We start from the raw sequence: 111,619 nt of genomic DNA, 5'->3' as shown, positions 1-111,619 counted from the left end.
TGCCGACGCCTCCCGGAAACAACGAGTCTCCACTGAAAATGTGGGCCGGCCCGTCCGGATCCTGGTAAACGAAAGCGATGGAGCCCGGGGTGTGTCCACGCAGGTGGACCGCCGTGATCTCGAAGTCGCCGAAGCGCTCGACGTCGCCGTGACCAAGCCGGACATCCACCGGAACGGGCAGCGCATCGGCGTCGTCCGCTCCTGCAGAAGAGCTGGCGCCGGTCGCGGACACCAGCTCACCCAAGGCGCGGATGTGGTCCCAATGCTGGTGGGTAGTGGCGATTCGGACCAGCTTCGGCACTTCGGAAGTATCCGCTTCGCTGTCCTTGAGGAGTTGCTGAATGGCTGGAAGGTCATCGGCGGCGTCGATCAACAGCTGCACGCCTGTGGACTTCGAGGTCAGCAGGTACACGTTGTTGTTCATCTCGCCGACGGAGATGCTCCGTATGGTGACGTCACGCGATGAGTGAATAAGCGAATCCATCGGCTTAGTCTATGCAGTGGTCGTGTTGGCTTCGCGGCCTTGCGACACCCAGTTGGGGTCCGCAGAACGTGAACCCACGACGGCGTCCGCGGCTTGATCGAGCACTTCAAGTTGCGCTGTTCCCAGTTGCAGGGACAGCGCGCCAAGGTTCTCGTCGATGCGGTGCGTTTTGCGCGTACCGGGGATGGGGACCACCGGCAGCCCAAGGCGCTTGCCCTGGGTGAACAGCCAGGCCAGTGCTACCTGGGCAGGAGTTGCACCCAGGTCATCGGCTACCTCACGAACCGCGGCCACGACGGCCTGGTTTGCATCGAGGGCCTCGTCACCAAAGCGGGGAATCTTGTGGCGGAAGTCGTTTTCGCCCAAGTCGCTCGCGCTAATGGTTCCTGTGAGGAACCCGCGGCCGAGCGGCGAATAAGGCACAAAGCCAACACCGAGTTCCTTCGCTGCAGGAACAACGTTTTGCTCAACATCCCTGCTCCAGATTGACCATTCACTCTGGACTGCGGCAATGGGATGGACGGCGTTGGCCTGCCGAAGCTCCTCGGCTGTCACCTCAGACAGGCCGAGGTGGCGAACTTTGCCCTCACGGACCAGCTCCGCCATGGCCTCCACGGTTTCCACTATCGGAACGCGGAGGTCACGGCGGTGCAGGTAATAGAGGTCAATGACGTCAGTGTCCAGGCGGCGCAGGCTCGCTTCTGCTGCCTGCCTGACGTAGGGCGCATCGCCGCGAACTCCCGTGTACCCGTTCGCGGCGTTGCCCTCTATCCCGAACTTCGTGGCCAATTGGACCTCGTCACGCCGGCCTTTCAGGAGCTGGCCCACCAACTCCTCGTTGCTTCCGGCGCCGTAAACATCTGCGGTATCGATGAAGGTGATTCCCGCATCCACCGCATGCCTTAGGGTTTGCAGGGCTTCAGCGGGGTCGATTCCCCCATAGACCGGCGTCAGGGCCATGCCGCCAAAGCCAAGGGGGCTGACAGTAAGGCCATCGCCGAGTTGAACTGCAGTCATGAACTTCTCCCATGCGTGTTGGTATTCGAAGTGCCCTTTGTTGGCGTGAACCCCGCCGCGGGCTTGGGTATTCCTGCTGGTTCTCCGGGTGTGGCCGACGCTCCTTCCCAGTTGGTCCGGATAGCACCCCGCGCGCCTGCTTGCCCGCCCCTGTGATTGCGGGGTTCCTGCCGCTGGACCAGGGGTGCCGGGGGAGGCAACTGGGAAGGAGCGTGGAGGAGTGCTGGCTACTCGGCGCACGCCTGGGGTTTGTCGGACGGCAGCGCCTTCAAACCGGCAGCACAACCCACGATTCCGGCGATGAAGAACAGCTTCAACGGGCTGGCGGGTTCGACGCCGCTGAGCATGGCCCAGCCAACAGTGAGCGCCGCACCGATGCCAACCCATACCGCGTAGGCCGTGCCGAGGGGGATGCGCTTCACGGCTATGCCCAAACCGAACATGCTCAGCAGCGCGGTGACAGCGAAGACCATCGTCGGTGCGAGCTGGGTGAAGCCGTTGGAGAGTCCCAGAGCTGTGGCCCACACGGCTTCGAGGACGGCGGAGGCAAGGAGAACCAGCCAGAAGAGGCCGTTCTTCGCAGAGTTCCGGGTGGTCGTTGTTGCAGCCATGGCTACGCCACCACCTTCAGGCCAACCACGCACGCGCCGATACCTGCGAGCAGCAGCAGCCGGGCCGTCGTCGCGCGTTCCACCTTGGTGACCATGGCGTAAGCCGACGTCAGGAGGACGCCGACACCCACCCACACCGCATACGCCGTACCCGTGGGAATGGATTGCATGGCGATCGCGAGGCCGCCGGTGCTGGCGACGACACTTACCAGGAAAACGACAGTGGGGACTGGCTTGCGGAAGCCCTTTGAGCGGTGAAGGGCTGCTGCCCAAACGGCCTCGAGCGCTCCGGAGAGAATGAGAATTAACCACGACATGACAGATCCTTTGGCCAGTCTTGTCGCGTGCCGGGTACTGAACCGTCGTCCGGAGGTTCCAGAGCGGAACCTTCATTTCAGGCTAGCAACTCCTGCAGACCGTGGCCACTTTGGGTGGTGAAAGTCACCAGCCTAGACGTTCGCGGGGTCCACTTTGTCGATGGAGATCACGGCAACAAAACCCCGTCCCGAGATCTCGGGGCTGCGCGTATCCGAGCCCACCACGGCGTCGTAGCGGTTCAGTTCAACCGGTTCGGCCGCGCTGGTCGCCGGGCTGGCGCCGTCGGACTCATCCTCCACAGAGGCGCCCCCCTCCGGATCCGTGCCAGGAGCGACCGTCGCCTTGCCTTCCAGCAGGACGGCCAACTGTCCCTCGAACACAGGGTGGGCGCGTTTCTTGGAGATCTCGACGATGGAGGTGTACCCCTTGAAGGCACTTGCGCGGGCGATGACGTTGAGGTCCCGGATGTCGCCGGTGGGCAGCGTGGCCGACGATGCCGCCTCTCCGGAGAAACGGAACGGACGATACTTCTCCAGCGGGTGCTCTTCGCCGTCGACGGTCAGCAGGAGCAACTCACCGTCAATGATGGTGATGACCCGTTCCATGCCCGGAAAATTGGAGAAGTCTCCGGCCTTGGAAACATCGGCGATGCTCACGCGCCAATCCCAAGCCCCGTCCTGGGCCGAGGCGACCTTCGGGTGGCTGGCTAGTTCGCGCGTCACCCCGCCTCCGTTGCGCCACGGTTCGGGGTGGATGTCGGCAAAGCGGATGATCTCCATCCGACCAGCCTAGTGGTGGACACAGCTTCTGCGTTGTCAGCATGGCTTGCTAACGTCATATGTGGAAAACGTGGGAATACGGTTGGAGGCACGGAATGTTCGTCAAAGTGTGCGGCTTGAGCACGCCCGAATCCGTGCGCACTGCCGTGGACGCGGGTGCGGACGCCGTCGGCTTCGTGCTGACTTCGAGCCCACGTGAAGTCACCCCGGACCAGGTGCGTATCCTGCTGCCACTGGTCCCCGCAAACGTTAAGGCCGTGGCTGTTTTCCGGCACGAGCCTGCCGCCGATGCCGTTTCTGTTGCCCGGGCCGCAGGACTCACCTGGGTTCAGCTGCACGGCAGCCGGAATGCCGAGGACGTCAAAACAGTGCACGACGCCGGGATGCGGCTCATCCGGGCCGTCACCATGGGTGCCGCTCAGGACGAGTTCAGTGATCTGGGCGAGGATCTGCTCTTGATCGATGCGGCCGTGCCGGGTTCGGGAGAATCCTGGGACTATGCGTTAGTACGGGCGAAGGGACTCGGCGGCCGCGAGTGGCTGCTCGCAGGCGGACTCGAACCCGGAAACGTGGCCTTCGCTGCCGCAGCGGCGGGTGCGTGGGGCGTGGACGTTTCCTCGGGTGTTGAGTCGTCCCGGGGAGTGAAGGACCTGGCGAAGATCCGGGCATTCGTGGAAGCTGCAAAAGCCTGACGTTCTCTCACGTCCTGCGGTTTTTGGTGCGTTCCTCTCTCACGTCCTGCGGTTTTTGGTGCGTTCCTCTCTCACGTCCTGCGGCTTTTGGCGTGTTCTTCTCTCACATCCTGCGGTTTTTGGTGCGTTCCTCTCTCACATCCTGCGGTTTTTGGTGCGTTCCTCTCTCACGTCCTGCGGTTTTTGGTGTGTTCTTCTCTCACGTCCTGCGGTTTTTGGTGTGTTCTTCTCTCACGTCCTGCGGCTGACACGGCGTCTCCGACGATTCATGATGTGAGAGAACGTTGGGCAATTCGGATGATGATGTGAGAGAACGTTGGACAATTCCGGTGATGATGTGAGAGAGCATCCGACTTAGCACTGGCACACCCTGGACTCGCTCCCGACGACACGATTCACTGGAACACGCCACTGGACTTTACACACGGAACCAAGCCAACGGACCACACGAAAACCAGGAGTCACACAATGAGCACAGAACAACACACCCTGACCATGACCCGCGAGTTCGATGCTCCCCGTGAGCGCGTCTTCGACGCCTGGATGGACCCCGATCAGCTGACCAAGTGGTTTGGACCGGCCGGGGTTGATTCTCCGCGCGAGAAGATCGTCATTGACCCGCGCGTTGGCGGCGTGTGGCAAGTGGTGATGACCTGGACGGAGGGCGATGAAACCAAAGAAGGTCCTATCGATGCTGTCATCACGGAGCTCAACCCGCCGGCGCTTCTCGTGGCCTCAGCGAAATCGGGCGAGGAATCCAGCAGCGACGAGCTCGAGATGCGCCTCGAGTTCGAGGACCTGGACGGACGAACCCGCCTGGTAATGACGCAGGGACCGTTCGAATCCGAAGAATGGGTTGACATGACCCGCGAGGGCTGGGGAACGTCCTTCGACAAGCTGGACGGGCTCCTGGCTTAGCAAAGTCAGGGCCAATTCAGGGCACACCCCTAGGCTTAATGTCGGTCCGGCAAGGGAGAATTGAGACTATGAAAACGCTGCTCAACATCATTTGGCTGGTCTTCGGTGGTTTCTGGTTGGCATTGGGTTATTTCGCAGCAGGCATTATCTGTTGCGTGCTCATTGTGACCATTCCTTGGGGCATCGCTTCGTTCCGGATCGGCGCTTATTGCTTGTGGCCGTTTGGCCGGATGGTGGTGGAGAAGCCAGGCGGAACGGGTGTCTTCGCGCTTTTGGGCAACGTGATTTGGTTGTTGGTCGCGGGCATCTGGATAGCGATTGGCCACGTGGTCACTGCTTTCGCCATGGCCATCACCATCATCGGGATACCGCTGGCAATCGCCAACCTGAAGCTGATCCCGGTGTCGCTCATGCCTCTCGGCAAGCAGATTGTGCCGACCAACCAGCCGTTTGTCAGTACCTATCGCTGAGGTGATCCGCTCCATTTAGACGACTCGCAGCGCGGCAGACGATTCCTACCGTCTGGCCTGCAGCGAGTCGTCTAATCGGTGGGACGGATGCCCTGAAAAGACCCATCCATCAGCAAAGCAACCATCGTGCTGCCATCCAACTCGGCCGCGATTGCCACGTCCTCAATGAAGCCCCCATCGATCAGTTCCCGCCCGCTGGAGCAGCCACGCATCACCGAGGCCAGGTTGGGCTCGGCTGCGTCGAAGGCCGCGGCCGCAGATCCGGCTTCCGGTGAGAAATTACGGCGCCCCGATCCTGCTAGTCCGGCGATGAAGGCTCCTGCTCCTAGCTCGTCCTCCAAAGCGGGCCGCAACGAACCATTGGTCCACTTCTCACCTGCGGCGATGACAGCTATTACGGCGTCATCCGGCAGGTTCGCATGGACCCAGTCGGCGGTCGCGGCGGCGTTGCGTAGGCACACAGCCACTACTTGCCGGGCTGAGTTGGCGAGCTCATGGCTGAGCGTCGAGCCGTTTGGCGATGGCAGGACCACACGCTCCAGGTGCGGCGCATGACGCAAGCTCGCCGGAGACAAACTCAACCCCTCTCCACCACGTGGCCCCGCCAACGCAGCGTGATGATGAGCGGCGAACTCGCTCGCAGCAGCGTCCCTCATCGGGTAGGGGAAAACGGCCGCCCCACGATCAACCGCAACGCTGACGCACGTGGTGAACGAGAGGACGTCTACAACCACCGCAAGGTCAGCATGCGGCACCACAGCACGGGCGCCGTCGAGCCCCCATTCAAACCGCACTGAGTACGGGAGTTGCCGCTGCGGCGCTCCGGCTTCGCTCATGCGAGTTCGGAGACCAGGTTCCGATGGGCGGCGTCGGCCCACAGCGCTTTGGCGCGGTCACCGTGGAAGAGCGGTTCCAAGGACAGCAAATGGCGTACGACGGCGGCGCGCCCTTGGGCGAAATCGGCGTCGCTGACGTGGGCGTAGTCTTCGCGGACGGCGGCCAGATACCGTGCGTAGGACTGTTCGTCGCCACCTAGGACGGAGAGGTCGGCGTCGCAGAGGAGTGCGCCCGCGTGGTCACCGGGTTCGGGGCTATGCGTGGCGGTCAGCCGGACAAGGCGCGCCACCTCAGCAACATCGTCGGGCGCCAAGCCGGCAGCAGAGAGCCGGGCCTCGGCCAAACGTGCCGAGTCCTCCTCATCCTGGCCCGCGACGCCTTCATACACTGCGTCGTGGAACCAGGCCGCCAAAGACACTGTCCTGGCGGGCAGCGCGGGTTCGGTCAACGTATCCAAGGCTTCAAGTACAGCCAGCAAGTGCGTCCGGCTGTGGTATTTCCGGCCGTCTTCGCCCCAACGCTCCAGCAGTTCCAGGCCCAGTTCTTCGTGCCCAGGGTAGATGCTGTTCCAACGCTCCATCAGAGGCACTGTCAAGGCCTTGCTCCGTTCCCGGGCAGGAATTCGAAGGCCGCTGGCGATAAGTTTGCGGACCAGGACCCGGGCTTCCACAGGGATTGCCCCCGCAGCAACGAGGTCATCGTAGCGCCGTTCAGGTACGTCGTAGTGGTCACCGTCAAAGGCCCTCTCCGGAACTCCGGCGGCGGCCGCGAACGCGTGCAACTCGTCAAGGGACTTGTCGGACACGAGGTGCGAAAACACCGTCCCGTGAGCAGGCCACAGGGGAGGATCGACGTATACGGCCATGGCCAAAGTGTAAGCCAAACGATCCTTCCCAGTTACCGGTCATCGGAGCGGCTACCGCCGAGCGTCCGCCCCGGAAACACAGGCTTCACTGCCCGTGTGATTCACAGCAACTGGGAAGGAACGTGGGGAACTCAGCGCTCCGCTGGCAGGATGTTCTGGTTGCCGCGGAACACGTTGTCAGGATCGAACGCGGCTTTGACCTTGGAGAGCCGCCGATAGTTCTGCTCTCCATAGGCCGCCATGATCCGGTCCTGGCCTTCGTCACCGATGAAATTCAGCCACACTCCGCCCGTGGTGTGCGGAGCGATTTCCTGGCGGAACTGCTTGACCCAGGCCTTGGCTTCCTGACCGCCCTCACGGGTCTCGGACAAGCCAAACGGGTGGCTGACCCAAGCGGCGCCACGGTGTTGCAGTGGGGTGTTCGCAGCCGCCGGTCCGCTCACTGCTCCTCCCCAGCGTGCAATGAGCTGCTGTGAGTGCGCACCTGGCAGCCGGTTGGCGGAGGCCACGAAGAGATCCAGGGCATCGTCGTTGAGTTCGTTGTGATAGTCGGCGCTCCAATAGTTGTAGTGGTCCGGAGGGTCATCGATCATGCACTGGAAATCGGCGTACTGCATGGGTGAGACGAGGTCTACTGTTGGCCCGAGTTCGCGGAATGGTTTCGCATGCCCTTCTCCGGCCTCAAGGTCGCCTGCATACAGGTAGGCCATTCCGACGGCGAGTTTGCCCACCATGTCCTCCGGCACGAACTCTTCCGGCGGGGCGGTGAGGTACACGAGGGCTGTTCCGACGGCGTCGGGAACCTCAAGTGCCAATCCCCGGAAGGCGCGGGACAGGCCTGTGGCTTCCTCGCCGGGGAACAGCATGAGCCCGGCCATGACCGTAGGTCCGAGATCGTGGAGTTGGAAGGTGAGCGAGGTCGCCACGCCGAAATTTCCGCCTCCGCCGTGGAGTGCCCAGAACAATTCCGAATTCTCGCCCGCGTTGGCAGTGACATGTTCGCCGGACGCAGTCACCAGGTCGACGGAGAGCAGGTTGTCGCACGCGAAACCGTAGGAGCGTTCCAGCCAGCCTGAGCCGCCGCCCAAGGTGAAACCGGAAACGCCCGTGGTGGATGCCCGGCCGCCCGTGACTGCGAGCCCATGCTGCTGCGTGGCGCGGTCGAACTCGCTCCACGTCACTCCGGCGCCCACCTTGGCAGTTTTCGCCTCGGGGTCAACGCTGATGGATTTCATGGGACGGACGTCCACTACCAATCCGTCGTCATTCGTAGACATGCCAGCCACTGAATGCCCGCCGGAACGCACAGCGACATCCAGATTGTGGGTCCGTGCGTAGCTGAGCGCTTCGGCCACTTCGGCGGGATCTGAACACTTTGCAATGACGGCCGGCCTGCGGTCGATCATCGCGTTGAAGAGCTTACGGGCTTCGTCATAATCCGGGTTGTCCGGACGAATCCATTCCATGGGACGCTCCTTCGCGCCTGAGACTCTCTCCCTAGAACAGAGTACGGCTGCGGCCCCCGGCGGGCTATGGGTAATGCTTACGGAAGGCTTTCGCTTCGCCTCACGCGGTTCGCCCACTGCGTTCGACGGCGACCACGAAGTCTTATTTCGTTTGCGGTGAAATCATGACTCTCAATCCGCATCTACGGATCTAGACTCGTCTCATGCCGCAAATACGAATTTCCGAAGCAGCCCGGTTTTTAGGAGTCAGCGATGACACAGTGAGGCGCTGGACGGAGAACGGGACCCTGACCGCCCAAAAGGACGCATCGGGCAGGCTGGCTGTGGATGGGCTGGAACTCGCCAAGCTTGCACGCGACCAGTCGCACCTCCCCGACGACCCTGCGCGGTCTGGAAGTTCGGCCCGCAATCGCTTTGTGGGACTGGTTACGGGTATTACGGCGGACAAAGTAATGGCCCAGGTAGAGCTTCAATGCGGACCGTTCCGCGTCGTTTCCCTGATGAGCAGCGAAGCCGTCCGTGAACTCGGGCTCGAACTCGGCTCAGTCGCTACTGCCGTGGTCAAGGCCACCACCGTCATCATCGAAACACCCCAAGGAAAGAGCATCGTATGAAGCGCACACGAACGACAAGCGCGCTCTTTGCCACAGTAGCCTTGGCGGCAACCATGGCCGGCTGTGCTTCCAACACCACGGGCCCAGCGGCAACCGGGAATCAGCCCAGTGGCACGATCACCGTCTTTGCTGCGGCCTCCCTGAAGGCAACGTTCACCAAGCTGGCCAGCGACTTTGAGGCGAAGAACCCCGGTACCAAAGTCACACTGAACTTCGCCGGTTCCTCTGACCTGGTCACGCAGATTACGCAGGGTGCACCGGCTGACGTCTTCGCATCCGCCGACACCAAGAACATGACCAGGCTTTCGGACGCAAAATTGGTCGACGGCACTGCAACCAACTTTGCCATCAACGTCCTGGAGATCGCCGTCCCGCCCAGCAACCCGGCGTCGATCGCTTCCTTTGCCGACCTCGGCAAGCCGGGTGTAAAAGTAGTGGTCTGCGCGCCGCAGGTTCCGTGCGGGTCTGCCGCCGAAACCATTGAGAAGGCGACCGGAACCACGCTGAAACCGGTCAGTGAAGAGTCGTCGGTAACCGACGTGCTCGGCAAGGTCACCTCGAAGGAGGCCGACGCGGGCCTTGTTTACGTCACAGACATCAGAAACGCAGGTGACAAGGTCAAGGGCATCCCTTTCCCGGAGTCGGACAAAGCCGTGAACACCTACCCGATTGCTACAGTGGGCGCGAGCAAGAACAAGGAACTGGCCCAGGCATTCATCGGCATGGTCACCAGCAGCGAGGGCAAGAAGGTGCTGAACGACGCCGGATTCGGCACCCCGTAAGGATCCCGGTAAGGACTTCATGAACCGTCGCAGTGGCACCGGCTATACCGGCGTTCCACCATGGATTTACGTCATCGCAGCAGCCGGGGCACTTTTTGTCCTGCTGCCGCTGGTGGCGATGGTGGCCAAGGTCAACTGGCCACAGTTCATTCCACTGATCACGTCGGAATCCTCAGTCACTGCGCTCGGGCTGAGCCTCCGCACGTCAGCGGCGAGCACGGCGTTGTGTATCGTCCTGGGCATTCCGCTGGCGTTGGTTCTTGCGCGCAGCCCCTTCCCGGGCCAACGGCTACTCCGCGCGTTCGTCCTGTTGCCGCTCGTGCTGCCGCCCGTCGTCGGAGGTATTGCCCTCTTGTACACGTTCGGCCGCCAAGGCCTGCTGGGGAAGTCGCTCGAAGTGGCCGGTATCCAGATCGCCTTCTCCACCACCGCCGTCGTCCTCGCCCAAACCTTCGTGGCTTTGCCGTTCCTGGTGGTCAGCCTCGAAGGGGCGTTGCGAACAGCGGGGAACCGTTACGAGTTGGTCGCCGCAACGTTGGGCGCGCGTCCCACAACCGTCCTGCGACGCGTGACCGTGCCGCTCGTCTTGCCGGGATTGGCTTCCGGAGCGGTGTTGTCGTTCGCCCGGAGCCTGGGCGAGTTTGGCGCCACGCTCACGTTCGCCGGCAGTTTGGAAGGCGTAACCCGAACCCTTCCGCTGGAAATTTACCTGCAACGCGAGACCGACGCCGATTCCGCTGTCGCATTGTCGCTCGTCCTCGTGGCAGTCGCCGTGGCGGTTGTAGGACTCAGCTATGGTCGTCGCAATGCTGGCGACCGGGTGGAGGTTCAACCGTGAGTTTTGAGCTGCGGGCACGCCTTGATGCCAGGGATTTCGACATGTCCCTGAGCCTTGGTCCTTCGGAAACCGTGGCGGTTCTGGGGCCAAATGGTGCGGGCAAGTCGACGTTGCTTGGTGTGATTGCCGGGCTGCTGCGGCCGGATTCCGGCACTGCCCGGATCGGTGACTCGCAGTTGTTCGAGCTCGACGGCGGCGCTCGGCTCTGGACGGCGCCGCACCTTCGCGGCACGGCGCTGTTGGCCCAGGAAGCCCTGTTGTTTCCGCACCTTAATGCCCTGGACAATGTGGCTTTCGGCCCGCGCAGCACTGGTGCGTCGAAGGCCGTGGCGCGCGAAACGGCCCGCCATTGGCTCGCCGAAGTCGACGCACTGCCGCTCGCGTCACGGAAGCCCGCCCAGCTGTCCGGCGGGCAGGCCCAGCGGGTGGCCGTGGCGCGCGCACTCGCGGCCGATCCAGCACTGCTGTTGCTCGACGAACCCATGGCAGCCCTGGACATTCACGCAGCTCCGTTGCTGCGCAGGGTGCTCAAGCGGGTCCTTTCGGGGCGGCAGGCCATCATCGTCACGCACGATGTCCTGGATGCTTACATGCTCGCCGACCGCGTCATCGTCGTTGAAAATGGGCGGATTGCGGAGGAAGGCCCAACCCGGCAAGTCCTGGAACGCCCCCGCAGCCACTTCGCCGCCGGACTTGCGGGGCTCAACCTCGTCAGCGGAATCATCACAGAGCAGGGAATCACGACGCCGGATGGCCGGTTTTTCGCCGGACAGCACGATCCCGTGTGGTCACCCATGCACGGCCAGGCCGGCGTGGCGGCGTTCCCGCCGTCGGCCGTCTCCGTCTTCCTGGGCGATGTGCACGGTAGTCCCCGCAACTCGTTTCCCGTCACCATCACGGACCTTGAGCCCCATGGGGACCAGATCCGTGTCAGGGCGGCGGGACCGGGCTGGGGGGAGCTCAGCACCTTATCCGCCGATATCACTCCTGCGGCCTCTGCCGATCTCGGACTGGCACCGGGCCTGGACGTGCGGTTCGTCGTGAAGTCCGCGCTGGTTTCGATCTATCCTGCCTGAGGCCTACTCCCGGTAAAGACGCTCAGCGTAAGCGGACCCGTAGTAGGTTTCAAGGTCCTCCAGCGGAGCCTCGGGCTGGACATAGGTTTTGGAGAGCATCGCGATGCTCGGCAAGCCCTCCGAGTCCCAGGTTGCCGGTTCCCACAAGCCGCTGCGCATGAACGCTTTGCCGCAGTGCGTGAATACTTCCTCTACGGAGACCACGACGGCGGCGCGCGGCCGGTGGCCTTTGACTGTCATCTTCCCGAAGAAGTCGGCGTCGCTGACGATGCGTGCCGTTCCGTTGATTCGCAGCGTGTCAGTGCGTCCCGGAACCACGGACAGAATCCCGACGTTCGGGTTTTCCAGTATGTTGCGAAAGCCGAAGGCGAGCTTGTTTCCGGGGCGTTCCGGGATGGCAATCGTGGAGTCATCCAGGACCTCGATGAATCCCGCAGGATCGCCCTTTGGTGACGCGTCCACCCGGCCTTGGGCATCCGCCGTCGAGATGACGCAGAAGGGACTGGCGGCCAGCCACTGCCGGTCGAAATCGCTCAGTGAGGTGCGCACTTTTCGGCGCACCCGGTCCAGGGGTAGGCCGATCAATTGTTCCAGTTGTTCCACAGTGGAGATTGATTCCATGGCCTCAGCCTACGGGTGATGGCTTCTGGCCTCCTGTTATTCACATAGCCGTCGTTAGGTCTGGACACCTGTTTCGCCGTGGGCAAACATGGAACACAGTGGATCAAAAAGCAAAGTTGAGCGTAGTAGACTCAACTTTGAAAGTATTGGTCACACTCCAGAAAGGGAGCTCTCTTTGGACGTCAAATTCACCACCAAAAGCCAGGAGGCCCTTTCTGCGGCCGCCATGAATGCCTCCACTGCGGGCAACCCGCAGTTGGAGCCGGCGCATCTGCTCAAGGCCCTCATGGACCAGCGCGAGGGCGTCGCTGTCGCTCTCCTGCGCGCCACGGGTGCTGATCCGGACGCCGTGAGCGTTCAGGCCAGTTCGGCCATCAAGTCGCTGCCGTCCTCTTCGGGCAGCTCGGTCCAGCAAGCCCAGCTGTCCCGGCAGTCGATGCAGGCCATTCAGGCTGCCCAGAACGAGGCCGACAAACTCGGCGACTCCTTTGTCTCTACGGAGCACCTGCTGTTGGGGCTTTCGGCCGGCAGTGACGCCGTGGGCAAATTAATGCGCGACGCCGGGGCCTCCCACGAAGCGCTGCTTGCCGCCCTGCCGGGTGTCCGGGGCGATCGAAAGGTCAACTCGCCGGATCCCGAAAATACGTTCCAGGCCCTGGAGAAGTTCGGCACGGACCTTACTGCCATCGCCCGTTCAGGGAAGCTGGATCCCGTTATCGGGCGCGACAGCGAGATCCGTCGAGTGGTTCAGGTCCTGAGCCGCCGCACGAAGAACAATCCTGTCCTCATTGGTGAGCCTGGCGTGGGTAAAACTGCCGTCGTTGAAGGCCTGGCCCAGCGGATGGTTGCCGGCGATGTTCCGGAGAGCCTCCGTGGCAAGACCCTCATTGCCTTGGACATGGCCTCCATGGTGGCAGGCGCCAAGTACCGCGGTGAGTTCGAGGAGCGGCTCAAGGCGGTTCTGGAGGAGATCAAGAACTCCAACGGCCAGATCGTCACGTTCATCGATGAAATCCACACCGTCGTTGGAGCCGGTGCCACGGGTGATAGTGCCATGGACGCCGGCAACATGCTCAAGCCGATGCTGGCCCGCGGCGAGCTGCGCCTCATTGGTGCCACCACCTTGGATGAGTATCGCGAAAACATCGAGAAGGACCCTGCCTTGGAACGCCGCTTCCAGCAGGTCTACGTGGGCGAGCCGAGCGTCGAGGACACCATTGGCATTCTTCGCGGCCTCAAGGAGCGGTACGAGGCCCACCACAAGGTGGCAATCGCCGACTCCGCCTTGGTCGCAGCAGCAACCCTCTCCAACCGTTACATCTCGGGCCGTCAGCTTCCGGATAAAGCGATCGACCTCGTGGATGAGGCCGCGTCACGGCTTCGGATGGAGATTGATTCTGCGCCGGAGGAGATCGACCAGCTCCGCCGTTCCGTCGACCGCCTGACCATGGAAGAACTGGCGCTTCAGGGTGAGACTGATCCTGCATCGGTCGAGCGCCTGGCGGCACTCCGCGCCGACATGGCGGACAAGAAGGAAGCACTCAGGGCCCTCAACGCCCGGTGGGAAGCTGAGAAGGCCGGACTCAACAGGGTGGGTGACCTTAAGGCGAAGATCGACGAGCTGCGATCTGCCGCCGAAAAGTACCAGCGCGAAGGCGACCTTGAGTCAGCGTCGCGGATACTTTATGGCGAGCTTCCTGCCCTTGAACGTGAGCTCAATGCGGCTGCCGAGGAGGAGTCTGCCCGGGGCGATGCAAAGCCCGAGCTCATGGTCGCAGAGGAAGTGACTGCAGACGACATCGCCGAGGTCATCTCCGCCTGGACCGGCATTCCGGCTGGGCGCATGCTGCAGGGTGAATCCCAAAAGCTGCTGCACATGGAAGAAGAACTCGGCAAGCGCCTGATCGGTCAAACCAAGGCTGTCCAGGCAGTTTCGGACGCCGTCCGCCGTGCGCGGGCGGGCATTAGCGACCCCAACCGGCCCACGGGCTCCTTCCTGTTCCTGGGTCCAACCGGCGTGGGCAAGACCGAGCTGGCAAAGGCCTTGGCCGACTTCCTCTTTGATGATGAGCGCGCCATGATCCGGATCGATATGTCCGAGTATGGAGAGAAGCACTCTGTAGCGCGCTTGGTTGGTGCCCCTCCGGGATACGTTGGCTACGAAGAAGGCGGACAGCTGACGGAAGCCGTTCGTCGTCGCCCGTACTCTGTTGTGCTGCTCGACGAGGTGGAAAAGGCCCATCCGGAGGTGTTCGACATCCTCCTGCAGGTTCTGGATGATGGCCGGCTCACAGACGGTCAAGGACGGACGGTGGACTTCCGCAATACGATCCTGGTGCTGACGTCCAACTCCGGAAGCCAGTTCCTGGTGGACCCGTCCCTGGATGCCAAAGCCAAGCGCGATGCCGTCATGGCGGTGGTACAGGCCTCGTTCAAGCCGGAGTTCCTGAATCGTTTGGACGAGATCGTTCTGTTCGATCCACTGTCAGTGGAGGAGCTTGCCCGGATCGTGGAGCTCCACGTTGCTGAACTCACCAAGCGACTGCGGGACCGCCGCTTGACCCTCGAGGTGACCGATGCAGCCCGTGCCTGGCTCGCGATGTCCGGCTATGACTCCGCCTACGGTGCGCGACCCCTGCGACGCCTCGTCCAGCGCGAAATCGGAGACCGCCTGGCCAAGGAGATCCTGGCCGGCGAGATCAGCGACGGCGATACTGTCCTGGTGGATACCGCGGCCGACCTCGACGAACTCACCATTGAGGGATTCGAGGCGCTGACAGGTCCCGACGGCGGCCCGACGGTGGGCACTGGACTACTGGTTCGCAAGAAGTAGGCCGGGCGCTACCTGTTGAGGAGGTCTTCCTTGATGGTGTTGCCCGAATCCACAACGATGAAGCAATCAACGCGGCGGTCGCCCCGATCCCAACTCGTGGTACTCGGGTAAACGTTCTGCTGAAGCAGCACGTACTTATCGGCCACCTCGTGATTCAGCTTGACGTTGCCGCAGACTTCGCGGCCCTTGTCCTTCAGCGCATTCGTGCCGGGGAAGGAATCATCTGCTGGATATATGTGGACGGCGCCCAGTTGGGCTGAATGCTCCGTGTCACAGGGAACGGCCCTGGCCTTGGGGGCATTGGGATCGAAGTCGGCAAAGCAATCACCCACCTGGAAATCCTTGGCTTCGGTATCCCGCGGTAGCGGGCCAAGGCTTGCGGTCGGGCTCGGTGTGGTGACAACAGCTTCCGGGCGCGTCCCCAGCAGATTCAACAGCACCCAGATCACGACGCCGATGAGCACCAGGACGCCCACGACAATCGCGCCGATGACAAACCGCTGGCGTTTTACAGGGTCCCCGTGCGGAGCGTTTGTAAGATCCTGCGCGGGATCCCTTGGTTGGTAGGGGCCTGCTGGCTGGTAAGGATCTCCCGGCTGGTAGGGGCCTGTTGGCTGGCCCGGGTACTGTGGCTGGCCGGGATATTCTGGCTGGTCTGAGTGCTCGGGCTGGCCGGAGTCAGGCGGGAGCGCAGGATCGGGCTGGTCGCTGGGATTGGGTACGAAGTCCGGGTCCAGATCCGGCGCAGGGTCCGGCTGCAGGCCAGAAGCCTCGGGCTGTGTTCCCGAAGGTTGCTTCGGCTGCTGTCCCGGGGCCTGCGGCGGCGTGGGCGGTACCTTGGGCGCGGGTGGCACCCCGGCCTCGCCTTTATCGCGCGTTGAATCATCACGTGGTGGGGTGGTGTCCTCGCTCATATCCCGGAGTCTGCCTTCCTGCTCTGGAGCCGCATTGAGGCAGACTCTACCCAATTTTTGGGTGTATTGGAGGTGGTGGGGAGCGGTTTGGGCTGCAGTTGTACCCGACGCAGGTCCAGGGTGGCACGCAGGCACCCCTGAAAGCATGTAATCTAGACATACGACAAATTGACCAAACATTCCGGGGCCTCACCGATAGCCAAGGTGACCACCTCCGGTCCAAGTACAAAAGGGGGTCACGCCATGGGGCGCGGCCGTCAAAAGGCAAAAGCTACCAAGCAGGCTCGGGACATCAAGTACTACTCCCCGAACACTGACTATTCGGCACTTGAGCGTGAGCTCACGGGCCCATCCAGTCGTGTGAAAAGCCACTTCCCCGAAGATCCCCCGGAGCCGGACTACTCGGCATATGAGGACAAGTACGCGGAAGACGATGACGACGAGGTAGACACCCGCCGTATCGGATAGCTGTCGCAAATAATCGGTGCCTGTGGCACTGACTTGCGTACCGCCGTCGTACATTAAGGTCGTCGCGCATCTCCGGATGCCGAATATCTCTGAAAGAGGCCCGCAGGCCACGCCATTCATTGGCGTACCCTGCGGGCCTCTTTTTTGTGTGGGAATTTGGATCTTGCCGCGGCTCCCATCGGGCAGCCGAACCCGTTCGGCTGCCCGGGTAACCAGGCGAACGTCTGGCGAAAGGAGCGGAAGCGCCATAGCGTAGTCCCCATGGACTCCGACGCGGGGTCACTTAGGGCCCAATCCAGGCCTCAACATGGGCCGTAAGTGACCCCGCGTTGCTAGGAAAGGGAACGGCATGCCGGTGGTCGAGAGGTACAAGCAGGGGACACCATGTTGGGTGGACCTGTCCTCCACCGACGTTGAGGTTTCCAAGAAGTTTTACAGCGGGCTCTTTGGCTGGGAGCTGGATCCCATGGACGCCGGTAACGGCATGACCTACTACATGGCCTCTCTCCATGGCCGCAAAGTCGCGGGCATGATGCAGCAAATGCCGGATGCTCCAGAGGGAATGCCGTCCTATTGGGCCAACTACATTGCTGTGGACTCCGTGGATGACGCGGCCCAGCGGGCTGTGGCCGCCGGCGGGTCCATTCTGTTCGAGCCTGACGACGTGCCGAACGGCAGCGGACGGATGTTCTTCGCCATTGATCCCACGGGCGCGCAGATCGGCTTCTGGGAAGCTGGAACCCACCCCGGGTCCGGCTTGGTCAATGAGCCGGGCACCATGATATGGAATGAACTACAGACTGACGACGTCCCCAAGGCCGTGAAGTTCTACGAGGCCGTGACGGGATGCAGCAGCGAAACTGCACCCGCAGGTGATCTTCAGGAGTACACCAGCCTGCTGGTGGACGGAAAGAGGATTGCCGGTGCCCTCAAGCTGCCGATTGAAGGACTCTCGCCTTTCTGGATGACGTACTTCGGCGTCGAGGACGTGGACGCGGCTGTGGCGCAGGCTGTTGAGCTTGGAGCTCACGTGATCGCTCCGGCTTTCGATGTTCCAGGCATCGGGCGGATGGCTGTGCTCATGGACCCCGCCGGAGCGGCATTCAGCATCATGACAGGACTCGCCGCATGACTTCCCGGACCCATTATTCAAGTGGTGAACCCTGCTGGGCCGATCTGCAGACTCCGGATGTTTCCGCTGCCAAGGCCTTCTACGGCAAGCTGTTCGACTGGACGTTTACGGACCTGCCCACACCTGACGGCCGCAGCTACGCTCAGGCCTTTGTGGGCAAGGACCTGGTGGCGGTTATCGCTCCGCAGAATCCCATGCAGGAGGCTGCAGGCAACCATGGCCAGTGGAACATCTATCTCGCCGCAACGGACGCTGAGGAGATAGCGGAAGACGCCGTCCATGCTGGTGGGAAGCTCGCGTTCGGCCCGGAGCAGGTGGCCGATACCGGCGTCCTGGCCTTCATCGAGGCGCCCGGCGGCGGAACCACAGGGATCTGGCAAGCGGGTACCCACATTGGAAGCCACCTTTTCAATGAGGCTGGCGCCTTGGCTTGGGCTGAACTGCTGACTCCGGAACCGCAGGCAGCCATCGCGTTTTTCCAGCAGCTTTTCGGGCATGAAGTCACCGAATACCCCCAGGACGACGGCGGCAGCTACAGCACGCTGATAGTCAAAGGCGATGAGGTGGCAGGGGTTGTCCCTGCCGAAGAGGGCGAGGAAGCCGGTTGGCAGATCTATTTCGGCGTGGCGGATATTCGTAAAGCCGCCGAAGCAGCGCTAGCCGCCGGAGGAGTGGTGCTCGTGGAGCCGGAAGACAGGCCGGAAACAGGATCTCTGGCTACCATCCAGGATCCCCAAGGCGGCGTTCTCAGCTTGATCCAGATCTGACCATCCTGGCGTCGGAGGGCAACCTCCGGAACGATCAAAACAGGTCAGGAACCTACAAGCAGCAAAAACAAAGAGCGGCCGGGCAGTTGAGATCAACTGCCCGGCCGCTCTTTGACTAAGAGGAAACGCGCTTAGGCGTAGGCGTTCACCAAACGCACGGCACCGCCGTCGACACCCTTGGCACCCTGGACGTAGTCCGGGCCGGTCTTGTCGATCGAGTCGGAATCCGCAGTAACCGTACCCATGATCCAGGACGGCAGGCCGCGCTCGTTGAGGCGTGCCACGGCATCGTCAGCGGCTTCCGGGGACACGATGGCCACCATGCCGACGCCGAGGTTCAGCGTGCGCTCAAGGTCGGCCAGGGGCACGTTGCCCAGCTCGGAAACCAGCTTGAAGATAGCGGGCAGCTCCCAGGTGTTGCGGTCAACCGTGGCCACCAGGCCCTGCGGGAGGACACGCGCCAGGTTGGCAGCGAGGCCACCACCGGTTACGTGGCTGAAGCCGTGGACGGCTGCGCCGGCCGATACGGGGAATGTGCGGGCGAGGTCCAGGCAGTCAGCTGCGTAGACGCGCGTCGGCTCCAGCAGCTCCTCGCCAAGAGTGCGGCCGAGTTCGGAAACCTGGCGGTCCAGGGCCCAGCCGGCGTGGTTGATGACGCGGCGAACCAGGGAGTAGCCGTTGGAGTGGAGGCCGGAAGATGCCATACCGATCACGACGTCGCCGGCGCGGACGCGGTCCGGGCCGAGCAAAGCGTCAGCTTCGACAACACCGGTAGCGGCACCGGCGACGTCGTATTCGTGCTCACCCAGCAGACCCGGGTGCTCAGCGGTCTCGCCGCCAACCAGGGCGGTGCCGGCCACAGAGCAAGCAGCTGCGATACCACGGACGATGTCTGCGATACGCTCCGGGACAACCTTGCCGCAGGCAATGTAGTCGGTCATGTAGAGCGGCTCAGCGCCGACCACCACGATGTCGTCCACAACCATGCCCACGAGGTCGAAACCGATGGTGTCGTGGATGTCCATGGCCTGCGCAATAGCAACCTTGGTCCCCACGCCGTCAGTGGACGTGGCCAGCAACGGCTTCTTGTAGGTGAGCAGCTTCGAGACGTCGTACAGGCCTGCGAAGCCGCCGACGCCGCCAATCACCGAGGTGTTGTGCGTCGCCTTCACGGCGTCCTTCATGAGCTCGACTGCGCGGTCTCCCGCTTCGACGTCGACACCCGCGGAGGCGTAGGTGATGCCCGTTGAATTCGGGGTGCTTCCAGCGGCGGGGGTTGCGGAGGTCATACAGACTCTTTCTTGTCGGCGTCGGTCAAACGATCAGCGTCGGTCAGCAGGTTCTCGAATTCAGCATCCGGGCCCGGATCGCAGCCCGTAGCTCCGGGCTTCTCGGCCGGATCCTCGGAGTCGGCGGGGGACTCAGCAACAGGTGGCAATCCGCCGAGGTCCGTGCGCTCCAGCAGATTCTTGCCCAGCTTGTCAGCATGCGGCAGCTCAATCGGGTACTGGCCAGTGAAGCACGCGGTGCAGAGGCGTTCGCGCGGCTGCTGGGTTGCACCGATCATGCCGTCTTCGGAGATGTAGGCCAGCGAGTCGGCGCCGATTGCCTGGGAGATTTCCTCGATCGTGGCGCCGTTGGCAATCAGCTCCGCTCGGGAAGCGAAGTCGATGCCGTAGAAGCAGGGCCACTGGACCGGCGGAGAAGAAATCTTCACGTGGACAGCCGCGGCACCTGCTTCGCGGAGCATCCGCACAATGGCCCGCTGCGTGTTGCCGCGGACGATCGAGTCATCCACCACAACAACACGCTTGCCGCGGATCACGGATTCAAGCGCGTTGAGCTTGAGGCGGATGCCGAGCTGGCGCAGGGTCTGCGACGGCTGGATGAACGTGCGGCCAACGTAGGCGTTCTTGACGAAGCCGTGCGCGAAAGGGATGCCCGACTGCTCGGCGTAACCGACTGCTGCCGGGGTACCGGATTCGGGGACCGGAATGACGATGTCGGCCTCGTGGGTGTTTTCCCGGGCCAGCTGGCGGCCCATCTCAACACGGGCTTCGTACACGGAGCGGCCTGCGATGGCTGCGTCCGGACGGGCGAGGTAGACATACTCGAAGACACAGCCGGCGGGTGTGGCCTCGGCGAAGCGCTGGGAGCGGACGCCGTCCTCGTCGATGGCAATGAACTCGCCGGGCTCGATCTCACGGATGAAGCTCGCACCAACGGTAGCCAGGCCGGCCTGCTCGGAAGCGACAACCCAACCGCGGTCCAGCCGGCCCAGACACAGCGGGCGGATGCCGTATGTATCACGGGCAGCGTAGAGGGTTCCTTCATCCATGAAGACGAAGCAGAAGCCACCCTTGATCTTGGGCAGCAGCTCCAGTGCGGTCTGCTCCAGGGTCTTGCCCTCTTCACCCTCAAGGAGGGCTGTCACGAGGGCAGTGTCAGAGGTGTTGCCCTGCTTCATTTCACCGGTCAACTGGCCATCGTTGCGCTCGAGGATCATTTCCCGGAGCTCAGCAGTGTTGGTCAGGTTGCCGTTGTGGGCCAAGGCAACCGTGCCGGTCGCGGTTGCGCCCAAGGTGGGCTGCGCATTGGCCCAGTGGCTTGCGCCAGTGGTGGAGTACCGGCAGTGGCCAACGGCCAGGTGTCCGGTGAGGGTGTTCAGGGTCGTCTCATCGAAGACCTGGGACACAAGGCCCATGTCTTTATAGACATTGATGCGCTTGCCGTCACTGGTAGCAATACCAGCCGACTCTTGTCCGCGGTGCTGCAGCGCATACAGCCCGTAATAGGTGAGTTTTGCTACTTCTTCACCGGGAGCCCAGACCCCAAAGACGCCACAAGCGTCCTGAGGGCCTTTTTCGCCGGGGAGAAGATCATGAGAAAGTTTTCCGTCGCCACGTGCCACTGGTCGATTGTCTCATGTTGTGGCCGTGGTAAGTTCCCGCTCCGGCTTTGTGACCCCATGAACAGGCCCGATTCGACCAAAATGCGGCGTGTCTCACAGCGGCACCCCGGAAAGAGGTGCGCTGGGCCGGCTGCCTAGCGGCCGCCGTCGTGCTCTGGACCCTCATCCGGAACCGAATCCGGAACGGCCTCCACTACTGCCCGCTTGGTCCGCTTGACGCTGATCCGGTCCAGAACCAGGGCGAAGATCGAGAACAGGATGACGCCGCCGGAAACGCAGGCCACCAGGAAGAAACCGAAGACGGTGCTGGCGTCGAAGGCGGGGTCCGCAGGGCGGCCGTACGCGATGAAGGCGGCGGCGATTGCACCCACAATGGCACCCAGAATCATGAACGGAACGAACCTGGGTGCCCGGCGAACTGTAATCTCGCGGCGGGCAGTGCCATTTCCGGATGGGGAGTTGGTGTCCTCAGAAGCCATGCCTTCCAGCCTACCGTTCCCTGTTTGTGTACAGATAATGCCCCTCGGATTGCTCCGTAGGGGCATTATCTGTACACAAGTCAGCTGCCGCGGTACGTCGAAAACGCGAACGGGCTCAGCAGCAGCGGCACGTGATAGTGCTCACCGGCGTCCGAAACCGTGAAGTTCAGGTCCACTTCCGGGAAGAACGTTTCCGTGCCAAGGCCCTCGTAGTAATCGCCAGTGGCGAAGTTCAGACGGTAGGCGCCGCCGGGAATCCGCTCCGGACCGAGATCCTTGATGCGGCCGTCGGCGTCGGTCTCGCCCTTTGCGACCAGGGTCCAGCTATCGCCTTCGCGGACGTAAAGTACGACGGCGACCCCCGCCGCCGGGCGTCCGGAACCGGTGTCCAGGATGTGCGTGGTTACCTGCGAAACGGTCATGAATTTTCTCCTTCGCTGATCACGCCTGCGAGTCGCAGCAAGGCGATCTCCCGCAGCTGGCCAGCCACGATTACGTCTTCTTCTTCGGGCGTGTGGTTGAGCCGCTCCTGAAGGGAGCCGAGGATCTCCTGGGCGCTGCGTCCTGCCGCGCGGATCAGGAAGACCCTGCCGAACTTCTCTTCGTAGGCGCGGTTTCCCTCGGCGAGGGCGGCGGCCGTGCCGTCGTCGCTGGGGTCCACTCCGGACTGTTCCGAACGGGACATGGCCGCTTCGGTGGTTTGCGCCTTGGGCCGCTCGCCGATCCGGGGGTGGTGGGCCAGTGCGGACTCCACCTCTTCCGGCGTGAACGGCTCGGCAGCTTGGCGGGCCTGCCCCAGCAGTTCGTCGACGCTCGTGAAGGGTCGCGCGTCCGCGACGTCCTCAACCCAGCGGCTGATATCCAGGCAAGGGGTCAGGGTCCTGATGGCCTCGTCCCGGTCAACACTGTTGAATACTGCAAGCTCCATGCTTGTGTCATCCTCGTGCAAATGCTGGCATCCATGGTGTGGGCTATGCGGAACTCCTGCTTTCCGGCAGGAGGAAGCTTGCTTCTATTGATTCCGCATCATGGAACTGTTATTTCAGCATACGTAAATAGTTAAGCCGAGCACTTAGGCTGGTGTCAAGAGAGTACCGCGCCGGAGCGCCGCGTTCTCACAGTCAGGTAGAGGCGGTGCGCCGTAATGACCAAGGCAAGCCAGGCTATCCCGAGAATCCAGGCGGCCAGGACATCAGTGAGCCAGTGGTGCCCGAGGTAGACACGACTCAAGCCCATGGTTGCGGCAAACGCCGATGCCACCACCACCGTGATGATTCTGGCCTTGGCCGTTTTGAGGCGAAGAATGATCAAGTAAGCCACGATTCCTGCGATCACGATTGAATTCAGGGAGTGGCCGCTGGGAAACGACGGCGAGTGCTCGTACGGCGGAATTGCGTCCGCGAGGTCAGGGCGGGTGCGGCCAAACAGAGGCTTGCCCAGGACAGTCATGAGGAGTGAGCCCAAGCCCGCCGTCAACATCAGGATGACAGGAGTCCAGGAGCGACGCTTCGTGGCCAAGGCGATCATGATCCCCACCGCGATGATGGGCATGCCAACCGTGCCGCCAACATTCGTGTAGGCAGTGACGGCGAGATCCAGCGCGGGGGAGCGAACGGACCTGGCGGCGTCAAGGACCGGATGGTCAAGGCCCGCAACCCCGTCGGCTTCAGTGACCGACTCGTAAACCTCCCCGAAAGCCACTGCGAGGGACACGGCAATGACAAGTCCTACGGCCAACGTGATGATCAGCGCTGCATACGGGCCCAGCAGTGTGGTGATCCGCTGTGCAGCTCCCGCCAGGACGCGGCCTACCGGGGATTTCCACCGTGTGAGGTCCTGTCCTGCGACGAACCGGTCCTGGCTGACCTCGCCGCGGACGCCCTGCTCCGGTTGCTCTTTTCCTTCAGTCGTCACCCTTGTCCCCTCACCGTGGCGGCCTCCGTAGTGGTGAGTAACCTTAGCAGTTTGGGCTTGGGGCAGCCGATGTGGCTCGCCCCGCACCGCACGCTGGGGCAGAATGACGAGAACCAGCTGAAGGAGTTCGCACATGCCAGACATATTGACGTCCAGGTTCCTGTTCGGTCCCGGCCCGAGCAACTGCTACCCCGAGGCCATGGCCGCGCTGGCCTACCCGGTGCTCGGGCATTTGGATCCCGTCTTCATCGAACGCCTGGACCGGACGTGCGAGGGGCTGCGGGCCGTCTGGGGTACTTCGAATGCGCGCACGCTCCCGCTGAGTGCCACAGGTTCAGGCGGCATGGAGGCAGCATTCGTGAACACCGTCTCCGACGGCGACGTGGCAGTGATCGCTGTCAACGGACTATTCGGAGCGCGCATGTGTGAAGTCGCCCGGCGTTGCGGGGCTACTGTCGTCCGGGTTGACCACGAGTGGGGCCAGCCCGTTGATGCTGACCGGGTGCTCGCCGCACACCCTCATCCCAAGGTGATCGCCGCTGTTCACGCCGAGACTTCCGTCGGCGTTCTCTCCGACATCGCTGCGCTGGGCGCAGGCAAGGGCGACGCCCTGTTGATCACCGACGCCGTGACGTCCATCGGCGGACTGGAACTTCGGGCAGACGACTGGGGGATCGACGTCGGATATGCCGGGACTCAAAAGTGCCTGGGCGTGCCACCCGGGCTTTCGCCGTTCACGGTCTCGGACAGGGCCTTTGAACGGCGGATCAAGGATCCGCGCTCGTGGTACCTGGATATCGGCTTGCTCGGTGGCTACGTAGGGGCGGCGAGTGGTGCCCGCACGTACCACCACACCGCGCCGGTCAACATGATCGCCGGCCTCGAAGCCGCCCTGGACCGCATCCTCGCCGAGGGGCTCGACGTCGTACAAGCCCGCCACCGCGCTGCCGGCGCTGCACTGCAGAGCGGACTGCAGGAGATGGGACTTGAGCTGTTTGCCGCTGAAGGCGCACGGCTGCCGAGCCTCACCACCGTGAAAGTCCCCGACGGCGTCAGCTCGGCCGCCGTCCGCGCTTACCTCCTCGAGAACTTCAGTATGGAGATCGGTTCGGGCGTGGGCGAGTTCGCGGATACTGTGTGGCGCATCGGAATGATGGGGCCCAACGCAAACAGCGCGTCAGTGACCTTGGTTCTGGGCGCACTCAAAGAGGCCATCGACAAGGCGTAAGTGAGCGAGCATCGCCCGAAAACCCGTTGGATGTGAGCGAGCATCCGTACTTCCGATGTTCTCTCACTTCCTGACCGTTTTCGCCGGATGTTCTCTCACATCGTGACCGTTTTCGCCGGATGTTCTCTCACATCATGCCGGCGCCGACGATCACTCGGTGACGTGACCGGCGTCGTACGCCAGAGTCGCGGAAGCCGGGGTGCTGCCATCGGCGGGCTGGATCGAAGCGATCGTCAGGAGGCCAGCCCCCGGAAGGGCGACCGACTGACCTGCGCGGAAGGCCTGCTTTCGTTCCTGTTCGGCGGTGCGGATCCAGAACTGGATGGCGGGAGCACCGTCGGCAATTCCGATCTTCACAACCCCCACCCTGACGCCGTCAAAAGTGGGCTGCATGCCTTGCTTGACTGTAACCAGCTGTTCCACGGTCATCCTTACTTCACGCCCACGGAGTACACGGAGTCAAAGTTTTCCTTGTACTCATCCTCGGTCAGTTCCAGGGTGCCGGCCTTCTGCTCGCCGTCCAGCTTGCCTCCGGCCGGGCCCCACGGGTTGGCCAGAACCACAACTTTCTCGCCGTCGTCGTTGGTCTTTACGTCCACCACTATGTAGGCGTGGTTGGGGACGACATCCGTGCGGCTGACCTCGTCCGGCTCCCAGAACCAGTCAAAGTCGTCGTCCTTGACGTCTTGGGTGCCAACCGAGACCGCCTGACCGTCAGCAAGTTTGTCTTCGATCTCGTCGAGGTCCAGTTCGCCGTCCTTATCCGCGGACTGTCCCGTCATGAGCTCCATTGCATCGTTGCTGAACCCGCCATCAATGTCATCGTATGAACCGCCACGGTGCTCGGCCGCAGCACGTTCATAAATGGAAAGCCAGTTCGGCTGGCCGTCGGCGCCCCGGACTCCACCTTCAGTGGACTTGGCCTCCACCGTCACTTCGACGGGTTCGCCGTCTTCGTACAGAGTCACAACCCAATGCGTTGGAGGGTCTCCCACGGGACGCATGTGGGAGGCAAGGAACTCGTCGAGTTTGCCTTCGCGCTCCAACGTCTGTGCCACAGAGCCTATGCCCGCCAAGAGCCAGCAGTCGCCGATTTGCCCTTGGTGGATATCGCTCGGATCACCTGCATCGGGATCTTTACGGACGTCGCCTGGAACATCCACATCCGAGGTATCAGGATCCAACGGCTCCGGATCGCCGGGAGGATTGGAATCCTGTTTGCCTGCGTCGCCGCTACGGCTGCCTTCCGAACTGGTCTTGTCCTGCTCGTCTGCATTGCGGCTCAGTTCGTTGGCCTGGCTTTGCAACTCGCCGGAAATCAGCTTCAGCATGGGGCGGTGCTCCGACTCCCAAGCCGCCCGGAACATCACTGCGTCGCGGCCCTCCCACGGCGCGCTGGATATGAGCTGGCCCAATTCCAGCGAAAGCGTGCTCATTTTGTCCGAATGCCGGGACATTGTCTTGGCGAGCGCCCGAAGTTGATCAACGTCAGCACCGTAGAATCCCGGCATCTGTCTGTCCCCCTATGTTTGAAGCTGAAGCCTAAGCCAAGTTATCTGTGGGAGCTGCTCATGGCGATGGGTAGAACTTCCCCTTAGCTCGCCGGAAGCTCCGTGGGGTCGCAGGTCTTGGAATCCACGGGAACGTTCATGCGCAGATATGCCGGGCTTTTGGACTCAAGGATTACCGTGGCACCGGTTCCGTCCGTGCTGCGGGTTACTGTCCAGCCGCCGGGAACTGCATCAATTCCATCGAAGGCCGGGAATTCGTGCTGCTTAAGGATGGGATCGGCCGTAGCGAAGACGGCTTCAAAATTCTTGGATGGCTCCACAATATCTGCACTGCTCTTCATGCTCGCCGGGTGAAATATGCACCGGCCGTCGCTCGCCAGAGCCATGGTGGCAGGCTTGTCCACAGCCCAGGTGATTGCCGGCATCGTCTTCTCCAATGCCGCGATCAGATCCCTGCGCAGGGCGTCGTACTTTGTGAAGCTCTCTGCAACCGGGGCAGGCTCGGCAGTCACCGGAGGGGGACTGCTGGGTTCCGTATGGGGGCCGTCGGGAGCGGAGCAGCCCACCATGATTGCCGCCCCAAGTATCAGAGCAGCTGCCAGTATTTTCCGTGCAGTGCGGCCCTTTCGGCGGTCCATGTCATCCCCCAGTTTCATCAAGCCCTCGACGTCGGGCCTCACGGAATGCTTTCACAGTTGCGTCATGTCTGGCGATGGGCAGAACACCCCATCCCGCGACCCAGAGTTGCGGGATGTGAGCGAGGATCGCCCGGAAAGGCGTTGGATGTGAGCGAGGATCGCCCGAAAAGGCGTTGGATGTGAGCGAGGATCGCCCGAAAACCGGTGGGATGTGAGCGAGGATCACCCGAAAAGGCGTTGGATGTGAGCGAGGATCAGGTGTTGCGGGTCAGGATCCACGTGTTGGTGCCGTCCTGGCGTTCGAAGGTCACGGTTGTCACCAAGGCCTCGATGAGCGCAAGGCCCCGCCCGGATTCTGCGTCCTCGTCCGGCATGTCGGGCTGCATGTCTTCAGCGAAGGGCTCGCGGGCGTTGAACGCACTGACCCTGGCCACCAGGCGGGTGGGCCGGACGCTGATGTCCACACCGATCTCCACGGGCTTCTCGCCCACGGGAAGGGCGTGTTGCACGATGTTGGCGGCGGCTTCAATGACTGCGGTGGTGAAGGTCATCCGGTCCATGTCAGGGACGAAGGAGGCGTCGTCCCACAATGCTTCAAGCTCGCCGTGAATGGCTTCGATTGCTTCCTCGTTGGATGGGCCGTGGTAGCCCCTGCGTGCGATGACTTCAGTCATTTCCGAACGCCTCCTCGGCTGAGGAGTACGCGGTCAGAACGCGGTCCATGTTGGTAAGTTCCAGGACCATCTTGACCTGGGGCTGCACGCCGGAGATCCGTAAATCGCCGCCTGCCTGTCGGGCCGCTTTGAGGCAACCGATGAGGGCTCCGAGGCCGGAGGAATCCATGAAGTCCGTTTCTGCAAGGTTCACTACAACGCGGCTGGATCCACCAGCCACAACCTCTGCCACTAGTTCCCGCAGCTTCGGAGCGGCCACCATGTTCAACCGGCCCACGCTCTTCACCTCCGCGTAGGAGTCTTTGACCTCGTAGCTAAACTGCATCAGCATTCCTCTCTTCGGGGCGTCCAGGACCTTCCGGACCCGCCAATTCCTCAGGGACAAAGCCCTTATACAAAACTGCCTTGACCAGGACGCTCAGGACCACAAGGTCGAAGGCTACCCACGCTACATTCACCAGGGTTCCGAGGGGCTCCGACAGGCCAGAAAGAAGCCTGGCAAGCCCAACAACCAGTGCAAGGGCAAGCAATGAAGCAACGATGATCTGTGGACGAATCAGGCTCCAACTGGGGCCGCCACTTTGCCTGGCCTTGGGGGTGACGGCGAATCCGAGGGGACGTCCGAACCAGACGTTGCGTGCCGCCGTCGTGCAGGCCTTGATCCAGGTGGGGAACAGCGCGAGGCTGTACTGCTGTCCGCGCCAGGTGGGGATCCCGTGCCCGGCGATGACGAACAGCATCTGGTTTACCACCATGAACGGTATGAAACGGATGAAGAAGTCGAAGCTCAGGCTGGTCACGGGAAGGATGCCGAGCGTCAGATAGATGATCGGGGCCGCAAAGTAGACGACGGCCGCGAAGCCGCTCAGGTAGCTCCACATGGTGGAGAAGTACATGAGCCGCTGGCCCCATGTGAGGCGGCGTTGGACGAGAGGGTTTTCGCGCAGGAGGACCTGCATAGTGCCTTGGGCCCAGCGAAGGCGCTGGGTCAGCATGGTCTTGATGTCCTCGGGAGCCAGCCCGTTCGCGAGGACTTCGTGGTGGTAGACGCTCTTCCAGCCGAGGGCGTGCAGGCGCATCGCGGTAGCCATGTCTTCGGTGACGGAGATCGTGGCCAAGGGCATGATCGGCTGGGCTTCGTCGGTTCGTTCCACGGAAATGGCATCCAGGACTGCATGGACCGATTCGAGGGCGCCGAGCGGTGACCAGTCGCGTCCGGACATCCGGTCGACGGCGTCACTCGCCACTGTTGTGACACCAGACTCGCCGACGTGGGCCAGTTCCATGGCGGCGATTTCTTCGAGGTCGGATTGGAGCGCCGAGAAGTCGGCGGCCACGAGTGTGCGCACGGCGTCGTCCACTTTGCGGCGTACACGGTAGGTGATCTCGCTCAGGGATGCCCCGGCTTCGAGCTCCTGCTGCGCGTTTTCGGTTGCAGCTTCCACCTCGTTCAACATTTGCTCGACCAGCGGGTTCCCAGCCTCGGGCGATCGCCGGGCCTTCTTAATAGCGGTGCGCGACGCAGCCAGAGCACGGCGCACACTCTTCTCGGTGGCCTTGACGTAGCCCACCAAACCAAGCTGCATGAGGGCTTCCCTGCGCAGGATGGCGTTGGAGCCGCAGAAGAACGCCGCGTTCCAGCCGTCCTTGCCTTGCTGGATTGGCCCATAGAAGAGGGGAGCCTGGCTGCCCAGGGGATCGTCGGCGGGAACGTTGACGAAGTACTGGGGCGTTTGGACCAACGCCACACGGTCATCGTTGAAGTAGCCCAGCGTCTTGTCCAGGATGTCAGGCTCGGGGATCTGGTCGGCGTCGAGAATCAACAGGTACTCGCCCGATGTAATCATGAGCGCGTTGTTCAGGTTGCCGGCCTTGGCGTGCCGCGGCATGTCCGGTGTCCAATCGGCACCGCGGGTCACGTAGCCGATTCCGTTCGACTCGGCGAGCTCGCGCATCCCAGGGCGGTCGCCGTCGTCCAGGATCCAGGTACTGTGCGGCCAGCGGATGTCTTTGGCGGCGAGGGCCGTGGTCATGACCAGGTCCAGGGGTTCGTTGTACGTGGTGATGAAAACGTCCACGGTAGCGGTGTCCGGCGCCGCGGGCGGTGGCTTGCGGATCTTCAGGTTCCACACCGTCATGCCGAAGAGCATGACGTCAATGAGGCTGTAGGTCTCGGCAATCACCAACGGAACAGCGATCCACCACGCTTCCCAGTTCAGCGAAGCCAGCCAGCGCCACGCCACGTAGTTCACGCCCAGAATGACCGTTAGGACAACACAAAGCCGAGTCCAGAATCGCGTCACGTTCCCCCCTTTTTCGTGGCTAGTACCGGATGATCTAAGCAACTCCGCTGTGGTTGCGTTCCAGCCCTGCATCGAGTGTTGGGTGAACCCCACGCCGTCGGTGAACCACGACGGCGGTCACGTCATCTTCCGCTGTGTCCGCCGGGGCCAGTTCAAGCAGGGCAGCGCAGACGTCTTCCGAGGTGCCCCCGCTCCGCGCCGCCTTCTCTACGTTCCTCACAAACTCTTCAAGGGATTCGTGCGCGTCGAGTACGCCATCGCTGACGATCACCAGCGAATCGCCGGGCTCCAATTGCAGTTCCGCGGCCGGCCATTGCTGTCCGTCCATAATCCCGACGGGTGGCCCCGCGGAAACCAACCTCCGTGCTGCCCCCTCGGCCGGGACGTGCAGCCCAAGTCCATGACCGGCGTCGACATAGCTGAGCCTGCCCGAGGCACTGTCCAGGCGCGCATGGAACATGGTCACGAAGGACCCTGACTGGTCCAGGTCGGAGGTCAGCGTGGCGCTGGCGGAGCCGAAGGCGTCAGCAATTGCCGGGGTATCCGCCACGGACCTCATGACGGCGCGGACGGTGGCCGCTATCAAGGCCGCGCCCATGCCTTTGCCCATGGCGTCGGCGAACGTCAGGTGCATGCCGTCGCTGGTCTGGTACCAGTCGTAGAAGTCCCCACCCACGCTGCGCGATGGGCGGAAGGCGCCAGCGACGTCGTAATCGTTTAGCCGCACCGTTTCCTGCGGGAGGAGGCTTGTCTGCACAACCGCAGCGCGGGCGAGTTCGTCAGTCTGGCGCGTGTCCTCGGCGGGCGTGCGTGCCCTGCGGAACAGCGCCCGGATGCGGGCCTGCAGTTCCTTGGGGCTGAACGGTTTGTTGATGTAATCGTCCGCGCCGGTGTCCAAACCGGTGAGCCGGTCAATCTCGTCGGCACGGGCCGTGAGCATCATGATGTAAGCGTCCGAGAATTCCCGGAGGCGCCTGCAAACTTCCATGCCATCGATGTCCGGGAGGTTGATGTCCAGCGTCACCAGTTCGGCGTTGGTGTTACGGACAGCCTCGACGCCGGAAAGACCGTCGGGCGCTTCTGTCACCACGAAATCGAGCTGCTCAAGGACCAGAACGAGGAGGCCACGGATGTCGGCGTCATCTTCGATGACTACAGCATGGCGTGGGGACGCGGTTGAGACCATGGCTCCATTAACTACTGCCGCGGAGCTTTTGTCACGTTTAGTAAAGGTACGTGTAACGCCCGCTCACAATAGTGGGCGGGCGTTACAAAATTTGTGCAGTTATGTGCGAGAGGGATTGCCCTAAAGCCGCAGGATGTGCGAGAGGGATTGCCCTTAAGCTGCAGGATGTGAGAGAGGGATTGCCCTAAAGCCGCAGGATGTGCGAGAGGGTTAGACGCCCAGCTCTTCCTTCAGGGCCTGGACGTGGCCCTGGGCGCTGACCTGGTACTGGGTGAGCTTGACGGTGCCTTCGCCGTCGAGCACAACGGTGGAGCGGACCAGTCCCTCGACGATTTCGCCGTCAACCAGCTTCTCGCCCCAGGCGCCGTAGGCAAGGGCCACGGAGTGGTCCTCATCGGAGAGCAGCGGGAAGGTGAGCGCAAATTCGCCAGTGAACTTTGCGAGGGCCTCGGGGCCGTCCGGGGAGATCCCGATGACGTCGTAACCATTGCCCTGCAGGCTTGCGAGGTTGTCGCGGAAATCGCAGGCCTCGGTGGTGCAGCCGGGGGTGGCTGCCTTGGGGTAGAAGTACACAATGACGTTGCGTCCGCGGTAATCGGACAGCGAGACCTTGGTGCCGTCGGCGTCGAGCAGCGCGAAGTCAGGTGCTTGCGTTCCGACGAGGAGTTTCTGGGTCATGGCGATCCTTTACGTTTCACCGGCTTGCAGCCGGCATGCATTTAAAACAACAGCGGTCATTCGAGAATTGCGGTGCATTGATCTTTTACAACAGCGAAATCAGATGCTGTATTCCGCAGGTCCGCGCACTGTGGCATAAGGCCCTGGCACGAACTGGTAGCCACCACCACGGACGGTGGCGACAGTGTGGCGGGCGCTTCCGAGCTTCCGCCTCACCCTTCCAACATAAACGTCAATGGAGCGAAATGCCGCGCCGGGGAGGTCAAATGACTCAAGGAAACGTTGCAATTCTTCACGACTGATTGCCCTGGAGCAGTTCACCACGAGGTAGCGCAACAGCTTGTATTCCATGCCAGTAAAGGCAACCGGCTCGCCGTCGAGCAGTACTACTTCAGCCGCGAGGTCGATTGCAAGTTGACTACGGCGCCCGGCCAACATGACGGGCTCGACGGCGGCACTGCCGCTTCCGATCCGACCCCGGCCAACGGACCCATCACCCTCGCGTGCGGGGGTGATTCGTCCGTTTGACGGGGAGTTTCCGTCAGCCAGTGCGTCTGCGAGAGCCTCGGCAAGGGACAGGGAAGGGTGGGTACCGGCGTCGGCGGCTTCCTGCGGAGTGCCGCCCCAGGAAGTATCGCCGACGCCGGAGTGTTCTGCCCCGATGGCGGGCCAGATGCGGACTTCCGCCTCCGGGGCAAGTTTCATGGCCCGGGCCAACACAAGGCGTGCTGCCCGTTCCCAGACTGCAGGATCAATCTCGTCGCCCTCGGCCGGGTTGACCCAAAGAGCAAGGCCACGCGCGCTCAGGCCGGGCTGTGTCTTGAGTCCCGGCCGCCGACCCATGGCCCGCGCTGCTGGGTCACGGAACGGCGGTGGCCCGTAGGCATTGACTGCCATGACGGTGGACCCTAAACGTTGCCGCGGCGGAGCAGCTTGCCGCCGGGGTTCTGGCCGTCGATCGGGGTGCCGCGCAGGTAAGTTTTGCGGACGACGCCGGCAAGGGGACGGCCGTCGTACGGCGTGATCGGGTTCTTGTGCTTGAGCTTGGTGACGTCCACAACGAAGGCCTCGTCCGGAGCGAAGATCGAGAAGTCGGCGTCGTAGCCAAGGGCGAGCTGTCCCTTGTTGTGCAGGCGGGCCAGGGCGGCAGGCTTCTCGGCCATCCAGGAGACAACCTGTTCCAGCGGGATGCCGCGGTGGCGGGCCTCGGTCCAAATCAGGGACAGGCCCAACTGCAGCGAGGAAACGCCGCCCCAGGCCACTGCGAAGTCGCCGTTTTCCAGGTCCTTCAAGTCCAGTGTGGAGGGGGAGTGGTCCGAGACGATGCAGTCGATGGTGCCGTCCTGCAGGCCCTTCCAAAGGAGCTCGCGGTTGGAGGCCTCACGGATCGGCGGGCAGCACTTGTACGCCGTGGCGCCGTCGGGGATTTCTTCGGCCATGAGCGTCAGGTAGTGCGGGCACGTCTCAACGGTGAGGTTGACGCCGTCGCGCTTTGCTGAGGCGATCATCGGCAGGGCGTCCGAGGAGGAGAGGTGCAGGATGTGGGCCCGGGCGCCGGTCCAGCGGGCGCGCTCGATGACCTCGGCGATGGCCTTGTTCTCGGCGCCCCGGGGGCGGGAGGCAAGGAAGGTCTCGTAGTGGTCGCCGCCGGGGTGCGGGGCGCGGTCGATCGCGTGGGAGTCCTCGGCGTGCACGATCATGAGGGAGTCGAAGGACTTGAGCTCCGCCATGTCCTCTTCCATCTCATCCGCATCCAGGTGCGGGAACTCATCCACGCCCGAGTGCAGGAGGAAGCACTTGAAGCCGAACACGCCTTCGTCGTGCAGCGGGCGGAGGTCCTTCTTGTTGCCCGGGATGGCACCGCCCCAGAATCCGACGTCCACGAAGGCCTGGTCCTTGGCAACAACGCGCTTCTGCTCCAGGCCGTCCACGGTGGTGGTGGGCGGGATGGAGTTCAGTGGCATGTCGATGATGGTGGTGACACCGCCGGCGGCTGCGGCCCGGGTGGCGGAGGCGAAGCCTTCCCACTCGGTGCGGCCGGGCTCGTTGACGTGGACGTGGGTGTCCACGAGGCCGGGGATGAGGGTTTCGTCGTCTGCGAGTTCGATGACCTCGTTGCCCGTCAGGCCGTTGCCCAGGGGTTCGATGGCGACGATGATGCCGTCGCGGATGCCAACTTCGCGTGCTGCGAGGCCGGCGGTGGTCAGGATGCGCTGGCCCCGGATAACGAGGTCATAGGCGCCGATTGCTTCAGACATTGAGGTGCTCCTTGTTGTCGGGGTTGCCGGTCCGCTCCGCCAGGTACACGCCTATGTGCTTACCCAATTGTTCAAGCAACGGACCTGCTTCAGCGATACATTTTTGGACATCTTTTTCCAGATCGGTCAGTGCGTGGACCGTGTGGAAGCCGGCATCCGTGAGTTGTTCCCGGCTCAGGGTACTCCGGCCGCAGACTGCGATCACCGGAACCCCGGCTTTCTGGGCTGCTCTGGAGACACCCATGGGGGTCTTGCCCAGCAGGCTTTGTTCGTCCAGGCTGCCTTCTCCGGTGATCACCAGGTCGGCGCCCTTCAGTCTCTGTTCGAGGTCAGTGAATTCAAGCACGACGTCGATACCCGGCCGCCGCTCTGCCTTCAGCGCCGCGATGGCAATGTAGCCAACGCCGCCTGCTGCTCCGGCGCCTTCTGCCTTGGCTGCGACCTTGGCCTGCTGGCCGGTTGTAGCTGCGAGGACGTCAACGAAGTGGCACAGGGCTTGATCCAGCGAGGCGACGTCGTCCGGCGTCGCGCCCTTCTGCGGACCGAAGATGGCCGGGGCTCCGCTGGCCCCCAAAAGGGGATTGTCGACGTCGGACGCCAGCACGAACTCTGTTGCCTCGATACGGACGTCGAAGTTTGCGAAGTCGATGCTGTCGATCTCCGCCAGTGCCGCACCGCCGCCGGGGAGCTCGTTGCCGTTCTTGTCCAGGAACACAGCGCCGAGGCCCTGCAGGACTCCGGCGCCGGCGTCGGTGTTGGCGCTGCCGCCGACGCCCAGGATGATCTTGCGGCAGCCGAGGTCCAGCGCGGCGCGGATGAGTTCGCCTGTGCCGATGCTGGTTGCGGTTTTGGCCGTCTCTGACGTGGGGCCGTCCGGGAGGAGGGCGAGACCGGAAGCCGCCGCCATTTCGATGACAGCTTCCGTTTTTTTGATTGCAAAATCAGCCTGTACGGGTTCGCCCAGCGGGCCGGTGACGGTGGTGGTCCGGCGGGTGAAGCCGGAACCGATGGCGGCGTCGATGGTTCCTTCGCCGCCGTCGGCTACCGGAATGCGTGTTGCCTCAAGGCCTGTTTGGCCGAAGCCTGCCAGCAATCCTGTTGCGAGATGCCTGGCGACGTCGGGCGCGGACAGTGAGCCCTTGAATTTGTCCGGGGCGATGACAACACGCATTCCGGTGCCTCCTTTTCCTTTAAGCCTTGGCGAGGATCGCGGTGGGTGCATCCGCCGCGGTCTCTGCCAGCTCTTCGAACTCGTTCACGCCATTGATCTCAACGCCCATGGAGATGTTGGTGATCTTTTCCAGGATCACTTCAACCACCACGGGAACCTTGAACTCGCCCATCAGTGCCTTGGCCTTGTCGAAGGCGGCAGGCATGTCGTTCGGGTTCTCAACGCGGATGGCCTTGCAGCCCAAGCCCTCGGCAACCTTGATGTGGTCAACGCCGTAGCCGTTGGTCTCCGGGGAGTTGATGTTTTCGAAGGCCAGGGAAACGTTCTGTTCCATGTTGAAGCCGCGCTGGCTCTGACGGATCAGGCCCAGGTAGCTGTTGTTCACCACAACGTGGATGTACGGCAGGTTGAACTGCGCGCCCACGGCCAGTTCCTCGATCATGAACTGGAAGTCGTAGTCACCGGACAAGGCAACAACGGTGGCGTCCGGGGTTCCCCTTACAACACCCAGTGCTGCCGGAGCGGTCCAACCCAGCGGGCCAGCCTGGCCCGCGTTGATCCACTTGCGGGCACCGAACACGTGCAGCATCTGTGCGCCGGCGATCTGCGACAGGCCAATGGTGGACACGTAGGTGGTGTCGCGGCCGAAGGCCTTGTTCATCTCCTGGTACACGCGCTGCGGCTTGATGGGCACGTTGTCGAAGTTGGTCTTGCGGTGCAGGGAACCCTTGCGCTCCTGGCACTCGGCAACCCAACCCGAGTAGTCCGGCAGTGTCTTAGCCGACTGGCGCTCGCGTGCCAGCTCGATCAGGCCAGCCAGCGCCGCACCGGCGTCGGACGCGATGCCCAAGTCCGGCGAGAAAACGCGACCGATCTGCGTCGGCTCGATGTCGATGTGCACGAACTTACGGCCGGCCGTGTAGGTGTCCAGGCCGCCGGTGTGGCGGTTGGCCCAGCGGTTGCCGATGCCGATCACGAAGTCGCTCTGCAGGAACGTCTCGTTGCCGTAGCGGTGCGAGGTCTGCAGGCCAACCATGCCGGCCATCAGCTGATGGTCGTCCGGGATGGCACCCCAGCCCATCAGCGTGGGGATAACCGGAACGTTCAGGATTTCGGCCAGCTCGACCAACTGGGCCGAAGCGCCGGCGTTGATGATGCCGCCACCGGCAACGATCAGCGGGTGCTTGGCCGACGTCAGCATGTCCAGGGCCTTTTCCAGCTGCTTGCGGGAAGCCTTGGGCTTCTCGATGGGCAGGGGCTCGTACGTCTCGATGTCGAACTCGATCTCGGCCATCTGCACGTCGATGGGCAGGTCCAGCAGGACCGGGCCCGGACGACCCGAGCGCATCAGCTGGAACGCTTTCTGGAAAGCGCCGGGAACCTGGCCCGGTTCCAGGATGGTCATGGCCATCTTGGTGACCGGCTTGGCGATGGACTCGATGTCCACGGCCTGGAAGTCTTCCTTGTGCAGCTTGGCAACGGGTGCCTGGCCGGTGATGCAGAGCATGGGGATGGAATCTGCCCAGGCTGCGTACAGGCCGGTGATCATGTCGGTGCCAGCGGGGCCCGACGTGCCGATGCAGATGCCGATGTTGCCATCAGCTGCACGGCTGTAACCGTCAGCCATGTGGCTGGCGCCCTCAACGTGGCGGGCCAGCGTGTGGCGGATGCCGCCGTGGGCACGCATTGCTGAGTAGAAGGGGTTGATCGCTGCGCCTGGCAGGCCGAAAGCCTCGGTGGCGCCTTCCTTTTCCAGGATGGCGACTGCCGCATCAACGGTGCGCATCTTAGCCATGGTGTACTCCTTGTTATTGCCCTTTTCGGGCGAAGTCTGTGGTGTTTTTGGGTGTGGTGAGGGAGCCGCCGTCGTTTATGTACGACGGCGGGTTCCCTACTTTGTTGTTTTCCGGCTTGTGCCGGGGTGCTTTACTTCCGGCCGCTGAGCTGGAGGACCTGCTTGAAGAGGCCCGAGTGGTCAAGGCCGCCGTCGCCCTGGTTGACGGTTGCGGCGACGAGCTGGGCGACGACTGCGCCGAGCGGGACAGCGACGTTGGCTTCGCGGGCTGCGGAGGTGACGATGCCGAGGTCCTTGTGGTGGAGGGCCAGGCGGAAGCCGGGGTCGAAGTTGCGGTCGAGCATCTTCTGACCCTTCTGGTCCAGGACCTTGGAACCGGCCAAGCCGCCGCCGAGGACCTTCAGTGCTGCGTCGGTGTCTACGCCGTAGGCCTCAAGGAAGGCGATGGCCTCGCCAAGGACCTGGATGTTGACCGCGACGATGAGCTGGTTGGCTGCCTTGACGGTCTGGCCGGAGCCGGACGGGCCGACGCGGACGATGGTCTTGCCCACCGCGTTGAGGACGTCCTGTGCTGCCTCGAAGTCAGCAGCTTCGCCACCGACCATGATGGACAGGACGGCGTCGATGGCGCCCTGCTCGCCGCCACTCACTGGTGCATCCAGCGGGCGGATGCCTGCTTCTTTGGCGTCTGCTGCGAGTCGGGCGGCGACGTCCGGGCGGATGCTGGATGCGTCGATCCAGAGTGCGCCCTTCTTCGCGTTGGCGAAGACGCCGTCCTTGCCGCTGACTACGCCCTCAACATCGGGGGAGTCCGGGACCATGGTGATGACGACGTCGGCGTCCTTGACTGCGTCCGCGATGCTCGTGGCACCCTGGCCGCCCTCAGAGACGAGCTTGTCGATCTTGTCCTGGCTGCGGTTGAAACCGGTGACCGTGTGGCCGGCCTTGACGAGGTTGATGGCCATGGGCAGGCCCATGATTCCGAGTCCGATGACTGCAACGTTGCTCATTGTGTTTCTCTTTCCGGGGAAGTCTGTGTGTGTTAACTCAGGTGTGCTTACCCAACTAGGTCGCATTTGTGCGCGTTTTGAGCGTCCTAAACGCGCTCTGCTGCTACTTAGTTGGGCGTGCGGGGCTTAGTTGGCTGCGGCACGCTGGCGGATGGCCCAGCTGAAGGCCGTTTCCTGCGGTTCCTTGTACTCAAGGCCGATGTAGCCGCCGTAGCCGAGTTCGCGGCTGCGGGCGATCCATTCGCCGAGGGGGAGCGTGCCGGTTCCGGGTGCGCCGCGGCCGGGGTTGTCGGCGATCTGGATGTGGCCGAAGTCCTTGGCGTGGTTCTCGATGACGGATTCCACGTCGTCGCCGTTGACGGCCAGGTGGTAGAAGTCGGCGAGGAGCTTGATGTTCTGTGCGCCGGATTCTGCCTTGACGCGGGCGATGACCTTGAGTGCGTCTTCGGCGGTGAGGAGCGGGTACTTGGGTGCGCCGCTGACCGGCTCGAGGAGGACGGTGCCGCCGATGCGGGCGACGCCTTCTGCTGCTGCCGCGAGGTTCTTTGCACCGATGGCGTCCTGCTTCTCAGGCGATTCGCCGTCGATCCGGTTGCCATAGAGGGCGTTGAAGGCCTTGCAGCCGAGGCGCTCGCCGATGCCGGCGACAACGTCGATGTTGTCCTGGAACTCGGTGGAGCGTGCGGGCCAGGAAACCAGGCCGCGGTCGCCGCCGGGCATGTTGCCGGCGTTGAAGTTCAGGCCCGTGAGCTGAACGCCGGCGTCCTTGATGGCGTTCTCGAATTCGGTGGTCTCTTTGTCGGTGGGAACCGAAGTGGCGAAGGGCCACCAGAACTCGACGGCGTCAAAACCGGCTGCCTTCGCGGCGGCGGGGCGCTCGAGCAAGGGCAGCTCCGTCAGGAGGATGGAGCAGTTCACTGTGTACGTCATCGTAGGTCCTTCCGAGGAGGGGCTTGGATCTATCTTCCGTTGCTTGGCTTCAGTTTCCGCTTTGTGGAATTTAGATTCTGCTTTATGAAAAGTTTAGGGAAGGTGGGGGTGGGAGTCAAGGGGGTGGGTGGGGAGGTGGGGTTTGGGATACGAGCCGTGGTTGGTAGCGCCCTTTGGCGAAGATCCGGAGCCTGGTCGGCCACCCTACGCACGATCAATGGGCGTGCCGGGATTCATGATGCCTAGCTGGTTGCTAGCTAATGAGGTCGGGAGTGATCGCAGATCCGACACACAAGTGGGTTGGGGCCACAATCACCAGGTGAGGACGCATCACGTGATCATATGGTCCCGGCATCTACGGAATCGAGAAGACGAGTTAAGGCAATGAGTGACGTATCTCAATTTGACGCAAGCGCCTCACTAATCGGGTACTTGCACCAGCTCCGTTATGCCCTCTGGCAGGCCATTGAAGCGGCGCGCGAAGACCTGCTAGGGCGAATCGCTATTGAGTCGGCGGATGATGTCGAACTGATAAGCGTGTCGGGACATCGAATTGAGCAGCTGAAACACCGCGACGAGGACTCTTCACTTACCGACAGAAGTTCAGATCTGTGGAAGACGCTCAGGATTTGGTCGTCCCTGTTCGACGAGCCAGGAATCGATCTGAGCAAGGTTAGTTTCAGATTGATAACTACCGGATTTGTGGCTTCCGGCAGTATCGGCTCGCTGCTGTCGCCCGATGAATCGACGAGAGATGTGGCAGCGGCCCTCGCGATCTTGCGCAATATAAGCACCGAAAGCACCAATGAAGGAAACAAGAAAGCGTACAAGGCTTTTCGCGATTTAGGTCCACAAAGGCAGGAGTTACTGCTACAAAAGATTCAAGTAATTGCGCAGTCACCCAACATCGAGACTGTCAGAACTCAGTTGGAACGCAGTCTGGCCATCGGCATGCCCAGACATCTCCTTTCCGCGTTTGTCGACAACTTAGAAGGTTGGTGGGTCTCGCTTTGCATTGACAAGCTCATGAGTGAATCTGACAAGTTTATAGAACTTGATCAACTTGATGCTTATATACAGGGGCTAAGGGATGACTTCTCGGCCACAAGTCTCCCAATTTCCCAGGAAATCGCAAATTTGCAACCCGCACCAGAGCGCTTCCAAAATCACATTTTTGTAAAGCAGCTTCGGTTTATTGAAGTCAATGAGCGAAGAATTAATCGTGCAATTACAAACTATCTTCGCGCGTTCAATCAGCGTTCGTCGTGGCAGCGACAAAACTTGATTATGAAGGAGGAGCTTAAGAACTACGAGCGACAGCTGATTGAAGAGTGGGAGCTCCACTTCGACCAGCTCCATGACGTACTGGGTGCGGCCGCAAGCGAAGAAGCCAAACTCTCGATGGCGAGAGACCTGTACTCATGGGCAGAGGGAGCGGCGCAACCTGTCATCAGGGAGAGATGCACTGAGGCATTCGTTGTAAGGGGCTCGCTTCAAATGCTGGCCCATGAGAAAGTAATTGGCTGGCATCCAGAGTTTGCCGCGAAGCTAATGGCGTTGTTTGAACCTGAGCCCTCTAAGGGGACTCGATGAGTAGGATGTGGTTGGACCTGCCGCGAGACTCGGCAGCCCTGTTTAATCCAGCGCTTCTCGCCGTAACTGTCTTGCGAGGGGTGCAGGGAGCGGTTGAGGAGGGGAGGCGTGGTCTCCCCTGGGAAACTGCCTACCTTGTCGTGCCGATGTGCTTAGACGCGGACGTCAGATTGGCGTTATCTATGAGGATAAACACGCCGATGGTGTCTTGGATAGCCTCGCATCCATCAGAACGCGCCGCTATTCCGGGAAAGGCTGCGGCTATTTCACCCCTCGTTACGGTGGGGCTAGACCTGGCACTAAGGACGAGGACGCTAGCCATAGACGGGGCACTCATCGTCCCGGGTGAACACAAGACCCCTAAGGTCATCACATCTGCTTCGTCAGAGGTTGCTCAAATCCAGAAGGCCGCGAAGTACCTAGGTCGATGGCTAACAGTAAACCCCAACACTACCGCGGTACTAAATATTTTTGGAGTAAGACCATGACTTTCCAAATCCAGGCGGTTCATTTGTTTAGCCGTGCCGGACAAAGGCGCTCGGTTAAATTTAAGCTTAATGAGCTGAATATAATTACCGGCGGGTCCGGTAAGGGTAAGACATCTCTTATTGACATTATACAATATTGCCTTGGATCTACTGGATTCACTGTACCGAGTGGTGTGATACGAAATCACGTGGAAGTGTTCTGTCTTGAGTTGGTTTCCAAGGGAACTAGGATTCTTATTGCTAGGCCCGCGCCAGAAACCGGTCGCCAAGTGAACACGCGTATGCACTACTCAACCGGATTCATTCCCGATGATCTTAAGCTTGCAGACGTGCAAAGCAATACTGACGTTGATACTGCGATCGAATTGCTGTCCCGTGAAATCGGTATTCAGGAAAACCGAACTGACGTCGGTGCCGGAACGAGATCGTCCTTCTCTGTGTCCGTGAAGCACACTAACCATTTCACCCTGCAGCATCAGGATGAGATAGCAAGTCAATCAGTACTATTTCATGGTCAGGCGCTTGAATGGGTGCCCCAGACAATACGCGACGTATTGCCTTACTTCCTGGGAGCGGTTGACGTCGACCATCTTTCTAAGCTGGAAGATCTCCGCATGAAGAAGCGGGAGCTACGTCGCCTTCGGGCAGCGGACTCTGAGCGATCGGACGTATCGGCCCCTCCTCTTGCCCGTCGGCTGCTTCGTGAAGCTGTATCACTTAGTCTTATTGCGGATCCCGGCATGGACGATGCTGGTGTTGTGCTGGAAGTTCTTGGGGGTCTCCTAGATTTTGAGCCCTCCGAATTCGTAGAATTTGCTGATGAAGATCAAATGACCATACTTGTGGATAATAGAGAGCGGCTCCGCATGCGGCTTGCCGAATTGCGTTCAAGTAGGCGAGAAGTCGTTGCGTTGATGCAGCACGAGTCTCGTTTCAGTAGCGAGGCGGGCGAACAGAAAGCTAGGCTGGAGACGCTCAACTTATTGCCGAACATCAGTGAAGCCGAGACCATCTGCCCGCTTTGCTTCACATCTCGACCTGCAGGTGACTCTTTAGCGGCGACACTTCACGAGCACCTAACAGCTATTTCTGCCGAACTTGAGGACGTCCGGGGGGACACACCTCAACTGCAAAAGGTTCTCGATGAGTATGACAAAGAGCTAAATGAACTCTCTGCAGAACTACGTTCAAACCAAGAAGAAATTGAGGCCAGCACTACGGCTCACGATGCCTTTATTCAAGCGAGGGAGCTCAATTTGGCAAGAGCCGAATTGCGAGGAAAAGTTAGACTATATCTATCGTCTACAAGAAGTCAGATAGAGTCGTCGTTTACTCAGTCTCGAATAGCTGAGCTCCAAGAGCAAGTGGACTTGCTCGAACGCCTGCTCGATCCTGAAGGGGTTCAGGAACGGTTGTCCACCGCCCTCGCTTTAATTGGCCAGATGGCAACCGAGGTTGCGACCGAGCTCCAACTTGAGCACGCGCCAGCGCCGACGAACCTGGACATCCGTAAGCTAACGGTCGTAGTTGACACTCCTGAAGGCCGGTATCCCTTGCGTGAAATTGGAAGCGCGGAGAACTGGCTCGGGTATCACTTGGCCGTCCTTATTGGCTTGCATAGCTACTTGGGGCGCACAAACAGGCCCATGCCCCGCTTTTTGTTCTTGGACCAGCCTTCTCAGGTTTATTTTCCGGCAGATCATAAGGACCCCTCGGAGGAAGATCTAGGCGAAGATGATAGAGAATCATTGATTGCAATCTACTCCGCAGTCCGGAAGTTCATTGCTACTTCACCTTCGGGATTCCAAGTAATCGTTACTGAACATGCCGATCTTGAGGAAGAATGGTTTCAAGACGCCATTGTGGAGCGTTGGCGAGGGCATGAAGCGCTCATACCTCCGGAATGGCTCTCTGGGCCGTCTGGTGATCTGGGGTAACTCTTCCTAAAGCCTTGTTCTTTGGCTATTAAGGCCTCTACAAAGGTTTTTTGCTTCTGTGATGGTGAATGGTTTCAGATCTCGCCTACATACGTTGCCGACAGGCTTCTCACAATGCGGCGACAGATCGGGGCGTTGAACGCGAAATCTCTAGGCCGCACGTGGTAGCGAACCGAGCTCAGATTCCCACCGTTTGCGAGTAGCCTTGAGGGTTCCTGTGTATACCCGGAGCTAAGCTGGAGCCTCGGCAGGCACGGCAGTGGCGTCGCGGCGGGGACTCTCCCGAAAGGACAAACGAATGGCTCGACCGACAGTTCAGGACGTTGCCCGGACTGCTGGTGTGTCCGTGGGGACGGTGTCGCGCGTACTGAACGGGAGTTCGGCTGTTAGTGAGGCGGCCAAGGAGAAGGTCAACGCCGCCATAAAGGAGCTCAGCTACAGGCCACTCGCCTCAGCAAGGGATCTTCGGAGAGACCGGACGATGCGCGTCCTGGCACTGGCGAAGAACTTGGAGTCCCTCGTGATCAGCGAAGTCTTCCGAGGCGTCGGCGATGCAGCGGCGGATTCGGGGTACGTCAGTCTCATCGCGGCCACCGACGGAGACCTTGATCGCGAGCAGCAGCTCGTGGACATGCTGCGCAACGGCTCCGTGGACGGTTTAGTCATCTTCTCGCCCACGATGCCGGACGACGAAGTGAACACTGTCGCCGAGCAACTGAGCGTGATCCAGGTCTGTGAAATCGTCGACGCCGAAGCAGCATTCGGCGTCTCCATTGATGACCGCCAAGCAGCCTACGACATCACCAAACACCTCATCGACACAGGCGCCAAGAAGCTGGGGATGCTCGCCCACAGGGGTGCACGCTCAGGCCGGCTGCGTGAGGAAGGATTCCGCCAGGCACTCACTGAGGAAGGCCTAAATACGGACCAGATCCTGCTCGGCGAAGGCAACTTCGGATTCCACGCCGGTCGTGATCTCACGAAGAAACTCCTGGAAACAAAGGACCTCCCCGACGCAGTCTTCTGCGGCACTGACGTGGTCGCCGCCGGGTGCGTCCGGGAACTCACCGACGCCGGCCTAAGAGTTCCGCAAGACATCGCCGTGGCCGGTTTCGACGACTCCGCCCAAGCAGAAATGTGCGTCCCCGAGCTGACCACGGTTAGACAGCCGGCGTACGAGATGGGGCGCGTAGCTTTCGCTGAACTCCTGGAACGCATGACCGTCGAAGGCGCGCACCGCAAGGGCAGGACCTTCCTCCCGCACCAACTCGTCATCCGAGACTCCACCAAATAAAAAGGGTTGACAGCCCTCAGTGGTCCCTGCCACACTACTTTGGAATCGATTCCACGGCCGCAAGGCCGATTCTTTTGAACACTTTTGGAATCGATTCCAAAAATCAGTAGAACGACGGCAAAGAAGCCACCCTCAGGACGCGGGCCAGCCAAAAACGCGCACTGAACGCCACCGCCCACAGACCCCAAAGGAGCCACTTGTGGACTTGAACCGACCTGCTATCCCGCTCCAGAACAAAGCCGCCCGAAACAGAAAAGCCCTCGCGGCCACCGCCGTAGCCGCAGCCCTCCTCCTCAGCGCGTGCGGCGGGGGAGCCGCACCTCAAGGTGCGGAACAAGCGGTAGCTGCCGATCCGGCGTCGGGCGCTAATGCCAGCGGCTCGGTCAACATATGCGGCGTCAAGGACGCAAGCGGCATCTACAAGGGCACGGCGGAAGCGTTCACCAAAGCGAATGGCAAGGTCACTGCCAAGTACACCGAGATCGGTGCCACCACGGATGAAGCCCGAACGCAGATCGTGCAGCGGCTCGAGGGCAAGTCCACCGAGTGCGACCTCTTCCTTACGGACGTCATCTGGACCTCCGAGTTTGCCTCGCAGGGCTGGTTGCTGGACCAGACCAAGCTGGTGGAGGCCAACAAGGACCGGCTCATTCCCTCCACTGTGGCGACCACCAAGTATGAGGACAAGTACTGGGCCTCGCCGTTCTTCACCAACGCCGGGTTGATCTACTACCAGAAGGACAAGGTAGCCAAGCCCGAGTCGTGGCAGCAGCTCTACGCGGAAGCTGCCAAGGCTCCCGGCAACGGCTTCGTCTACCAGGGCAAGCAGTACGAGGGCCTCACGGTCAACTTCCTCGAAATGCTCTACAGCGCAGGCGGCGAGGTGCTCAACGATCAGGGTGACGTCAAGATCGACTCCAAGGAAACCCGCGACGTCCTCAACTTCATGAGCGACGGCCTCAAGAACGGCTCAGCCGACCGCGCCGTCCTCACCTACAACGAAGACCCTGCCCGCCTCGCCTACGAGTCCGGCGACTTTGGATACCAGCGCAACTGGCCGCACGTATACCGGCTGCTCAACGCAACGCCGCTGGCGTCGAGCTTTGACGTGGCGCCGTTGCCGGCATGGGAAGGCGGCAAGGCCTCCGGCGTGCTGGGCGGCTGGAACCTCGCGATCTCGGCCCACTCCACCAACCAGGCCGGGGCTGTCGCGTTCATCGACTTCGCCACCACCCCGGACTGGCAGAAGCACGTAGCCATGGACTACTCACAGGCACCCGTGAACGAAGCTGCCTACTCCGATCCGGCGGTCCTGGAGAAGATGCCATTCGCCACGGAACTGCTCGCCTCGGTGAAGGGTGCCAAGCCGCGCCCGATCTCCCCGGTCTACCCGCAGATTTCGCAGGCGATCTACAAGAACGTCTACGCCGTCCTCTCCGGCACCGCCTCCACAGAGGAAGCCGTGAAGAAGATGGCTGACGAAATCACCGCCGCCAAGGCGAGCTTCTAATCATGGCAACCAGAACAATCCCCCCGAAAGCAAGGGCCGTAAGCGGCCGCGACCGCGCCGAGCGCAAGCTCGCGCTCCGCATGACCGCGCCGTCGCTGGTGATCATGGCGCTGGTGGCGGCCGTCCCCATCGGTTACGCCATCTGGCTTTCGCTGAACCAGTACAGCGTCCGCACGGCAGGCCTGTCCCGCTTTGTCGGCCTGGAAAACTACATCAACGCCCTCGCAAGCCAAGAGTGGTGGGCCGCGTTTGGCCAGACGTTCCTCTTCGCAGGCCTCTCGGTCAGCCTGGAACTCATCCTCGGTACGGCAATGGCCTTGCTGCTCAACCTCGCGTTCAAGGGCCGCGCGGTCCTGCGCACGGTGGTTCTGCTGCCGTACGCGATCATCACCGTGGTCAGCGCCATCACCTGGCAGACGATGTTCCAGCCCAACATGGGCTTGGTCACCAACGTCCTCTCCGCGCTGGGACTGCCGGGCGGCGATGTCGTCTGGCTCGGTGAGCACGGCTACGCGATGGCCGTGATCGTCATGGCCGACGTCTGGAAAACCACCCCGTTCGCCGCGCTCATCATCCTGGCCGGCCTGCAGGTCATCTCCGCCGAAACGTATGAGGCCGCCGAACTCGATGGCGCCAGCAAGTGGCAGACCTTCCTCCACATCACGCTGCCGCTCCTGCGCCCGGCAATCGTCCTCGCCGCGATCTTCCGCACCATGGACGCCCTCCGCGTCTTCGACCTGCCGTTCGTCCTCACCCGCGGCGCAAACGGCACTGAATCCATGTCCATGCTCGCCTACACCCAGCTCCGCGAGAACCGTTTGGTGGGCGAAGGATCGGCACTGTCCATTCTGACCTTCCTCACCGTCATGGTGGTCTCGGTCATCTACGTCCGCTTCGCCGGCGGCAACATCCGCGACGTCGCGAAGGAGGAACAATGAGCACACTGACTGCAGAACGCCCGACGCCGGAACTCGCCACCGCCCGCAAGGCGCCGAAGCGTCGCTTGCGTGGGGAGTCGAAACTGCATCCCTTGGTCTGGGTGTTCGTGGTGGCCGTCATGGCTTTCTCGCTTATCCCGTTCTACTGGCTGGTGAACACCTCCCTTAAGAAGGGCGCGAGCCTGTCCCAAGGCGAGCTCTTCCCGAGCCAGCCGACCCTGGAGAACTACCTGGTGGTCTTCCAGAACCCCGAGTTCCTCTTGGCCTTGCGCAATTCGGTGATTATCGCCGTCGTGACTACAACAGTGGCGCTGGTCTTCGCGTCCTTCGCCGCCTATGCGCTGGCGAGGCTGAAGATGCGCCGCAAGGCGATGATCCTGACGCTGATCCTCTCGGTGACCACGTTCCCGGCCATTGCCATTGCGGCCCCGATGTTCTCCATCTGGCGCGAGATCGGCCTCTACGACACCCTGCTCGGCCTCATTATTCCGAAGCTGACGTTCGCGTTGCCGCTGGCGATCTACACGCTGACGTCGTTCTTCAAGGAGATCCCGCGTGAGCTCGAGGAATCCGCATACATGGATGGCGCCACACCGTTTGTCGCCTTCCGCAAGGTGATCCTGCCGTTGGCGGTTCCGGGCCTGGCCACGACGGCGATCCTTGTCTTCATCTCGGTCTGGAACGAATTCCTCCTGGCCGTCACGCTGACCACCTCACCGGGAGCGCGCCCGGTCCCGGTAGCGGTTGCATTCTTCAGCGGCACCAGCGAGTTCGACCAACCCCTGGGCACCATCAGCGCCGCGTCGGTGATCATCACCATCCCGCTGGTCATCCTGGTACTCGTGTGCCAGAAGCGCATCGTTTCCGGCATGACAGCCGGTGCCGTCAAGGGCTAGTCCTTTTTGAAACCCGAACCCAGAAACCCCAGAAAGAACAGGAACAACGTGAGCATTCAGCAGCAGGCCCCGTCCGCAACCCTCAAGGTGGGAGTTGTGGGCATCGGTTGGGCCGGCCAGCAGCACCTCAAGGCGTACAGCAATATCGACGGCGTCGAAATTGTCGCCGTCGCGGGGATGGAAGCCGACCTTCTTGCCCAGCTGAAGGAGGAGTACAGCATTCCCCACGCTTTCGCCCGCTGGGAAGACATGATCGAGCTTGAAGGCCTCGACGCCGTCAGCGTCGCCGTGCCGACGTTCCTGCACGCACCGATCGCCATTGCTTCGCTTGAGCGGGGACTGCATGTGCTGAGCGAAAAGCCGTTGGCGCGCAACGCCGTCGAGGGTCAACAGATGGTCGACGCCGCCCGCAAGGCCGGCCGCGTCCTTGATGTCGCATTCAACCACCGCCGCCGCGGCGACATCCAGGCGCTCAAGGAAGTGATCGACGCCGGTACGCTGGGTCGCCCGTACTACGCCAAGGCATCCTGGCTCCGGCGCCAAGGCATTCCCATGCTGGGTAGCTGGTTCACCAACCCGGAGCTCGCCGGCGGTGGTCCGCTGGCTGACATCGGCGTGCACGTCCTGGACTACTCGCTTCACCTGCTCGGTGAGCCCAAAGTTCTGGCCGTCTCGGCGTCGACCCATTCCGAACTCGGCCCGCGCGGCCTCGGCGGCAACGCCCGCTATACGGCGTCGAACTCCAGCCATAAGTTTGAAGTGGAAGACTTCGCATCGGCCTTCATCCGGCTGGAAGGGGGTGGAACCTTGATCCTGGAAGCGGGTTGGGCCACTTACCGCGACGAGCGGGACTTGATGGACTTCACTGTTTACGGGACCGACGGCGGAGCGGACTTGCGCTCGGTCGGCGCCTCCGAGAACCCGGTAGCGGACGTCCATGTCTTCACCGAGAAGGACGGCGAAAACGCCGATTTTGAAGTGGTGGCCGAACCCGGGCGAGCCCACCAGGCCGTCGTCGACGATTTCATTGCGGCCGTGCGCGGTGGCGAGACGGTGTGGGGAAGCCATGATGGCTCGCTGGCCCTCAGCCGCGCACTGGTCCTGGATGCCTGCTACAAGTCCGCCCTCGAACAACGTGAAGTGGTGCTCTGAAATGTCTGATTCAAAACTCAAGATTGTTGTGTGGAATGAGGCCGTGCACGAGGCCCGCAACGATCCTTCAACGATGGCCGAGATGTATCCGGAAGGCATCCATGGCGCCATCGCTGCCGGGCTTCGTGCCTACTACCCTGACTCTGAAATTTCCACAGCCACCTTGGCAGATCCCGAGCATGGGCTGTCCGAGGAAGTCCTGAAGCAAACGGACGTGCTGCTGTGGTGGGGGCACATCGCGCATGGGGAAGTCGCTGACGAGGTGGTGGAGCGCGTGCAGCGCCACGTACTCGGTGGCATGGGCTTGGTGGTTCTCCACTCCGGGCACTTCGCCAAGATCTTCACCAGGCTGCTGGGTACTACTTGCTCGCTGAAGTGGCGCAACGAAGGTGAACGGGAGCTGGTGTGGACCGTGAAGCCGTCGCACCCGATCGCGGCCGGCATCGAAAGCCCGATCGTCATTCCTCAGCAGGAAATGTACGGCGAACTGTTCGACATCCCGGAACCCGATGACCTGATCTTCATCAGCTCGTTCACCGGGGGAGAGGTGTTCCGCTCAGGCGTGACCTTCTCGCGGGGCAAGGGACGCATCTTCTACTTCAGCCCGGGCGATCAGGAATACCCGGTGTACCACCAGGCGCAGATCCAAAAGGTTATCGCCAACGGCGTCGGCTGGGTGGCTCAGCCGGGCGTTTTCCGGGAGGCGCCGGAGGTCTCCAACCCGGCGCGGGGATGGTTCGAGGAGGGCTAGAACGATGACCACTTTCCCTTTATCCGCTGGCCGTCCGCTGGGCGTGGCCGCGATCGGTTACGCCTTCATGGGGAAGGCCCATTCGAACGCGTGGCGGAACGTGGCCAGCTTCTTCGACGTCCCGGCCTTTGAGCAGAAAGTCCTCGTTGGTCGGGATGCCGCCTTGGTCGCAGAGGCCGCCGCCAAGTATGGCTGGGCCGAGTCCGCCACTGATTGGCGTTCCGTGATTGCGCGGGATGACATCGACATCGTGGATATCTGTGCGCCGGGCTGGATGCACGCTGAGATCGCTATCGCCGCATTGGAAGCCGGGAAGCATGTGCTCGTGGAGAAGCCGCTCGCCAACACTTTAGGTGAGGCTGAGTTGATGGCTGACGCGGCTACCTCGGCTCAGGCTCGCGGAGTGCAGTCCATGATCGGGTTCAACTATCGACGCGTTCCGGCGCTGGCATTGGCCCGGGAGCTGATCGCAGAAGGTCGTCTCGGAACCATTCGGCACGTCCGTGCCGCATACCACCAAGACTGGCTTTCCGACGTCGAAACCCCCATGAGTTGGCGGCTACGCAAGGAAACCGCTGGCTCCGGGGCGCTGGGCGATATCGCCTCGCACGCCATCGACCAGGTCAAGCACCTCACGGGCCAAACCGTCACTGAGGTGACCGGAACGCTGAGGACTTTTGTCACCGAGCGCCCCGGCCCTGGAGGTATGGAAAAAGTGACAGTCGACGACGCCGCGTGGGCCACCCTTGGCATGACGGGAAACATCAGCGCGTCGGTGGAGGCATCCCGGGTTGCCACGGGCCAAAAGAACTCGCTCAAGATCGAAATTTACGGGTCACTTGGATCGCTGACGTTTGATCTGGAGAACCTGAACGAGCTCGGCTTTCTGGACGCCACGCTTCCCGTGCGGGAGCAGGGATCCCGGCGAATTCTGGTCAACGAGCCCGAGCATCCGTACGTTGGCGCGTGGTGGCCGCAGGGGCACATCATCGGCTGGGAACACACTTTCACGCACCAGATCCGTGATTTTCTCACCACCATCAGCGCGGGCGAGCCGCCGTCGCCGTCGTTCGCTGACGGGCTCCAAATCCAGCGGGTGCTGGCTGCCGTCGAAGAGTCGGCGAGGAACAGGAGCACGGTGACGGCCGTTCGGGAACGGGTTGGCGTCAGCTAGCCCGGACTACGTTGGCTTCCGCATGGATGATGGCGAGCCCATCTCGATAAGGCGTCACGGCGAACTCAGGGAAATGCGAGGTGAACTTAGTGGAGTCGAAGCGGTTGTGGTGGGCGTAGCGCGGCAGGAGTTCCCTTACTTCGCGAACCTGTGGAGCGAAAAGGCCAGCCGCGTTCAGGGCCCACCGCGGCACGACGGTGTAGCCGGGGTTCTGGCCGAAGGCTTCCGACGCCAAGGTGGCGAACTCCCGGTAGGTGAGGCGCTCCTGTGGGACAGGGAGATGCCAGGTCTGGCCGAAAGCGGCTGGCCTGTTGCTCAGGAGGGCAAGCGCACGGCTCGCGTCGGGAGTCCAGATCAGCGTCCGCTCCCGGTCATCCCGCACCGGGATGCGGGGTTTCTTGCCGGCCTTCAGGGGGTCGATGATCAGGGCATTTGTGAAGCTCTGCGTCCGGCCCGGCCCATAGAACTCGGGCGCCCGGCCGATGAGAACGGGAATGTCGCCCCGGGCCATCTCCTCAAGCACCATGGACGCCATTGCCGCGCGGACCTTGCCCTTGCGCCCGTTGGGAACGAAGGGGGTCAGCTCAGTCTGGACGTGCTCGTCCTGCGGGTACATGTAGGTGTTGTCGAAATAGACGAATTTGGCACCCGTATTCCGGGATGCATCCAACGCGTTGCGGAGCATGGTAGGAAATTGCTGCTCCCATAGTTGTGTGTTCGCCGGAAGTCCGGCGGTGAAATACACGACGTCGCTGCCCTCAACTGCCGTGGTGGTCTGGGAAGGATCGAGCAGGTCCGCTTTCACCAGTGCATCTGACTCGTTGACCTTGGGGGGATTGCGACTCACCAGCCGCAGGTCCTGGGTGTGGTTGCGGTGAAGCTCCCGGGCGAGTTCCATCGCGATCTGGCCGCTTGCGCCCAGTATTGTCTGCATTTTCGAGCTCCGCTGATTAGGTGACATCGCATTCTTAATGCGATATGTTTACACTGCTTACATCAGCGTAGGAGGCAAAGTTAGCAGTGTCAACATCGGTAAAGCCTTATCACCACGGCGACCTCCGTGCAGCCCTGATCGCCGCCGCCGTCGAGGGCCTTGAAGCGGGTGAGCCATTCTCCCTGCGGGCCGTTGCCCGCCGTGCAGGAGTTTCTCCCACCGCTCCCTACCGGCATTTCGCAGATAGGGAAGCGCTCGACAGTGCGGTTGCGGTTGAGGGATTCAAGGATCTCCGTGAGGATCTTGAGGCTGCGTTGACTGACGTGGCTGAGCCCGCGGCGCCGGAGGAGGTGATCGCGGCACTCGGAGTGGCCTACGTCGGGTTCGCTTTGAAGCGGCCGGCCGTGTTCCGGTTGATGTTCGGCAACGAATGCGACGAGAGGGACAGTGAACGCGTGCAGGCTTCGGAGCAGCTTCACGAGATGTTGAACCAATCAATCGAGCGGCTCTTACCCGGGGCGAACAACTCTCACCTGTCCCTCGCGCTGTGGAGCATGGCGCACGGCCTGGCGTTCCTTCACCTCGACGGCAAGATGCAGCCTCAAGCCAGCTCAGACGTTGCCGATCGCGTCAAGTCGGCGGTTGCGGCGATCTTTGCGCTCAATGACAAGAAGTCCGCCAGCTAGTCCCGATCCGCTTACACCTCCAGGAGAACGAGCATGACAAAACGCATCCTCCACGTTGTCACCAATGTCAGCCACTATGACGACCCGTCGCACCCTACCGGTTTATGGCTGTCCGAACTGGTTCACGCCTGGGACGTGTTCGAGGAACGCGGTTTTGAGCAGACCATTGTCAGTCCGCAGGGAGGCTTTGCACCTTTGGAGCCGCGCTCACTGAAGTTCCCCAGCTATGACAAGGCGGCTAAGTCGTGGCATACCGACCCGTCCCGAATGGCACTTCTCGAAAATACCGCCAGTCCTGAGAGCATTAACCCGGCCGATTTCGATGCCATTTACTTCACCGGGGGCCACGCGGTCATGTACGACTTTCCTGACAGCGAAGGATTGCAAAAGATCACCCGTGACATCTGGGAACAAGGAGGCATCGTATCCTCGGTCTGCCATGGATACTGCGGCCTGCTCAACACCAGGCTTTCCGACGGCAGTCTCCTTGTGGAGGGCCGGAAAGTAACCGGCTTCGCGTGGCAGGAAGAAGTCCTTGCCCGGGTGGATAAGCTCGTGCCGTATAACGTGGAGGAGGAGATCAAAAGGCGCGGGGCGTTGTATGAAAAGGCCCTGCTCCCGTTCGTGCCCTACGCCATCGCTGACGGCAAACTCGTTACGGGGCAGAACCCGGCTTCCGCAAAGGTGACCGCGGAGAAGATCGCCGCACTTCTCTAAAAAGGATCCTTCAGCGGGCACCCAGCTGGCCAAACTAAGCGCGCTTTTGGAACCGAGAAGCCGGGTTGACCAGGCCCGGCTGACCCACCGGCGGTATTTTTGGCGACGGAAGAAGGTTGGTTTCACCGTTCTAGCTGGTCAGGCTCAAAGGAGAAGAGATGGATGAACGTCCGAAGCTGACTGTTCCCGATCTCGTTGGGCAGCCTGTGCACATTGCCCAAGAGATGGCGGCGAACATTGGGTTTGGTCTCGCCGCCGGGGACCCTGACGGGCCTGGACTTCGTTCGCGTACGTGGCCAGGGCTGTTCTGGGTAACCTCCCAAGATCCGTCCGCTGGGTCGGTCCTTGAGCGGGGTAGCCAAATTAGGATTACTTTCGTTCAGGACGGTCAAGCCCGAAGCGACGTGCCGGAGCAGACGGGCGGGCCGGCCCCCTCATTTAAGAGTCATGCGGAGGCTGAGAAGGACGAGTGAGCGATGTCCGGTGAGGGATGCCCTCAGACTGCGGCTGACCTAACGCCCAGGCTCTCAGAGGTAAGCACCAGAGCGTCCGATAGAGGATCCTCTTACGGGCGCCGCTGTTGACGCAAAGTAACGAAAAATACCGCTACAAGGATCCGGTCGGCACCCCTTCTACCGAAAGAGAATGTAGAAAACGATAGCTAGTCCGGGAAAGAGCGCCTGGCCGATGGCGCTGACCAGAAGGCGCTTCTCCGTTACCCACAGCCAGAAACCAAGGAAGACGTGGCAGGCGCAGCAGAAGATAATTATGGCCAACCCACTGGCGGGAGTGCCCGAGAAGTTCACCAGCCACAGACCCACAGCGATTCCAAGCCCAAAAGTGATGTTGTAGGCGCCAACGTTCATCGCCCACATCCGCACCGCCTGCACGTCGTCAGGTCGGATGAGAAAGATCCGGTGGAAACGTTGATCGCCATGGAAGAAGATCTCCAGGATGCCAACGCTGAGCAGCGCGAGGCCGGTAGATCCCGCGAGTATCTGGCTCAGCAGATTCATGCCGTGCTCCTAGCGAATCCTGCAATTTCCGCTTCTCTGCGTGCAGGTTACGCTTCAGGCGCGAAGACCTTCAAGGGTGGTGGCAAACGCCGTCCGCTACCCATGCCCGCCCGCACTGAGCCCCGCCCCCACAGCCGCCACGAACGCATCCGTCTCCGCTGACCGCCGACTCTTCAACCACAGCGCCGACGTCCGCCAAGCCAACGGGTCACCAACCAGCGGCCGCCACACAATTCCAGCGGGAAGCGGCGTCCACGGCTCCTCATTGAAGTGCACACCCCGGCCGGCCAGGATCAGTCCATGTGTGAAGTGCTGGTTCCTGGCGTGAACAATGGCCGCGGGCAAGTACCCAGCGTCCCGGCAGGTGTGCAGGAACGAGTCGTATAAGGTGGGGGCCATGTGCCGCGGGAAGATGATCAACGAGCTCCCGGCCAAGTCGCCCAAGCGCACAGAAGACGCAGAAGCCAACGGGTGCGAGGCATTCAGCACCACACCCAGTGCCCGCGAGAACACCGGCCCCGACTCGAAACCCACGCTGCTCAAAGGGTGACGGACCACCGCAACGTCCAGTTCGCCGTCGCGCAGTCGCTCAACCTGCTCCACGGTGGTGAGCTCGTGCAGGTTCAGCAGGACATCAGGGGCAAGCGAGCTAAACGAAGAAACCATCGTGGACAGCGCCACAGGGTTCGTGTCCGGCGGCACGGCCACCTGCAGGATGCCCGAAGCGCCCGGGCGGATCCGCCGCATCGATTCCTGAGCCATGGCCACGTGATCCAGGACTCCGCGCGCGTGTTCCAGCAGCAAAGCCCCGGCCTCGGAAAGCTCGACGCCGGTGCGTCGCCGATGGAACAACTGCACCCCGAGTTCTTTCTCCAGGTCCTTGATCCGCTGCGAAAGTGGCGGCTGGGCCATATGCAGACGCTGTGCCGCGCGGCCGAAATGGAGCTCCTCGGAGAGCACCACAAAGTACTTGAGATGGTGGAGGTCCATCTGCGCACCATATCAGTTTGGTATCAAGGTGAGTAGATATTGATGTTAGACGGGTCACAATTGCCGATGGTCAGATGGGAACCAAGAAGCCCAACGAACCAAAGGAAACGCCCCAATGTCCCAAGATGTCCTCTTCGAACAGACCGGCCCCACCTCCATCATCACCCTCAACCGCCCGGACAAGCTCAACGCCTGGACCGAAGCCATGCGCAACGAACTCATCGGCCACCTGGAAGGCCTCAAAGGCAACGACGAAATCCGCACCGTCATCCTCACGGGAACCGGCCGCGCCTTCTGCGCCGGACAGGATCTGGCCGAGACTGCGTCCATGAACCCGGAGGACCACGAATCCGCCGAGGCTTGGATTGACGGTTTTGACCGTCTTTACCGCGCCGTCCGCAACCTCGATCAGGTCACTATTGCCGCAGTCAACGGCGTCGCCGCAGGCTCTGGTTTCCAGTACTCACTACTAGCGGATCTCCGCGTCGGCGACTCCAAAGTCCGCATGGGCCAACCCGAAGTCCTCTCCGGCATCCCCAGCATCACCGGGATCTGGGCCATGTGGAGCATCCTCGGCAAGTCCAAGACCTCCCAGTTCGTCCTCACCGGTGAACTGGTGGACGCTGCCGAGGCTCAGCGGCTTGGCCTCCTTAACTACGTGGCGGACGACGGCGGCGTGCTGGCTTACGCGAAGGACCTCGCCTCGCGCTTGAGCCTCCTTCCTCCGGGTGCGGTCCGACTGACGAAGAACCGTTTGCGCAGCTTGGAAGATGACGACCTGGCGGACGCCATGGCAGAAGCCAAGCGCGTCCACCGAGAGGCCTACGGCACCGGCGAACCACAGCGCGAGATGGCCCGCTTCCTCGCTGGCCGCCGCTAAGCCGCGAAGCAGGAGGCAAAACCATGACAACCACAGCAACCCAAGACCGCTACACCGAACTACGAAACTCCCACCGCTGGGAGGTTCCCGAGCTCTACAACATGGCCGTCGACGTCGCCGACCACCACCCAAGGGACAAGCGGGCTCTCATCCTGGAGTCCGCCGTCGAAGGTCAACGAGAGGTGAGTTGGGGCGAAATCCAGGACCGCTCACGGCAAATCGCAGCAACCCTCCAACGAGCCGGCATCAAGAAGGGCGACCGCGTCGCCGTCCTGCTGCCGCAGCGTGCCGACACCTCGGCCGCCTATCTGGGCGTGCTTCGGACCGGCGCCATACTGGTCACGATGTCTCTGCTCTGGGCCGCGGAACCCATCCGATTCAGGCTTGAGGACAGCGGCGCGTCGGTGATCATCGCCGAGGATTCCGCGAAGCACCTCTTCGAGGACTACGACGGAACGTTCATCGACATCGACAGCCCGGAAATCGCCACCCAAACCACTGAATTCCAGAACGTCGAAACCAAAGCCGACGACCCCGCCCTCATCTTCTACACTTCGGGAACCACCGGCCGCGCCAAGGGAATCGTCCACGCGCACCGCACGCTCCTCGGCCACAACGAGTTCGAGTACTGCCACCAACTCGGCGACGGCGATGTGTTCTACGGCGCGGGGGACTGGGCGTGGTCGCTCGCCAAACTCATGGGCCCGCTTCGGCTCGGCGCCACGCACCTCGTGTTCCGGCCGGAAGGCGGCTTCGACCCCACGGCGCTGCTGGACGCCATGAGCCACCACCGCGTCACCAGCGCCCTGGTCAATCCGACGTTCCTGCGCAAGATGCGCGAGGACGTGCCCGACGCCGGTACTCGCTTCCCGCTGTCCCTGCGGACGGTTTGCTCGTCCAATGAGCCGCTGACGCCGGACTTGATCGCTTGGTTCCAGTCGCAGTACGGGGTGACAATGCTCGATTACTACGGCTCCACGGAGTCCTATCCGCTGCTGGGCAACTACCCGGATGTGCCCGTCAAACCAGGCTCGATGGGTAAGCCGCTGCCAGGTTGGGAAGTCCGCCTGCTGGACGAGGATGGGCAGGAAGTGGCGGCCGGCGAGACCGGTGAGATCTGCCTGCGTGCCCGATCCAACCCGCAGTTTCCCTTGGGATACTGGAATATGCCGGAGGCGTCAGCCGCCGCGTTCGGTGGCGATTGGTACCACACGAAGGACCAAGCCTACGCGGACGACGACGGCTACTTCTGGTTCCTGGGGAGGACCGATGACGTCATCAAAACGTCCGGCTACCGTGTGGGGCCGTACGAGCTGGAGGCAGTCATTCGCGAACTCGATCCCGTGCGGGACGTGTCGGTGACCGGCGTGCCCGATGAGCTCCGCGGCCAGTCCATCAAGGCTTGGATCGAACTGATGCCCGGTCACGCTGGGGGAGCGGACCTGAGCGAAACCATCGTGGCGCATGTGAAGGAGAACTTCTCCCGCTTCGCTTACCCGCGATTCATTGAATACGTCTCCGCGCTACCTAAGTCGGCCACCGGAAAAGTCCAGCGGGCCCAGCTCCGCGAACTCCCACACGTTGTAGCCTCTCCCCGCCTCGAAGGACAACAATCATGAATACGATGACCGAGAAAGTCGCTGAAACTGAGTCTTCCCCCCGGCGCAGCCTCAAGCGCGTCGCTGCGGCAGCCGCCGTCGGAAATTTTGTCGAATGGTTCGACTCCGCGGCTTATGCGGTCATGTCCGTGACCATCGCGAAGCTCTTCTTCCCGGACTATTCAACGACGGCGTCACTCCTGGCCGTGTGGGCGATCTTCGCCGGCGGCTTCATCGCCAGGCCGCTCGGTGCGGCTTTCTTTGGACGTTACGGTGACCGGATTGGCAGGAACAAAATGCTTGGGCTGTGCGTGCTGATCATGAGCGCTGCGACGTTCTGCATCGGTATCCTGCCGACTTTTGCTGTGATCGGTATTTGGGCTCCGATTCTGCTTTTCGTGTTCCGTGCGGTTCAGGGCTTTACGACAGGTGGTGAGTACACAGGATCCTCGGCGTTCATCGTGGAGTATGCGCCGGAAGGTAAGCGCGCCACCTACGCCAGCATCATCCCGGCCACTGTCGGCCTGGCTTCGGTTGCCGGTGCGTTGCTCGGCGCGGCCATTACTGCGACTCTGAGCCCGGCCGACCTTCAGGCTTGGGGCTGGCGAATCCCCTTCCTGCTCGCAGCCCCGCTCGGCCTCATTGGCCTCTACATCCGATCCAGGGTGGACGACACTCCGGTATTCCGTGGCCTGGAGAAGAAGGGCAAGGTGGCGAAGAAGCCCTTGGGTGATGCCATCCGGCTTTGCGCACGGCAGATCTTCACACTGTTTGGCTACAGCATCACCAACGCGATCGCTTACTACCTGATGAGCAGCTACATGATCGCGTACATGACCTCGAGCCTTCACTACTCAAGCACTGAATCGATGATCACGAGCGTAGTCACGATGCTGGTGTACACAGCAGTGTGCCCTCTGGCCGCACGTGCCAGCGACCGTTACGGCCGCAAGCGGATGCTGCTGGTAGCGTGTGTTGGCTTTGTGGTGATGACCATTCCGGCATTCTCCATCATGCCTTTGGGACTCGGTTTCGCGATCTTGGGCACCAGTGTCCTGGGTGCTTTGGTTGCGGTGATTGGTACGTCCAACGTTCCGGCCCTGGTGGAGATGTTCCCTTCATCGGTCCGTGCTTCCGGGTCTGCGATCGGTTACACCTTGGCCTACGTCCTGTTCGGTGGGACGGCTCCGTTCGTGGCGACCGGATTGGTGGCTGGCTTCGGGACTCCGTTGGCGCCGGCGTTCTACCTGATGGGGATGGCCTTGGTGTCCGCGGTGGTTGTGGTGTTGTTCTTCCGTGAGACGAAGGATCTGTCGCTTTCGCGGACGACGGTTCTGTAGGAATTTGTCACTGATGCTTGCTTCGAAAGCAGGAATCAAGTATCCATGAGTCTTTGCCGTACAACAGCGAGCCCCGAGGGCTATCTCGGGGCTCGCTGCATGAGATCAAAATCTACGACTCAGCACCGCCGGAATCCTGGCTGGTCAACGCATCGTTTTCAAGTTCACGACGAGCATCCTTGATTGCATTCTTTACGGCACGATAAATGACACCGTAAAGGACATACAGGAATATTGCCGCAAAGATCAGCGGTACAAAAAGCGTGAGAGTGAGATCCAAGTTAGAGGGCTCCATAGATCGGCTGGGAAGACTTGCGCAGGACGTCACCCTGGCTGTTATATCCAATGTTCAGGAATCCCCAACCAACAGACACGCTGGCGACACTCCCACCACGGTTTGCCTCGTACGAGAATGCAATTCCCACCTGCGCCGGACCACCAACTGTGCAATTGGCCGCGTTCAGCGTCGATGTGACGTACCCATTGTCGGTCAGGTTTGCGAAACCGGAAGTACCATCTGCAATATTCCAAATGGGGGACTTTGAGCCCACACCGGCGTCCCGCAGGGTGGCACGATTGGTGACCGTTCCATCATACTTGCCGGTATTGGCCAGGAGATTTCCGTGCCGAACACAGTCAGGATAAGTGAACTGCAAGGAAGCCAAGTCCTCGGGGGCGCCTTGGCCGACGAAGTCATCCCGCCAGTTCCACTGGCCATAGACCTTCAACTGGCGGCTTCCCTGTGCCAGCGGCACGTACGTGACGAAGACATTGAAGGCGTCCTGCGGGAAAGCCATCGTCTGAAGCCCCGTGCTCTCGCCATTCAGGACAGCTTGGGCATGCTCCGCGCTGACCTCACCCTCATTGTTCAGCGAGATTCGGGTGCTCTGTCCCGTCAACTTCTTTGAAAGTTTGTTGAGCCCAACAATGTCCTGAGGGTTGTTTGCAACAAACTGATCAATTTGCGCTTCAATTTCAGCATTGGAGAGCTTCTTTCCGACTTCGGCACTCGCCGGCGTGGCCGCAAGTCCGATAAGCAAGGCCGAGCTTGCGATAACGGCCATTTGCTTACGTAATTTCCCCATTTCCCCCCAAATATTTCTGTTGCTGAATTAATGCATGGATCACAGTATAGGACGTCGTGGCGAACAGCAAGTCATATGAGCACACCCAAAAATAGATTAGGCACTATAGACGAATCACCGTTTCATTTCCAGTCAATTCATTAGAAAGTGCTGCCCTTGGCATGCTGTCCCCGCGACAAATAGAAGGTGACCTTAACTCCGTCGGGGTCTGTGGCAGTCACGACTACGCGTCATGAATTGCCTATTCGGAAGGCCGATCCGCGCCCGCAGAAGACGAACTGTAGAACCGTCCATACTTGGCCAGCACCAAATACATGACGACGGCGGTGACCCCACCCAGGAGGGGTCCGGCCCAGATCGCTATGGACGTTCCATGAATGAGGATCGCCGCGGCCGTGAAGGCAGACGCGAGGAGGCTAATTGCTGGTGCATCTGAGGCGGTCTCCCAATCGGTCACGGCCGCAACAGTGAGGGCCAGCCCATAAGAGATGGCTAAACCTAGCCAGTAGCTTCGGATCCGCTTGGCTGAGTTCGCGTTCATCGTAGGTTCCCCCAAAGATTCTTCACTGCCGGTTGCGTCTATGGATAAGTGTCGCTGGATGGCGAGGTGGACATCGCCCCAGGTGGAGGCGTCATGGATGGCGGCTGCCTCGACATGATCGGGCATTGATTCCACCACCTAGACCACCATTCCCCTCCACCTAGATAGCCCCGCGCGGCACTTATCTTTGGGGCATTCCACCACCTAGTTTCGATTTCCTCCTCTGTGGCACCTTCTCCAGCCCATAGCTTCGTTCCAAGAACGACGGAAACTATTGGGGGTTGGGGAATTGACGTTGAGTCAGCAACAGACCACTGCCGCGGCGGTAGATCAGTGGATTACCGGCATACCGGGGCGCATCGCAGGCCACGTAGTTTTCGTGGAGAATCCCGAGCACACTGACTACGCAAAAACATTGGCCGGTGAGGGCTCCGTCATCCTTGCCCTCAATGGCGACAGGGACGACGAAGCCATCACAGCCGTGTCCGGCTCGTTCGATGCCGCCGGAGAAGAACTCTTGGTGAACGGCACGCTCAGCCTGGAGATTCAGGATTACGTAGCCATTCCCTTCGTGAATCTTGTGGGGGTCACGCTCGTCCGCATCATCTCCGACGATGACTGGCTGGCATTCTTCGACGACGCCGACGAAGCCCGCCGTTCGGGCCACTTTATTCGTCAGCTCATCGAGGTCAATGCCGTCTTGGCCGAACGCGGATTGTTGACCGGACAAAGCTGCCAGGATCTCGCGAGGCTGCACATTGCGGCCGACGGAACAGTCCTCAGTGGTCCGTACGGCGCGAAGATCGGCCGAATTGGCGATCCCTTTTCCGATCTCCAAAGAAGATCGCTCGCGCTCCAGCCGGAGTCTTCGATTGCCTCCATCCGCGACCCCCGTAGTGTTCGCGAATCGCTGGCAGCCAGACCATGGATTCCCCGCTACCTGGCAGCGTTGGATGCCTGGAAGTTCATATCCAGGGAGGACCGTGCAAGCACTCAATTTGTTGGCTTCGGCCTAAGCCTCTACGGAGCATCCACAAATGGCGAGCTGCCATCGCCCGGTGCGCCGTTCATCATTCGACATGGTGGCGAGCACAGTCTTTTGGACACTCAGTCCGGACGCGTCTTCAAGGTCGGGATTGACGCAGCTACCATCATCGAGGCCATCTCCAACTTGCGGGACGTCAGCGCTGCCGTCGCGGTCGTAGCGTCGGCCCTCAACGTCCCAGAGGCCGTAGCAACAGGATCCGTCACGGCAATCCTGAATCAGTTCGAGCAGCTCGGCATTGACCTCATCGGCACTAAACGATGACCGTACCTCTAAAACACCAGGCACAGATCCCGCTCTGGGTTCCACTTGTAAGCCAGCACGATTTCGAGGCAGCAAGCTACACAGCGGTCAGGGCCCAGGGGGTCCATGTAAATTTCGAGGACGGGCAGCGACGACTCTGCGCAAAGAGCGGCCTGTGGAACACAAACCTTGGCTATGGGAATGCACAGATTGCAGAGTCGATAGCCAGTGAACTGGAAACAGCGTCCTACCTGCCGCTTTTCCGGACTGCGCACCGCAAGGCCATTGAGGCAGCCACGGCACTCCTTGAATTGCCGAAGCATCACTTCGAGCGCGTTCTCTTCTCGACGTCCGGAGGTGCCGCCAACGACGCCGTTATGAAACTCGCGCGCCACTACTTCGTCCTGGACAAACAACCCGAACGCAAACTCGTCATCGGGCTAAGCGGCAGCTACCACGGGCTCACCTACGGCAGCCAGGCACTCAGCGGCGACGACCTCGGCCAAGCCGTATATGGGGTGGACAGGCGGAACGTCCGGCATATCCGGTTCGACGACGGAGGCGTGGAGTTGGCCCAACTCATGCAACGGGAGGGGCACCGCGTAGCAGCAGTGGTGGTTGAGCCCGTCCTTGGTTCGGGTGCGGAAGTTGTACCGGACTCTTTCCTGGCTGCACTCCTCAAACACCGGGATGAGCATGGTTTCCTCGTCGTAGCTGACGAAGTCGCCACCGGGTTCGGCCGTATCGGAGGGTGGTTCGCTTCAGATGAGTGGCGGGAAGCCCCGGACGTCGTTGTCACTTCCAAGGGACTTACCAACGGCACCAGCGCATGTGCCGCCCTCCTCATCGGCCAGCGCATAAGCCAGCTCTTCGATAAGAACGAGGCCGTCTTTGTCCACGGCGAAACCCAAGCCGGAACCCCAGCTACCTGTGCTGCGGTTCTCGCCACGATCTCCGAGATGAAAAGGCTGGATCACAACACTCTGACTCACCGGGTGTCCGAAGGCCTCGACCAGCTCATTGCCAAACTCCAGGCAAGTCCAGGGGTTGCCGGGTCCTCTGGACGGGGGTGCTTGCGGGGCGTCCTGCTGCGAACCGACAGTGGATCACCCCTTTCTCCGAACGGTGTCCTGGCGGTCGTCCGGCGGATCCATCAAGCCGGGGCAATCGTGCAGCCTGGGCCAGGCCGGATCCAGCTGCTGCCAGCACTGATCTATACACGGGAGAACTTCGGGGAACTGCATGCGGCCATGGTCGATGGGCTGGCAAAGGCGGAACGCGATGGTGTTTTCGCATGATCGCCGATCGCATATGGAACACGCGATGCGTCGTCCTCGACCCAGGGATGGCACCCAAATATATCGGCGGACTCACCCGTGGCCGGACCGGACTCGTGGTGGACAAGGCACTCACGGGTCAGAGGGATGCGTTGTTGGCGCGCGACCTAAAGGGAGCGCCAACACTGGAGCTGAACGCTGCCCCGGTCACAGTCGCAACCCTGCGGGTTGTGGGCAGCTTTGTCCGCAAACACGGACTTCGGACAGTTGTGGGACTTGGCGGCGGTTCCGTGATGGATGCAGTGAAACTCGCGGCATTGTTCACTGCGGACCCGAGCCTCACGGTCTTCGTCGAACGCCATGCCAAACGTTCGGGTCTGGTAGTCCTGCCTCCGGTCGCCTATCCAAACGAGCGCTCCCGCACCATCCTCATGCCGTCAACCGTGGGGACCGGCGCTGAAGTCAGCGCAGTAGCGTGCCTGGACACCGCCGTCGGACGCCGTTTGATCTCCTCACGTCACCTCACAGGTGACGTGGCCGTGCTCGACGCCGACAATCTCGCCACCCTGCCCACGCAGCTGCTTTTCGAAGGGTTGCTTGAGGCGTTCCTCCGGGTGGCAGGGACCATGATTGGCAGCAGCCCAAGCGTGTTCGACGACGACGGTCACTCACTTTTGGCGCGGATCGTCCGGCTCGGGAATCGAGTGACACGTGAGGATGCGCCCGAGCTGAGACTGACGGCAGCCCACCTCAGCATGGAGACCCACACCGGCTGGGCCCTGATCGGCCGTGATCCGTACGGAGCGAAGCACTGGTATGTCGCCAACGAACTCGCCCACGTCACTGGGGCCCGAAAGATGACCGCCACCGCCTCGGTGATGGGTCCCATCTGGGCTGAGATAGCCAAGGGAAACGCAGCCTGGGGAGACCAACAAAGACTCCTGAAGCTCTGGTCCGTGGTTGTAGATGCGGATCCTTCATTGGATTCCAACCCCGCCAAAGGCATCAACCAATTGATGTGGCGGTGGGGCATTGCGGGTCTGGACGTCATCGGGGAGCAGGCGTTGATGAAGACTTCCGAGGCCGCCCTCCGGAACTGGGGCGGTGGGCTGCCGATGCTGCGGGGCATTGATGCCGTGCAGGTCCAGCATGTCCTCTCCAAAGCAGGGCTGGAACAACAAATCTTGCCAGGCCCAGTGGGCGAGCTACGAGCGGTAAGGGAAAGGGGGTGAGCACCATGAGCAGCACTCTTGCACCCAGGACTTTGGACCTCAACGTCCAGGAACTGGAAAGCATCGATGTCCCTGACGACTGGAGCGAACGCATCCACGGCATCACCGTGGGCCTCGCATTGATCGGGATCGCCGTCAGCATCACCTGACGAATACGCGCAGTCCGTCAACCCACAGCGAAGGGAGGTGAACGCAAATGCAGAAACAGCTCAACATCTCCATCCAGGAGATCGAGTCGCTGGAAACCCCGGACTTCAACAACTGGTTCATCGGAGTGTCCCAGGGAGTTGCCATCGGCATTATCGCCGTCAGCATTACCTAACCGTCCCGGAAACGGAACGGGTAAACGACAAAAGACCAACAACAAAGAAAGGAGAACGGAATGATCGCAAACCCGAACTTGCAGCTGACCATCGAAGAACTGGAGAACCTCGACACCCCGGACGATACGCCGTGGTACATGCGCGTTGGTGACGTCATCATCATCGCCGGCATCTTTGTCGGAATCGCCGCCACCTAGCTGGTGCACGCGGGCGGCGCGACCTTTCGCTGCCGCCCGCGTGTAACCGGACACCAACCAACTCCCGGAGAACACGAGCTGATGAATACCCCGCCCGACAAATCTGCCGATGCCATCCTTCGCGTCCTTGGCCACATGGATCCACCCGAGGATCTATACAGCGTTTCAGGGTCACGCCTTTACGATCAGATCACTGCTGGCGACCTGACTGAACTTCCCGAGATCCTGGCTGCGGCAAGAAAAACCACCGGCCCCATTCTTGAACTGGCTGCGGGATCGGGCCGGATCACCCGCCCTCTCCTTGCCCTCGGACGTCCGCTGACCGCCGTCGATTCTTCGCCGGAAATGCTCGCGATACTCGCGGAAAGGATCGCAACCACGGCGTTCAATCCCCGCGGGGTGGCGGTGGAGCTGGTCGAAGCGGATATGTCCCGATTTGAGGTCGACGGCGGCTACGGTTGCGTCGTTCTCGGCGCAAGTTCCATCACGCTCCTGGATCCTCATGGCAGGAGGGAGTTGTTCGGCCGCGTCCGTGACTGCTTGACGCCCGGCGGCCGCTTCCTCTTGACAGTACTCAACGCGGACAGTCACCAGGCCTCGGAAGGACACGACGGTGGCACGACAGTTTCGGCGCTGGGCGAGGACGCATTCCTCATCACCGTGGAAAGTCGTGATCCGATGAACGGGGCCCGACACGTGACCATGATCCATGTCGGCTTCAATGAAGAGGGTACGTACCGATCGTCCGCGTATTCGAGCGACATCGCTTTCGTCAGTAACAGCCTCATCGAGGAGGAAGTGCTGGCAGAGGGTCTCACTATCCTCGAACGGCGGCCTGTCCGCATCGCCACCCCGGTGCCGGGGCTGAACGACATCGAGTTGTGGGTGTGTGGCAGGTGAGCATCGATCCTGTACGTACTCTTGATCCTTCGTTCGGGCTGGTGTCCGAGGCGACGGTCTACCTGCCCAACGATGTTGGGCTCTGGCGCACCGTAGCTTCGCTGGCAAATGGGCGCCCGGATGGGAAAGGGTTCGCAACCGCCGTCGGAGCTTTTGACGTGAAGAAGCGGTCCTCCATGACACGGGGCGCTGGCGAGGCCGTTGAGCGTTTCGCGTTGGTGCCCGGCGCGGCTGACGTCGAACATCTTCTTGCCGGGAGCGCCGGAACGGACAAGCGCATCGATTTCGTCACCGCAGGGTTGGGCCGCGCATCTGCCCTCGCCTTCGACTTCCCGTGGTACCGGGCAACGGATTTGCTGACGGGCCAGGAATCGCACGTGCCAGCTGCCGTGGTGGACTACAGCGTCGGCGCCTCCACGTCTCCCGAACCTTGGAGCCGCTTTTTTGACCCTTCGCCGAACGGCGCAGCTTCCGGGCCGTCAGACCGCTTTGCGCAAGTATCCGGCATCGGCGAAGTCATTGAGCGGGATGCCTTCCTTTCCGCATGGCGCCAGAGGATTCCGCTCAACAAGTTCGTGTCTGGGGCGATGCCGGCAGACGTGCTCGACGCGCCCGGGACACGGAGTTTCCTGCGGCTCGTGGCGGCTGCACGCGCTGCAGGCATTGAGCCCACCCTCGCTTTCATTCCGCACAATGAAAGTCCGTTGCATGTAGCGGTCTGCGTCATCACCGGCCCCCGGGAGCCCGGGCACTTCGGTGCCGTTGGCCTCAAGGCAGCAGCCGATCCCGTCGTCGCACTGGCGGGAGCCCTCCAGGAAGGCCTGCAGATCCGCGAACTCTTCCTGGCACGAACGCCCTCAACAGTTTCATCATCGCAGGTGACAGACGACGAATCCCGTGCTGACTTCTGGACCACCGGGCAGGCCTTGGCTGAACTGCATTTGTGGGTTCGAACCTTCAGACCCGCCCACTTTCCGCCGGTCAAACACGTACCGAACGTCGATGCCCTGGTGAAGTACTTGGCGAGGCGTGACATTCAGTCGCACTGGGTCAGCCTCACCCACCGCCTCCCAGCAGCCATTCAGGAGCTCGGCTGGGTAGCCGGCAAGGCGATTTGCCCAGGCGCGGTTCCGTTGACGATGGATGAAACCAAAGGACTGGTCCGTATGCCCCCAGGATCTGTCGGTGACCCATCCGGCTCGTCCACAACACCGCACCCACTGATATGAGAAGGCCATATCTGTCCGGACCACCCAAGGTTCCGGTACCAGCCCAGTGGCCGGTGCAGCTGGCCGCATCGGCCTCCATTGATCAACCGTTACGCGATGGCGGTCCTTGGATTGTTGCCATGAACAGTGTGCCCAAAGCTCGCGTTTCAGCAGATGTAGCTGCTGTGCTCAGGACAATTGACGGCGAGAAAAATCCTGCCCAGGTTGCCCACCGCCTTGGGCCTCCTTGGACTGCCGCCGACGTCATGGGAATCGTTCGCCAGCTGACGCACACCGGCATCTTCGACGGCGGTGCGCACCCGCCGAGGGAACGCAGGGTCCAGTTCCGGGCACCGTTAACGGTGCAGTTCACCTTGTTCAATCCGGCGCCGTTCCTGACGATATTCCGGCCTGTTGTTGCTGCCATGGCGCGGCCAATAGCTGCGTTGCCGGTTGCCTTGCTCCTCATAGGCGGCATCCTCGGCGCCCTGGCAGCTGGGCCGGACGTTTGGCGGGTCTTGGCACGCCCACTGGCCCTGGATGTATACGTCAATGTTGCAGGTGCGATGTTGGCCTCCACGTTGTTGCATGAACTCGGCCATGGAATGGCCCTCAGCTACTTTGGCGGTACGCCTCGACGCATTGGCATCATGTTGTTCTACCTATCTCCGGCATTCTTCTGCGACGTAACCGATGGCTGGCGGTTGAGCTCCCGGAAGCAGCGGGTTGTGATTGCCCTGGCCGGGCCCCTGGTGCATCTTGGCTTAGGGAGCATTGCGCTGGCGGCGCAGGCTTTCCTACCGGCTTCCTCGGTGAAAGATGCGGCGCTGCTGTATGGGGTCATTTGTTGGGCCGTCGCCATTTTGAATCTCTTCCCGTTCATCAAGTTGGACGGTTACGTTGCCTTGATGTCCGCTGTGGACATTCCCCACCTTCGCCGGAAATCCATAAAGGCATTGGCCGACGTCCTTTGCTCAAGGTTTCTTGGAGCGCGCGCCACCTTTCGTGGTAACGGTTTGCTTCCCTGGTTCGGGTTGGCGAGCTCCATTGCAGGTGTCGGCTTCATGGTCATTGGCTTCCAACGCATCGTGCCGATTTTCCTGCAGCTCGGTTATGCAGGGCACATTGTGGTGTTTGCCGTCCTTTGCCTGCTCATCGTGGTGGCTTGCAGAAGCTTGATTCAGTTTTTCCGCATGGCCGCGCAGAATGGCAGCCCAGTGTGGAGGCATGCCGTCATCATGCTCCTGGGAACTCTTGCCATCGGGACGCTTCTCGTCGTAATCCCTGTACGTCCTGTGACCATTGCGGGCTACACCTATGTGAATGGTCAGCTGCTCATCGTGACTTCCAACCAAGCTGCCGATCAATCGCTGGAACCGGGCGACAGCGTCACCTTGCAGTCGCAGGGAATGATCATCCATCAAAACCTCGGCCGGGCCATCATTGGCGACCACCCGCCGTCGTCAACCATGGCACCGGTGGACACCGTAGTCCCGATAGCGCTCGCAGACACCACCCTGCCCGTGTTGGCGTACGTCGGCCAGTTGGAAGGAAGCGCCACCCTCCCTGCATCGGGGCGGGCGGAGGTAACCAACGGGCGTCAAACGAATGTGGCGGAGTGGCTCTGGCAAGCCATTTCACACTCGCCGTTATGGCCCGGACAAGCCGAACCCGACGACTCAACGAAAGGGCACTCATGACAATCCACGCCAGCTTCGAGGGATTCAGCAAGCGAAGGGGCCAACAGCTTGCCGTCGACGATCTAACGTTCAATGTGCCGGCCGGGCGGGTTGTGGGATTGATCGGCCCCAACGGTGCCGGAAAGAGTACGGCGCTCGCCGGGCTGACAGGCCTGGTGAAGGCGACGTCGGGTCGTGCAACGGTCTTCGGACTGGACTATCGCTCGCTCAAGAGGCCGGCCACCAAGGTTGGAGTGAACTTGGACGGGATGGAAGTGGAGCCCGGATTAACGGGGCGCCGCCATCTGCAGATCTGCCGGTTGGCAGCAGGGGTGGGTAGGGAAAACGTTGAGCGGGTCCTGGACCAGGTGGATCTTGCAGCCCACGCGGACAGGAAGGTCCGGGACTACTCGCTGGGCATGAAACAACGGCTCGGGATTGCATCCGCGATCATCGGAAACCCCCGGCTGCTTGTCCTCGATGAGCCTGCCAACGGTCTGGACCCGGAAGGCATCCAGTGGCTGCGCGGCTTTCTCCACGGGTTCGCCGAATCCGGCGGGAGTGCCTTGGTTTCAAGCCACCAGCTATTGGAGCTCGAACAAGTGGTCCACGACGTCGTCATCCTGAAGCAGCGGACGTTGTTCCACGGGACCCTTGAGGAAGCGAAGGTTCTTGGTGGCGGCAGCCTCGAATCGGCGTATTTCAAGATCCTGGAGGGTGCCCGGTGACGGGGCGTCCCCACTCCAACTGGGCCTGTGGACTACGGGCAGAGCTACTGAGGTACTTCAGCGGCTATTCGATTCTGGGCATCCTGGCCTTCAGCGCCTTGGTGCCCTGGTTCGTGGCCAACTTCCTGGGCTGGCCGGATAGTGCAGATCAGCTGTCCGCGACGGAAAATATTCAAGCGTTTTGGGCTCTGGCCACCAGCATTGCGATCGTGACCACGTTTGCCGGGAGCTACCTCGTGACACGGGAGTCCTATTACGGGACGCTCCGACACAGCGTAGTGATGTCCGGGCCAGTACAGCTTGTGGCGGTCAAGTACGCTGCTGCGCTCGTGGTTGGCCTTGGCACCCTGGCGGCGGGAATTCTGGCTTGGGGAGCCAGCGTCGTTTTCACCCTGACACCGGAATTGCGCGCAGAACTCTTCTCCCCAGAGTCCTGGCGGTCCTTGCCCGGCGTCGTGGCCGCGTCAGCTGTTGCTTCCCTGTGGGGTTGCTCGCTGGGCTGGATTATTCGGCATTACTACGCGACGACGATCGTCACCATGTTGATTCCGCTCGCCGTCGAACTGCCCGTCGTGGCAAACGAGCCCGAAATAGGGCGTTGGCTGCCCTCCGGCGCGTTGGCGGGCATTGCCTCCCTGCCTTTTGAGGGCCTTCTTCCACCAGGCTCCGCGTTCCTGGTGTCGCTGGCGTGGCTACTCGCAGCCGGCGCCTGCCTCGTCGCGGTGCTCCAGAGAAAGGAGTTCTAGGTGGTGCCCGCGCTTCTTGCCGATCTTCGCCGGCCGTGGCTGTGGAAAGGCTCCGGGATTGCGTCCGTGCTTGTTCTCGGTCTACTGGGCACGCTCCTGGTGGCAGCCAATCTGGAACCCACCACGGGTGGTCCTTCTCCCGAAGGACCTTTCCGAGAGGCAGGCCTGTCGCTCATGCTCACGGGTGCGGGCGTGATGGGCTCCTGCTCGTTCACGGCCGACTTCCGGGCGGGGTGCCTTACCCGCCGGGTCCTGTTGTTCCAAAGGATCCCGGCATTTATTGCCCGAGCTCTGACAACAGTTCTTGCAGCACTCCTGAGCGGTGTGATCGTCGGTGTCGCCTTCGGCTTGTCCGGAGCACTATTTCCAGAAGGATGGCAGGCCAGCCCACAGGTGGTGCTGGCCTTCGCTGGCATGGCGGCGATGGGATCCGTTTGGGGATTCGCGATCGGGTCCTTCATTCGTAGCCATCTTGTGAGCCTCTTCGCAGTTCCGCTGAGTCTGGTGGTTCCGCAGGTCCTGCCCCTGGGCAATGCCGGGGCGTACCTCTTTCCGTTCCAAGCTGCCGACTGGGCGAATCAAGCGGCAGTCCACATACCGCCGTCGGGGTCTTTCTCCGGGGCTCTTGCATGGCTGTTAATCGTCTTGGGGGCAGCCTGCGACGTGTTCTCCAAGCGTGACTTGGCCTGATAACCATCAAGAAATCAAGGAACTCATTGTGAATCGTAAACCGCTGGTATGGCTTCTTCTCGCCCTCACCATGGCCTCTTACGCCGTCTATATTTTCCTCTCAAGCAGCAGCGAATCTGTTTGGTCCCTTATTTCCGGAATCATCATCGCGGCGGCTTCGTTGGTGATGTTGTGGAGATTCTGCCGGGAACTCAAGACCAACCGCCAAGAGTGAGCAATTTGGATGAATTGTGGCGAAAACTCTGGACTACGCGGGCGTACAAAGGTTTTGTCACCATCAACCAGGACACGTACCTGGAAGCTGACGGCTCCGTTTCTACCTGGGACGTCATTGCCAGCCCGGACTCCGCTGCGGTTCTCGCCTTCACGGAGGGCGGAACCGAGGTGGTGCTGTTTGAGCAGTTCCGCGTCGGCGCAGGGAAGACCTTGCTTGAACTGCCCGGGGGCTACTTGAACGAGAATGAAACTCCGGTAGATGCGGCCCGACGCGAGTTGGCGGAGGAAACGGGCTATGGTTCGTCGGCCATCTACTACGCAGGATCCGAGTGGTGGTCCGCCAACTCAACCAAGCGCAAACACCTCGTCATCGCAGCAGAAGCCCGCCCCGGCAGCGACCCCTTGTGGGACGCGTCCGAGGCGGGCTTCGTTCGGCTATTGCCAAGTGACGAGCTGATGGACTTCCTCTTGAGCGGTGAGCTGACAGACGCGGGACTTGCCTGCCGCGGACTCATGAAGTTCGCTGCCGACACCCAACCTGCCGGCAACCAACGGAGCCCTGCATTGGACAAGCTTCAGGCGACAGTCCGAGGCCTGTTTCCTAGCTAATACGTACATCAATCACGGCCCGCTGCTTGGCTTCAAAACCATCGCCGATCCACCTCCACGACGCGTCGGCTCAGCTGCAGCCGTGAGCTTTCCGCCTTCGCCGAACTCAATCGCCGTAGCTGCGCCTATTTCGGCCGCCGAGGTGAAAGCATCACCGGCCGGGACCAGATCATGGCCCAACGATTCCAGCGCGGGGCCGTAAGCATCAATGAACGCCGGCTCGGAACTCACGGTGAGACCGTTTCGAGGAGCAGCCCGCGGAGCGGCGATAGCCTCGGAGATATCCATCCCCAGGTCAATGCGGTTAAGGATGGTTTGCAGCACGGTGGTGATGATGGTAGATCCGCCCGGCGAACCGAGGGCCAGGAACGGGTTGCCGTCTTGCAGGATGATGGTGGGCGACATCGAGGAACGGGGACGTTTGCCTGGCTGGATCCTGTTGGGATCAGTCGCTTTGTATTCGGCGCTGAAGTCAGTCAACTCGTTGTTCAAGAGGAATCCGCGGCCGGGGACGACGATTCCGGATCCACCTGTTTGCTCAATGGTCAGGGTGTACTCCACCACGTTTCCCCATTTGTCGGCGACCGTCAGGTTGGTGGTGGAAATGTTCTCGGTGTCCGTCTCGTCGGCGAGCGGTGCAGCCGCGGCCGGGCACGCGCCGTCGTACGTTGTTATGTCGCCCGGGGTAACCGGCTTGGGAGCTGCAACAGTCGGATCAATCTCGCAGGCGCGTTCCTTGCCGAAAACCGGGTCGGTGAGGACGTCAGTCGGGACTTTGACGAAGGCCGGATCGCCCACATAAGCGCCACGGTCGGCGAACGCCAGCGAGCTGGCCTCGAAATAGTGGTGCAGCGCGTCCACCGGCTGCATGTCCTTGAGCTCGAAGTTTTCCAGGATGTTCAGCGACTCGCCAACAGTGGTTCCACCGCTGCTGGATGGCGCCATTCCATAGACGTCATAGCCGCGGTACTCCACGTGCGTTGGATCCTGGTCGAGAGCCTTGTACCCGGAGAGATCGTCCGTTGTCATGAACCCGACCGGTACGGGCAGGTCAGTCTCGCCGGATTTCGGCGGTGCTTTTACTGCGGAGACAATTTCTTCTGCGAGCGGACCCGTGTAGAAAGCGCTGGTGCCTTGCTTTGCCAGCAGGCGGTAGGTCTCGGCCAGTTCGGGGTTCTTGAAGATACTCCCGACGGCGGGAGCGTCGCCTCCGGGGAGGAAAAGGTCCTGGGTGGAGGTGAAGGTGTTGAAACGGAACTTGTTGTCCAGAGTCTGGTTCCGGAACGTCTCGTCTACCACGAACCCTCGGTTGGCTACCTTGATTGCCGGCTTTAGTGCCTCGCCCAAGTCCAAAGTTCCCCAACGCTCAAGTGCGCGTTCCCACGTGGCAGGGGTACCGGGGACGCCGACAGAGACGCCGCTGGTTGGCAGTTCGGGCCTCTTGGTCGTAAAGAGATAGGGCTTGCCGGTGGCGGGATCGATGAAAGCATCGTTCGGCATAGTTGCCGGCGCCGTTTCGCGGCCATCAATGGTGCTGACTTTCTTGGACTTGGCGTCGTAGAACACGAAGTAGCCGCCGCCTCCAATGCCGGCGCTATACGGTTCCGTGACGCCCAGCGTGGCAGCTGCGGCCACAGCCGCGTCCGCAGCGTTACCGCCCTTGCGGAGGACTTCGATGGCGGCCGCTGAAGCCTCCGGATCCACCGTGCTGACCGCGCCGCCGTACCCAGTGGCAGTGGGGTTTTTGTCAGTTTCGCGAGGATCGGCGAAGGCAGGACCCGCCACCGCTCCGCTAGTCACGCTCAGGGCCAGGGCTGCGGTGACCGCAGCCAGTTGGCGTCTCACATGTGTCATGGTTCTCCCAGATCTTTCCCAGACGATGATGTGGTTGGACGGTCCGGCCACCCTACTCCGGGGCTTTGGGGAGATTCAACGGTTGTTTTCGCCGCCAAAAGCTGCCATGGGGCTCAGCCTCTGAACGGTCCGGCTTGTCAGGCGCGGGACGATTTGCGAACGATCAGCTCGAAGTCAAAGAGTTCGGTCACGGTAGTTCCGTCACCGGTCCCGTCGATGAGGATTTGCACGGCACGGTTCGCAATGAGTTGTGTCGGTTGCCGGATGGAAGACAGGGGAGGCACGGAAAACGCGGAGGCTGCGGTGCCGTCGACCCCTATCACCGCTAACTTATCCGGGACGGCAAGTCCCAGGGTGTACGCGGCGAAGAGGACACCATGCGCTTGCTCGTCGGTTGTTGCGTAGATGGACCTCGGGGCATCGGAGGCGCGGAGCCACTCCATTGCAACCTCGGCTGCTCCAGCCCGGGAGATAGGTGAAGCCCGCCGGGAGACAGCTACGGACGTGCCAGCGACGGCGCGCTCGAAACCCGAGGTGTGTTGCCGGGTGCCCACAGAGTCCACCGGTCCATTGAGCAGGCCGATGCTCTGATAGCCCTCGTCCAGCAGATGACGCGTAGCCACATAGGCGGCTTGCTCGTAGTCGATGCTCAACGACGACGCACGTTGCCCGGCGGACAGTGGGTGGAGTGCCACGACAGGCAGGCCGGCAACATTGATCGGTTTCAGGTCCGGTTCGTCCAAGAGTGAGACAAGGATGATGGAGTCGACTTTCCTTTCAATGAATGACTCCATCAGGCGGCGTTCCTGCTCCTCCATAGTTGCGGAGTCGCCAATCAAAAGAAGGTGGCCGCGATCCGCAGCGGCAACCTCCAGCGCACGGGCAAGTTCGGCAAAGAATGGATTGGCGATGTCCGGGACGATGAGGCCGATGGACATGGTTTTGCCAGCACTTAGTGCACGAGCCAACGCGTTTGGTTTGTAGTCCAGTTCTTTGGCAGCCCTGAGTACGCGTTCCCGCGCATCTGCGGAAACCGCCCTGGGCCCGTTGTTGAACACATAGCTCACAACAGCGTTGGACGTTCCAGCCAGTTTTGCCACGTCTCTGGCTGTCGGCATTGGCTTCTCCTCATGTCGGGGGTCTAACCGGGTAGATGCGTTGATCATACAGGCCGGCCGCTTGCCATTTGAACTCTTGGGAATCCCTTGTCAAAGCTATTTTGGCCGAGTAATCTAACCGGTTAGATGCTCCTCTCGCATTCGACTCAATCTCCAGAAAGGCTTCCCGTGAAGCGCAAACTCCTAGCAGCGACGTCGCTGTTTGCCGCCGGTGCGATCTTCCTCGCCGGCTGCTCCACGAGCTCCCAGAATCCAGGTCAGGCAATGGGAAGCGAGGGTCCAGGTACAGGAACCGTCAACCTGCTTGGTCCTGAAGACCCTGCGACGTTTGCACCAGTCATTGCAGCTTTCAAGGCTAAGAACCCCGACATCAGCGTCAAGTACTCGCAGGTGCCTTTTGACCAACTCAACCCAACACTTCAACAACGGCTTGGCGCCAAGGACGACACGATCGATGTCTACACCGTCGATCAGCCGAGGCTCTCCCAGTTGGCTGCCCAGGGATTCCTTGAGGACCTGAGCGACCTGAAAGAGCAGACCAAGGCCGCCGTTCCTGATGCGCAGTTCGCTGTGAACGTCTCCGAAGGCAAGCTCTGGGCTTTGCCCATCTGGAACTCCACCCAGATGCTGTTCTTCAACAAGAAGGCCTTGGATTCTGCAGGCGTAAAGCACCCCTCGGTCGATCCGGCCCACCGTATGACGTGGGAACAGGTGGTTGCCGACGCCAGGAAGGTCCAGGCCGCGGGGACGCAATACGGCCTGCTGCTGGAACAGGTAGAGGCGTACTACCAGCTGCAGCCGCTCGCCGAGTCCGCCGGTGGAGGTTCAGGCATCACGGGTGACAAGATGCTGACCACCGACATCAACAATGCCGGCTGGGAAAAGGCCATGCAGTGGTACGCGGACACGTTCTCCTCAGGGCTTTCTCCGCGGGGTGTTGGCGGCTTCCAGACCAGTCCGGTATTCACCTCCGGCAATGTGGCGTACTTCGTTGGAGGTCCTTGGGATGTTGGCGGATTTGCTAAGTCGAACATCGATTGGGGCGTGGCGCCCATGCCGTACTTCGAGGGCGGAAGCCAGGTAACGCCAACAGGTTCGTGGTCGTGGGGCATCAATCCCGCATCCAAGAACAAGGCTGCCGCAAAGAAGTTCCTGGAGTTTGCGTCCCTGGATCCGGCGGGAAACCTCGCCACCACCGAAGCGACCACCATCATCCCGGCCAACAGCGCTGCAACGGCCCAGTATCTGCCCAAGTTGGAGGCGCTGGGTGGCGACAAGAGCAAGGGGTTGGCCGAGCTGATCGCACACGAAAACAGTCAAACGGCCAAGCCGCGCCCTGTCAGTGTGGGCTACATCCAGTTTGAAGAAATCATGGGCAAGGCCTTCGCGGATATCCGAAATGGAAGTCCGGTCAATGAGCGGCTGAAGCAGGCAGCTCAACAGATGTCTGATGCTTGGAAGCGGCTCTAGCCATGTCCCCGTCGCAAACAATCAAGCGTCCACCTGCAACGCAGCATCGAGCCGTGGCTATGCGTCCGGCCCGTCGCAGGAGGCGTGCATCGTTGGTGGCAGTAGCGGGCGCCTTCCTGGCCCCAGCCTTGATCAGCCTGATAGTGCTTCGTCTTGCACCCGCGGCCGTGGCCCTGTGGGAGAGCCTGTTCCGGGAAAGCTTTCTGCGCGGCGGAACAGTCTTTGTGGGCTTTGAGAACTATGCAGATCTCTTTGGCAATGCAGACTTCAACAACGCCCTCTTAGTGACGCTCGTCTTTTCGGCAATCGTGAACCCTCTCCAGATTGCTGTGTCGTTCTTGCTTGCCGTTCTCTACACCCGCAAGGCTGCCGGGGCGAAGGTCTGGCGCTCCCTGGTTGTCCTTCCCATAGCAGTCCCTCCTGCAGTTTCTGCGGTTGTGTGGAGCGTAATCTACCGGCCGGACGGCCTGGGCAATTCATTCCTGGACCTTCTGGGACTTCCGGCGCAGCCGTTCCTGACCTCGCCGCAGCAGTCGCTGGCTTCCATCATGGTGCTCTTGAGCTGGATCGGGGTCGGCTATTGGATGCTGTTCCTGATCGCCGGTATCAACGATGTTCCCAACGAACTCTACGAGGCCGCATCCATTGATGGAGCTTCGGCCTGGCGGAAGCTCTGGTCCGTCACGTTCCCCTTGGTCCGTCGACCTCTTGCCTTCGTCCTGGTTGCCGACACCGTTTCCAACTTCCTGATTTTCGCGCCCGTCCAAATACTCACCAAGGGCGGTCCGTCAGGTTCCAGCAACCTGCTCATGTATGACATCTACACCCGGGCCTACACCCTCGGGGATCTTAGTAAAGCCCAAGCGGAAGTGATCATTCTCGTGTTACTGACCCTCGCCGTCGTTGCTGTGCAATTCCGGCTGCTTCGGAGCTCTGATGCGGCATGAGCGCGGCAGCCGCCACCAAAGCTCCGGGCCGCCGGACCCTTGGCTACATCGCGCTGAGTGTCCTGGGCGCCTGCGTTGGGCTGTTGTTCCTGATCCCGCTCTGGTGGACGTTCGTTAATTCGCTCCGGCCCGGCGGCGATACGTTCCGTTACCTCAACCCCTTGCAATGGGAGACGTTCTTCACCCTGACGCCGAACCTGGACAACTATGCCGAGCTGCTGCGCAGCAACCTGGGGTTGGCCATGCTGAACTCGGTTTTCGTCAGTGCGGCCACGGTGGTGATCGGCCTCGTGATCTGTTCCATGGCAGCGTTCGCCCTGGCTGCCATTCCGTTCCGTGGAAGCGGCGCCGTCTTTGTGGTGGTTGTGGTGAGCTTCCTGATCCCGTTCGACGCCATCGCAATTCCCTTGGCGGATCTCTTCCGTGACTGGAACCTGCAGAACACCTATGCCGGGCTCATCCTTCCCGGTCTGGGCAACGGCATGGCGATCTTCCTGTTGCGCACGTTCTTCCTGGCCATCCCTAAGGATCTCGTGGAGGCAGGCCGGTTGGACGGATTGGGGTGGTGGGGCATCTTCCGGCGGATCTATCTGCCGCTATCGGTTCCGTCCCTCATTGGTGCTGGTCTGACGCTTTTCCTCTTCCAATGGCAGTCCTACGTTTGGCCGTTGCTCAATGGCACGGACGAGCAGCACATCCTGGGTCCTATCGCCCTGTCCAACCTCCAAGGCCAGTTCAACGTGGACTACGGCGTGATGTTCGCTGGATCGATAGTCCTAACAGTGATTCCGCTCGCCATCATCATTGGGTTCCAGCGTTTCTTCATCCAGTCCGTCACTACCACCGGGCTCAAGTAACTCCCTATCAACCACCTCGGCCTATCAACCACCTCGGCATGGCACAGCCCTGCCCGAAGCAATCTACAGAAGGAACAACCATGGGTGCTCAGCACCGCATCATTCTTGACACTGACATTGGATCCGACGTCGACGACGCACTGGCTTTGGCTCTGATCTTTGGCTCGCCCGAGGCTGAACTCCTTGGCGTCACTACCGTATATGGCGACACACTGCTGCGGGCGCGTCTCGCAAAGCGGTTCGGCAAACTGTCAGGCCGGGATATCGCCGTATATCAAGGAATTGCCAGTCCGAAGTCAGGCCGCGAAGTGTGGTGGCCCGGCCACGAGGGTTCCCTGCATGAAGGACTTCCGCAGGAAATCATCGAGTCCGAGGACGCTGTCGCGTATCTCGTGCGGGAAGTCGCCAACCATCCCGGCGAGATCGATGTGATGGCAATCGGACCCCTAACGAACATCGCAGCGGCCCTTGAAGCTGATCCAGCATTCGAGCGCAATCTGCGGCATCTGTGGATCATGGGCGGAGCGTTCGGCACGGGCGAGACCGAGCACAATTTCCGCAGTGATGACCAAGCAGCTCGGACCGTTTTCGCATCCTCCCTCAACATCACCGTCACCGGCCTTGAAGTGACCCGCCAAGTGGAGATGCGCCGGGACCAGCTCGAACTGATCGCTGCGGCCGGCCCGCTGGGAGAAGCGCTCGACGCCGATATCCGGCAATGGTGGGCGTTCTGGAACGAGGAATGGAATGTCCCGCACGACCCCATCACAGTCCTGACGTTGCTTCGCCCGGAGCTCTTCGAAGTGTCCACACCCGGTACTGTCGCGATCACGTGCGACGGCGATTCGGCGGGCTTGAGCACGTTCACCCCTGATCCCGAGGGCAGGGTTCGCTGCGTCACCACCATCGACGCGCAAGCAGTCGCGAACGAAATCAGCACCAGAATCGTCAAGGCGGGCAGGCTGCTGCACGACGTCGAGACTCCCTGAGCCTGATCATGCCGTCACTGCCGGGCGAAGCGCGTGCTTCGTTCAGCAGTGACGGCATCCCCGTGCTTGGAATCCTTGCCAAACAGTGGCACGCTGATGCCCACTTGGGGTGATTGAAGAGCGGCTGACTCTGCGCAGGGGAAGGACGGGGATGCCAACCGATTTGCCAGCAGGCTCCGCGGGTCCGCCCGCACGGACTGACGTTTCGGCTGCGCTGTTGGGTGGGAAAACGTTCCGAAGCCTCAGCGAACAGACCCTCTCACCCAAGGAAGAACAGTTCGAACGAGGCCGCCAAACGCTCGGGCTGTTCCTCGCCCCAGCCGTGGCAGTGGTTTTTGCCCTCCTGCCAGTGCCCATGGACCGGACGCAGCAGCTCCTCGCCGCCGTGCTGTTGGCGGTCATCATCCTGTGGATCTGCGAGCCTGTGCCCATCCCGGTCGGAGGACTTCTTGGGGTGGCGGCTATCGTGCTGCTCGGAATCGCCCCTGCGGGTGACGTGCTTGCTCCTTTCGGATCGACGACGATCTTTACCTTCATTGGGGCGTTCATCCTGGCGCAGGCGATGCTCAAACACGGCATCGCGCAAAGACTCGCCTACGCAGTACTTTCATTTCCGGGGGTGGCCAAGTCCACGTACCGGGTGATCGTCGCGTTCGGGGTCATCACATGCATTCTGTCGGCGTTTCTGTCGAACACGGCCACCGTGGCAATGCTGATGCCGACGGCGCTTGGGATACTTGCTGTGATTGCCGAACTCCTCCAGGACCGCGGAGTTGTAAAGCCCGACTTTGACCCGCTCCGGCTCCGCCTTGGAGCTGCGCTGATGCTCATGCTGGCCTACGGTGCAAGCGTTGGTGGTCTACTTACCCCTGTGGGTTCCCCGCCGAACCTCATCGGCCGTGGACTGATCGAGGAAGCAACCGGGGAACGAATTTCCTTCGCCCAGTGGATGGCCACGGCGGCACCGCTCTGCCTGGTCATGTTCGTGGTGCTCGCACTGATCATGTTCCTGCTCAACAAGCCAGAAATCCGGCGGCTCGAAGGAGTCGAAGAGTACATCCGCAAGCAAAAAGCCCTTCAAGGCCGGATGTCCCGGGCCGAGGTGAACACGCTTATCGCCTTCGCAATGACCGTGTGCCTTTGGTTACTGCCTGCGGCGGCAAGCCTGGTCTGGGGCACTGACTCCGCTATCTACAATTTTCTGGACGACCGGCTGGATGAGGGAATAGTGGCCGTTCTGGGGGCGTCGCTGCTGTTCATTCTGCCGACCAACTGGAAGGAACGCCGGGCCACCCTGACGTGGACCGACGCCGCGAGGATCGACTGGGGAACCATCATCCTGTTCGGGACGGGCATCATTTTCGGTTCGTTGCTCTCGGCGACGGGTTTGGCCCGGACCATTGGGACCGCCGCGTCCCAGAACCTGAACGTCACCAACTTTGTGGCCATCACCGCATTCGCCGCAGTTCTGGCCGTCCTCATTTCGGAGACGACCAGCAACACGGCTTCGGCCGCCGTCGTGGTCCCTATCGTCATTCCACTCTGCCAAGCGATGGGAATCGATCCGATGGTGCCCGCGTTGGCCGCCACGTTCGCGGCCTCGTTTGGGTTCATGCTGCCTGTGTCCACGCCGCAAAACGCGATCGTTTACGGTTCCGGCTGTGTTCCGATCACCCGGATGATCCGCACCGGCATTGCGTTCGACGTCATCGGAGCGCTGCTCATCATCGGCATCATTCCTGTGATGGTGGCGGCTACAGGGATCGGCCGCTAGCCAGGGCTGTTTAGGCTCCCGGCATTATGATCAGCCCGCTCGTATGACGGTTGGGGCTGATTGGCCCAAGAAGGCCGCAACGTGTGGTTTTTCTATTCGATGGAGAGTAATCTCAGCCGCGATGCCCTTCTTCACTGGCATCGGCCAGGCGGCCGCGGGGAACGGCCGCTGTCAGGGACTTGTCCCGTGAGCGCAGGCACTGGTCTCCCTCCACAACTCATGGATGGTGCCGCGGAATACACTCGCTCCGCTCGAAATCGAGGAACCCCATGAAAAACAAAAAGGCGCTCAGGCTTGCGCCCGTTGCAGTACTGGTCGCTGCCATGCTTTACCCCGCTGTGCCGGCGGCAGCCGCCTTGCAATTACCTATTTCGCTTCCAGCAGGCGAAGGCTGTTCGTTTGCGCTGATGCTCGATGGATCTGGTGGCATCATCCACACAACAGAGTTCAAGGACAAAGACGGCAACGTGGTACGCGTTCTCGAAGCCGGCAAGGGCGTCCTCCTGACGTACACGAACCTCGATACCGGGGAGTCTGTCACCATCCGGACTGACGGTTCGGTAGCCAGCACCCGGGTCAATGCCGATGGGACGCTCACGGTCACGGCAACGGGCCACAACGGACTGATCTTGTTTCCCACGGATATCCCTGCAGGGCCTACAACTACGCATTACATTGGCAAATTGGTCTACGACATCGATCCTGTGACCGGCGTTTTCACTTTCGTGACGAGTTCAGGCCAGCAGCGGGACATCTGCGAAGAACTGGAGTAGAGCCGAACGGCTGGCCCGGTTTCCGGGCCAGCTGCGGACCGCCGTCCTAAACGCCCAGAGCATCCAGCACACTTTGGCCGATGTCCTTGCCAATCCGACGAAGCAACTTCCTGGACAACTCAGGATCCTTCGCGGAGTCCAACGTTGTGTAGTCAGCCAGCGCATACACGCAGGACAAGGACATCTCGGACCACCGCTCTTGCGGCAGCAGCGAGCGGCCGGCGACGGCGATGATGGGCCGGGTGCCGGAACGGCGGGCGACGGCGGCGGGCAGCTTCCCTGCGAGCGTCTGCTCATCGATGCTGCCTTCGCCGGTGATCACAAGATCGCAATTCTCCTTGCGGGCATCGAAGTCCAGAAGGTCCAGGAAGTAGTCCGCGCCTGAAACCTGGCGGGCACCCAGCAGGAGGCAGGCGAACCCGATCCCGCCGGCACTGCCGGCACCGGGCTGCTCTGCCAAGGACGCGATCCCAGCCTGCGACTCGCGGCCTGCCCAGGAACCCACCGCAGCAGCAGCCCCAGAGCCGGCGAGCACCGAAACGAAGTGCGTCAGACCGGCGTCGAGCGCTGAAACATCAGTGAGCGAACAGCCCTTCTGCGGCCCGAAAACGGCGGGCGAGCCGTCGGGACCGCAAAGTGGGTTGTGGACGTCGGTGGCGAGGATGAGTTCCACGTCCGCCAGTTCCGGGACCAACGAGCCGGACACCGAATGCACCAGTGAGAGTGAATGCCCGTTGCCTGACAGGGAAAGCCCGGACGAATCCAGGAACCGAAGACCCAGCGCTGCGAGCATGCCCATGCCGCCATCGGTACTGGAACTGCCGCCAAGGGCCAGCACCAAACGTGCGGGCCGAAGGCCCAAGGCAAACAGCACGGCTTCGCCGAAACCACGGCTCGAAGCCTCCATCGGCGCCAAGTCACCTTGAGGCAGTACGGCCAAACCGCACGTGTTCGCGACCTCCACAACTGCCGTGACGCCGTCGAACGCGATGTCTGCCTGGACGGGCCGGCCCGTGGGGCCGGCAACCGTGCAGTTGTAACGGCCGAAGCCGGAGGCGACGGCGGCATCAACGCTGCCGTCACCTCCGTCCGCGAGTGGAAGGATCTCGCAGTGGATCGCCCCGGATGTGCCGTGGGCGGCACCGAGGCCCGCTGCCAGGGCTTCCGCAACCTCGCCGGCGGTGAGGCTGCCTTTGAACTTGTCAGGGGCGATGAGCACGGTCTTCGGGGCGGTGGTGTTGGTCATGTCAAATGGATTCCGAGTAGGCGGGACGGCGGTCGGCGGAGGCGGCGGGTACAGGAGGTGACGGTACGACGGCGGCTGAGTGCTTGGGTGCCTCAAGGGGGTCTGTCTCGTCCTCCACAGGGACCACCACGGCATCATCAGCTGGCATCGGTTCCACGGTCTCGCCCGCAAAGACGCGACGGGCGCGGTCGGTGTCCAGTGTGCGGTCCCAGCGGGCGATGACCAGGGTGGCCACGGCGTTGCCGGTGAAGTTGACCAGGGCACGGCACTCGGACATGAATTTGTCGATTCCGAAGATCAGCATGATCCCGGCCGCGGGGATGGTGCCGAGCGTGGTGAGCGTGGCGGTGAGGGCAATGAAACCGCCTCCGGCGACGCCTGCCGCACCCTTGGAAGTCAGGAGCATCACGGCGAGCAGGCCGAGCTGCTGGCCAATGGTCAGATCCGTGTTGGTGGCTTGTGCGATGTACAGGGCAGCGAGCGAAAGGTAGATGGCGGCGCCGTCCAGGTTGAAGCTGTAACCGGTGGGAACAACCAGGCCAACAGTCTCCTTCTTCACTCCGGCATGCTCGAGCTTGCGCATCAGGCCGGGGAGAGCAGGCTCAGCGGTAGAGGTGCCCAGGATGAGCATGTATTCCTCTTTGAGGTGCCGGATCATGGTGAAGATGTTCAGCCGCAGCATGGCCATGATGGAGCCGAGCACAACAATCACGAACAGTATGGAGGTGCCGTAGAACAGCGCAATCAATCCGCCCATGCTGGTCAGCGACGAGACACCGTACTTGCCAACTGCGAAGGCCATGGCGCCGAACGCACCCAGCGGAGCGGCCTTCATGATGAAGCCCAGGATCTTGAACATCACGCCGGTGAGCCGTTGGACGCCGTCCAGCACAGGTGCGCCAACCTTGCCCATGGCGTTCAGGGCGATGCCGAACACCACAGCAATGAAGATGATCTGCAGGATGTCGCCCTCAACGAACGGGCCGGCGATGCTGTTGGGAATGATGTGCGTCAGGAACTGCCACCACTCCTGGTGCTGTCCGGCGTCGATCAGTTTCGCAGCCGAGTCGGAGGTCTTGATAGTGCTGGCGTCTGCGTTGACTCCGTCACCCAGACGGAAAACGTTGATGGCCACAAGGCCGAAGACCATGGCGCAAATAGTGCCGATCTGGAAGTAGGTGAGGGCTTTCAGGCCCGTCATCCCCACCTTCTTGAGGTCGGCGACACTGGCGATTCCGCCCACGATGGTCAGGAACACGATGGGGCCAATGAGCATCTTCATCGCGTTCACGAACGTGGTGCCGATGGGTTCCATGGCGATGCCGGCAGTCGGGGCGAGCCAGCCCAGGACGATGCCGACCACGATCGCGGTGAGCACCCAAAAGTACAACTGCCGGTACCAACGGGTCTTGTTTGGCGCTTTCCTGCTTGTGGCCGCTGCGCCGGCGGTGGTGATGTGTTCCATGATTCCTACCTCATTGTGGAATGTCTCTGGAGAAGCTGAAGGATGTGGGGAATTACGAAGGCGGCCAGGCGGCCGCCGTCGAACGTTCACTCTGTTGGGTTAGACAGCCGCGAGAGTGCTGACGAGTGCCGAGATAATGGCCTCGGTGACATCGTCCGTGGTGGCGTCGCCGCCGACGTCGCGGGTCAGGTGACCGGAACCCGTGGCCTGTTCGATCGCTGCCTCCACGCGGCGGGCTTCCTCGTGCAGGCCGAAGTGGTCCAACATGAGGGCGGCACTGGCGATGGCACCGATCGGGTTGCTGATGCCTTGGCCCGCAATGTCTGGTGCGGAACCGTGGACCGGCTCGAACATGGACGGGAAGCGGCGCTCCGGGTTCAGATTGGCGCTCGCGGCCAGGCCAAGGCTGCCGGCAAGGGCGGAGCCGAGGTCCGAGAGGATGTCGGCGTTCAGGTTGGAGGCAACCACTACGGACAGGTCCTCCGGCTTGAGGATGAACTTGGCGCTCATCGCATCAACCAGCACGCTCTCGGTCTGCACGTCAGGGTAATCCAAGGCGACACGCTGGAAGGTTTCGTCCCAGAGGACCATGCCGTACTGCTGGGCGTTGGACTTGGTCACCGAGGAAACCTTCTTCACCGTGCGGGTCCTGGCGAGATCGAAGGCGAAACGCATGATGCGCTCGCAGCCTTTTTCGGTGAAGAGCGCGGTCTGGAGGGCGACCTCATTGCCGGGACCGCGGCCGCTCAGGTTGCGTCCGCCGAGGCCGGCGTATTCGCCCTCGCTGTTTTCGCGGACGACGATCCAGTCCAGCTCGGTATCGTCAGCCTTGCGGAGCGGGGACTGGATTCCGGGGAGGAACTTGACCGGGCGGATGTTGGCCCACTGGTCAAAGTTCTGGGTGATGTTCAGGCGCAGCCCCCAGAGGCTGATGTGGTCCGGGACGTTTTCCCAACCAACGGCTCCGAAGTAGATGGCGTCGAAGTCCTTGAGAGCTTCAAGGCCCTTTGGATCCATCATCTGCCCGGTCTTTTCGTAGTAGCCGCAACCCCACGGGAATTCGGTCCATTCGAAGGCGAACTTGCCCTCGGAGTTCTCGGCGAGTGCGTCCAGCACGCGACGGCCAGCGGAGACAACTTCCTTGCCCACGCCGTCAGCGGGAATCGATGCGATGGTGAATTTCTGGGTGGCGCTCATGCCTACCTCCTCGTTGAGTTTGTTAGCAGTGAGCCTGTTATCGGGGTCACACTGTTCTTCCTCTTCAAGTAGACGTTTGAGGGGTAGTTGGCGTCCAAGACTTAGTTTCGATACGGCTGATAGGTAGGGCCTATCAGTTCTCTTCGACACCGTGGCTGCGGGCAACGTCCAGGAACGCTCTGGCAGCAGGCGTGAGATTTTCCTTCCGGCTCAGCACTGCGACATCCAGATAATTGACAGGCTCGATCAACAGCGTCCTCAGCCCCGCTTTGTGTGCGGTGGGTGCCCACGACGACGGCATCACAGCGTGGCCGACCCCTGCCAGAACCAGCGGAAGGATGGACGTCCTGTGCGCGACTTCCACCACGATCTCCACCTCCACACCGTGCGCCAAAGCATCGTCCACCAGCCAGCGCATCAGGGATCCGCGCTGGCTCGCGATGAGCCGATGGCCGCCGAGGTCCCCGCGCTGGATGGCAGTGGCTTTGGGGGCAAACGTGTCCGCTTGTGGATTGACGATCAAGATCAGGGGCTGGCGTTCAAGCTCCAGGACTTCGACGCCGGGCACCTTAATTTGGGTCGGCGACCCCGCCAAACCGATCTCGCTGCTTCCGCTACGGACGGATTCGATCACTTCTTCAGGAGTGAAAGCAGCGCCTACGTTCAGCCGGACCCAGGGATGGAGCTTGGTGAAGGCGGCGATCATCGAGGTCAGAGGTTCGATGCCTGGCGAAGGCATCGTGATGATGTCCAGCCGGCCGCTGCGCATACCCCGCAAAGATTGGACGGCTGACTGGGCCGCGTCGAGGTCCCGCATCACCAAGCGGGCCGGTCCAACGAGTTCCTTGCCGGCTTCGCTCAGGACTGCGCGCCGGCCGATTCGATGGAAGAGCGGAACGCCGAGCTCTTTCTCAAGGCTCGCAATGGTTTGGGACAGTGACGGTTGGGCGATCAGAAGATGCTCGGCTGCGCGGTTGAACCCGTCGTGATCCACGACGGCGAGGAAGTACTTAAGTTTTCGCGTATCCACGGTGTGGGGTCCTTTGGGCGTAGGCGAAGGTTTCAGGGCATCGATAGTTTATGCCTATCAATATCCCTTCAAACGGAACCCAACTGAGTCGCAGCTGAGCGCGTTTTGACGGCTCTAAACGCGCTCTAATGCGACTCAGTTGGGTTCAAACCCGGACGGTTTCCTTCCCGGCGATCACCTGGTTCAGCTGGGCGAGCGTGTCCTCTGGCGTTCCGTTGGCGTCAACCCGCATGAAGCCGTCGAACTCGGGCAGGGAGCGGTAAGCAGTTCGGAACGCTTCCAGGTCTGCCAACTCTTCATGATCGGTACCGCGCGCCATGATCCGTCGTTGGGCACACCGCGGGTCAACCTCGAAGTGGACTACGAGGTCCGGGACCGGGAGCTTTTCCTGCAGCCACGGGAGGAACCAGCCCCGCCTCAATCCAGCCGCGAGGCGCAGGGCCAGTTGGCAGTGCAGGTGCCTGTCCATGACCACCAAGCCGTCGAACCGCAGGGCTCGGGCATGCGAAACAAGGACGTTGACCACGCGGATGCACGTCTCTACAAAATCGGCACCGCGTGGCGGCAACTTCCACCCAAATCGCTCCGCAACGAGCGACATCCGTCTGCGTGCAGCATGGTTGCTAAGCAGCAGCGCGTTGTGCCCCTCAGCGCGAGCAGAGTCCACCAAGGCGCGGGCCGCCGTCGTCTTTCCTGAGCCGTCTATTCCTGTCAGAACAATGAGCATGGGGCCTCCCGTCGTCTCTCTTCCAACGGAGGGGAGGCCAGTGGTGTGCCCTGATTGAGGCATAGATCACTTCCCGGGCAAGACCCGTTCACCCAAAGGGCCGCCAAGTAAACCGGGGTTGCTCCCGATTCAGGAAGGCGCTGATGCCGATCTCCATGTCAGGGCTGTCAGGCATGGCGGACCAGGCGGCGGCCCACTCCTGATCGATGTCCGTTTGCCCGTCCGAGGCATCCAGGTCCACCAAGCGCTTCATGGAATGCATCGAGAAGCGCGAACGGTTCCGCAGCGACTCGAGCAGCGCCTCGCATTGTTGCTCAAAGGACGCGGAAGGAACGACGTCGGCCACCAAACCCAGCGCTTGGGCTTGGTCTGCAGTGAATGTTTGCCCGGTAAGGAGGATGTATTTGGCGTTGGCGTGCCCCACCAGCCGGACCAGCCGTTCAATGCCCGGGCGCGGGTAGATGATGCCGATCTTGGCCGGAGTCAGCCCGAAGACTGCGCGCTGGTTGGCGATGATGAAGTCGCACGCCGAGGCGATCTGCCATCCTCCGCCCATGCAGGCGCCATCCACCAAGGCGACAGTGGGCTTGGAAAGTGATGCAATGGCGTGATCCGCCAGGCTGAGATGGTCAACAACGGACCCGTCCGGCTGGGGGTCCAACAGCACTGACGAGAGTTCCTTGATGGAAGCCCCTGCGCAGAAAGTGTCGCCCGCACCGCGCAGTGCCACCACGGCAATATCGGGATCGGTATCGAGCTGGGGCATCAGCTCCTGGATTTCCAGGCACATTGCCTTGGTTAGGGCATTGCGCTGGGCAGGGTTGCAGATTTCCACGGTAGCGATGCCATCAGCCACGGAAACCGCTATGCGGCCCACACGGCTGGCATGGGAAACACGGCCCGCGGAAACACGGGCAGCTTGGGAAACTGTGCTCATCGCCGTGCTCCATTCTTGGCCGGAGCCGAGGCAGGCCCGCAAAGAACGCGGCCCTCGCGCTCAAGCCGCGTGACGTCGTCGTAGGTCATTCCCAGCTCCATGAGTACTTCGGTGGTGTGTTCGCCAAGCAGCGGCGGGGGCGACAGGATTTCGCTGGGTTCCCCGTCCAATGTCAGCGGTCCGCGTAGGAGGGGCAGCTCAGAGCCGTCCCGCCGCTGGCCGTGTTGGACAAGGCCCAGCGCGGCGACCTGTTCGGAGGCCAGGGCCTGCGTGTAGTCGTAGATGGGGCCGCAGGGGATTCCCGCCTGGCTGATCAGCGGCACCCATTCGTCTGCCGGTTTGGCCACCAAGGACGCCTCAATGAGTTCGCTAAGCTGCTGCCTGTTGGCCGAGCGGTCCGCCCCTGTGATGAACCGGGGATCCTGTACAGCCTTGGGAATATCCAGCAGGCTACAGAATGCCTTCCACTGTTTGTCGCTGCCCACAGCGATGTTGATGGATTCGGTGGCGGTGGAAAACTTGCCGTAGGGGGCGATGACGGGATGGTTATTGCCCTGCGCTGTGGGCGCTTCCTTAAGGCTGAGCGCCTGCTGTCCCTGGAAGGCGGACAGGTTCAGTGCCGTCTCCAGAAGGGAGGTGGACACGTTGCCAACGCGCTCACCATTGCGGACTCCGAGCAGTGCTGCGAGGATCCCAAACGCGCACACCATTCCGGAGGTGATGTCCACGATCGGTATTCCCACGCGGTAGGTTTCACCGTGACCAGGCCCGGTGACCGACATCAGCCCGGACATCCCTTGGATGACCTGATCCAGGCCGGCGTCGTCTTTGAGGGGCCCGGTGTTGCCGAACCCGGTGACGGATCCCACTACAAGCCCGGGATTGAGTTCTTCCAACCGCGAAGGGGCGAACCCCATTTTCGCCAAGGTGCCGGGCTTGAAGTTCTCCACCAGGACGTCGGCTCCGGCTATCAGCGTGGAGAGGATGTCGCGTCCCTCTGCTGAGTAGAAATCAACGCAAACCGAGGTCTTGTTCCGGTTCACGGAATCGAAGTACAGGCTGTGGCCATCCTGGAAGGGCGGCCATTGACGGGCGGTATCGCCGCCGTTGATGCTTTCGACCTTGATGATCCTGGCGCCCATGTCGGCCAGGAGTGCGGTGCAGTAGGGTCCCGCGAGGGCTCGGCTGAGATCGACCACGGTGATTCCGCGGAGTGGTTTGAGCATTGTGGGCACCTTTCGTGCGTAGAAGAGTGTGCAAAGGAAGGCTAGAGGCTGGATGGAATCACCAAGGCGCCGACCAGCAGGAGTGGTCCGACCACCACCATGGACAGGCCCCAACGGGTAAGGAGCCTGGTGACACGGGGCCGCTCGTCTGCATCGACGGTGGCCACGAAGGTGGCGCCGACGGTCGAGAACGGTGAGACGTCCACGATCGATGAACACACGCCCAGTGCGGCGATGACCGCCCACCCGGCAATGTCTCCGGAAGCCACGAGCGGAAGGGCCAGGGGAACCAGCGCCGCGAGCATTCCGGTGGTGGAGGCGAACGCGGAGATGAGTCCGCCGATCCCGCAGATCACCAGTGCGGCCAGCAGGGGAGTCCCGACGGCGCCCGCTGCTTCGCCGAGCATCGCGACGGCTCCCATGGTCTGAAGGACTCCGACGAACGTGATGATCCCACCAACCAGCAACACCGTGGACCAGTCGATCTTGGCCACTGCCGATTTGCCGGATTGCGGATCGCAAAGGGTGAGGACCGAGGCGAATGCGAAGCAGAGAACGCCGATGTCCGGATTTGAGCCCAGGACCGACATGAAGATGACGGTGACAACCAGCCCTGCCATGCACAGCACGGTGATGATTTGGTTGCGGTTGAGCTTTGAGGCCGACGCCGGTACTTCCGGCGCCGGTACCTCCGTCGCCGCGGCCGCGTCAAGGACCTGGACGGCTGCTTGCTTCCCTCGGGCAATGTTGCCTTCGCGCTCAAAGGGGTGCGACGGCGTCGGGCGGCTTGCGCTGAAGGATGGCCGCTGGGTGCCGAAACCGTCAGCAGTACGCGTGTTGAGAGGCCTGAACCCACCGAACATGACGTAAGCGGCGGCCAGCAGAAGGAGATTGGTTCCCAGTGCGACGCTGAACAGGACCAGGGGATCAAGGTCAATCCCAGCCGCACGGGCTGTGCCGTACGTGACAATGCCGAACAAGCTCGTCGGGGCGAAGCCGCCTGCGCTCAAACCGGACCCAATGGCGATCCCCATCAGCATGCGGTCGATGCCATAGCGTTTGGCAAGCGGCATGCCGATGGGTGCCATGACCAGGCCTGCCAAGGGGGAGCCCATGGCCGATATGCCGATGGTGAGCGCGAAAAAGGCGATGGGAAGAAAGAAAGCCCGGTCACCCACTTTGGTGATGGCCAGCTCGATGATGCGGTCGATCGTTCCGTTGGCCTGGGCGATCGAGAAGAAATACGTGACTCCTACCAGCAGGACGAGGATCCCGATGGGGAACCCCGCCACCACTTTGTCGATGGTCATTCCAGCCATCCAAATTCCAACGCCGGCAGCCGCTGCGAACATGAGCACGCCAATGTGCACTTTGCGCAGGGTTGCCAGGACAAAGACGCCCACAAAGATGGCGAGGGCAGCTATTTGTTGTTCCAAGACCCGTTCTCCAATCAAACATCGTCGGTTCACTGGATGAACCAATGGTTCATTTTGGGAAATCGCCTGTACCGTAGGTCATAAGAAAGTGAGCGGTCAAGGGGGAGTGTGAATGAGTACGCAGAGTGTGGTCACGGCTATCCGGGTTCTTGAAGCCGTATCGGACAACCAGCCGGCAGGCCTGTCGGAGCTGAGCCGTGAGGTGGATGTCCCCAAGGCTACGGTCCTTCGCATGCTCAGGACCCTGGCGGAATTGGGATGGGTGGCGCAATCCGAAGCGCAGGCCGGAAAGTGGGTGCTGACCAACCATGCTTTCGCCGTGGCCAGCCGGGGCAGCAGCGGCTCGGTCATCCGCGACGCCGCCATGGGCCCCCTGAATGCATTGCAGCTGGACACCACGGAGACTGTCCACCTCGCGGTCCCGGACCGCGGGTACATGCTCATCATCGAACGCCTCGACACGCCCCATGTCCTGCGGGCTTTCCTGCCGCTGGGATCCCGCTTGCCGATGCACGCGTCCTCCACCGGAATTGCCTATTTGTCCGCTGCTGAGGACGAGATCGTGGATGACTATCTGGCCACGCCCCTTGAAGCCTTAACGCCGCAAACGGTGGTGGACCCGGCGCAGCTCCGGGCCATGATCGCGGAAACCCGTGCACGCGGATACTCCATCAATGAGCAGGGCCTCAGTACGGGAATCACCTCAATCGGTGTTCCCTTGTTGGGGCCAGGCGGTGTGGCGGCAGGATCAATCTCCATTTCCGGGCCGTCAAGCAGGATCGTGCCTGCCAAGTATCAGGAATACGGAGAGGCCGCCGCGGGTACTGCGCGGGAGATCAGCCAGGCACTTGGAGCTTTTTCGGCGAAGAGGTACTAAGTTTCCTGTTGAAATACTTCGCCGGAACACAATGCGCGCCTATCATGATGCTGTGCACGTGCTTCGAGGGCGGCGGTTCTGTTTGAACTGTTGTCATTTGGGGTAAGTACGGAATAAGGAGAGAACATTTCTCCGTTCGGTGCCCGTTGCTTTGGGGTGGAGCTCCAATTGGAGTCCCAGCGGACGCCTTCCTAACTGGACAAATTTGTTTGAAGGGATGCGTAGCTTAGATGAACACACTATTGGTGATTGCCGGCGTCATTGCGATCGTGCTGCTGCTTGTTGGCGGTTTTAACCAGGCCCTGAGTTTCCTGCTGTGGGTAGGAATTATCTTGCTGGTCCTGGCGCTCATTGGCTGGGTTCTCGGCCGGGGCCGGTCGCGCGTATGACAACTGATCCAACCGAAGTTGCCGGCTTCAGCCAGGTGCACGATGGGATCACGACGCCAGGTCATCCGATCCCACGCGATCTTGGGGCGCCCGCCTCAAGCGATCAGGTACCTGTTGGCGACGCATCCGGGGAAGGTTCGGAAGATGCCGCCGATGCCGGGGGAAATGAATCAGCGAATCCACCCGGGCCGGCAGAAGAAAAAGATGAGCGGACCGCAGACGATCGCGGTTTGACTACCGAAACCAATCCTTCGGATTGACATGGGTTTTGCGGTCGCGGCCAGGGAAGGGATCCCGGGCCCGACCGCGCCCTTTGGTCACCCAGCCAGTACTAATAGCTGGGCAGTAATTCCGTTTATCGATTGGGGAAGAAATGCGAATCGGTTCAATTATTGGGCTGTTCGTAGTTGTGTGGCTCGTCATTGGAGCAATAGCGGCCGGCCAACGCGGCTATTACAACGCCCCACCCGCGCAGTGTTCGCAGTTTGCGACCATCGCCCTGAATATTGTGGCCGGGCCCCTTAATTACACAGGCATGGATCCACAAGCCGGTTGCCAGGTTCCGCAGCCATCGTGAGCCGGTACGGCAAGCGCCTGACGACGATTCTTCTGGCTCTGGCGGTACTCGCCGGAGCATTGACGGCATGCTCACAACGTCCTTCCCCGGAGGCGCTTAAGGGACCAGCCAAGGACGTCTTCTCTGCCGTCCAGGCCACTACCCTGGCGGTGGAAATCAGGATCAAGAACAGCACGACGGCGGCTGCCGGCTCTACTGCTGCGGATGACATGTTGGGCGAGGTCGAGTCCGCTACCGATGAAGTTGAAGGTTTCACGGCTCCCACGGAGGAGGAAAAGTCGCTCCGGGATGACATGTTGGCATCCTTCGCCACAGTCTCGCGCGCCTTGCTGCATGCACGCGACGCGTTGACGGCTCCTGCCGGTAGCCCGCAACCCGGTAGCCCGCAACCCAGTGGCCCGGAACCCAGTGGCCCCGAACAGGGGCAATCGGGTTCAGGCGAGAATGGCCTGCCCCAAGTCCTGGCCGAACTGCGCAGTGCAACGGACCAGCTCAAAGCCCTCATGACCAAGGCCGGCATCCAGTGAAGCGGCTCCTCGGCGTTGCACTGGGCATCCTGACGGCAATCGGGGGCTTCGTTGACATCGGGGATTTGGTGACCAACGCCGTAGTAGGCTCCCGCTTTGGACTTTCCTTGGCGTGGGTGGTGGTGGTCGGCGTCGTCGGAATCTGCCTTTTTGCCAACATGTCAGGACGGGTGGCAGCGGTATCCGGCCGGGCTACGTTCGAGGTGATTCGCGAACGCATGGGACCGCGCGCCGGACTGGCCAACCTTGGCGCTTCCTTCCTGATCAACCTGATGACGGTCACCGCCGAGATCGGCGGCATCGCTTTGGCCCTGCAGTTGGCCAGCGGCGTGGCCTACCTGCTCTGGGTCCCCGTCGCGCTGCTGGCCGTCTGGCTGGTGATTTGGCGCGTGAAGTTTAAAATCATGGAGAACGTCACTGGTCTCCTGGGACTCTCCTTGGTGGTCTTTGCAGTGGCGCTTTTCCTGCTCAAGCCCGATTGGGGGGTCCTGGCCACCCAAGCGTTCACGCCGTCGGTGCCTCAGGAGGAAGGCGCTGGCGTGTATTGGTACTTTGCCATCGCTCTCTTCGGAGCTGCCATGACCCCCTACGAGGTCTTCTTCTTCTCCTCGGGCGCTGTGGAGGAACGGTGGAAGGTCAAGGATCTGCTCCAGGCCCGAATGAACGTTCTGCTCGGGTTCCCGCTGGGCGGGTTCCTTTCCGTGGCAATCGCCGCGTGCGCCGCCGTCGTTCTCCTGCCTGCGGGAATCAGCGTCACCACGCTTTCGCAAGTGGCCTTGCCCGTTGCCCTGGCCGGAGGCCAACTTGCCTTGGCCGTGCTGATTGTGGGCCTTGTGGCCGCAACCTTCGGTGCGGCGCTGGAGACCACGCTGTCCAGCGGCTACACGTTGGCGCAGTTCTTTGGATGGTCATGGGGAAAGTTCCGGCGCCCGGCGCAGGCCGCCAGGTTCCATATGTCCATGATCGTGGTCCTTCTGGCGGGTGCCGCTGTCCTCGCCACTGGCGTAGACCCCATCCTGGTCACTGAGTACTCCGTGGTGTTCTCCGCGATCGCGCTGCCTCTGACCTATTTGCCCATCCTGATTGTCGCGAACGATCCCCAATACATGGGTGAGCACGTCAACAACAGGGCCGTGAACATCGCCGGGTTGGTCTATTTGGTGATCATCCTTGCCGCGTCCTTGGCCGCCATTCCACTCATGATCATTACCGGAGCAGGCGCATGAGTACCGCTAAACGCAGGAAGATCCAGCCGCATGAAATCAGGCCTGCGCCACGCCCGGCAGGGTTGGTCCTGGACGCGCAGCTGCACTTGCTGGACCGTCAGGTGTTGGACGTCGACGGCGTACCCGTCACCACTGTCGACGACCTCGAGTTGAGTGGTCCCGCACCTGACGAGCCCATTCCCGAAGGTGCTGCACCGCCGAGCATTACGGCACTGCTGACAGGTCCGGTACTGGGCACGCGGATCTTCGGCGGCAGGCCGCCGTCGAACAGGCTGATCCGTATTCCATGGGACGTTGTGTCCGGCGTCGACACCGTCATCTCGGTTGGGGTGCGTTCGGACTCACTCGACGCGTCGTGGGTGGAGCGGTGGCTTCGGACCCATGTGATCGGGCGGATCCCGGGTGGTAGCCATGATCCTGACTGACATGCTGGGCAGTGAGGTGGTGGATAGCGGTGGTGAACGGCTGGGAGAGGTTTCAGACGTCCGCTTCGCCCTGGATTCTGCGCCTACCCAGCTCCTGAGCCAAGCCCGCGTGGTGGGCATCATTGTGAGTCCACGGACGGCGTCGTCTTTCCTTGGGTATGAGCGGCAAGGTATGACGCAGCCGTGGCCGGTGGCGCAGCTCCTGCGTTGGTGGCATCGGGGATCGTTCCTGGTGCTGTGGGAGGACATCGCGATGATGGGTTCACGGGAGGTGGTGCTTCGTCCGGACTTCGTGGCTTATGAATCGGGGCTGCCACGATAGCGCCTCAAGCATGAAATTGCTAAGTTTGCTGACTAATTTCTTCAAAGCATGGACACGTCGCCAACCGTCCTTATAGGTTCGAAGTGTTCCATTAACACGTTCCACCGCACGGAAAGGACAGGTCACATGGACAAGCAGAACGCCACGCCAGAAGAGGAAGCGGGGGGCTACGGCACCCCCACAGCAGAGCAGGAAGCGGGCGGATCGCAGGCACAGCCCCGCGTGGAAGAGGACCTCAGCGAAGCCGGCCTGAGCGAGGACAGCCCTGATGGCGAAACATACGCAACCGGCGCACCAAACCTCAGCCATTTGGATCCTGAGGACTCGGACAGCGCAGGCGAACCTGGCGCCGGCCGCTTCGGTGGCATCGACGAACAGTCCCAGGCCGAGCAGAATCTGGACCAGCCTACAGACTCCCTGGCCGATGGCAGCGGCAATGATCTGCCCCGGGACCAGTCACCCAAGGACGACGACGAAGAGAACTTCGACGCAGGTTAGGCCGTAACCCCGGCGCGCCCATAAGACAGGCGCGCCACCGGTTATGCAGCCAGCCGGCTGGCGCGCCGCCGGCACTACAAGGCTCAAAAGAGTCCGGCACTTTAGAGCGCAGTACATACAACGCACTACGAGAAGACACATCGAAGGAGCGACACCTTATGGCTACCGTCAATAAGTCAGTTGAAGTAGATGTACCCGTGTCCGTTGCCTACAACCAGTGGACGCAGTTCGAGACGTTTCCTGAGTTCATGAATGGCGTGGAGTCCGTGCAGCAGATCGACGACACAGCCCTCCACTTCGCAACGAACGTGGGCGGCGTGAAGCGCGAATACAACGCGCAGATCATCGAGCAGGTGCCTGATGCATTAGTCAGCTGGGCGAGCGTGGACGGCCCGCGCAATGCGGGAACCGTGACGTTTGAACCGTTGGACGCGGGGCACACACGCGTCAACGTAGAGATCGAATGGGAGCCGGACACCCTCGCGGAAAAGGCCGGCTCGGCAGTGGGAGCTGACAGTTTGCGCGTGGGCGCGGACCTGGACAAGTTCAAGAAGTTCATCGAGGCCCAAGGCCATGAGACCGGAGCCTGGCGTGGCACAGTATCCGGTGGTGATGTGGACGAAGGCGGAGGAGCATTGGTTTAAAGGGTTCGTGTAAGCCCCATACCGGTGGAGGTCGGCCAGCGAAGGGGCCGGCCTCCATGGGTGCTACGAAGAACAGGCTCCAGTGAGGAGAAGTGATGGCTACGTCCAGCAACGTAGAGGCAGAGCGGAAGTTCGACGTCGATCCTTCCACGCCGCTTCCCACGCTTGACAGGATCGACGGCGTTGCCCGCGTGGGAGAGCCAGTCGCCCATAGCCTGGAGGCGGTCTATTTCGACACGAATGACCTCGCGCTTGCGGCCCGTGGAATCACGTTGCGGCGCAGGACAGGAGGCCCCGACGCCGGTTGGCACCTCAAGCTTCCCCACAGCCCGGGACGTCGCACCGAAATCCATGCACCCTTGGGCCAGGCCGATGCAGTGCCGGTGGAACTCATGGACCGGATCCTTGCCTACACGCGCGGACACGCAGTCATAGCAATTGCCACACTCAACACCGAACGCACCAGCTACCCCCTCTACAAGGACGACGGCGGCCGGGTTGCGGAGTTCGTGGATGACCACGTGCGGGCACGTGTGTCGCTGGGGAATGCCCATGAACAACAATGGCGCGAATGGGAAGTGGAACTCAACGGCAGCGGGCCCTCGGACAATGGCGACGACATTTTGGATGCCGTGGCAAGCCAGCTCACTGGCGCCGGGGCGAGCCCCAGCGGGCGGTCGTCCAAACTGGCAACAGCCCTGGGAGATTCCTGGCCGCGTGCAAAGGGGTCCGGCCGCGAGGTCCCCAGCGGCAAGGGACCGGCCGTGGTGCCTGTCCTGAACTACCTCGACGCCCAAGTGGCAAAGTTGCTCTTGCAGGACGCGCATGTGCGAATGAACCGTGACGATTCCGTCCATAAGATGCGCTCACTGACCCGCCGGATCCGTTCGGTGCTCCATAGTTACCGCAAGCTTTTCAAGGGTTCCCCGGTTCAGGAACTTGAGCTTGAGCTGAAATCGTTGGCTCGGACTCTTGGACGCTACCGGGATGTAGAGGTCCTTCATGAGCGGCTCAGAAAGGATGTGGAGGAACTGCCAATGAAGATGGTTTTGGGTCCTCTCCACGCTGAACTGGATGAGCGGATGAACGTTCGGAGGGACACGGCGATGGCAGCAATCAGGACCCGGCTCAACAGTCCCCGCTATTTCCGGCTCCTGGATGGGCTCGAAGCGTTCCTGGACTCTCCCGCAATTGCACCGCAAGGAACCGGGCCGGCACGCAAGACCACAGCCAAGTTCGTTAACAAAGCGGGCAAACGCCTCGCCAAACGCCACGATGCAGCGGTGGGTGCCGCCGTCGGGCCTTCACGTGACTCTGCGTTTCACAACGTCCGCAAGACTGCCAAGAAGCTGCGCTTTGCCGCGGCCACCGCTGAAAGTGTCCACGGGAAGCGCGCCGCAAAGCTCGCGGACGCTGCCCATGATGTCCAGACCATTTTGGGTGAACACCAGGACAGCGCCATGGCCCGTGCCGAGCTTTTGAAGCTGGGGTCTGCCTCCGGTGCCAGTAACAGCGCTTTCACCTACGGTCTGCTCCATGCCGCAGAACGCGCAAAGGCCGACGCCGCGCAGCAGGAGTACCTGCATAGCGGCAGGAAAGCCAGGAAGCTCCGCCTCAAAAAGTAGGAGTTGCTACTTCTTCAGGAACGCCAGCAAGGCCTCGTTGATCTCGGCGCCGTGCGTCCACAACAGACCGTGGGGAGCACCCTCGATCTCCTGGTAATCGGCGCTGGGCAGCGCCTTCTTGAAGCGCCGCCCGGTGACGTCGATGGGAAGGATGTTGTCCGCGGTGCCGTGGACGATCAGCGCTGGAACATCGATCTTGGGGATGTCCGCGCGGAAGTCAGTCAGCCACGTGGGCTGGGCGGCTGCGGAAGCAAACGCGCCCGACTGGCTGGCAAGGTTCCAGCTGGCGTCCACGGATTCCTGGCTGAGCCGCTCTGTCCCCAGGAAGGCATCGCTGTTGTAGAAGTTCTTGAAGAAGTCGGTGAAGAAGGCGAACCGGTCGGCCTTCACGGCCTGGGACAGGCCATCGAAGACATCCTGGGGAACACCGTCCGGGTTGTCATCGGTCTTCAGGAGGAATGGTTCCAAGGATGCGAGGAATACAGCCTTTGCCACCCGGGCGGAGCCGTAGGTGCTGATGTAGCGTGCAACCTCGCCGGTGCCCATGGAGAAACCAACCAACACGGCATCGTTCAGGTCCAGGGTTTCCAGGAGGGTCTTGAGGTCCGCGGCAAAGGTGTCATAGTCGTAGCCCACCGTGGGCTTGCTCGACTTACCGAAACCCCGGCGGTCATAGGTGATAACGCGGTAGCCGGCATCCAGCAGGGCAGCAGTTTGCTTCTCCCACGATGAACCATCCAGCGGGTAGCCGTGGATAAGGACCACTGGCTGGCCCGTCCCATGGTCCTCGTAATAAAGCTCGATCCCGGTGCTGTTTTCGTTTCCGACGGTGATGTAAGCCAAAACTCAAGTCCCTTCGATGCGGATCTACACGAACGTTCCCAGCCTACTGTCCGGGCTGGGAGAGACACGCCCACAGCGGTGAGGGTGGTGTTCCCACCACCACCATCCACGGACACTGGTTGCGGTCGGCTGCGCGATGGATTCTAGGATCACCGCCGATGACGATCCTAGGAATACCCATGCCACTTGCCCTGCACTCCAACACCCGGAGTTACACCTCCATCGACGAACTCCTGGGCGATGGTCGCGGTCGGTTCTTCAGCCACGGCTACAAGACCACCAACCCCAGGCTGCGGGAACTCTGCGTAAACCACACGGTCTCCGAATCCACGCTCACTGCCCGCGCAGCCCTTGGCGTTGAAGGTACGTGGTCCATGAAGGGGAACTCGGAGCAAACCCCTCACCTTGGCACCACGGACGTCCTTGTTTTGGCTGCCAGGATGGCGGAGGCTTTGTTGGCCAGCCGGTATTCTCCCGGGCTGTTGCCTGCCGCCTACATTTCGTCGGTGACCATTTCGGGTGGCAATGAGCCTGTTGAAGGTGCGCTCGGCGATCTCGAATGCCGGGCGACGCTACAGGACCTGGGACACGCTTCGGTCCTTCGCTGCTCTGTTGCGTCCATGACCGCGGTACTGGAAGTGGCCCATGAGCACGCCGAGCTCGGGCTGGCGTCAGTCCAGTCTCCGTCGGAGGAAGCTTTGGTGGGCGACGCCGGCACGCGCCTTTACGGTGGGCTGTGGGCAGAACGGCACGTCTCGCTGCTGGACGTGGTCCTGGATCCCGGTGAAGGAACGGCCAGCGCGCAGCTCTCATTCCGCCAGCGGCCCTCCCAACAGTCCTCACTGGGCCGAAGCCTGGATGACCGCCGCGGGCTAGAGGCTGCCTACCCGCAGGCGCTGTCCGCCGTCGAATACTTTGTTGCCTCGCTGCAGCTGGGACAGGTACTCCTGTACCGGCTCGATTCCATGGACCGCGCGGACAGCAACACTTTGTGGATGCGCAAAACCCGCATCACTCTCAACGGCTCCTGCCCGAGGAATGGGGGCGGGCAGGGGACCGGCCTTGCAGTGCGGCTGCACAAGAGCCGGTTGATCGAAAAGGACGGCGGATGGTGGCGCTGCGCTGATGTCGTAGGAACGTTCGACGGCGGCGAAGTAGTTTGCAGCGTTGCCCACCAACTGCCGTCCCAGGTTGCGGCAGTAAGCGCTTCCGTAGGGGATAGGAAATGAGTGCGGCATCCGCCGTTGTCCGCGGCCTGGGCGGAGCACTGCCCAGGAAGGTGGTCACCAACGAGCACCTGTCTGCTGTCATGGATACCTCGGACGAATGGATCAGGCGCAGGACAGGCATCGCCGAGCGCCGCCACTCTGACGAAACGGAAAGCACCAGCGTGCTGGCAACGACGGCGGGTCGGCGGGCGTTGGCCAGTGCCGGCGTCGAATCTGCGCAGCTTTTGTTGGTGGCGACCTCGACGCCGGACAAGGTCTGCCCGGCCACGGCACCCAAGGTGGCGGCGAACCTGGGGTTGAAGGGCATTGCTGCCTTCGATGTCTCCGCAGTTTGCTCTGGATTTGTCTATGCCTTGACCACGGCCACCTGGGCTATCCGTTCGGGATCCGTGGACTCGGCACTGGTGATCGGGGCGGACACCTTTACCCGCTTGCTCGATCCGGGGGACCGGACCACCTCGGTGATCTTCGGGGACGGAGCGGGCGCGGCTTACTTGTCCGCTGGAACAGCAGACGAACCCGGGGCCATCAAGGCGTCAACGCTGCACTCCGATGGCGAGGGCGAAACGCTCATCCACGTGCCGGAAGGCCCTGGTTCATTCTTTGAAATGCAGGGCAAGGAAGTGTTCGCGCAGGCAGTCGCAGCGATGTCCGGTTCTGTGGAAACGGTGCTCGCAAGCGCTGGTTGGGCTGCCGGCGATGTGGATTCCTTGATTGCACACCAGGCGAACCTCCGGATCCTGAACACCGTTGCTTCGGTGACCGGCATTCCGGCATCCAAGGCGGAGGTCCATCTGGACAGGGTAGGCAATACCTCAGCCGCATCCATCCCGTTGGCCATGACCGACGCAGGAACCAAAGGCCACAGGAGCCCCGGAGACAAGGTGGTCCTGACTGCCTTTGGCGGAGGGACTACCTGGGGAGCCGTTGCCATGACCTGGCCATCGATCTCGGTTGTCGACCCGCACTAGGGCCGGACACCGATTCCTGCCGGCCGGGGTGCCTGCAGGACCACTGTGGCGCCGGCCAACCCGGGCCACCTGTAAAAGGGGGAAGCAAATGGAAATTACAGCAATGGACGTCGTAGGCGCGATTGGGTCCACCATGGACGAGCTCGGCCACATGGGACCGGACGACTCCTTCGCCGACCTTGACATCGATTCATTGTCACTCGTTGAAGCCGCCGTGATCCTTAGCAACAAATTCGGTGTTCGCGTGGATGAATTCGAGCTCGCCGAGGCAGGCAGCGCCCGCGCCGCAGCAAGCATGGTCACGGAAAAGCTGGCCCTGCAGCCCGCCATCTAGTCACACCATCACACGTAGACGCACGACCACACAGAACAAACAGGAAGGACACTGATGGCCACTCCGGCGATTGCAGTTGTTTATTATTCAGGCTCGGGCCACACCAGGGTCCTGGCAGACGCAGTGGTTTCCGCTGCCGCCGCCACCGGAGCCATAACGGCTCTCCTTCGCGTGGATGAGCTGACCCAGGAATCCTGGGATTTCATCGACCAGGCAGATGCGATCATTTTCGGCGCCCCTACCTACATGGGCACGGCGCCATCGGCATTCCATGCGTTCGCCGAGAAGACCGCAGGCCGCTGGGCCGTGCAGAAATGGCACAACAAGCTGGGGGCCGGCTTTACCAATGCCGCCTGCAAGGCCGGCGACAAGAATTCCACCCTGGACTACTTCTCCACTTTCGCAGCCCAGCACGGCATGAACTGGATCAACCTGGGCCTTCTCCCGGGATGGAAGAGCACCAAGGGCACGGAAAACGATCTCAACCGCTTTGGCTACTTCAACGGAGCCGCGGCGCAGACATTCTCGGACGTCGGTGTCGAAGGCGTTCATCCCGCAGACATCGCTACCGCAGAGCACCTAGGGCGGCGCGTTGCGGAAATAGCCGCCATATTCGCTGCCGGCAAGACCGCCCTTGACCGCGAACTCGTGAGCGCGGGAGCCTAGGGCTTTCTCGTTCACTGCCACGGAAAACGCCTGGCGCTGCCCATATCCGGGCGTCGCCGGGCGTTTTCCGTGGCGCTAAAGTGTTCCGGTGTCAACGATGGCGCCCGTCAGGGTGGCTGCCACAATCGCCCTGACCTTCGGGTTTCCTATATGGAACAGGTGGCCCCCACCGACTACCTCGATCAATCGTGGCTTCTGCGCGCACCAGTCCGTCCAGCGCCGTGACTCCGAAGCCGTAACCACAGGATCATCAGGGCTGTAGAGGACCGTGGCCGGCACCTTCAACTGGCGGGCTGGCAGCCTCCCGGGATAGCTGTCCAACAATTCCAGATCCTCAAGCAGTACTTCCCTGGCCCGCTCGGAGTGGGCGCCTAAAGCGGCTGCCGCGGCAGCGCCGGCGTCGTACATTCCCGACGGCGGCCGCGCGGCTGCCAGGAACACGTGCAGCACCCGCCCGGTGTCCTGAAGCCGAAGGGCGGCCTCGAAGGCGAGCACGGCGCCCATGCTGTGGCCATAGAGCGCCAACTCACCGGACTGCGAGCTTGCGATTCGTTCGGCCATGGCGGCTGCGGCGGCACCAACGGAACGGAAATCCCTGCCGCGGTATCCGAGCTTGGTGACGTGCACGCCGTCAAAACGCCAGCCCGCAAAACTGGCCGTGGTTCCGCCCGCGTGGTGCAGGCAAAACAGGTGCATTTCCGGCGTCCCGGCGCTAGTTGAAAGCGAGCCGGTGGCGGTCGTGTTCCATGCGGGAGGCGGCGACGTCGTCCATGTGTTCCTCGGCCCACTCCTTCATCTCGAAGATGATCCGCAGCAGCGAATGTCCGCGCGGAGTGAGCTCGTAGTCAGTTCGCACGGGGACGGAGACGGTCACATGCCGTAAGACCAGTCCATCCCGTTCAAGCGAGCGGAGGGTGGAGGTCAACATTTTCTGGCTTGCGCCGGGTATCCGTTTGCGGAGGTCGCTGTGGCGCTGCTGCCCGTCCTCCAGCGCGAGCATCACCAAGGTGACCCACTTGCTGCTGATGGCCTCAAGCAGCTGTCGTGCCGGGCAAAGATCCAGGGAAGCGTTGTAGTGCTTCCGGGCCTTCATGCGTTTCTGTTCAGCCGTGAGAGTCATATCCCCAATACTTTCCTCATCAAGTGGACTGCTTGCCACAGCATACTTGGGGGTTGTTGCAGGTGGGGAACCGGTGACTCAAACCTTAACCGGGGTGACCAGCAGCGATTCTCCGGCCAAGGCCATGAAAGGAAGGTCCGAACTGTGGTCCCCGTAGGCGAAGCTGCCCGACAGGTCCACCGAGAACGCTGCAGCGTGTGCTGCCACGGCCCGCGCCTTGGCGTCGGCTACCAGGGCCTCCCCGATGTCGCCGGTATAGATGCCATTGGCGGTAGTAGGGAACGTGCACAGCAGCTCAAGGTGGGGCCACCGCCGTCGAACACGTACCAAAGCCGGCTCGAACGACGCCGTGATGGCCACGATGCGCCGTCCCTCCGCGGTGTGTTTGTCCAGGAGGGAGGCCACGGGTTCCAGGAAGGCCCAGCTGTCCGGTGACGCGGCCTGGAAATCTGCCCAGCGCTCGCCGAGTTCCTGGACTTCGCTCACGCTGCGGCCCCGCCACCAGCTGAAGTATCGGGCGTTTGTCACGGAGCGCGGTACGCCATTCCTGGCTGCGGCCCGGAGGCCCCCAAGGAAGTCTTCCGCTTCAGCTTTGCGGGAGTTGCCGGCGTCGAAGCGGAGGAACTCGAAAATGGTGTTGTAGGCGGTGACGGTGCCGTCGATGTCTGTGTAGGCGGCCTGGGACGTGCCACGGCGTGAGCCGCTGCTTTGGCCCGTGTTGGGGCTTCCGGATTCTTCCACAGGAAGAATCCTAGGGACCGCTCCGGCAATGTGAGGCCTTCCAGGGGAGGGCACTTTGAGGTGCCCTAGGCACAAAAAAGTGCGTTCTTACGCTGCACCCAGCAGCCGGGTGAGGATCGAATACGGGGCACAAAGCGTCCCCCCAGCAAAGCCTCGAAAGGAAGCCAATGCCTACCATCCTCCACATCAACGCTTCTCCCCGCTACGCCAACAGCGACTCCCTGCGGTTGGCCCGGCACTTTATCGACTCCGTCCAGGCTGCCGGTCCGGAGAGCTTTGAGCTGGAGACCCTGAACTTGTTCGACGACGGTGCGTTGCCTGTTTTCGGTCGGATCGCGGCCGCCGCCAAGATGGCTGTCTTCACCGGACAGGACCAGACGCCGGAGCAGGTTGCCGCTTGGGAATCCGCACGCGCCGTGTTTGATCAGTTCGCTGCGGCCGACGCGTATGTCTTCAACATCCCCATGTGGAACTCGGGCGTCCCCTACGTGCTGAAGCAGTGGATCGACATCATCACCCAGCCCGGCTGGAGCTTCGGATTTGACCCGGAGCAGGGCTACCGCGGCCTCATGGAGGGCAAGCAGGCTCTGGCGATCCACACCAGCGGGGTTTACGCTCCGGGTGTTCCGGCCGCTTTCGGCTCCGACTTCAGCAGCACCTTCTTCGCTGACTGGCTGAACTTTGTGGGCATCCAGGACGCAACCCACGTCCGCTTCGCTCCCACGGTCCTCAATGGCGACGTCGATGGCACCCGCCAGGTTGCAGAAGCGGACCTGAGCGACGCTGCAATCGAATTCGCCGGCAAGCTCAGCGCCGCGGGCACCCTCCAGCTCGTCAACGACTAGGAGTTCCTTGTGCGCATTGGCATTTCGGGCACCTATTCCTCGGGCAAGACGTTCACGTCCATGGCACTGTCCCACTACACCGGGTTGCCCCGCACCAGGGCCAGGACCATGCGGGAAATTCTGCCCGAGGCCGCCCCTGGCAAGACCCTTGAGGAATGCACCGCCGCGGAGCTCATCCAGATGATCGTGACCCGACATGTGGAGCGTGCCGTGTACGAGGACAAGCTCTCGGAGGGTTTCATCTCCGATGGTTCATCGCTGCAGGAATGGATCTACGGGTCCGTGCGGGTTTCCCTCGGGCTGAACCCCAGTGCCTCAGCACACCTGGCGGCGGGGGAGAGCGTGGAGAAGACTCCGGAACTCGCATTCTTCGAAGAGGTGATGACCAGTCTGGGCAACAGCTTCAAGAGGCACGTCAAGAACTCCTTCGATGTGTTCGTGCACCTGAAGAACGAGCTTCCGCTCTCTGCTGACGGACACCGCCCGGTCAATGATCAATTCCGGAACATGTCGGATGAGATCCTGCAGCACACCATGGACGAGTTGGGCATCCCCTTCCACGTTGTGTCAGGTTCCGTGGAGGAACGCCTCCAGAAGATTGCTTCGCTCTTCAACCTGGAGCCGCGCATGAGTCCCCAGGACGCCACACGCCTGGCAGCCGAGGAATACGCGCAGTTGGACGTGCGCTCCGAACGGGAGCGGGTCCTGCAGTAACCAGACCCTGCAGTAACCAGATCCTGCAGGAACACGGAAACATCCGTTTGGATCCTGCTCACCGGTTCGTCCGGCCGGCCCCCGCGTCACCGCGAAGGTCGGCCGGACGCTCGTCTTTTTACTGGAGACCCATTGCCTGCCGACCAGCCTCTTTCCCATCAAGCCCGCTCCAACCACGCCCGCCTTGGCGAGTTCTTTCGCACGCGCCGCGAGCAGACCCGTCCTCAGGATGTCGGGTTACCAGTCAGCCCACGACGCCGGACTCCCGGACTCAGGCGCGAAGAGGTGGCCGTCCTGGCCAATGTCGGCGTCTCCTGGTACACGTGGCTGGAGCAGGGGCGGGCTATTGGCGCCTCGGAGGAAATCCTCGATGCCATTTCGAACGCACTGCGGCTGAGCCCGGAGGACCGGACGTATGTCCGGCGGCTCGCGTCGGCGCGTCGTTCAGGTCTGACCGGCAACAAGGACAGCGCGGCGGGTGGGCCGGCTTTGGGACAGACGGCCGGCCACAACTTCGACGTAGGCGACGCCCAGCTCGCTCTGCTGCAGCAACTGGTGGATGCCATGGCGAATCCCAGCTACGTCGCGGACCCTTTTTGGACCGTCGTGGTCATGAATTCGACGGCCGCGGAAACCTTCGATACGCGTGTGGGCGAAAGCTGCCTCCAACGGTTCTTCACGGATCCCGAGCTTGCCCGGCCGCACGTGCACAAGGAGATGATGGCCCGCTCCATGGTGGCGCAGTTCCGTGCTCAATCGGCCAACTTCCCGGACGATCACCGTTTCGATGCCATGGCCCGGGGCCTGTGCCAGGTCTCGGAAGCTTTCCGCGAATTATGGGAGCGGCAAGTGGTTGGCGATTCGTACCATGTGGATGTTGTGTACGACCACCCGGCGGTGGGCCGCCTTAGCTTCGCTCCCATGGTGCTGGGTGTTCCGCAGTTCCCTGCCCTCCGTCTTTTCACGTACCTGCCCAAAAGCGGCACCGGAACGCAGGCTGCCCTGCAAGGTTTGAACAGGAAAGCAGTGGGCTGATTTTCCCTCTAGTTGCCCACAGCAACCAGACGTAAACTGGCCTTCGGTTCACTACGTTGGTTCGGAGTCCCCATGCTTTGGAAGGTCCTCGTTCGGTTCCTGAAGCCGCACCAGCGGTTCCTGGTGGCCGTCGTCGTATTTCAATTGGCGCAATCCATCGCGTCCCTTTACCTGCCTACGCTCAACGCCGACATCATCGATAACGGTGTCGCTACCGGAGACACCGATTACATCCTGCGCATGGGTGGCCTCATGCTGCTGATCACCCTGCTGCAGATCGCCTGTGCCGTGGTTGCCGTGTACTTCGGCGCGAAGGCAGCCACGGGAATGGGCCGCGACCTGCGGGACGCCATCTTTGCCAGGGTGGGGGAGTTCTCCGAGCAGGAAGTCACCAAGTTCGGGGCGCCGTCCTTGATCACACGGTCCACCAACGATGTCCAACAGGTTCAGCAATTGGTCCTCATGTCCTGCACGCTCATGGTTGCGGCCCCCATGCTCAGCATTGGCGGCGTCATCATGGCAGTTCGGCAGGACGCCCAACTGTCCTGGTTGATCGCGGTCTGCGTGCCGGTATTGCTGGTGGCGGTCGGGCTGATCGTGACCCGGATGGTTCCGTTGTTCCGCAAAATGCAGGTTCGGATCGACGCCGTCAACCGTGTCCTGCGCGAACAACTCACCGGCATCCGCGTGGTCCGGGCGTTCGTGCGTGAAGACATGGAGACCTCCCGGTTCGGAAAGGCGAACGACGACGTCACTGACGTCGCGCTGCGTGCAGGCCGTTTGATGGCGCTCATGTTCCCGGTGGTCATGCTGGTCATGAACATTTCCAGTGTGGCGGTGATTTGGTTCGGCTCGTTCCGGATCGAGGACGGTTCCATGCAGGTAGGCACGCTCATCGCTTTCCTCAGCTACCTCATGCAGATCCTGATGTCCGTCATGATGGCCACGTTCATGGCCGTGATGATCCCGCGCGCGTCCGTTTCCGCCGACAGGATCGGGGAGGTGCTGGAGACCGAATCAAGTGTCCAGCCGCCGTCGAATCCTGTTACCGGCGGTATTCGCCGGGGCGAACTGGAGATGCGCGACGTCGGATTCGCCTACCCGGGTGCCGAGCAGCCGGTGCTCAGCGGCGTCAGCTTTACAGCCCTGGCCGGCCAGACCACGGCGATTATTGGCAGCACCGGCGCCGGCAAGACCACGTTGGTGAACCTCATGCCGCGGCTGTTCGACGCCACTGCAGGCGCGGTTCGAATGGACGGCGTGGACATCCGCGAGCTGCATCCGGACCTGCTGTGGGGGCATATCGGCCTGGTTCCGCAACGGCCCTATCTGTTCTCAGGCACTGTTCGCAGCAACCTTCAGTACGGCAAACCCGACGCCAGCGACGACGAACTGTGGCAGGCGCTTTCAGTGGCCCAGGCGCGGGACTTTGTTGAAGAGATGGAAGGTGGACTGGATGCACCCATCTCCCAAGGCGGCACCAACGTTTCCGGAGGGCAAAGGCAACGCCTGGCCATTGCCCGGGCACTGGTGAAACAGCCGGAACTGTACATTTTCGACGACTCGTTTTCCTCCCTGGACACGGCTACCGACGCCCGCCTCCGGCAGGCCCTCAAACACCACACCAACGGTGCCACGCTGGTGATCATCGCCCAGCGCGTCTCCAGCATCGCGGACGCGGACCAGATACTAGTGCTCGACGACGGCAGGATCGTTGGGCAGGGAACGCACGATGAGCTGTTGGAGACTTCCGAAACGTACAGGGAAATCGTGTCCTCCCAGCTGGCTGCGGAGGAGGCGGCATGAGCGCCATGACAACTGGTCAACGCGGGCCACAGCGGCCACCCATGGGGCCTGGACGTGGTGGTCCGTTCGCTGGAATGAGCATTCCTGCCGAGAAAGCTGCCAACTTTGGTGTCTCGGCCAGGCGGCTCCTGGGCACGTTGCGGCCCGAGCGGTTCTGGCTGACACTTGTGGTGGTCTTCGCAGTGGTCAGCGTGACCTTGTCCGTCATCGGGCCCAGGTTGCTCGGCGAAGGCACCAACCTCATCTTCGCCGGCGTCGTGTCCAAACAACTGCCCGCAGGGGTCTCCAAAGCCCAAGTAATTGCTGGCCTGCGCGCCTCCGGCGAGAACAACAAGGCCGACATGCTGAGCGCCATGAACCTGACACCTGGCGTCGGCATTGATTTCGGTGCGCTGTCCTCCGTGCTGCTCTGGGTGCTGGCGCTGTATGTCCTGGCCTCAGCGTTCGGTTGGATGCAGGCCTACGTGCTCAACGGCGTCGTCCAGCGGACGGTGTACCGCCTCCGTGAGCGGATCGAAGCGAAAATCCATCGGCTTCCCCTGCGGTATTTCGATTCCATCCAACGTGGTGAGCTGCTCAGCCGGGTGACCAACGACGTCGACAACATCTCCCAAAGCCTGCAGCAATCCATCAGCCAGGTGGTGTCCTCGCTGCTGACCGTGTTTGGCGTGCTGGTGATGATGTTCCTGCTCTCGCCCCTGCTGGCCCTGATTGCGTTGGTGACCATCCCGCTCACACTGGGGACCACGGTGGTGATTGCCAAGCGCTCACAGAAACTGTTCGTCGCGCAATGGAAAAACACCGGCGAGCTCAACGGGCAGATCGAGGAAACGTACACCGGACACGCACTCGTGAAGGTCTTCGGCCGGCAAAACGAAGTCCAAGCGAAGTTCCGCGCCAAGAACAGCGAGCTGTACCAGGCAAGCTTCGGGGCACAATTCGTGAGCGGGCTGATCATGCCGGCCATGACCTTCATCGGGAACCTGGTGTACGTGGGCATCGCTGTGGTGGGCGGCCTGCAAGTGGCCTCTGGAGCCATGCAATTGGGTGACGTGCAGGCCTTCATCCAATACTCACGCCAATTCACCATGCCCTTGGCGCAACTGGGATCCATGGCCAACATGCTCCAATCCGGCGTCGCCTCGGCGGAACGCGTGTTCGACCTTCTGGATGAGGAGGAAGAATCCCCGGAACCTGTTTCCGGCCAGTCCAAGGGCCCAGCGCGCGGGCGGCTCGTCTTCGAGAATGTGTCCTTCCGGTACCTGCCCGACAAGCCACTCATCACGGACCTCAGCCTGGTGGCCGAGCCCGGTCAAAGCATTGCCATCGTTGGGCCAACAGGTGCGGGCAAGACCACCCTGGTGAACCTCATGATGCGCTTCTACGAACTGGACGCAGGACGCATAACCCTCGACGGCGTGGACATCGCCACCATGTCACGGCAGGAGCTGCGCTCGCGGATGGGCATGGTCCTGCAGGATACGTGGCTGTTCGGCGGGACCATCCGCGACAACATCGCCTATGGCCGGCCCACCGCTTCCGAACCCGAGATCCTTGAAGCTGCCCAGGCCACCTATGTGGATCGGTTCGTCCGTTCCCTTCCCGAGGGCTACGACACAGTGCTCGACGACGAAGGCGGCAATGTCTCCGCCGGCGAGAAGCAGCTGCTCACCATCGCCCGCGCCTTCTTGTCCCGTCCATCGGTGCTGATCCTTGATGAAGCCACCAGCTCGGTGGATACCCGTACCGAGGTCCTGGTGCAGAAAGCCATGAACGCACTCCGCTCTGACCGGACCAGCTTCGTCATCGCACACCGGCTTTCCACCATCCGCGACGCCGATCTCATCCTGGTCATGGAATCCGGGCAGATCGTGGAACAGGGGACACACGCTGAGCTGCTCGCTGCTGGTGGGGCGTATTCACGACTCTATGAGGCGCAGTTTGCCGCGCCGGCGGCTGAAGAGGTGTGAGCCTGCCGTAATCAGGGAAGCCGGGATGGCCGTAGCACCGTGGCCTCGCCCGCCCGGGATGGGTCCAATGATACGGGGCTTACCAAGACAGCAGGTCCGCGGTGCAGGAGACCCCCGGAGATCACCTGGCAGCGAACCCCACCCCTGCCGCGCATCGCCTTGTGTGCCCCCGGTGCCAGCATCTGGTCCATCCAGGCGCAAGGATGTGCCGGCCTGCCTGCCTTTAGCCGCACGGAGTCGCCGCCGGACTCCAGAGTGAACTCACGCCCCAGCAACGGAGCCAGCTCGGCCCCGCGAAGCACCACGTTTCGCCGGGTTGCCAACGGATCGAAAGGTCCGGCATCCAGTTCAGCGGCAATGGACTCGAGTGCTTCCACCGCGAATACCGTCACGGCGGCGTCCATGTGGGCGGCCTTGCCGAAGAACCTGTCCCCGACGATGCCCTTGCCGGCCACAAGCTCGGCCTGCCCAGCATCCGTCGTCGGAACGTCCGCAGCACCTTCGCGGGCACGGCCAAAATAGGCGTGCGCCGGCGACACCAAAAGATGCAGAACCTCGACGTCGTACCTGTACTCAGCGGTCATTATTCAACGCTAATGCTTCGACGCTTCGAACGGCAGCTCCTTATGTCGTGCACCACAGCGCCGGCGTCGTCCGGAAGATACAGTGGCACGGTGAACTTTGCCGTGGCCCCCGATGGCGCTGAACTCGCCTGGACGTCCGAAGGCGACGGCGAACCAATGCTGTTGATTGCCGGCCAAGCGACCGCCATGGACGGTTGGGGCCCGACGGCGAAGCTTCTCTCCCGCTCTTACCGCGTCATCCGCTTCGATCACCGGGGCATTGGCCGCAGCAGCAAGGGTGACGCCGTGCGTTACACCACGAGGCTGATGGCCGGGGATGCAGCCGAGGTCCTCAAAGCTGCGGGCGTTGATGTAGCACACGTGTACGGCCACTCCATGGGCGGACGCGTAGCGCAGTGGTTGGCCATCGACTATCCGGAGAAAGTACGGACGCTGGTCCTGGCCGCCACCAGTGGAGGCAAGTGGCCGGGGGAGGGTTTGGACCCGGCCAAGGATGCCTTGCAAGCCCTCGTCAGCGGGGATATGGACCGCTTGGTACCGCTCTTCTTTGATGAAGACTGGGCGCGTAACAACCCGGAGGCCACGCACACGTTCTTCACTTCCCACGCTTCAGCCTGGGCCAAGGCGCGGCATTTCAAGGCCAGTCGTGAGCACGATGCCTGGAGCCGGCTAGGTGATATCAAGGCCCCGACTCTGATAATTCATGGCACCGAGGATGCCCTTACGCCGTTACCGAACGCCGTCCTGCTCCGCGAGCACATTTGCCGTTCGGTGCTTGTCAGGGTTCCCGGAGCGGGGCATGGC

General features: G+C 61.7%; 117 protein-coding genes, 1 pseudogene and 1 riboswitch (2 of these 119 cut by a window edge). Of the genes and pseudogenes, 67 read left to right on the top strand and 51 right to left on the bottom strand.

What is annotated here, in order from left to right:
- The 5 genes from J2Y41_RS11335 to J2Y41_RS11315 all read right to left on the bottom strand — a co-directional run.
- Positions 1-484, bottom strand: the 5' portion of a protein-coding gene (locus J2Y41_RS11335; protein WP_309928499.1) for an MBL fold metallo-hydrolase. Its footprint begins 167 nt before the window's first position; 484 of the gene's 651 nt are visible here — the first part of the coding sequence; the start codon lies at positions 482-484; the stop codon falls past the left edge of the window.
- A 9-nt stretch (positions 485-493) separates the two neighbouring features.
- A complete protein-coding gene (locus J2Y41_RS11330) occupies positions 494-1,501 on the bottom strand; it encodes an aldo/keto reductase (protein ID WP_309928498.1) in 1,008 nt (335 codons plus the stop codon).
- A gap of 227 nt (positions 1,502-1,728) precedes the next feature.
- Positions 1,729-2,112 carry a multidrug efflux SMR transporter gene (locus tag J2Y41_RS11325; RefSeq protein ID WP_309928497.1) on the bottom strand — a complete coding sequence of 128 codons (384 nt, stop codon included), beginning with the start codon at positions 2,110-2,112 and terminating at the stop codon, positions 1,729-1,731.
- Between the two features lie 2 nt (positions 2,113-2,114).
- Positions 2,115-2,429, bottom strand: coding sequence for a multidrug efflux SMR transporter (locus J2Y41_RS11320; protein WP_309928496.1), 315 nt, complete (start codon positions 2,427-2,429; stop codon positions 2,115-2,117).
- 9 nt (positions 2,430-2,438) lie between these two features.
- Positions 2,439-2,504, bottom strand: a riboswitch (guanidine-III (ykkC-III) riboswitch).
- 57 nt (positions 2,505-2,561) lie between these two features.
- Positions 2,562-3,209 (bottom strand): HutD family protein, encoded by a 648-nt coding sequence (locus tag J2Y41_RS11315; protein ID WP_224165455.1) that lies wholly within the window; start codon positions 3,207-3,209, stop codon positions 2,562-2,564.
- A gap of 95 nt (positions 3,210-3,304) precedes the next feature.
- On the opposite strand from J2Y41_RS11315, the gene J2Y41_RS11310 reads away from it, so the two are divergent.
- The 3 genes from J2Y41_RS11310 (at position 3,305) to J2Y41_RS11300 (ending at position 5,289) form a co-directional block, all read left to right on the top strand.
- Positions 3,305-3,901, top strand: coding sequence for a phosphoribosylanthranilate isomerase (locus J2Y41_RS11310; protein WP_309928495.1), 597 nt, complete (start codon positions 3,305-3,307; stop codon positions 3,899-3,901).
- A gap of 468 nt (positions 3,902-4,369) precedes the next feature.
- Positions 4,370-4,819 (top strand): SRPBCC domain-containing protein, encoded by a 450-nt coding sequence (locus J2Y41_RS11305; RefSeq protein ID WP_224089111.1) that lies wholly within the window; start codon positions 4,370-4,372, stop codon positions 4,817-4,819.
- A 68-nt stretch (positions 4,820-4,887) separates the two neighbouring features.
- Positions 4,888-5,289: a YccF domain-containing protein gene (locus J2Y41_RS11300; RefSeq protein ID WP_216926600.1), complete on the top strand. Its 402-nt coding sequence runs from the start codon at positions 4,888-4,890 to the stop codon at positions 5,287-5,289.
- Between the two features lie 71 nt (positions 5,290-5,360).
- On the opposite strand, the gene J2Y41_RS11295 is transcribed toward J2Y41_RS11300, so the two are convergent.
- The 3 genes from J2Y41_RS11295 to J2Y41_RS11285 all read right to left on the bottom strand — a co-directional run bounded on the left by J2Y41_RS11295 (position 5,361) and on the right by J2Y41_RS11285 (position 8,457).
- The gene (locus J2Y41_RS11295) at positions 5,361-6,125 is read right to left on the bottom strand and encodes a 2-phosphosulfolactate phosphatase (RefSeq protein WP_309928494.1); all 765 of its coding nucleotides are present in this window, start codon (positions 6,123-6,125) and stop codon (positions 5,361-5,363) included.
- Positions 6,122-6,991 (bottom strand): DUF4031 domain-containing protein, encoded by an 870-nt coding sequence (locus J2Y41_RS11290; RefSeq protein WP_309928493.1) that lies wholly within the window; start codon positions 6,989-6,991, stop codon positions 6,122-6,124. Before J2Y41_RS11290 ends, J2Y41_RS11295 begins: the two co-directional genes overlap by 4 nt.
- Positions 6,992-7,122: 131 nt before the next feature.
- Complete coding sequence (locus J2Y41_RS11285) at positions 7,123-8,457, bottom strand: FAD-binding oxidoreductase (protein WP_309928492.1); 1,335 nt, start codon at positions 8,455-8,457, stop codon at positions 7,123-7,125.
- Positions 8,458-8,660: 203 nt separating this feature from the next.
- On the opposite strand from J2Y41_RS11285, the gene J2Y41_RS11280 reads away from it, so the two are divergent.
- From J2Y41_RS11280 to J2Y41_RS11265, 4 genes are read left to right on the top strand one after another with little or no spacing between them, the layout of a single operon-like run.
- The gene (locus J2Y41_RS11280) at positions 8,661-9,071 is read left to right on the top strand and encodes a TOBE domain-containing protein (protein ID WP_309928491.1); all 411 of its coding nucleotides are present in this window, start codon (positions 8,661-8,663) and stop codon (positions 9,069-9,071) included.
- A complete protein-coding gene (modA, locus tag J2Y41_RS11275; RefSeq protein WP_309928490.1) occupies positions 9,068-9,853 on the top strand; it encodes a molybdate ABC transporter substrate-binding protein in 786 nt (261 codons plus the stop codon). The genes J2Y41_RS11280 and modA overlap by 4 nt, the downstream gene beginning before the upstream one ends.
- A gap of 19 nt (positions 9,854-9,872) precedes the next feature.
- Positions 9,873-10,691, top strand: a complete 819-nt coding sequence (locus J2Y41_RS11270) for an ABC transporter permease (protein ID WP_309928489.1) — start codon at positions 9,873-9,875, stop codon at positions 10,689-10,691.
- A complete protein-coding gene (locus J2Y41_RS11265) occupies positions 10,688-11,767 on the top strand; it encodes an ATP-binding cassette domain-containing protein (RefSeq protein WP_309928488.1) in 1,080 nt (359 codons plus the stop codon). Before J2Y41_RS11270 ends, J2Y41_RS11265 begins: the two co-directional genes overlap by 4 nt.
- 3 nt (positions 11,768-11,770) lie before the next feature.
- On the opposite strand, the gene J2Y41_RS11260 is transcribed toward J2Y41_RS11265, so the two are convergent.
- Positions 11,771-12,388 (bottom strand): MSMEG_1061 family FMN-dependent PPOX-type flavoprotein, encoded by a 618-nt coding sequence (locus J2Y41_RS11260; protein WP_224165446.1) that lies wholly within the window; start codon positions 12,386-12,388, stop codon positions 11,771-11,773.
- 175 nt (positions 12,389-12,563) lie between these two features.
- Between J2Y41_RS11260 and clpB the strand changes: the two genes are divergently transcribed.
- Complete coding sequence (gene clpB, locus J2Y41_RS11255) at positions 12,564-15,221, top strand: ATP-dependent chaperone ClpB (RefSeq protein WP_309928487.1); 2,658 nt, start codon at positions 12,564-12,566, stop codon at positions 15,219-15,221.
- Positions 15,222-15,229: 8 nt separating this feature from the next.
- On the opposite strand, the gene J2Y41_RS11250 is transcribed toward clpB, so the two are convergent.
- The gene (locus J2Y41_RS11250; protein WP_309928485.1) at positions 15,230-16,135 is read right to left on the bottom strand and encodes a hypothetical protein; all 906 of its coding nucleotides are present in this window, start codon (positions 16,133-16,135) and stop codon (positions 15,230-15,232) included.
- Positions 16,136-16,378: 243 nt separating this feature from the next.
- Between J2Y41_RS11250 and J2Y41_RS11245 the strand changes: the two genes are divergently transcribed.
- From J2Y41_RS11245 to J2Y41_RS11235, 3 genes are all read left to right on the top strand, one after another.
- A complete protein-coding gene (locus J2Y41_RS11245) occupies positions 16,379-16,603 on the top strand; it encodes a DUF3073 domain-containing protein (RefSeq protein ID WP_024818182.1) in 225 nt (74 codons plus the stop codon).
- A 349-nt stretch (positions 16,604-16,952) separates the two neighbouring features.
- Positions 16,953-17,735, top strand: a complete 783-nt coding sequence (locus J2Y41_RS11240) for a VOC family protein (protein ID WP_224165443.1) — start codon at positions 16,953-16,955, stop codon at positions 17,733-17,735.
- Positions 17,732-18,502, top strand: a complete 771-nt coding sequence (locus J2Y41_RS11235) for a VOC family protein (protein ID WP_309928483.1) — start codon at positions 17,732-17,734, stop codon at positions 18,500-18,502. The genes J2Y41_RS11240 and J2Y41_RS11235 overlap by 4 nt, the downstream gene beginning before the upstream one ends.
- Positions 18,503-18,633: 131 nt before the next feature.
- Here J2Y41_RS11235 and purM read toward each other — a convergent pair whose 3' ends face one another.
- The 6 genes from purM to J2Y41_RS11205 form a co-directional block, all read right to left on the bottom strand.
- The gene (gene purM, locus J2Y41_RS11230) at positions 18,634-19,791 is read right to left on the bottom strand and encodes a phosphoribosylformylglycinamidine cyclo-ligase (protein WP_309928482.1); all 1,158 of its coding nucleotides are present in this window, start codon (positions 19,789-19,791) and stop codon (positions 18,634-18,636) included.
- On the bottom strand, positions 19,788-21,413 hold the full coding sequence (purF, locus tag J2Y41_RS11225) for an amidophosphoribosyltransferase (RefSeq protein ID WP_224089088.1): 1,626 nt from the start codon (positions 21,411-21,413) through the stop codon (positions 19,788-19,790). The genes purM and purF overlap by 4 nt, the downstream gene beginning before the upstream one ends.
- A gap of 134 nt (positions 21,414-21,547) precedes the next feature.
- Positions 21,548-21,892: a hypothetical protein gene (locus J2Y41_RS11220; protein WP_309928481.1), complete on the bottom strand. Its 345-nt coding sequence runs from the start codon at positions 21,890-21,892 to the stop codon at positions 21,548-21,550.
- Between the two features lie 80 nt (positions 21,893-21,972).
- A complete protein-coding gene (gene uraH / locus J2Y41_RS11215) occupies positions 21,973-22,314 on the bottom strand; it encodes a hydroxyisourate hydrolase (RefSeq protein WP_224089084.1) in 342 nt (113 codons plus the stop codon).
- Positions 22,311-22,820: a 2-oxo-4-hydroxy-4-carboxy-5-ureidoimidazoline decarboxylase gene (uraD, locus tag J2Y41_RS11210; RefSeq protein WP_224089081.1), complete on the bottom strand. Its 510-nt coding sequence runs from the start codon at positions 22,818-22,820 to the stop codon at positions 22,311-22,313. Before uraD ends, uraH begins: the two co-directional genes overlap by 4 nt.
- A gap of 155 nt (positions 22,821-22,975) precedes the next feature.
- Positions 22,976-23,806 carry a phosphatase PAP2 family protein gene (locus J2Y41_RS11205; protein WP_309928480.1) on the bottom strand — a complete coding sequence of 277 codons (831 nt, stop codon included), beginning with the start codon at positions 23,804-23,806 and terminating at the stop codon, positions 22,976-22,978.
- A gap of 133 nt (positions 23,807-23,939) precedes the next feature.
- On the opposite strand from J2Y41_RS11205, the gene J2Y41_RS11200 reads away from it, so the two are divergent.
- Entirely contained in the window at positions 23,940-25,034 is a 1,095-nt protein-coding gene (locus tag J2Y41_RS11200) for an alanine--glyoxylate aminotransferase family protein (protein WP_309928479.1), read from the top strand.
- A gap of 150 nt (positions 25,035-25,184) precedes the next feature.
- Here the strand turns inward: J2Y41_RS11200 and J2Y41_RS11195 are convergent, their stop codons facing one another.
- The 14 genes and pseudogenes from J2Y41_RS11195 to J2Y41_RS11130 form a co-directional block, all read right to left on the bottom strand.
- On the bottom strand, positions 25,185-25,457 hold the full coding sequence (locus J2Y41_RS11195) for a hypothetical protein (RefSeq protein ID WP_309928478.1): 273 nt from the start codon (positions 25,455-25,457) through the stop codon (positions 25,185-25,187).
- Positions 25,458-25,465: 8 nt separating this feature from the next.
- Positions 25,466-26,545 (bottom strand): C2 family cysteine protease, encoded by a 1,080-nt coding sequence (locus tag J2Y41_RS11190; RefSeq protein ID WP_309928477.1) that lies wholly within the window; start codon positions 26,543-26,545, stop codon positions 25,466-25,468.
- Positions 26,546-26,628: 83 nt separating this feature from the next.
- The gene (locus J2Y41_RS11185; RefSeq protein ID WP_309928476.1) at positions 26,629-27,225 is read right to left on the bottom strand and encodes a hypothetical protein; all 597 of its coding nucleotides are present in this window, start codon (positions 27,223-27,225) and stop codon (positions 26,629-26,631) included.
- A gap of 212 nt (positions 27,226-27,437) precedes the next feature.
- Complete coding sequence (locus J2Y41_RS11180) at positions 27,438-27,857, bottom strand: ATP-binding protein (RefSeq protein WP_309928475.1); 420 nt, start codon at positions 27,855-27,857, stop codon at positions 27,438-27,440.
- A complete protein-coding gene (locus tag J2Y41_RS11175; RefSeq protein ID WP_224089065.1) occupies positions 27,850-28,182 on the bottom strand; it encodes an STAS domain-containing protein in 333 nt (110 codons plus the stop codon). The genes J2Y41_RS11180 and J2Y41_RS11175 overlap by 8 nt, the downstream gene beginning before the upstream one ends.
- Positions 28,172-30,160 (bottom strand): glycosyltransferase family 2 protein, encoded by a 1,989-nt coding sequence (locus tag J2Y41_RS11170; protein WP_309928474.1) that lies wholly within the window; start codon positions 30,158-30,160, stop codon positions 28,172-28,174. The genes J2Y41_RS11175 and J2Y41_RS11170 overlap by 11 nt, the downstream gene beginning before the upstream one ends.
- Before the next feature lie 34 nt (positions 30,161-30,194).
- Positions 30,195-31,346: a SpoIIE family protein phosphatase gene (locus J2Y41_RS11165; RefSeq protein ID WP_309928473.1), complete on the bottom strand. Its 1,152-nt coding sequence runs from the start codon at positions 31,344-31,346 to the stop codon at positions 30,195-30,197.
- A 210-nt stretch (positions 31,347-31,556) separates the two neighbouring features.
- A complete protein-coding gene (gene bcp / locus J2Y41_RS11160) occupies positions 31,557-32,024 on the bottom strand; it encodes a thioredoxin-dependent thiol peroxidase (RefSeq protein WP_224089058.1) in 468 nt (155 codons plus the stop codon).
- Positions 32,025-32,123: 99 nt separating this feature from the next.
- Complete coding sequence (locus J2Y41_RS11155) at positions 32,124-32,921, bottom strand: winged helix-turn-helix domain-containing protein (protein WP_309928472.1); 798 nt, start codon at positions 32,919-32,921, stop codon at positions 32,124-32,126.
- An 11-nt stretch (positions 32,922-32,932) separates the two neighbouring features.
- Positions 32,933-34,282: an allantoinase AllB gene (gene allB, locus J2Y41_RS11150; protein WP_224165429.1), complete on the bottom strand. Its 1,350-nt coding sequence runs from the start codon at positions 34,280-34,282 to the stop codon at positions 32,933-32,935.
- Complete coding sequence (locus J2Y41_RS11145) at positions 34,275-35,453, bottom strand: glycerate kinase (RefSeq protein WP_309928471.1); 1,179 nt, start codon at positions 35,451-35,453, stop codon at positions 34,275-34,277. The genes allB and J2Y41_RS11145 overlap by 8 nt, the downstream gene beginning before the upstream one ends.
- A gap of 19 nt (positions 35,454-35,472) precedes the next feature.
- Positions 35,473-37,248, bottom strand: a complete 1,776-nt coding sequence (gene gcl, locus J2Y41_RS11140; protein WP_309928470.1) for a glyoxylate carboligase — start codon at positions 37,246-37,248, stop codon at positions 35,473-35,475.
- 131 nt (positions 37,249-37,379) lie between these two features.
- A pseudogene (locus J2Y41_RS11135) lies at positions 37,380-38,336 on the bottom strand (2-hydroxy-3-oxopropionate reductase); the annotation flags it as partial.
- A 48-nt stretch (positions 38,337-38,384) separates the two neighbouring features.
- Positions 38,385-39,188 carry a TIM barrel protein gene (locus J2Y41_RS11130; protein WP_309928469.1) on the bottom strand — a complete coding sequence of 268 codons (804 nt, stop codon included), beginning with the start codon at positions 39,186-39,188 and terminating at the stop codon, positions 38,385-38,387.
- Between the two features lie 384 nt (positions 39,189-39,572).
- On the opposite strand from J2Y41_RS11130, the gene J2Y41_RS11125 reads away from it, so the two are divergent.
- The 10 genes from J2Y41_RS11125 to J2Y41_RS11085 all read left to right on the top strand — a co-directional run bounded on the left by J2Y41_RS11125 (position 39,573) and on the right by J2Y41_RS11085 (position 50,921).
- Complete coding sequence (locus J2Y41_RS11125; protein WP_309928468.1) at positions 39,573-40,781, top strand: ABC-three component system protein; 1,209 nt, start codon at positions 39,573-39,575, stop codon at positions 40,779-40,781.
- A complete protein-coding gene (locus J2Y41_RS23115) occupies positions 40,778-41,269 on the top strand; it encodes a three component ABC system middle component (RefSeq protein ID WP_396133519.1) in 492 nt (163 codons plus the stop codon). The genes J2Y41_RS11125 and J2Y41_RS23115 overlap by 4 nt, the downstream gene beginning before the upstream one ends.
- Entirely contained in the window at positions 41,266-43,206 is a 1,941-nt protein-coding gene (locus J2Y41_RS11120; protein ID WP_309928467.1) for a DUF3732 domain-containing protein, read from the top strand. Before J2Y41_RS23115 ends, J2Y41_RS11120 begins: the two co-directional genes overlap by 4 nt.
- Positions 43,207-43,504: 298 nt before the next feature.
- Positions 43,505-44,500 carry a LacI family DNA-binding transcriptional regulator gene (locus tag J2Y41_RS11115; RefSeq protein ID WP_309928466.1) on the top strand — a complete coding sequence of 332 codons (996 nt, stop codon included), beginning with the start codon at positions 43,505-43,507 and terminating at the stop codon, positions 44,498-44,500.
- A 199-nt stretch (positions 44,501-44,699) separates the two neighbouring features.
- Positions 44,700-46,010 carry an ABC transporter substrate-binding protein gene (locus tag J2Y41_RS11110; RefSeq protein ID WP_309928465.1) on the top strand — a complete coding sequence of 437 codons (1,311 nt, stop codon included), beginning with the start codon at positions 44,700-44,702 and terminating at the stop codon, positions 46,008-46,010.
- 2 nt (positions 46,011-46,012) lie between these two features.
- Complete coding sequence (locus tag J2Y41_RS11105) at positions 46,013-46,948, top strand: sugar ABC transporter permease (RefSeq protein ID WP_309928464.1); 936 nt, start codon at positions 46,013-46,015, stop codon at positions 46,946-46,948.
- Complete coding sequence (locus J2Y41_RS11100; RefSeq protein WP_309928463.1) at positions 46,945-47,844, top strand: carbohydrate ABC transporter permease; 900 nt, start codon at positions 46,945-46,947, stop codon at positions 47,842-47,844. Before J2Y41_RS11105 ends, J2Y41_RS11100 begins: the two co-directional genes overlap by 4 nt.
- A gap of 48 nt (positions 47,845-47,892) precedes the next feature.
- On the top strand, positions 47,893-48,996 hold the full coding sequence (locus J2Y41_RS11095; RefSeq protein WP_039242955.1) for a Gfo/Idh/MocA family protein: 1,104 nt from the start codon (positions 47,893-47,895) through the stop codon (positions 48,994-48,996).
- 1 nt (position 48,997) lies between these two features.
- On the top strand, positions 48,998-49,747 hold the full coding sequence (locus J2Y41_RS11090; protein WP_309928462.1) for a ThuA domain-containing protein: 750 nt from the start codon (positions 48,998-49,000) through the stop codon (positions 49,745-49,747).
- Positions 49,748-49,751: 4 nt separating this feature from the next.
- Entirely contained in the window at positions 49,752-50,921 is a 1,170-nt protein-coding gene (locus J2Y41_RS11085) for a Gfo/Idh/MocA family oxidoreductase (RefSeq protein ID WP_309928461.1), read from the top strand.
- On the opposite strand, the gene J2Y41_RS11080 is transcribed toward J2Y41_RS11085, so the two are convergent.
- Positions 50,914-51,855, bottom strand: coding sequence for an NAD-dependent epimerase/dehydratase family protein (locus J2Y41_RS11080; protein WP_309928460.1), 942 nt, complete (start codon positions 51,853-51,855; stop codon positions 50,914-50,916). The two genes, J2Y41_RS11085 and J2Y41_RS11080, sit on opposite strands and share 8 nt — an antisense overlap.
- 86 nt (positions 51,856-51,941) lie before the next feature.
- On the opposite strand from J2Y41_RS11080, the gene J2Y41_RS11075 reads away from it, so the two are divergent.
- From J2Y41_RS11075 to J2Y41_RS11065, 3 genes are all read left to right on the top strand, one after another.
- Positions 51,942-52,541: a TetR/AcrR family transcriptional regulator gene (locus tag J2Y41_RS11075; protein WP_309928459.1), complete on the top strand. Its 600-nt coding sequence runs from the start codon at positions 51,942-51,944 to the stop codon at positions 52,539-52,541.
- A gap of 33 nt (positions 52,542-52,574) precedes the next feature.
- Positions 52,575-53,258, top strand: coding sequence for a type 1 glutamine amidotransferase domain-containing protein (locus J2Y41_RS11070; RefSeq protein WP_309928458.1), 684 nt, complete (start codon positions 52,575-52,577; stop codon positions 53,256-53,258).
- Positions 53,259-53,416: 158 nt separating this feature from the next.
- Positions 53,417-53,731 carry a PASTA domain-containing protein gene (locus J2Y41_RS11065; protein WP_309928457.1) on the top strand — a complete coding sequence of 105 codons (315 nt, stop codon included), beginning with the start codon at positions 53,417-53,419 and terminating at the stop codon, positions 53,729-53,731.
- A gap of 159 nt (positions 53,732-53,890) precedes the next feature.
- Here the strand turns inward: J2Y41_RS11065 and J2Y41_RS11060 are convergent, their stop codons facing one another.
- On the bottom strand, positions 53,891-54,274 hold the full coding sequence (locus J2Y41_RS11060) for a DUF1304 family protein (protein ID WP_309928456.1): 384 nt from the start codon (positions 54,272-54,274) through the stop codon (positions 53,891-53,893).
- Between the two features lie 96 nt (positions 54,275-54,370).
- A complete protein-coding gene (locus tag J2Y41_RS11055; RefSeq protein WP_224088999.1) occupies positions 54,371-55,264 on the bottom strand; it encodes a LysR substrate-binding domain-containing protein in 894 nt (297 codons plus the stop codon).
- Positions 55,265-55,379: 115 nt separating this feature from the next.
- On the opposite strand from J2Y41_RS11055, the gene J2Y41_RS11050 reads away from it, so the two are divergent.
- From J2Y41_RS11050 to J2Y41_RS11040, 3 genes are read left to right on the top strand one after another with little or no spacing between them, the layout of a single operon-like run.
- Positions 55,380-56,144: an enoyl-CoA hydratase/isomerase family protein gene (locus tag J2Y41_RS11050; RefSeq protein WP_309928455.1), complete on the top strand. Its 765-nt coding sequence runs from the start codon at positions 55,380-55,382 to the stop codon at positions 56,142-56,144.
- Positions 56,145-56,167: 23 nt separating this feature from the next.
- On the top strand, positions 56,168-57,763 hold the full coding sequence (locus J2Y41_RS11045) for an AMP-binding protein (protein ID WP_309928453.1): 1,596 nt from the start codon (positions 56,168-56,170) through the stop codon (positions 57,761-57,763).
- Positions 57,760-59,082 carry an MFS transporter gene (locus J2Y41_RS11040; RefSeq protein ID WP_309928452.1) on the top strand — a complete coding sequence of 441 codons (1,323 nt, stop codon included), beginning with the start codon at positions 57,760-57,762 and terminating at the stop codon, positions 59,080-59,082. The genes J2Y41_RS11045 and J2Y41_RS11040 overlap by 4 nt, the downstream gene beginning before the upstream one ends.
- Before the next feature lie 112 nt (positions 59,083-59,194).
- On the opposite strand, the gene J2Y41_RS11035 is transcribed toward J2Y41_RS11040, so the two are convergent.
- The 3 genes from J2Y41_RS11035 to J2Y41_RS11025 form a co-directional block, all read right to left on the bottom strand.
- Positions 59,195-59,362, bottom strand: a complete 168-nt coding sequence (locus J2Y41_RS11035; protein WP_224088992.1) for a hypothetical protein — start codon at positions 59,360-59,362, stop codon at positions 59,195-59,197.
- 1 nt (position 59,363) lies between these two features.
- On the bottom strand, positions 59,364-60,146 hold the full coding sequence (locus J2Y41_RS11030) for a hypothetical protein (protein ID WP_309928451.1): 783 nt from the start codon (positions 60,144-60,146) through the stop codon (positions 59,364-59,366).
- A gap of 262 nt (positions 60,147-60,408) precedes the next feature.
- Positions 60,409-60,834 (bottom strand): hypothetical protein, encoded by a 426-nt coding sequence (locus J2Y41_RS11025; protein WP_309928450.1) that lies wholly within the window; start codon positions 60,832-60,834, stop codon positions 60,409-60,411.
- 169 nt (positions 60,835-61,003) lie between these two features.
- Here J2Y41_RS11025 and mpaB point away from each other — a divergent pair, with 169 nt between their 5' ends.
- From mpaB to J2Y41_RS10955, 14 genes are all read left to right on the top strand, one after another.
- Positions 61,004-62,017: a daptide biosynthesis RiPP recognition protein gene (gene mpaB, locus J2Y41_RS11020; protein WP_309928449.1), complete on the top strand. Its 1,014-nt coding sequence runs from the start codon at positions 61,004-61,006 to the stop codon at positions 62,015-62,017.
- On the top strand, positions 62,014-63,294 hold the full coding sequence (gene mpaD, locus J2Y41_RS11015; RefSeq protein WP_309928448.1) for a daptide-type RiPP biosynthesis aminotransferase: 1,281 nt from the start codon (positions 62,014-62,016) through the stop codon (positions 63,292-63,294). Before mpaB ends, mpaD begins: the two co-directional genes overlap by 4 nt.
- Complete coding sequence (gene mpaC / locus J2Y41_RS11010) at positions 63,291-64,505, top strand: daptide-type RiPP biosynthesis dehydogenase (protein WP_309928447.1); 1,215 nt, start codon at positions 63,291-63,293, stop codon at positions 64,503-64,505. The genes mpaD and mpaC overlap by 4 nt, the downstream gene beginning before the upstream one ends.
- A gap of 5 nt (positions 64,506-64,510) precedes the next feature.
- Positions 64,511-64,654 carry a daptide-type RiPP gene (locus tag J2Y41_RS11005; protein WP_224165398.1) on the top strand — a complete coding sequence of 48 codons (144 nt, stop codon included), beginning with the start codon at positions 64,511-64,513 and terminating at the stop codon, positions 64,652-64,654.
- A gap of 47 nt (positions 64,655-64,701) precedes the next feature.
- On the top strand, positions 64,702-64,827 hold the full coding sequence (locus tag J2Y41_RS11000; RefSeq protein WP_263422270.1) for a daptide-type RiPP: 126 nt from the start codon (positions 64,702-64,704) through the stop codon (positions 64,825-64,827).
- 60 nt (positions 64,828-64,887) lie between these two features.
- Positions 64,888-65,025, top strand: coding sequence for a daptide-type RiPP (locus tag J2Y41_RS10995; protein WP_224088985.1), 138 nt, complete (start codon positions 64,888-64,890; stop codon positions 65,023-65,025).
- Between the two features lie 81 nt (positions 65,026-65,106).
- Positions 65,107-65,925, top strand: coding sequence for a daptide-type RiPP biosynthesis methyltransferase (gene mpaM, locus J2Y41_RS10990; RefSeq protein ID WP_309928446.1), 819 nt, complete (start codon positions 65,107-65,109; stop codon positions 65,923-65,925).
- Positions 65,922-67,154, top strand: coding sequence for a YcaO-like family protein (locus tag J2Y41_RS10985; protein WP_309928445.1), 1,233 nt, complete (start codon positions 65,922-65,924; stop codon positions 67,152-67,154). The genes mpaM and J2Y41_RS10985 overlap by 4 nt, the downstream gene beginning before the upstream one ends.
- On the top strand, positions 67,151-68,833 hold the full coding sequence (gene mpaP, locus J2Y41_RS10980) for a daptide biosynthesis intramembrane metalloprotease (protein WP_309928444.1): 1,683 nt from the start codon (positions 67,151-67,153) through the stop codon (positions 68,831-68,833). The genes J2Y41_RS10985 and mpaP overlap by 4 nt, the downstream gene beginning before the upstream one ends.
- Entirely contained in the window at positions 68,830-69,540 is a 711-nt protein-coding gene (locus tag J2Y41_RS10975; RefSeq protein ID WP_309928443.1) for an ATP-binding cassette domain-containing protein, read from the top strand. Before mpaP ends, J2Y41_RS10975 begins: the two co-directional genes overlap by 4 nt.
- Entirely contained in the window at positions 69,537-70,286 is a 750-nt protein-coding gene (locus tag J2Y41_RS10970) for a hypothetical protein (protein WP_309928442.1), read from the top strand. The genes J2Y41_RS10975 and J2Y41_RS10970 overlap by 4 nt, the downstream gene beginning before the upstream one ends.
- Positions 70,287-70,976: a hypothetical protein gene (locus J2Y41_RS10965; RefSeq protein WP_309928441.1), complete on the top strand. Its 690-nt coding sequence runs from the start codon at positions 70,287-70,289 to the stop codon at positions 70,974-70,976. It abuts the gene before it with no gap.
- A gap of 28 nt (positions 70,977-71,004) precedes the next feature.
- Complete coding sequence (locus tag J2Y41_RS10960; protein ID WP_224165391.1) at positions 71,005-71,190, top strand: hypothetical protein; 186 nt, start codon at positions 71,005-71,007, stop codon at positions 71,188-71,190.
- On the top strand, positions 71,187-71,801 hold the full coding sequence (locus tag J2Y41_RS10955; protein WP_309928440.1) for an NUDIX hydrolase: 615 nt from the start codon (positions 71,187-71,189) through the stop codon (positions 71,799-71,801). Before J2Y41_RS10960 ends, J2Y41_RS10955 begins: the two co-directional genes overlap by 4 nt.
- Before the next feature lie 12 nt (positions 71,802-71,813).
- Here the strand turns inward: J2Y41_RS10955 and ggt are convergent, their stop codons facing one another.
- Positions 71,814-73,655, bottom strand: coding sequence for a gamma-glutamyltransferase (ggt, locus tag J2Y41_RS10950; protein WP_309928439.1), 1,842 nt, complete (start codon positions 73,653-73,655; stop codon positions 71,814-71,816).
- Between the two features lie 137 nt (positions 73,656-73,792).
- Positions 73,793-74,773: a LacI family DNA-binding transcriptional regulator gene (locus J2Y41_RS10945; protein WP_309928438.1), complete on the bottom strand. Its 981-nt coding sequence runs from the start codon at positions 74,771-74,773 to the stop codon at positions 73,793-73,795.
- A 168-nt stretch (positions 74,774-74,941) separates the two neighbouring features.
- On the opposite strand from J2Y41_RS10945, the gene J2Y41_RS10940 reads away from it, so the two are divergent.
- The 6 genes from J2Y41_RS10940 (at position 74,942) to J2Y41_RS10915 (ending at position 81,583) form a co-directional block, all read left to right on the top strand.
- Positions 74,942-76,243, top strand: a complete 1,302-nt coding sequence (locus tag J2Y41_RS10940; protein WP_309928437.1) for a sugar ABC transporter substrate-binding protein — start codon at positions 74,942-74,944, stop codon at positions 76,241-76,243.
- A gap of 59 nt (positions 76,244-76,302) precedes the next feature.
- Positions 76,303-77,190, top strand: coding sequence for a sugar ABC transporter permease (locus J2Y41_RS10935; RefSeq protein ID WP_309928666.1), 888 nt, complete (start codon positions 76,303-76,305; stop codon positions 77,188-77,190).
- Entirely contained in the window at positions 77,187-78,047 is an 861-nt protein-coding gene (locus tag J2Y41_RS10930; RefSeq protein WP_309928436.1) for a carbohydrate ABC transporter permease, read from the top strand. The genes J2Y41_RS10935 and J2Y41_RS10930 overlap by 4 nt, the downstream gene beginning before the upstream one ends.
- An 80-nt stretch (positions 78,048-78,127) precedes the next feature.
- Positions 78,128-79,036, top strand: coding sequence for a nucleoside hydrolase (locus J2Y41_RS10925; protein WP_309928435.1), 909 nt, complete (start codon positions 78,128-78,130; stop codon positions 79,034-79,036).
- 151 nt (positions 79,037-79,187) lie between these two features.
- The gene (locus tag J2Y41_RS10920) at positions 79,188-80,810 is read left to right on the top strand and encodes a DASS family sodium-coupled anion symporter (protein WP_309928434.1); all 1,623 of its coding nucleotides are present in this window, start codon (positions 79,188-79,190) and stop codon (positions 80,808-80,810) included.
- A gap of 269 nt (positions 80,811-81,079) precedes the next feature.
- Positions 81,080-81,583, top strand: a complete 504-nt coding sequence (locus J2Y41_RS10915) for a hypothetical protein (protein ID WP_309928433.1) — start codon at positions 81,080-81,082, stop codon at positions 81,581-81,583.
- A 46-nt stretch (positions 81,584-81,629) separates the two neighbouring features.
- Here J2Y41_RS10915 and J2Y41_RS10910 read toward each other — a convergent pair whose 3' ends face one another.
- The 8 genes from J2Y41_RS10910 to J2Y41_RS10875 form a co-directional block, all read right to left on the bottom strand.
- On the bottom strand, positions 81,630-82,829 hold the full coding sequence (locus J2Y41_RS10910; RefSeq protein WP_309928432.1) for a glycerate kinase: 1,200 nt from the start codon (positions 82,827-82,829) through the stop codon (positions 81,630-81,632).
- Position 82,830: 1 nt separating this feature from the next.
- Positions 82,831-84,294 carry a C4-dicarboxylate transporter DctA gene (gene dctA, locus J2Y41_RS10905; RefSeq protein ID WP_309928431.1) on the bottom strand — a complete coding sequence of 488 codons (1,464 nt, stop codon included), beginning with the start codon at positions 84,292-84,294 and terminating at the stop codon, positions 82,831-82,833.
- Between the two features lie 99 nt (positions 84,295-84,393).
- Positions 84,394-85,491 (bottom strand): tartrate dehydrogenase, encoded by a 1,098-nt coding sequence (locus tag J2Y41_RS10900; RefSeq protein ID WP_309928430.1) that lies wholly within the window; start codon positions 85,489-85,491, stop codon positions 84,394-84,396.
- A 133-nt stretch (positions 85,492-85,624) separates the two neighbouring features.
- Positions 85,625-86,521 (bottom strand): LysR family transcriptional regulator, encoded by an 897-nt coding sequence (locus J2Y41_RS10895; RefSeq protein ID WP_309928429.1) that lies wholly within the window; start codon positions 86,519-86,521, stop codon positions 85,625-85,627.
- 145 nt (positions 86,522-86,666) lie between these two features.
- A complete protein-coding gene (locus tag J2Y41_RS10890) occupies positions 86,667-87,248 on the bottom strand; it encodes an AAA family ATPase (protein ID WP_309928428.1) in 582 nt (193 codons plus the stop codon).
- Positions 87,249-87,336: 88 nt separating this feature from the next.
- Positions 87,337-88,185 (bottom strand): enoyl-CoA hydratase/isomerase family protein, encoded by an 849-nt coding sequence (locus J2Y41_RS10885; RefSeq protein WP_309928427.1) that lies wholly within the window; start codon positions 88,183-88,185, stop codon positions 87,337-87,339.
- Positions 88,182-89,411, bottom strand: coding sequence for a CoA transferase (locus tag J2Y41_RS10880; protein WP_309928426.1), 1,230 nt, complete (start codon positions 89,409-89,411; stop codon positions 88,182-88,184). The genes J2Y41_RS10885 and J2Y41_RS10880 overlap by 4 nt, the downstream gene beginning before the upstream one ends.
- A 41-nt stretch (positions 89,412-89,452) precedes the next feature.
- Positions 89,453-90,847, bottom strand: a complete 1,395-nt coding sequence (locus J2Y41_RS10875) for an SLC13 family permease (RefSeq protein ID WP_309928425.1) — start codon at positions 90,845-90,847, stop codon at positions 89,453-89,455.
- Positions 90,848-90,959: 112 nt separating this feature from the next.
- Between J2Y41_RS10875 and J2Y41_RS10870 the strand changes: the two genes are divergently transcribed.
- The 9 genes from J2Y41_RS10870 (at position 90,960) to J2Y41_RS10830 (ending at position 97,957) form a co-directional block, all read left to right on the top strand.
- On the top strand, positions 90,960-91,724 hold the full coding sequence (locus J2Y41_RS10870; RefSeq protein WP_224088968.1) for an IclR family transcriptional regulator: 765 nt from the start codon (positions 90,960-90,962) through the stop codon (positions 91,722-91,724).
- A gap of 230 nt (positions 91,725-91,954) precedes the next feature.
- Positions 91,955-92,113: a hypothetical protein gene (locus tag J2Y41_RS10865; protein WP_216926527.1), complete on the top strand. Its 159-nt coding sequence runs from the start codon at positions 91,955-91,957 to the stop codon at positions 92,111-92,113.
- Between the two features lie 552 nt (positions 92,114-92,665).
- Positions 92,666-93,217, top strand: coding sequence for a hypothetical protein (locus tag J2Y41_RS10860; protein WP_309928424.1), 552 nt, complete (start codon positions 92,666-92,668; stop codon positions 93,215-93,217).
- The gene (locus J2Y41_RS10855) at positions 93,214-94,443 is read left to right on the top strand and encodes an Nramp family divalent metal transporter (protein WP_224088961.1); all 1,230 of its coding nucleotides are present in this window, start codon (positions 93,214-93,216) and stop codon (positions 94,441-94,443) included. Before J2Y41_RS10860 ends, J2Y41_RS10855 begins: the two co-directional genes overlap by 4 nt.
- Entirely contained in the window at positions 94,440-94,868 is a 429-nt protein-coding gene (locus tag J2Y41_RS10850; protein ID WP_309928423.1) for a hypothetical protein, read from the top strand. Before J2Y41_RS10855 ends, J2Y41_RS10850 begins: the two co-directional genes overlap by 4 nt.
- A complete protein-coding gene (locus J2Y41_RS10845) occupies positions 94,855-95,190 on the top strand; it encodes a PRC-barrel domain containing protein (RefSeq protein WP_309928422.1) in 336 nt (111 codons plus the stop codon). The genes J2Y41_RS10850 and J2Y41_RS10845 overlap by 14 nt, the downstream gene beginning before the upstream one ends.
- A gap of 126 nt (positions 95,191-95,316) precedes the next feature.
- Positions 95,317-95,688: a hypothetical protein gene (locus J2Y41_RS10840; RefSeq protein WP_309928421.1), complete on the top strand. Its 372-nt coding sequence runs from the start codon at positions 95,317-95,319 to the stop codon at positions 95,686-95,688.
- Between the two features lie 158 nt (positions 95,689-95,846).
- Positions 95,847-96,332 (top strand): SRPBCC family protein, encoded by a 486-nt coding sequence (locus J2Y41_RS10835; protein ID WP_224088953.1) that lies wholly within the window; start codon positions 95,847-95,849, stop codon positions 96,330-96,332.
- Between the two features lie 95 nt (positions 96,333-96,427).
- Complete coding sequence (locus J2Y41_RS10830; protein WP_309928420.1) at positions 96,428-97,957, top strand: CYTH and CHAD domain-containing protein; 1,530 nt, start codon at positions 96,428-96,430, stop codon at positions 97,955-97,957.
- A 6-nt stretch (positions 97,958-97,963) separates the two neighbouring features.
- Here the strand turns inward: J2Y41_RS10830 and J2Y41_RS10825 are convergent, their stop codons facing one another.
- Positions 97,964-98,800, bottom strand: a complete 837-nt coding sequence (locus tag J2Y41_RS10825) for an alpha/beta hydrolase (protein WP_309928419.1) — start codon at positions 98,798-98,800, stop codon at positions 97,964-97,966.
- 179 nt (positions 98,801-98,979) lie between these two features.
- Here J2Y41_RS10825 and J2Y41_RS10820 point away from each other — a divergent pair, with 179 nt between their 5' ends.
- The 4 genes from J2Y41_RS10820 (at position 98,980) to J2Y41_RS10805 (ending at position 102,000) form a co-directional block, all read left to right on the top strand.
- A complete protein-coding gene (locus J2Y41_RS10820; protein ID WP_309928417.1) occupies positions 98,980-100,029 on the top strand; it encodes an AvrD family protein in 1,050 nt (349 codons plus the stop codon).
- Positions 100,026-101,000 carry a beta-ketoacyl-ACP synthase III gene (locus tag J2Y41_RS10815; RefSeq protein WP_309928416.1) on the top strand — a complete coding sequence of 325 codons (975 nt, stop codon included), beginning with the start codon at positions 100,026-100,028 and terminating at the stop codon, positions 100,998-101,000. Before J2Y41_RS10820 ends, J2Y41_RS10815 begins: the two co-directional genes overlap by 4 nt.
- An 88-nt stretch (positions 101,001-101,088) precedes the next feature.
- Positions 101,089-101,334 carry an acyl carrier protein gene (locus J2Y41_RS10810; RefSeq protein WP_224088948.1) on the top strand — a complete coding sequence of 82 codons (246 nt, stop codon included), beginning with the start codon at positions 101,089-101,091 and terminating at the stop codon, positions 101,332-101,334.
- Between the two features lie 54 nt (positions 101,335-101,388).
- On the top strand, positions 101,389-102,000 hold the full coding sequence (locus J2Y41_RS10805) for a flavodoxin family protein (RefSeq protein ID WP_309928415.1): 612 nt from the start codon (positions 101,389-101,391) through the stop codon (positions 101,998-102,000).
- Between the two features lie 75 nt (positions 102,001-102,075).
- Here J2Y41_RS10805 and J2Y41_RS10800 read toward each other — a convergent pair whose 3' ends face one another.
- From J2Y41_RS10800 to J2Y41_RS10790, 3 genes are all read right to left on the bottom strand, one after another.
- Entirely contained in the window at positions 102,076-102,696 is a 621-nt protein-coding gene (locus tag J2Y41_RS10800; protein WP_309928414.1) for a thioesterase domain-containing protein, read from the bottom strand.
- Positions 102,697-102,712: 16 nt separating this feature from the next.
- The gene (locus J2Y41_RS10795) at positions 102,713-103,120 is read right to left on the bottom strand and encodes a helix-turn-helix domain-containing protein (RefSeq protein WP_223934520.1); all 408 of its coding nucleotides are present in this window, start codon (positions 103,118-103,120) and stop codon (positions 102,713-102,715) included.
- A 78-nt stretch (positions 103,121-103,198) separates the two neighbouring features.
- The gene (locus J2Y41_RS10790; protein WP_309928413.1) at positions 103,199-103,861 is read right to left on the bottom strand and encodes an HAD-IB family phosphatase; all 663 of its coding nucleotides are present in this window, start codon (positions 103,859-103,861) and stop codon (positions 103,199-103,201) included.
- Positions 103,862-104,028: 167 nt separating this feature from the next.
- Here J2Y41_RS10790 and J2Y41_RS10785 point away from each other — a divergent pair, with 167 nt between their 5' ends.
- The 5 genes from J2Y41_RS10785 to J2Y41_RS10765 all read left to right on the top strand — a co-directional run bounded on the left by J2Y41_RS10785 (position 104,029) and on the right by J2Y41_RS10765 (position 110,231).
- Positions 104,029-104,706 (top strand): FMN-dependent NADH-azoreductase, encoded by a 678-nt coding sequence (locus tag J2Y41_RS10785; RefSeq protein WP_224088943.1) that lies wholly within the window; start codon positions 104,029-104,031, stop codon positions 104,704-104,706.
- Between the two features lie 9 nt (positions 104,707-104,715).
- Positions 104,716-105,420: an AAA family ATPase gene (locus tag J2Y41_RS10780; RefSeq protein WP_309928412.1), complete on the top strand. Its 705-nt coding sequence runs from the start codon at positions 104,716-104,718 to the stop codon at positions 105,418-105,420.
- 132 nt (positions 105,421-105,552) lie between these two features.
- The gene (locus J2Y41_RS10775) at positions 105,553-106,455 is read left to right on the top strand and encodes a helix-turn-helix transcriptional regulator (protein ID WP_309928411.1); all 903 of its coding nucleotides are present in this window, start codon (positions 105,553-105,555) and stop codon (positions 106,453-106,455) included.
- A gap of 72 nt (positions 106,456-106,527) precedes the next feature.
- Positions 106,528-108,261, top strand: a complete 1,734-nt coding sequence (locus J2Y41_RS10770; protein ID WP_309928410.1) for an ABC transporter ATP-binding protein — start codon at positions 106,528-106,530, stop codon at positions 108,259-108,261.
- A complete protein-coding gene (locus J2Y41_RS10765; protein ID WP_309928409.1) occupies positions 108,258-110,231 on the top strand; it encodes an ABC transporter ATP-binding protein in 1,974 nt (657 codons plus the stop codon). Before J2Y41_RS10770 ends, J2Y41_RS10765 begins: the two co-directional genes overlap by 4 nt.
- Before the next feature lie 11 nt (positions 110,232-110,242).
- On the opposite strand, the gene J2Y41_RS10760 is transcribed toward J2Y41_RS10765, so the two are convergent.
- Entirely contained in the window at positions 110,243-110,815 is a 573-nt protein-coding gene (locus tag J2Y41_RS10760) for an MOSC domain-containing protein (RefSeq protein WP_309928407.1), read from the bottom strand.
- A gap of 90 nt (positions 110,816-110,905) precedes the next feature.
- Here J2Y41_RS10760 and J2Y41_RS10755 point away from each other — a divergent pair, with 90 nt between their 5' ends.
- Positions 110,906-111,619, top strand: partial view of an alpha/beta hydrolase gene (locus J2Y41_RS10755; protein ID WP_309928406.1) — the 5' portion only. It continues 66 nt past the right edge of the window; 714 of the gene's 780 nt are visible here — the first part of the coding sequence; the start codon lies at positions 110,906-110,908; its stop codon lies off the right edge, out of view.

The sequence above is a fragment of the Arthrobacter sp. 1088 genome (genome assembly GCF_031455315.1).
Taxonomy (GTDB): domain Bacteria; phylum Actinomycetota; class Actinomycetes; order Actinomycetales; family Micrococcaceae; genus Arthrobacter.
Note: the sequence above shows the minus strand (reverse complement) of the source record. Positions and strands in the feature narration are given on the sequence as shown.

Excerpts from the sequence above, each read along its gene's own strand:
- J2Y41_RS11330 (WP_309928498.1), bottom strand. The coding sequence starts at position 1,501 with ATGACTGCAGTTCAACTCGGCGATGGCCTTACTGTCAGCCCCCTTGGC.
- J2Y41_RS11325 (WP_309928497.1), bottom strand. The coding sequence starts at position 2,112 with ATGGCTGCAACAACGACCACCCGGAACTCTGCGAAGAACGGCCTCTTC.
- J2Y41_RS11320 (WP_309928496.1), bottom strand. The coding sequence starts at position 2,429 with ATGTCGTGGTTAATTCTCATTCTCTCCGGAGCGCTCGAGGCCGTTTGG.
- J2Y41_RS11315 (WP_224165455.1), bottom strand. The coding sequence starts at position 3,209 with ATGGAGATCATCCGCTTTGCCGACATCCACCCCGAACCGTGGCGCAAC.
- J2Y41_RS11310 (WP_309928495.1), top strand. The coding sequence starts at position 3,305 with ATGTTCGTCAAAGTGTGCGGCTTGAGCACGCCCGAATCCGTGCGCACT.
- J2Y41_RS11305 (WP_224089111.1), top strand. The coding sequence starts at position 4,370 with ATGAGCACAGAACAACACACCCTGACCATGACCCGCGAGTTCGATGCT.
- J2Y41_RS11300 (WP_216926600.1), top strand. The coding sequence starts at position 4,888 with ATGAAAACGCTGCTCAACATCATTTGGCTGGTCTTCGGTGGTTTCTGG.
- J2Y41_RS11295 (WP_309928494.1), bottom strand. The coding sequence starts at position 6,125 with ATGAGCGAAGCCGGAGCGCCGCAGCGGCAACTCCCGTACTCAGTGCGG.
- J2Y41_RS11290 (WP_309928493.1), bottom strand. The coding sequence starts at position 6,991 with ATGGCCGTATACGTCGATCCTCCCCTGTGGCCTGCTCACGGGACGGTG.
- J2Y41_RS11285 (WP_309928492.1), bottom strand. The coding sequence starts at position 8,457 with ATGGAATGGATTCGTCCGGACAACCCGGATTATGACGAAGCCCGTAAG.
- J2Y41_RS11280 (WP_309928491.1), top strand. The coding sequence starts at position 8,661 with ATGCCGCAAATACGAATTTCCGAAGCAGCCCGGTTTTTAGGAGTCAGC.
- modA (WP_309928490.1), top strand. The coding sequence starts at position 9,068 with ATGAAGCGCACACGAACGACAAGCGCGCTCTTTGCCACAGTAGCCTTG.
- J2Y41_RS11270 (WP_309928489.1), top strand. The coding sequence starts at position 9,873 with ATGAACCGTCGCAGTGGCACCGGCTATACCGGCGTTCCACCATGGATT.
- J2Y41_RS11260 (WP_224165446.1), bottom strand. The coding sequence starts at position 12,388 with ATGGAATCAATCTCCACTGTGGAACAACTGGAACAATTGATCGGCCTA.
- J2Y41_RS11250 (WP_309928485.1), bottom strand. The coding sequence starts at position 16,135 with ATGAGCGAGGACACCACCCCACCACGTGATGATTCAACGCGCGATAAA.
- J2Y41_RS11245 (WP_024818182.1), top strand. The coding sequence starts at position 16,379 with ATGGGGCGCGGCCGTCAAAAGGCAAAAGCTACCAAGCAGGCTCGGGAC.
- J2Y41_RS11240 (WP_224165443.1), top strand. The coding sequence starts at position 16,953 with ATGCCGGTGGTCGAGAGGTACAAGCAGGGGACACCATGTTGGGTGGAC.
- J2Y41_RS11235 (WP_309928483.1), top strand. The coding sequence starts at position 17,732 with ATGACTTCCCGGACCCATTATTCAAGTGGTGAACCCTGCTGGGCCGAT.
- purM (WP_309928482.1), bottom strand. The coding sequence starts at position 19,791 with ATGACCTCCGCAACCCCCGCCGCTGGAAGCACCCCGAATTCAACGGGC.
- J2Y41_RS11220 (WP_309928481.1), bottom strand. The coding sequence starts at position 21,892 with ATGGCTTCTGAGGACACCAACTCCCCATCCGGAAATGGCACTGCCCGC.
- uraH (WP_224089084.1), bottom strand. The coding sequence starts at position 22,314 with ATGACCGTTTCGCAGGTAACCACGCACATCCTGGACACCGGTTCCGGA.
- uraD (WP_224089081.1), bottom strand. The coding sequence starts at position 22,820 with ATGGAGCTTGCAGTATTCAACAGTGTTGACCGGGACGAGGCCATCAGG.
- J2Y41_RS11200 (WP_309928479.1), top strand. The coding sequence starts at position 23,940 with ATGCCAGACATATTGACGTCCAGGTTCCTGTTCGGTCCCGGCCCGAGC.
- J2Y41_RS11190 (WP_309928477.1), bottom strand. The coding sequence starts at position 26,545 with ATGCCGGGATTCTACGGTGCTGACGTTGATCAACTTCGGGCGCTCGCC.
- J2Y41_RS11180 (WP_309928475.1), bottom strand. The coding sequence starts at position 27,857 with ATGACTGAAGTCATCGCACGCAGGGGCTACCACGGCCCATCCAACGAG.
- J2Y41_RS11175 (WP_224089065.1), bottom strand. The coding sequence starts at position 28,182 with ATGCAGTTTAGCTACGAGGTCAAAGACTCCTACGCGGAGGTGAAGAGC.
- J2Y41_RS11165 (WP_309928473.1), bottom strand. The coding sequence starts at position 31,346 with ATGGTCTCAACCGCGTCCCCACGCCATGCTGTAGTCATCGAAGATGAC.
- bcp (WP_224089058.1), bottom strand. The coding sequence starts at position 32,024 with ATGACCCAGAAACTCCTCGTCGGAACGCAAGCACCTGACTTCGCGCTG.
- J2Y41_RS11155 (WP_309928472.1), bottom strand. The coding sequence starts at position 32,921 with ATGGCAGTCAATGCCTACGGGCCACCGCCGTTCCGTGACCCAGCAGCG.
- allB (WP_224165429.1), bottom strand. The coding sequence starts at position 34,282 with ATGTCTGAAGCAATCGGCGCCTATGACCTCGTTATCCGGGGCCAGCGC.
- J2Y41_RS11145 (WP_309928471.1), bottom strand. The coding sequence starts at position 35,453 with ATGCGTGTTGTCATCGCCCCGGACAAATTCAAGGGCTCACTGTCCGCG.
- gcl (WP_309928470.1), bottom strand. The coding sequence starts at position 37,248 with ATGGCTAAGATGCGCACCGTTGATGCGGCAGTCGCCATCCTGGAAAAG.
- J2Y41_RS11130 (WP_309928469.1), bottom strand. The coding sequence starts at position 39,188 with ATGACGTACACAGTGAACTGCTCCATCCTCCTGACGGAGCTGCCCTTG.
- J2Y41_RS11125 (WP_309928468.1), top strand. The coding sequence starts at position 39,573 with ATGAGTGACGTATCTCAATTTGACGCAAGCGCCTCACTAATCGGGTAC.
- J2Y41_RS23115 (WP_396133519.1), top strand. The coding sequence starts at position 40,778 with ATGAGTAGGATGTGGTTGGACCTGCCGCGAGACTCGGCAGCCCTGTTT.
- J2Y41_RS11120 (WP_309928467.1), top strand. The coding sequence starts at position 41,266 with ATGACTTTCCAAATCCAGGCGGTTCATTTGTTTAGCCGTGCCGGACAA.
- J2Y41_RS11115 (WP_309928466.1), top strand. The coding sequence starts at position 43,505 with ATGGCTCGACCGACAGTTCAGGACGTTGCCCGGACTGCTGGTGTGTCC.
- J2Y41_RS11105 (WP_309928464.1), top strand. The coding sequence starts at position 46,013 with ATGGCAACCAGAACAATCCCCCCGAAAGCAAGGGCCGTAAGCGGCCGC.
- J2Y41_RS11100 (WP_309928463.1), top strand. The coding sequence starts at position 46,945 with ATGAGCACACTGACTGCAGAACGCCCGACGCCGGAACTCGCCACCGCC.
- J2Y41_RS11090 (WP_309928462.1), top strand. The coding sequence starts at position 48,998 with ATGTCTGATTCAAAACTCAAGATTGTTGTGTGGAATGAGGCCGTGCAC.
- J2Y41_RS11085 (WP_309928461.1), top strand. The coding sequence starts at position 49,752 with ATGACCACTTTCCCTTTATCCGCTGGCCGTCCGCTGGGCGTGGCCGCG.
- J2Y41_RS11080 (WP_309928460.1), bottom strand. The coding sequence starts at position 51,855 with ATGCAGACAATACTGGGCGCAAGCGGCCAGATCGCGATGGAACTCGCC.
- J2Y41_RS11070 (WP_309928458.1), top strand. The coding sequence starts at position 52,575 with ATGACAAAACGCATCCTCCACGTTGTCACCAATGTCAGCCACTATGAC.
- J2Y41_RS11065 (WP_309928457.1), top strand. The coding sequence starts at position 53,417 with ATGGATGAACGTCCGAAGCTGACTGTTCCCGATCTCGTTGGGCAGCCT.
- J2Y41_RS11060 (WP_309928456.1), bottom strand. The coding sequence starts at position 54,274 with ATGAATCTGCTGAGCCAGATACTCGCGGGATCTACCGGCCTCGCGCTG.
- J2Y41_RS11055 (WP_224088999.1), bottom strand. The coding sequence starts at position 55,264 with ATGGACCTCCACCATCTCAAGTACTTTGTGGTGCTCTCCGAGGAGCTC.
- J2Y41_RS11050 (WP_309928455.1), top strand. The coding sequence starts at position 55,380 with ATGTCCCAAGATGTCCTCTTCGAACAGACCGGCCCCACCTCCATCATC.
- J2Y41_RS11045 (WP_309928453.1), top strand. The coding sequence starts at position 56,168 with ATGACAACCACAGCAACCCAAGACCGCTACACCGAACTACGAAACTCC.
- J2Y41_RS11040 (WP_309928452.1), top strand. The coding sequence starts at position 57,760 with ATGAATACGATGACCGAGAAAGTCGCTGAAACTGAGTCTTCCCCCCGG.
- J2Y41_RS11030 (WP_309928451.1), bottom strand. The coding sequence starts at position 60,146 with ATGGCCGTTATCGCAAGCTCGGCCTTGCTTATCGGACTTGCGGCCACG.
- J2Y41_RS11025 (WP_309928450.1), bottom strand. The coding sequence starts at position 60,834 with ATGCCCGATCATGTCGAGGCAGCCGCCATCCATGACGCCTCCACCTGG.
- mpaD (WP_309928448.1), top strand. The coding sequence starts at position 62,014 with ATGACCGTACCTCTAAAACACCAGGCACAGATCCCGCTCTGGGTTCCA.
- mpaC (WP_309928447.1), top strand. The coding sequence starts at position 63,291 with ATGATCGCCGATCGCATATGGAACACGCGATGCGTCGTCCTCGACCCA.
- J2Y41_RS11005 (WP_224165398.1), top strand. The coding sequence starts at position 64,511 with ATGAGCAGCACTCTTGCACCCAGGACTTTGGACCTCAACGTCCAGGAA.
- J2Y41_RS11000 (WP_263422270.1), top strand. The coding sequence starts at position 64,702 with ATGCAGAAACAGCTCAACATCTCCATCCAGGAGATCGAGTCGCTGGAA.
- J2Y41_RS10995 (WP_224088985.1), top strand. The coding sequence starts at position 64,888 with ATGATCGCAAACCCGAACTTGCAGCTGACCATCGAAGAACTGGAGAAC.
- mpaM (WP_309928446.1), top strand. The coding sequence starts at position 65,107 with ATGAATACCCCGCCCGACAAATCTGCCGATGCCATCCTTCGCGTCCTT.
- mpaP (WP_309928444.1), top strand. The coding sequence starts at position 67,151 with ATGAGAAGGCCATATCTGTCCGGACCACCCAAGGTTCCGGTACCAGCC.
- J2Y41_RS10975 (WP_309928443.1), top strand. The coding sequence starts at position 68,830 with ATGACAATCCACGCCAGCTTCGAGGGATTCAGCAAGCGAAGGGGCCAA.
- ggt (WP_309928439.1), bottom strand. The coding sequence starts at position 73,655 with ATGACACATGTGAGACGCCAACTGGCTGCGGTCACCGCAGCCCTGGCC.
- J2Y41_RS10945 (WP_309928438.1), bottom strand. The coding sequence starts at position 74,773 with ATGCCGACAGCCAGAGACGTGGCAAAACTGGCTGGAACGTCCAACGCT.
- J2Y41_RS10935 (WP_309928666.1), top strand. The coding sequence starts at position 76,303 with ATGCGTCCGGCCCGTCGCAGGAGGCGTGCATCGTTGGTGGCAGTAGCG.
- J2Y41_RS10930 (WP_309928436.1), top strand. The coding sequence starts at position 77,187 with ATGAGCGCGGCAGCCGCCACCAAAGCTCCGGGCCGCCGGACCCTTGGC.
- J2Y41_RS10925 (WP_309928435.1), top strand. The coding sequence starts at position 78,128 with ATGGGTGCTCAGCACCGCATCATTCTTGACACTGACATTGGATCCGAC.
- J2Y41_RS10920 (WP_309928434.1), top strand. The coding sequence starts at position 79,188 with ATGCCAACCGATTTGCCAGCAGGCTCCGCGGGTCCGCCCGCACGGACT.
- J2Y41_RS10915 (WP_309928433.1), top strand. The coding sequence starts at position 81,080 with ATGAAAAACAAAAAGGCGCTCAGGCTTGCGCCCGTTGCAGTACTGGTC.
- J2Y41_RS10910 (WP_309928432.1), bottom strand. The coding sequence starts at position 82,829 with ATGACCAACACCACCGCCCCGAAGACCGTGCTCATCGCCCCTGACAAG.
- dctA (WP_309928431.1), bottom strand. The coding sequence starts at position 84,294 with ATGGAACACATCACCACCGCCGGCGCAGCGGCCACAAGCAGGAAAGCG.
- J2Y41_RS10900 (WP_309928430.1), bottom strand. The coding sequence starts at position 85,491 with ATGAGCGCCACCCAGAAATTCACCATCGCATCGATTCCCGCTGACGGC.
- J2Y41_RS10890 (WP_309928428.1), bottom strand. The coding sequence starts at position 87,248 with ATGCTCATTGTTCTGACAGGAATAGACGGCTCAGGAAAGACGACGGCG.
- J2Y41_RS10885 (WP_309928427.1), bottom strand. The coding sequence starts at position 88,185 with ATGAGCACAGTTTCCCAAGCTGCCCGTGTTTCCGCGGGCCGTGTTTCC.
- J2Y41_RS10880 (WP_309928426.1), bottom strand. The coding sequence starts at position 89,411 with ATGCTCAAACCACTCCGCGGAATCACCGTGGTCGATCTCAGCCGAGCC.
- J2Y41_RS10870 (WP_224088968.1), top strand. The coding sequence starts at position 90,960 with ATGAGTACGCAGAGTGTGGTCACGGCTATCCGGGTTCTTGAAGCCGTA.
- J2Y41_RS10865 (WP_216926527.1), top strand. The coding sequence starts at position 91,955 with ATGAACACACTATTGGTGATTGCCGGCGTCATTGCGATCGTGCTGCTG.
- J2Y41_RS10850 (WP_309928423.1), top strand. The coding sequence starts at position 94,440 with ATGAGTACCGCTAAACGCAGGAAGATCCAGCCGCATGAAATCAGGCCT.
- J2Y41_RS10845 (WP_309928422.1), top strand. The coding sequence starts at position 94,855 with ATGATCCTGACTGACATGCTGGGCAGTGAGGTGGTGGATAGCGGTGGT.
- J2Y41_RS10840 (WP_309928421.1), top strand. The coding sequence starts at position 95,317 with ATGGACAAGCAGAACGCCACGCCAGAAGAGGAAGCGGGGGGCTACGGC.
- J2Y41_RS10835 (WP_224088953.1), top strand. The coding sequence starts at position 95,847 with ATGGCTACCGTCAATAAGTCAGTTGAAGTAGATGTACCCGTGTCCGTT.
- J2Y41_RS10830 (WP_309928420.1), top strand. The coding sequence starts at position 96,428 with ATGGCTACGTCCAGCAACGTAGAGGCAGAGCGGAAGTTCGACGTCGAT.
- J2Y41_RS10820 (WP_309928417.1), top strand. The coding sequence starts at position 98,980 with ATGCCACTTGCCCTGCACTCCAACACCCGGAGTTACACCTCCATCGAC.
- J2Y41_RS10815 (WP_309928416.1), top strand. The coding sequence starts at position 100,026 with ATGAGTGCGGCATCCGCCGTTGTCCGCGGCCTGGGCGGAGCACTGCCC.
- J2Y41_RS10810 (WP_224088948.1), top strand. The coding sequence starts at position 101,089 with ATGGAAATTACAGCAATGGACGTCGTAGGCGCGATTGGGTCCACCATG.
- J2Y41_RS10805 (WP_309928415.1), top strand. The coding sequence starts at position 101,389 with ATGGCCACTCCGGCGATTGCAGTTGTTTATTATTCAGGCTCGGGCCAC.
- J2Y41_RS10800 (WP_309928414.1), bottom strand. The coding sequence starts at position 102,696 with ATGCACCTGTTTTGCCTGCACCACGCGGGCGGAACCACGGCCAGTTTT.
- J2Y41_RS10795 (WP_223934520.1), bottom strand. The coding sequence starts at position 103,120 with ATGACTCTCACGGCTGAACAGAAACGCATGAAGGCCCGGAAGCACTAC.
- J2Y41_RS10785 (WP_224088943.1), top strand. The coding sequence starts at position 104,029 with ATGCCTACCATCCTCCACATCAACGCTTCTCCCCGCTACGCCAACAGC.
- J2Y41_RS10770 (WP_309928410.1), top strand. The coding sequence starts at position 106,528 with ATGCTTTGGAAGGTCCTCGTTCGGTTCCTGAAGCCGCACCAGCGGTTC.
- J2Y41_RS10765 (WP_309928409.1), top strand. The coding sequence starts at position 108,258 with ATGAGCGCCATGACAACTGGTCAACGCGGGCCACAGCGGCCACCCATG.
- J2Y41_RS10760 (WP_309928407.1), bottom strand. The coding sequence starts at position 110,815 with ATGACCGCTGAGTACAGGTACGACGTCGAGGTTCTGCATCTTTTGGTG.